Annotated in this window: 80 protein-coding genes and 4 tRNA genes (1 of these 84 running past the window's edge); 51 read left to right on the plus strand and 33 right to left on the minus strand. The window is 48.1% G+C overall.

Annotation, left to right across the window (positions count from 1 at the left end; translation table 11 throughout):
* Together AB2U10_RS10270 and AB2U10_RS10275 are read left to right on the plus strand one after the other, a co-directional pair.
* Positions 1–171, plus strand: the 3' portion of a protein-coding gene (locus AB2U10_RS10270; RefSeq protein WP_367914003.1) for a sensor histidine kinase. Its footprint begins 1,536 nt before the window's first position; the window shows 171 of its 1,707 coding nt (coding positions 1,537–1,707); the start codon falls outside the window, past its left edge; its stop codon occupies positions 169–171.
* A gap of 43 nt (positions 172–214) precedes the next feature.
* Positions 215–919, plus strand: a complete 705-nt coding sequence (locus tag AB2U10_RS10275) for a LytR/AlgR family response regulator transcription factor (protein WP_367914004.1) — start codon at positions 215–217, stop codon at positions 917–919.
* Here AB2U10_RS10275 and AB2U10_RS10280 read toward each other — a convergent pair.
* Entirely contained in the window at positions 897–2,180 is a 1,284-nt protein-coding gene (locus AB2U10_RS10280) for a DUF5690 family protein (RefSeq protein WP_367914005.1), read from the minus strand. The two genes, AB2U10_RS10275 and AB2U10_RS10280, sit on opposite strands and share 23 nt — an antisense overlap.
* 101 nt (positions 2,181–2,281) lie before the next feature.
* Here AB2U10_RS10280 and AB2U10_RS10285 point away from each other — a divergent pair, with 101 nt between their 5' ends.
* Entirely contained in the window at positions 2,282–2,473 is a 192-nt protein-coding gene (locus tag AB2U10_RS10285) for a hypothetical protein (RefSeq protein WP_367914006.1), read from the plus strand.
* A gap of 42 nt (positions 2,474–2,515) precedes the next feature.
* On the opposite strand, the gene trpB is transcribed toward AB2U10_RS10285, so the two are convergent.
* From trpB to trpC, 3 genes are all read right to left on the minus strand, one after another.
* Positions 2,516–3,697, minus strand: a complete 1,182-nt coding sequence (gene trpB / locus AB2U10_RS10290; protein ID WP_367914007.1) for a tryptophan synthase subunit beta — start codon at positions 3,695–3,697, stop codon at positions 2,516–2,518.
* Between the two features lie 149 nt (positions 3,698–3,846).
* Positions 3,847–4,467, minus strand: coding sequence for a phosphoribosylanthranilate isomerase (locus AB2U10_RS10295; RefSeq protein WP_367914008.1), 621 nt, complete (start codon positions 4,465–4,467; stop codon positions 3,847–3,849).
* On the minus strand, positions 4,464–5,264 hold the full coding sequence (gene trpC / locus AB2U10_RS10300; RefSeq protein WP_367914009.1) for an indole-3-glycerol phosphate synthase TrpC: 801 nt from the start codon (positions 5,262–5,264) through the stop codon (positions 4,464–4,466). Before trpC ends, AB2U10_RS10295 begins: the two co-directional genes overlap by 4 nt.
* 206 nt (positions 5,265–5,470) lie before the next feature.
* Here trpC and AB2U10_RS10305 point away from each other — a divergent pair, with 206 nt between their 5' ends.
* Genes AB2U10_RS10305 through AB2U10_RS10315 form a run of 3 tightly spaced genes read left to right on the plus strand, consistent with a single transcriptional unit; the run spans position 5,471 to position 7,821 of the window.
* A complete protein-coding gene (locus AB2U10_RS10305) occupies positions 5,471–6,022 on the plus strand; it encodes an RNA polymerase sigma factor (RefSeq protein ID WP_367914010.1) in 552 nt (183 codons plus the stop codon).
* Positions 6,023–6,060: 38 nt separating this feature from the next.
* Positions 6,061–6,792, plus strand: a complete 732-nt coding sequence (locus tag AB2U10_RS10310) for a hypothetical protein (protein WP_367914011.1) — start codon at positions 6,061–6,063, stop codon at positions 6,790–6,792.
* A 6-nt stretch (positions 6,793–6,798) separates the two neighbouring features.
* The gene (locus AB2U10_RS10315; RefSeq protein WP_367914012.1) at positions 6,799–7,821 is read left to right on the plus strand and encodes an outer membrane beta-barrel protein; all 1,023 of its coding nucleotides are present in this window, start codon (positions 6,799–6,801) and stop codon (positions 7,819–7,821) included.
* Positions 7,822–7,952: 131 nt separating this feature from the next.
* On the opposite strand, the gene AB2U10_RS10320 is transcribed toward AB2U10_RS10315, so the two are convergent.
* Genes AB2U10_RS10320 through hisIE form a run of 4 tightly spaced genes read right to left on the minus strand, consistent with a single transcriptional unit; the run spans position 7,953 to position 9,746 of the window.
* Positions 7,953–8,399 (minus strand): peptidylprolyl isomerase, encoded by a 447-nt coding sequence (locus AB2U10_RS10320; RefSeq protein ID WP_367914013.1) that lies wholly within the window; start codon positions 8,397–8,399, stop codon positions 7,953–7,955.
* Positions 8,400–8,404: 5 nt separating this feature from the next.
* A complete protein-coding gene (locus AB2U10_RS10325) occupies positions 8,405–8,812 on the minus strand; it encodes a hypothetical protein (protein WP_367914014.1) in 408 nt (135 codons plus the stop codon).
* A 2-nt stretch (positions 8,813–8,814) separates the two neighbouring features.
* Positions 8,815–9,153 carry a phage holin family protein gene (locus tag AB2U10_RS10330; protein WP_367914015.1) on the minus strand — a complete coding sequence of 113 codons (339 nt, stop codon included), beginning with the start codon at positions 9,151–9,153 and terminating at the stop codon, positions 8,815–8,817.
* Positions 9,150–9,746: a bifunctional phosphoribosyl-AMP cyclohydrolase/phosphoribosyl-ATP diphosphatase HisIE gene (gene hisIE, locus AB2U10_RS10335; protein WP_367914016.1), complete on the minus strand. Its 597-nt coding sequence runs from the start codon at positions 9,744–9,746 to the stop codon at positions 9,150–9,152. The genes AB2U10_RS10330 and hisIE overlap by 4 nt, the downstream gene beginning before the upstream one ends.
* A gap of 122 nt (positions 9,747–9,868) precedes the next feature.
* Here hisIE and AB2U10_RS10340 point away from each other — a divergent pair.
* The 3 genes from AB2U10_RS10340 to AB2U10_RS10350 all read left to right on the plus strand — a co-directional run bounded on the left by AB2U10_RS10340 (position 9,869) and on the right by AB2U10_RS10350 (position 10,198).
* Positions 9,869–9,944 (plus strand) — tRNA-Gly (locus AB2U10_RS10340).
* Positions 9,945–10,004: 60 nt separating this feature from the next.
* Positions 10,005–10,090 (plus strand) — tRNA-Leu (locus AB2U10_RS10345).
* A 35-nt stretch (positions 10,091–10,125) separates the two neighbouring features.
* Positions 10,126–10,198, plus strand: a tRNA-Gly gene (locus AB2U10_RS10350).
* 131 nt (positions 10,199–10,329) lie between these two features.
* On the opposite strand, the gene AB2U10_RS10355 is transcribed toward AB2U10_RS10350, so the two are convergent.
* A tRNA-Cys gene (locus AB2U10_RS10355) sits at positions 10,330–10,400 on the minus strand.
* A gap of 334 nt (positions 10,401–10,734) precedes the next feature.
* Here AB2U10_RS10355 and AB2U10_RS10360 point away from each other — a divergent pair.
* A complete protein-coding gene (locus tag AB2U10_RS10360; protein WP_367914017.1) occupies positions 10,735–11,577 on the plus strand; it encodes a glycosyltransferase family 2 protein in 843 nt (280 codons plus the stop codon).
* 8 nt (positions 11,578–11,585) lie between these two features.
* Here AB2U10_RS10360 and AB2U10_RS10365 read toward each other — a convergent pair whose 3' ends face one another.
* Both AB2U10_RS10365 and AB2U10_RS10370 read right to left on the minus strand, forming a co-directional pair.
* Positions 11,586–12,773 carry a serpin family protein gene (locus tag AB2U10_RS10365; protein ID WP_367914018.1) on the minus strand — a complete coding sequence of 396 codons (1,188 nt, stop codon included), beginning with the start codon at positions 12,771–12,773 and terminating at the stop codon, positions 11,586–11,588.
* A gap of 124 nt (positions 12,774–12,897) precedes the next feature.
* The gene (locus AB2U10_RS10370; RefSeq protein ID WP_367914019.1) at positions 12,898–13,380 is read right to left on the minus strand and encodes an META domain-containing protein; all 483 of its coding nucleotides are present in this window, start codon (positions 13,378–13,380) and stop codon (positions 12,898–12,900) included.
* A gap of 283 nt (positions 13,381–13,663) precedes the next feature.
* On the opposite strand from AB2U10_RS10370, the gene AB2U10_RS10375 reads away from it, so the two are divergent.
* From AB2U10_RS10375 to AB2U10_RS10445, 15 genes are all read left to right on the plus strand, one after another.
* Entirely contained in the window at positions 13,664–15,142 is a 1,479-nt protein-coding gene (locus tag AB2U10_RS10375; RefSeq protein WP_367914020.1) for an alpha-amylase family glycosyl hydrolase, read from the plus strand.
* A gap of 14 nt (positions 15,143–15,156) precedes the next feature.
* The gene (gene rnr, locus AB2U10_RS10380; protein WP_367914021.1) at positions 15,157–17,394 is read left to right on the plus strand and encodes a ribonuclease R; all 2,238 of its coding nucleotides are present in this window, start codon (positions 15,157–15,159) and stop codon (positions 17,392–17,394) included.
* Positions 17,395–17,510: 116 nt separating this feature from the next.
* Positions 17,511–18,704 (plus strand): phospho-N-acetylmuramoyl-pentapeptide-transferase, encoded by a 1,194-nt coding sequence (mraY, locus tag AB2U10_RS10385; RefSeq protein WP_367914022.1) that lies wholly within the window; start codon positions 17,511–17,513, stop codon positions 18,702–18,704.
* 153 nt (positions 18,705–18,857) lie between these two features.
* Positions 18,858–21,146, plus strand: coding sequence for an SLBB domain-containing protein (locus tag AB2U10_RS10390; RefSeq protein WP_367914023.1), 2,289 nt, complete (start codon positions 18,858–18,860; stop codon positions 21,144–21,146).
* On the plus strand, positions 21,146–22,180 hold the full coding sequence (locus AB2U10_RS10395) for a Wzz/FepE/Etk N-terminal domain-containing protein (protein WP_367914024.1): 1,035 nt from the start codon (positions 21,146–21,148) through the stop codon (positions 22,178–22,180). The genes AB2U10_RS10390 and AB2U10_RS10395 overlap by 1 nt, the downstream gene beginning before the upstream one ends.
* A 40-nt stretch (positions 22,181–22,220) precedes the next feature.
* Positions 22,221–22,985 carry a cytidylyltransferase domain-containing protein gene (locus tag AB2U10_RS10400; protein ID WP_367914025.1) on the plus strand — a complete coding sequence of 255 codons (765 nt, stop codon included), beginning with the start codon at positions 22,221–22,223 and terminating at the stop codon, positions 22,983–22,985.
* Positions 22,986–22,991: 6 nt separating this feature from the next.
* A complete protein-coding gene (locus tag AB2U10_RS10405; RefSeq protein ID WP_367914026.1) occupies positions 22,992–24,044 on the plus strand; it encodes an N-acetylneuraminate synthase family protein in 1,053 nt (350 codons plus the stop codon).
* A gap of 28 nt (positions 24,045–24,072) precedes the next feature.
* On the plus strand, positions 24,073–24,207 hold the full coding sequence (locus AB2U10_RS10410) for a hypothetical protein (RefSeq protein WP_367914027.1): 135 nt from the start codon (positions 24,073–24,075) through the stop codon (positions 24,205–24,207).
* A 210-nt stretch (positions 24,208–24,417) separates the two neighbouring features.
* On the plus strand, positions 24,418–24,918 hold the full coding sequence (locus tag AB2U10_RS10415) for a 3-deoxy-D-glycero-D-galacto-nonulopyranosonate 9-phosphatase (RefSeq protein ID WP_367914028.1): 501 nt from the start codon (positions 24,418–24,420) through the stop codon (positions 24,916–24,918).
* Between the two features lie 54 nt (positions 24,919–24,972).
* Complete coding sequence (locus AB2U10_RS10420) at positions 24,973–26,448, plus strand: lipopolysaccharide biosynthesis protein (RefSeq protein WP_367914029.1); 1,476 nt, start codon at positions 24,973–24,975, stop codon at positions 26,446–26,448.
* Between the two features lie 205 nt (positions 26,449–26,653).
* Complete coding sequence (locus AB2U10_RS10425) at positions 26,654–27,403, plus strand: polysialyltransferase family glycosyltransferase (protein WP_367914030.1); 750 nt, start codon at positions 26,654–26,656, stop codon at positions 27,401–27,403.
* Between the two features lie 52 nt (positions 27,404–27,455).
* Positions 27,456–28,685, plus strand: coding sequence for a hypothetical protein (locus AB2U10_RS10430; protein WP_367914031.1), 1,230 nt, complete (start codon positions 27,456–27,458; stop codon positions 28,683–28,685).
* A 59-nt stretch (positions 28,686–28,744) separates the two neighbouring features.
* A complete protein-coding gene (locus AB2U10_RS10435) occupies positions 28,745–29,977 on the plus strand; it encodes a glycosyltransferase family 4 protein (RefSeq protein ID WP_367914032.1) in 1,233 nt (410 codons plus the stop codon).
* 61 nt (positions 29,978–30,038) lie between these two features.
* Positions 30,039–31,130, plus strand: coding sequence for a DUF1972 domain-containing protein (locus AB2U10_RS10440; protein ID WP_367914033.1), 1,092 nt, complete (start codon positions 30,039–30,041; stop codon positions 31,128–31,130).
* Between the two features lie 43 nt (positions 31,131–31,173).
* The gene (locus tag AB2U10_RS10445; RefSeq protein WP_367914034.1) at positions 31,174–32,331 is read left to right on the plus strand and encodes a nucleotidyltransferase family protein; all 1,158 of its coding nucleotides are present in this window, start codon (positions 31,174–31,176) and stop codon (positions 32,329–32,331) included.
* Positions 32,332–32,570: 239 nt separating this feature from the next.
* On the opposite strand, the gene AB2U10_RS10450 is transcribed toward AB2U10_RS10445, so the two are convergent.
* The 4 genes from AB2U10_RS10450 to AB2U10_RS10465 all read right to left on the minus strand — a co-directional run bounded on the left by AB2U10_RS10450 (position 32,571) and on the right by AB2U10_RS10465 (position 38,510).
* The gene (locus tag AB2U10_RS10450) at positions 32,571–33,740 is read right to left on the minus strand and encodes an ATP-binding protein (protein ID WP_367914035.1); all 1,170 of its coding nucleotides are present in this window, start codon (positions 33,738–33,740) and stop codon (positions 32,571–32,573) included.
* A gap of 403 nt (positions 33,741–34,143) precedes the next feature.
* Positions 34,144–35,535 (minus strand): capsule assembly Wzi family protein, encoded by a 1,392-nt coding sequence (locus AB2U10_RS10455; protein WP_367914036.1) that lies wholly within the window; start codon positions 35,533–35,535, stop codon positions 34,144–34,146.
* Between the two features lie 40 nt (positions 35,536–35,575).
* Complete coding sequence (locus AB2U10_RS10460) at positions 35,576–36,934, minus strand: exopolysaccharide biosynthesis polyprenyl glycosylphosphotransferase (RefSeq protein WP_367914037.1); 1,359 nt, start codon at positions 36,932–36,934, stop codon at positions 35,576–35,578.
* 181 nt (positions 36,935–37,115) lie between these two features.
* A complete protein-coding gene (locus tag AB2U10_RS10465; protein ID WP_367914038.1) occupies positions 37,116–38,510 on the minus strand; it encodes a capsule assembly Wzi family protein in 1,395 nt (464 codons plus the stop codon).
* Between the two features lie 120 nt (positions 38,511–38,630).
* Here AB2U10_RS10465 and AB2U10_RS10470 point away from each other — a divergent pair, with 120 nt between their 5' ends.
* Both AB2U10_RS10470 and AB2U10_RS10475 read left to right on the plus strand, forming a co-directional pair.
* Positions 38,631–39,158 carry a Crp/Fnr family transcriptional regulator gene (locus tag AB2U10_RS10470; protein WP_367914039.1) on the plus strand — a complete coding sequence of 176 codons (528 nt, stop codon included), beginning with the start codon at positions 38,631–38,633 and terminating at the stop codon, positions 39,156–39,158.
* A 274-nt stretch (positions 39,159–39,432) separates the two neighbouring features.
* Positions 39,433–40,194, plus strand: coding sequence for a hypothetical protein (locus AB2U10_RS10475; RefSeq protein WP_367914040.1), 762 nt, complete (start codon positions 39,433–39,435; stop codon positions 40,192–40,194).
* Positions 40,195–40,196: 2 nt separating this feature from the next.
* Here AB2U10_RS10475 and AB2U10_RS10480 read toward each other — a convergent pair whose 3' ends face one another.
* Both AB2U10_RS10480 and AB2U10_RS10485 read right to left on the minus strand, forming a co-directional pair.
* Entirely contained in the window at positions 40,197–41,819 is a 1,623-nt protein-coding gene (locus tag AB2U10_RS10480) for a S41 family peptidase (protein WP_367914041.1), read from the minus strand.
* 93 nt (positions 41,820–41,912) lie between these two features.
* Positions 41,913–43,157, minus strand: coding sequence for an acyltransferase family protein (locus AB2U10_RS10485; RefSeq protein ID WP_367914042.1), 1,245 nt, complete (start codon positions 43,155–43,157; stop codon positions 41,913–41,915).
* A 39-nt stretch (positions 43,158–43,196) separates the two neighbouring features.
* On the opposite strand from AB2U10_RS10485, the gene AB2U10_RS10490 reads away from it, so the two are divergent.
* A complete protein-coding gene (locus tag AB2U10_RS10490; RefSeq protein ID WP_367914043.1) occupies positions 43,197–44,462 on the plus strand; it encodes a D-alanyl-D-alanine carboxypeptidase/D-alanyl-D-alanine-endopeptidase in 1,266 nt (421 codons plus the stop codon).
* An 80-nt stretch (positions 44,463–44,542) separates the two neighbouring features.
* Here the strand turns inward: AB2U10_RS10490 and AB2U10_RS10495 are convergent, their stop codons facing one another.
* Entirely contained in the window at positions 44,543–45,979 is a 1,437-nt protein-coding gene (locus AB2U10_RS10495; RefSeq protein ID WP_367914044.1) for an alpha-L-fucosidase, read from the minus strand.
* Between the two features lie 186 nt (positions 45,980–46,165).
* Between AB2U10_RS10495 and AB2U10_RS10500 the strand changes: the two genes are divergently transcribed.
* Positions 46,166–47,968, plus strand: a complete 1,803-nt coding sequence (locus AB2U10_RS10500) for a 3-keto-alpha-glucoside-1,2-lyase-like domain-containing protein (protein WP_367914045.1) — start codon at positions 46,166–46,168, stop codon at positions 47,966–47,968.
* A 75-nt stretch (positions 47,969–48,043) separates the two neighbouring features.
* Positions 48,044–49,990: a c-type cytochrome gene (locus AB2U10_RS10505; protein ID WP_367914046.1), complete on the plus strand. Its 1,947-nt coding sequence runs from the start codon at positions 48,044–48,046 to the stop codon at positions 49,988–49,990.
* 123 nt (positions 49,991–50,113) lie between these two features.
* Here the strand turns inward: AB2U10_RS10505 and AB2U10_RS10510 are convergent, their stop codons facing one another.
* Together AB2U10_RS10510 and trpD are read right to left on the minus strand one after the other, a co-directional pair.
* Positions 50,114–51,025 carry a sugar phosphate isomerase/epimerase family protein gene (locus tag AB2U10_RS10510; protein WP_367914047.1) on the minus strand — a complete coding sequence of 304 codons (912 nt, stop codon included), beginning with the start codon at positions 51,023–51,025 and terminating at the stop codon, positions 50,114–50,116.
* Positions 51,026–51,054: 29 nt separating this feature from the next.
* Entirely contained in the window at positions 51,055–52,038 is a 984-nt protein-coding gene (gene trpD, locus AB2U10_RS10515; protein ID WP_367914048.1) for an anthranilate phosphoribosyltransferase, read from the minus strand.
* A gap of 215 nt (positions 52,039–52,253) precedes the next feature.
* Here trpD and AB2U10_RS10520 point away from each other — a divergent pair, with 215 nt between their 5' ends.
* The 4 genes from AB2U10_RS10520 to AB2U10_RS10535 all read left to right on the plus strand — a co-directional run bounded on the left by AB2U10_RS10520 (position 52,254) and on the right by AB2U10_RS10535 (position 54,766).
* The gene (locus tag AB2U10_RS10520; protein WP_367914083.1) at positions 52,254–52,985 is read left to right on the plus strand and encodes an ABC transporter ATP-binding protein; all 732 of its coding nucleotides are present in this window, start codon (positions 52,254–52,256) and stop codon (positions 52,983–52,985) included.
* A 42-nt stretch (positions 52,986–53,027) separates the two neighbouring features.
* The gene (locus tag AB2U10_RS10525; RefSeq protein WP_367914049.1) at positions 53,028–53,528 is read left to right on the plus strand and encodes a DUF2911 domain-containing protein; all 501 of its coding nucleotides are present in this window, start codon (positions 53,028–53,030) and stop codon (positions 53,526–53,528) included.
* 52 nt (positions 53,529–53,580) lie between these two features.
* On the plus strand, positions 53,581–54,183 hold the full coding sequence (locus AB2U10_RS10530) for an OmpH/Skp family outer membrane protein (protein WP_367914050.1): 603 nt from the start codon (positions 53,581–53,583) through the stop codon (positions 54,181–54,183).
* 115 nt (positions 54,184–54,298) lie between these two features.
* Positions 54,299–54,766, plus strand: coding sequence for a thermonuclease family protein (locus AB2U10_RS10535; RefSeq protein ID WP_367914051.1), 468 nt, complete (start codon positions 54,299–54,301; stop codon positions 54,764–54,766).
* Here the strand turns inward: AB2U10_RS10535 and lptB are convergent, their stop codons facing one another.
* From lptB to fabD, 3 genes are read right to left on the minus strand one after another with little or no spacing between them, the layout of a single operon-like run.
* Entirely contained in the window at positions 54,767–55,504 is a 738-nt protein-coding gene (gene lptB, locus AB2U10_RS10540; RefSeq protein ID WP_367914084.1) for an LPS export ABC transporter ATP-binding protein, read from the minus strand.
* Between the two features lie 27 nt (positions 55,505–55,531).
* Positions 55,532–57,253, minus strand: coding sequence for a single-stranded-DNA-specific exonuclease RecJ (recJ, locus tag AB2U10_RS10545; RefSeq protein ID WP_367914052.1), 1,722 nt, complete (start codon positions 57,251–57,253; stop codon positions 55,532–55,534).
* A gap of 42 nt (positions 57,254–57,295) precedes the next feature.
* Entirely contained in the window at positions 57,296–58,180 is an 885-nt protein-coding gene (gene fabD, locus AB2U10_RS10550; RefSeq protein ID WP_367914053.1) for an ACP S-malonyltransferase, read from the minus strand.
* A 102-nt stretch (positions 58,181–58,282) separates the two neighbouring features.
* Between fabD and AB2U10_RS10555 the strand changes: the two genes are divergently transcribed.
* From AB2U10_RS10555 to AB2U10_RS10595, 9 genes are all read left to right on the plus strand, one after another.
* Positions 58,283–58,846: a Crp/Fnr family transcriptional regulator gene (locus tag AB2U10_RS10555; RefSeq protein WP_367914054.1), complete on the plus strand. Its 564-nt coding sequence runs from the start codon at positions 58,283–58,285 to the stop codon at positions 58,844–58,846.
* 109 nt (positions 58,847–58,955) lie between these two features.
* On the plus strand, positions 58,956–60,344 hold the full coding sequence (locus AB2U10_RS10560) for a TolC family protein (protein ID WP_367914055.1): 1,389 nt from the start codon (positions 58,956–58,958) through the stop codon (positions 60,342–60,344).
* Positions 60,345–60,380: 36 nt separating this feature from the next.
* Positions 60,381–61,349, plus strand: coding sequence for an HlyD family secretion protein (locus tag AB2U10_RS10565; RefSeq protein WP_367914056.1), 969 nt, complete (start codon positions 60,381–60,383; stop codon positions 61,347–61,349).
* A gap of 38 nt (positions 61,350–61,387) precedes the next feature.
* The gene (locus AB2U10_RS10570; protein ID WP_367914057.1) at positions 61,388–62,542 is read left to right on the plus strand and encodes an ABC transporter permease; all 1,155 of its coding nucleotides are present in this window, start codon (positions 61,388–61,390) and stop codon (positions 62,540–62,542) included.
* 97 nt (positions 62,543–62,639) lie between these two features.
* The gene (locus AB2U10_RS10575; RefSeq protein WP_367914058.1) at positions 62,640–63,191 is read left to right on the plus strand and encodes an RNA polymerase sigma-70 factor; all 552 of its coding nucleotides are present in this window, start codon (positions 62,640–62,642) and stop codon (positions 63,189–63,191) included.
* Positions 63,192–63,195: 4 nt separating this feature from the next.
* The gene (locus tag AB2U10_RS10580; RefSeq protein ID WP_367914059.1) at positions 63,196–64,146 is read left to right on the plus strand and encodes a FecR family protein; all 951 of its coding nucleotides are present in this window, start codon (positions 63,196–63,198) and stop codon (positions 64,144–64,146) included.
* Between the two features lie 198 nt (positions 64,147–64,344).
* Positions 64,345–67,677: a SusC/RagA family TonB-linked outer membrane protein gene (locus AB2U10_RS10585; RefSeq protein WP_367914060.1), complete on the plus strand. Its 3,333-nt coding sequence runs from the start codon at positions 64,345–64,347 to the stop codon at positions 67,675–67,677.
* Positions 67,678–67,690: 13 nt separating this feature from the next.
* Positions 67,691–69,355 carry a RagB/SusD family nutrient uptake outer membrane protein gene (locus AB2U10_RS10590; protein WP_367914061.1) on the plus strand — a complete coding sequence of 555 codons (1,665 nt, stop codon included), beginning with the start codon at positions 67,691–67,693 and terminating at the stop codon, positions 69,353–69,355.
* A 210-nt stretch (positions 69,356–69,565) separates the two neighbouring features.
* Positions 69,566–72,559, plus strand: a complete 2,994-nt coding sequence (locus AB2U10_RS10595; RefSeq protein ID WP_367914062.1) for a lantibiotic dehydratase — start codon at positions 69,566–69,568, stop codon at positions 72,557–72,559.
* Here the strand turns inward: AB2U10_RS10595 and AB2U10_RS10600 are convergent.
* Positions 72,546–73,277 carry a LytR/AlgR family response regulator transcription factor gene (locus AB2U10_RS10600; protein WP_367914063.1) on the minus strand — a complete coding sequence of 244 codons (732 nt, stop codon included), beginning with the start codon at positions 73,275–73,277 and terminating at the stop codon, positions 72,546–72,548. The genes AB2U10_RS10595 and AB2U10_RS10600 overlap by 14 nt on opposite strands.
* 51 nt (positions 73,278–73,328) lie before the next feature.
* Positions 73,329–73,994 carry a sensor histidine kinase gene (locus tag AB2U10_RS10605; RefSeq protein WP_367914064.1) on the minus strand — a complete coding sequence of 222 codons (666 nt, stop codon included), beginning with the start codon at positions 73,992–73,994 and terminating at the stop codon, positions 73,329–73,331.
* 757 nt (positions 73,995–74,751) lie between these two features.
* Between AB2U10_RS10605 and AB2U10_RS10610 the strand changes: the two genes are divergently transcribed.
* Both AB2U10_RS10610 and AB2U10_RS10615 read left to right on the plus strand, forming a co-directional pair.
* Positions 74,752–75,342, plus strand: a complete 591-nt coding sequence (locus AB2U10_RS10610) for a 5-formyltetrahydrofolate cyclo-ligase (protein WP_367914065.1) — start codon at positions 74,752–74,754, stop codon at positions 75,340–75,342.
* Positions 75,343–75,403: 61 nt separating this feature from the next.
* Positions 75,404–78,019 carry a valine--tRNA ligase gene (locus tag AB2U10_RS10615; protein WP_367914066.1) on the plus strand — a complete coding sequence of 872 codons (2,616 nt, stop codon included), beginning with the start codon at positions 75,404–75,406 and terminating at the stop codon, positions 78,017–78,019.
* Between the two features lie 21 nt (positions 78,020–78,040).
* Here AB2U10_RS10615 and AB2U10_RS10620 read toward each other — a convergent pair whose 3' ends face one another.
* The 3 genes from AB2U10_RS10620 to hflX all read right to left on the minus strand — a co-directional run bounded on the left by AB2U10_RS10620 (position 78,041) and on the right by hflX (position 81,155).
* Positions 78,041–78,337, minus strand: coding sequence for a LytR/AlgR family response regulator transcription factor (locus tag AB2U10_RS10620; RefSeq protein ID WP_367914067.1), 297 nt, complete (start codon positions 78,335–78,337; stop codon positions 78,041–78,043).
* A 130-nt stretch (positions 78,338–78,467) separates the two neighbouring features.
* Positions 78,468–79,904 (minus strand): MFS transporter, encoded by a 1,437-nt coding sequence (locus tag AB2U10_RS10625; RefSeq protein ID WP_367914068.1) that lies wholly within the window; start codon positions 79,902–79,904, stop codon positions 78,468–78,470.
* A 6-nt stretch (positions 79,905–79,910) separates the two neighbouring features.
* Positions 79,911–81,155 carry a GTPase HflX gene (gene hflX / locus AB2U10_RS10630; RefSeq protein ID WP_367914069.1) on the minus strand — a complete coding sequence of 415 codons (1,245 nt, stop codon included), beginning with the start codon at positions 81,153–81,155 and terminating at the stop codon, positions 79,911–79,913.
* A 531-nt stretch (positions 81,156–81,686) separates the two neighbouring features.
* Here hflX and smpB point away from each other — a divergent pair.
* Positions 81,687–82,142, plus strand: coding sequence for an SsrA-binding protein SmpB (smpB, locus tag AB2U10_RS10635; RefSeq protein ID WP_367914070.1), 456 nt, complete (start codon positions 81,687–81,689; stop codon positions 82,140–82,142).
* 14 nt (positions 82,143–82,156) lie between these two features.
* Here smpB and rdgB read toward each other — a convergent pair whose 3' ends face one another.
* Both rdgB and prfA read right to left on the minus strand, forming a co-directional pair.
* Positions 82,157–82,756 carry an RdgB/HAM1 family non-canonical purine NTP pyrophosphatase gene (rdgB, locus tag AB2U10_RS10640; protein WP_367914071.1) on the minus strand — a complete coding sequence of 200 codons (600 nt, stop codon included), beginning with the start codon at positions 82,754–82,756 and terminating at the stop codon, positions 82,157–82,159.
* A gap of 30 nt (positions 82,757–82,786) precedes the next feature.
* Positions 82,787–83,863, minus strand: a complete 1,077-nt coding sequence (gene prfA / locus AB2U10_RS10645; RefSeq protein WP_367914085.1) for a peptide chain release factor 1 — start codon at positions 83,861–83,863, stop codon at positions 82,787–82,789.
* Positions 83,864–84,038: 175 nt separating this feature from the next.
* On the opposite strand from prfA, the gene AB2U10_RS10650 reads away from it, so the two are divergent.
* Positions 84,039–84,662 carry a porin family protein gene (locus AB2U10_RS10650; protein ID WP_367914072.1) on the plus strand — a complete coding sequence of 208 codons (624 nt, stop codon included), beginning with the start codon at positions 84,039–84,041 and terminating at the stop codon, positions 84,660–84,662.
* A 198-nt stretch (positions 84,663–84,860) separates the two neighbouring features.
* On the plus strand, positions 84,861–85,733 hold the full coding sequence (locus tag AB2U10_RS10655; RefSeq protein ID WP_367914073.1) for a tetratricopeptide repeat protein: 873 nt from the start codon (positions 84,861–84,863) through the stop codon (positions 85,731–85,733).
* A gap of 7 nt (positions 85,734–85,740) precedes the next feature.
* On the opposite strand, the gene AB2U10_RS10660 is transcribed toward AB2U10_RS10655, so the two are convergent.
* The 3 genes from AB2U10_RS10660 to gcvT all read right to left on the minus strand — a co-directional run bounded on the left by AB2U10_RS10660 (position 85,741) and on the right by gcvT (position 87,552).
* The gene (locus tag AB2U10_RS10660; protein WP_367914074.1) at positions 85,741–86,154 is read right to left on the minus strand and encodes a type II toxin-antitoxin system VapC family toxin; all 414 of its coding nucleotides are present in this window, start codon (positions 86,152–86,154) and stop codon (positions 85,741–85,743) included.
* Positions 86,151–86,390, minus strand: a complete 240-nt coding sequence (locus tag AB2U10_RS10665; protein WP_367914075.1) for a DUF6364 family protein — start codon at positions 86,388–86,390, stop codon at positions 86,151–86,153. The genes AB2U10_RS10660 and AB2U10_RS10665 overlap by 4 nt, the downstream gene beginning before the upstream one ends.
* Positions 86,391–86,457: 67 nt before the next feature.
* Positions 86,458–87,552: a glycine cleavage system aminomethyltransferase GcvT gene (gcvT, locus tag AB2U10_RS10670; protein WP_367914076.1), complete on the minus strand. Its 1,095-nt coding sequence runs from the start codon at positions 87,550–87,552 to the stop codon at positions 86,458–86,460.
* Between the two features lie 208 nt (positions 87,553–87,760).
* On the opposite strand from gcvT, the gene AB2U10_RS10675 reads away from it, so the two are divergent.
* The 3 genes from AB2U10_RS10675 (at position 87,761) to AB2U10_RS10685 (ending at position 95,536) form a co-directional block, all read left to right on the plus strand.
* A complete protein-coding gene (locus AB2U10_RS10675; protein ID WP_367914077.1) occupies positions 87,761–93,595 on the plus strand; it encodes an alpha-2-macroglobulin family protein in 5,835 nt (1,944 codons plus the stop codon).
* 86 nt (positions 93,596–93,681) lie between these two features.
* Complete coding sequence (locus AB2U10_RS10680) at positions 93,682–94,203, plus strand: YqgE/AlgH family protein (RefSeq protein WP_367914078.1); 522 nt, start codon at positions 93,682–93,684, stop codon at positions 94,201–94,203.
* A 34-nt stretch (positions 94,204–94,237) separates the two neighbouring features.
* The gene (locus tag AB2U10_RS10685; RefSeq protein ID WP_367914079.1) at positions 94,238–95,536 is read left to right on the plus strand and encodes an NAD(P)/FAD-dependent oxidoreductase; all 1,299 of its coding nucleotides are present in this window, start codon (positions 94,238–94,240) and stop codon (positions 95,534–95,536) included.
* Positions 95,537–95,754 lie beyond the last annotated feature (218 nt).

Raw genomic sequence — 95,754 nt, forward strand, 5'->3', positions numbered from 1 at the left:
ACTTTCCGTGATAACGGCACCAGCCCGGCCGAAGCTTCAGGCCGGAGCTTCGGCTTATACCTGGTAGATTTGCTGGTCAAACAGATGCAGGGTAGCTACCGGTTCTATTTTGAGGAAGGTACGGTATTTGAAATGAATGGCAGAATCAAAACTGTTATATTTAAAACATGAAGCTAAATACTATCTTGTTCATAACAGGTAAACGTTTTTATCCATGAGAATATTAATCGTTGAAGACCACATCCTTACCGCCGAATCCATCCGGAAATGCCTGACCCGGGCCGGCCATGAGGTGGCCGGTGTGGCTGCTACCGTTCCTGAAGCCATAAACGCCATAAACGAGCACTTCCCGGAAGTGATCATCATGGACATTGAGCTGGGCGATGCTTCGATGGGCGGTGTAGAAGTGATCAAAGAGATCAATGCCCAGATCCCGGTAGTATTCCTCTCCGGGAAAACCGATCGCGAGACCTTCCTGAAAGCTACTGAAAACGGGGCTTCTGCGTTCCTGACCAAGCCGTTCCGCGATGAAGACCTGGTTTACCAGGTAGAGCTGGCCGGCAAAAAAATACCGCAAAAACAACCCGGGAGCTTCTTTGTTTACGACAGGGGCACTTATTACCGGGTTAATCTGAAGGAGGTGATCTACCTGCACGCCAACAAGAACTTCACCATTATACACATCAAAGGCCGGCCTGAACCCATCATGAGCAGTATAAACCTCGGATACTTTGAGAAGCTGCTGGACCCGGCAAATTTTCTTCGCATAACCCAATCGGTGATCATTAATGAAGACTACCTGGTGGAGATCCGGGGTTCAAAGCTGTTTCTCGAAGGAGAGAGCATGCCCCTTGAAATTTCAGAAAGCAAGCGCGCCCTGCTGAAAAAGAAGCTGACTATCCTGAAATCGCCGAGGTAGGGTTCTCTTTGCTCTTCCGTCTGAAATACCCTACCGAAAACAACACCAGCACAAAATACACCGCGCTCACCGCATACGAAATAGCGATAAAGAAATTCAGGTTGGAGATGGAATGCTGAAAAAAATTCTTATAAAACAGTACCCCCAGGCTACCGAAATACGCATAATAGTCGGCCAGCGTGATCATAAAACCTACCGTGCCTACATACTTAAAGCTGGCCAGCATGCGCTCAAAATAGATGCTGTTACACATGGAATAGGCCAGGTAAGCCCCGAAACCCACTGCCACCAGCCATACAATAGCGCTCATGCTTCCGGTTTGAAATAAAAATGTGGCCGCCGCAATAATTACCGCTCCCAGCAGCAGGAGCCCCTGGATGATATTGAATGCTCTCCGGTGGTTTTTTACCAGCTGCATAGCTCCCATGATCAGCAGGATTGCCACGGCAATAGGAATCTCAGTTTGGGTAAACAGCTCCGGCTTACCCGAAAAGCCCAGCTCCTGGAACATCTCCGGCATAAAATTATCCCTGAATTCGCGGTAGGCGGTAAGAATACAATACGATACCACAAACAATACCATGCCCAGCCCGAACTCCTTCATGAAGTTTTTCCGCTCCTCCCGGCTCATCGGCAGCCTCTCGGCCCGGTCACGCTTATCGGCATCGCCCGGAGGAGGCACCTGGGCCAGGAATCCTACACAAATCAGCAAGGGGCCGTACATGATCACATCGGCCAGGAAAGGCATCCGGAATTCATCGGTGGTCAGGTTTCCCAGCACCCAGTTTCCCACCGTTTTGGCAAACCCCGATCCTACAATAAACGATGCCGTAAGCGCTGCCACCAGGATATCGGTACTCTTCCGCCCCTCCAGGAAACCCAGGATCACCCCATAGAATAATCCCAGCGGGAGGCTGGCTATGAACACAAAAACCAGGTTATAGGGCGCCGGGGTGATGGAAAAGAGGAACATGCTGAGCAATGAAATACCGGTAAACACCAGGAGCCCTTTGGCCCTGTGCTGCGGCTTCATCTCCGACACGATCTTTACGCCGATACCCTTTGAAACGGCAAAGCCCAGCACCTGCGCCGTGATAATCAGGATCTTGAAGTGCACACCCCAAAAATACAGGTCATCATAAGTAGCCGCAGTATATGCCCGCCTGAACGGGTAAAAGCACAGGTAGGTGCTGAAAGCCGCCACGGCAGCAAAAAGCGTGGTGACCCAGGCGGGACCACGTAATAAAAGGTTTTTTAGCAAGATATTACCAATATTTCAAGCAATTTATAGAATTTCTGCGATTTTAGAAGGTTGGTAATTTGTTTTCTTTTGTAACTTGAATATACAAAATGCGCGCATTAATGATAACCAAAGAAAAGCTTCGCGAATATATTGACCAGTTTCCTGATGAGCTTTCTATTGATGAGCTTATTGAGCGGCTTTTATTTGTTCAAAAACTTGAATCCAGAATCAACGAATCTTTACAAAATGATACTATTGACGAACACACACTGAAACTGCAAATGGAAAAATGGTTCGAATTAAATGGCTGAAATCCGCCCAAACAGATTTAGGGAAAAGAATTCTTCCCTGATTCATCCCATCCACTTCATGTACGTAGCCAGGTCTTTATCGCCCCTGCCCGAAAGCCCGATAACCACTTTTTCAGAAGGATCTGCATGCAGATACGCCAGCGCCGCCAGCGCATGGCTCGACTCTATCGCCGGGATGATCCCTTCCAGCCTGGCCAGCTCAAAACCGGCCTGCATGGCTTCCTCGTCGGTGATGGCCATAAATTTTGCCCGGCCGGTTTCCCAGAGGTGAGCGTGCAGCGGCCCTATGCCCGGGTAATCCAGTCCTGCCGAAACCGAATGCGGCTCTACAACCTGCCCGTCATCGGTCTGCATCAAAAGGCTCTTGCTGCCATGAAGAATCCCCGGTTTTCCCAGGAAGGTGGTTGCCGCTGATTTTCCTGACTTAACACCCAGCCCTGCCGCTTCTGCTGCCACAATTTTGACCGGTTCGTCGTCGAGGAAATGATAGAAAACACCGGCCGCATTGGAGCCGCCGCCTACACAGGCAACTACGTAGTCAGGAGTTTCCGAGCCCGTTTGTTCTTTCAGTTGTGTCCTGATTTCTTCGGAGATCACCGACTGAAACCGGGCCACCATATCCGGGTACGGATGTGGCCCTACTACTGATCCAATGATATAATGGGTATCCACCGGGTTATTGATCCAGTGACGCATGGCTTCGTTGGTCGCATCTTTTAATGTTCTTGATCCGCTTCGGGCTGCCCTTACCTCTGCGCCCAGCATCTTCATCCGGGCCACATTGGGTGCCTGGCGTTCAATATCTACCTCTCCCATATACACAATGCACTCCAGTCCTTTCAGGGCACACATGGTGGCGGTAGCTACGCCGTGCTGCCCGGCACCGGTTTCTGCCACGATCTTCTTCTTGCCCAGTCGCCCGGCCAGCAGGATCTGCCCCAGCGTATTGTTTACCTTATGTGCACCGGTATGATTCAGGTCTTCCCGCTTTAAATATACCTGGGTACCGTATTTTTCCGAAAGTCTTTCCGCCAGGAACAAAGGCGTGGGCCTGCCCACATAATCTTTCAGCAGACGCCTGAATTCTGCCTGGAAGCCGGGGTCGTTCATGATGCTCAGGTAATTCTGCCTCAGCTCTTCCACATTCGGATAAAGCATTTCAGGAATAAATGCCCCCCCGAAGTTGCCGTAATACCCACGCTCGTTTACTGTATATTTTGTCATCTCCTTATATGTTAGCTCTACCGATTTTTACGAAGCCGTAAATTAGTGAAAAGTTAAAAACTAAAAGCGGTCCGCCGCTGCGGTGAAAAGTTGCGGTGCATTCAATTTATATATATTTATAGACTGCCCTGTTCCATAACTTTTCGCTTTTAGTTTTTCACTTTTAACTTAACAAACATTTCCTCCAGCGCCTCCCTGTCTTTCACCCCCGGTGAAATTTCATACCTGCTGTTTACGTCAATTCCGCTAAACCGGGGATGCTCATATTGCAGGAGCTTCCCGATGGTACGGTTAGAGATACCGCCGGCTATAAAAAACGGGGTATCCAGGGTATATTTATCCAGGATATGCCAGTCAAAAGCAATACCGTGCCCTCCGTAACCGTCGCCTTTGGTGTCAAACAAATAATAATCTGCCTGACCTTCAAAAGCCTTCAGCGGCTCAAAATCAAAGGCCGCGTCTACGGCAAAGGCCTTCAGCACCTTCAGCCCGTTTTTTCTGACCTCCGCACAATATTCCGGTGTCTCATCGCTGTGCAGCTGCACGTAGCTTAGGCCGTATTGCCGGGCCAGCCGGAGCACATTTTCCAGCGGCTCCCTGACAAAAACCCCGGTTTTTCCTATCGTATCCGGTAGTGCTGGCATGACAAAATCTTCTCCTACGTACCGCGGCGAGCGGTCATAAAAGATAAATCCCATCAGATCGGGGGCCAGTTCCGCCACATCACGGATATTCCCGGCATCCCGCATGCCGCACACCTTGATTTTCAATTCTGTTTCCTGTTTTTTACTTCTTCAATAAACATTCTGAGGCTTTCGCCGGGGTTAGCGGTCTTCATAAAGTTTTCTCCCATCAGGAAGCCCCGGTAACCCACTGCCGCCAGCTCCTGCACGGTCTCCGGCCGGCTGATACAGCTTTCTGATATTTTTACCCGGTTCTCCGGTAAATACCTGACCAGGTTCAGCGAAGCATTTACATTGTTCTCGGCAAAGTTTTTCAGGTTCCGGTTATTCACCCCTATGATGTCGGTAAAGTCCAGCGGACTCCGGTCCAGCTCTTCCTTATCGTGAATCTCCAGCAGCACTTCCAGGCCCAGCTCCTTTGCTTTCCGGCTAAGGTGCAGAATTTCCTCCGGTGTAAGGTTGGCCGCAATCAGCAGGATCACATCTGCCCCCCACGCCCGTGCTTCGTGCAGCTGGTATTCATCCACCATAAAATCTTTCCGGAGCAAAGGAGTGAACGGGTTGGCCTGCCGGGCCTTTACCAGGTCTTCCTTACTTCCTCCGAAAAAAACGGTATCGGTCAGCACGCTGACCCCTGCGGCACCATTTATGCCGTAATCATGCACAATGGTCTCAACAGACGCCCCCGGATGGATCTCTCCTTTGGAAGGCGATTTCCGCTTGAATTCAGCAATGATGCCGGCTTCTTCCTGTAAGCGTTGCTTCAGCGACAGGGTAGGCCGGTGGTAACCGGCAGATGCTTTCAGGGCTTCTACCGGCACTTCTGCCCTGGCTTTTGCTACCTCAATCCGTTTATTCGCTATTATTTTATCTAAAATGGTCATGATGGTGCAAAGATAGTGGAGTTTCAAGGGAAGATGTGAAAAACTAAAAGTGAAAAACTAAAAGTCAGGGTACATTTCGTATTTAATTATTAAAGAATGTTCCACCACTTTTACCTTTTAGCTTTTACCTTTAACTTAAAAATATTTTACCCGGCAGTGCAACCCCGGTCCCCGGTTTCCGCATCTTATATATGAAAACCAGTTTTATGGCAAGAATATTACCTCTTTTCAAAACAGAGCATGACCTGGCCCGGGCGATCATCCGGGGCGACGGAAACGCGCAGCGTGCTTTCTATGAAAAGTATTCCGGGAAATTTCTCGCTATCTGCTGCCGGTATATCAAAGATCGCATGGCCGCTGAAGATGTCATGGTGGAAAGCATGATGCGGATTTTTGAAAAAAGCAGCCAGTTTGATTTCCAGGGAAGCTTTGAAGGCTGGAGCAAAAGACTGGTGGTCAACCAGGCGCTGGGTTACCTGAGAAGCAACAAAATGCTGGAAACAGGGATAGAAGAAGCGCATCAGGCCAGCGGGAGTGCCGAAAGCCTCCTGGAAGCAGAAGACCTCCTGCGGCTGATTCATGAGCTGCCCTCCGGCTACCGTACTGTGTTTAACCTTTATGCCATTGAAGGATATTCACACGCCGAGATCGCCGAATTGATGGGCATTTCAGAAGGAACGTCCAAATCCCAGCTCAGCCGGGCGCGGGCCGTTCTGCAGGAACGATTAAATGAATTACAGTTAACCTCTAATTTTTAAGGATGATGGATCAACATTTTTCGAAAAAACTGAGAGACTTGGAAATAACACCTTCCGAGCGGGCCAATGAGCTCTTCCGCAGCAGGCTGGAGCAGCTCTCCCCTCAAAAAGAAGAAAAACGGCCCGGCAAATATTTTGCCACGGCAGCCGCCGTACTGGTCGCATTGGGCTTCCTGTTCTATTTACACCTGAACGAGAACGTCATGAAGGCCGATAGTACCGCTGTGCTTCCGAAAACCACCGATGAGATAATCACCGGGAAGGAGACAGCCACCGCACCGGCAGAAACCGGCATACAACAGGAACAGGAAGAAGAGGTACGGGAAACCCCTCCTTCAGCGGTGTCTTCATCACCGGCCCCTGTGCGGGTGCCTGCTGCAAAACCTTCTCCCGGCCTGGCGGAGGAACAAAACGCTCCCCGGCCTGCTAAAAAGCTTCTTTCAGACCTGCAAAGCCTGAACCCCGAGATCAGTTACCGGTACCATAACCCCGATCTCACAGACTTTGCCATACTGGATACCCACAGCCCGCTGGATCTGGAAATCCCCGAAACCTCTTCTTTCGCAGAGGCACCGGAGAAGCCCACGCCCCTGCTGGTGAAGGTGGTCCGGGAGGTGAAATACGTAGCTAACGGCGACAGACCTGACCTTGACCGGGCAGGAATTAAACCGGCAGCTACCACTTTAGCCCATAACCAAAACGGTCTGCTGGCCAATGAATCCCGCCAGATCAAAGAAGGGTTTCACAAATTCAAAGAAATATTCAGGTAAATTAATATGAAAAAGCTATTGTTCCTCTTGTTATTGTTAAGCGCCAAAGGGTTTGCTTTTCAGTCAGATACTACTATTATCGAGTATAACGACAACGTCTTTCACAAAAAGATCAAGGTAAAAAGCGACAAATCTGTGAATGTGGTCTACCCGCGCACACTGAACATCCATCATGTGCTGAAGGCCTTTGATGTGGATTCAACCGAAAGAGAGCGGGTTTGGGTCTTTCTTGAAAGGAGCCGGAATACGCGGGATACCCTCGTAACGGTGAGCCGCAGCGGCGACCGCATCACGGTCACTACCCGGAACCTCCCCGGTGCAATACCTGACGATGAGATCGTCTCGTACGAACCCAAAAGAGATTTCGACGTACAGATCTCTGCTGACGGCTCGGGGCCTTCCCGGAATTACTACAGCGGCCGCTTTTTTTCACGAACCGACTTCGCCATCTACCTGGGCCTGAACAGCTATACCGGCCAGGCCGATATCAGCCCGGATAACCTGAGCGAGCTGCGGGTATGGCCCTCACGCTACGTGGCTCTCTCCTTCCGGGGAAATGCCACCCTGGCCAACACCAAAAGAACGCACCTGGTGCTGAGCTACGGACCCGAGTTTGCCTGGCATAACTTTATGCTGATCAACAGCCATACCCTGCAGTACGAAAACGGCCAGGCCCTGTTTACCGAAAGCAGCAAGCCCCTGTCGAAAAGCAAGTTCGTGGTACCGCATGTGAATTTCCCCGTTCTGCTGAACATCGGGCTTAAAAAAGAGCGTTTCCGGCTGGGTTTGGGCGGGTATGTGGGATACCGCATCGGCGGGTATACCAAAGTGGTCTACAAAGACAGCAAGAGTAAAGAGAAATACAACGAGTCACTGGGTCTGAACGACCTGAAATACGGGCTCACCGCTGAAATAGGGCATAAAAACGGGGCTGCGCTGTTTTTCCGCTACGACCTGAGCGAGCTCTTCCGGAGCAACCAGGCCATTCCGAAAGACATGCAGGCGTTCAGCTTCGGGGTCAGGCTTTAAGTTCCCGACTACGCTCGAACTGACGAGCCACGAGCGCTACCTGTCAGTTCGAGCGAAGTCGAGAACCAGGCGGGCGTAGTCGAGAACCGGGCGAAGCCGGGAACCCAACATAATCAGGAACGCAAAACCGCCTATACGGTTTCCGGTTCAATAACGGTTACTTTCTGAATCGTATCGCCCTGGCGGATCTCGTCAATGATATCCAGTCCTTCCACTACCTTTCCGAAACAGGTGTGGTTCCTGTCGAGGTGAGCCGTATTCTGGCGGTTGTGGCAGATAAAAAACTGCGATCCCCCCGTATTTCTTCCCCGGTGCGCCATTGAAAGCACTCCCCGGTCATGGTATTGCCGGGTGCCGTCCAGCTCACAGGGGATGGTATAGCCCGGTCCGCCGGCACCGGTTCCGTCAGGACATCCGCCCTGCACCACAAACCCCGGTATCACCCGGTGAAACTTCAGCCCGTCGTAAAACCCTTTCTTTGACAGGTCAATAAAATTCTGCACCGCCAAAGGGGCGTCATCGTCATAAAATTCAATGAGTAAGGTACCCTTGTCGGTTACCATTTCTGCTTTGCGCATAAAACTTATAAATTTGATTGTTCCACAACATGTCCGCCTTTCCGGATCATCACCTCTTTTACCAGCTTTACGGCGTTCAGGTAAAGCACCAGGCTTTCGGCGTTGGTAGGCTCCTGTATCTGCTCACACTGAGGGCCCGGCTCCAGGTAATACACAAAAATCTTTTCGTTCTTCCTGTCCAGCACCTGGTAGTCATACCGGCCGATAGCCTTGGCAATCTCGTTCTCGGAGATGCCCAGGAAACGGTCTTTGTTCTCTTTCAGAAGCTCAATCTGCCGCTCACGCGCACCGTTACATCCGGCCCGGTCGGCTTTGAAAGCGGCCCCGTCCAGCCCGGGAATTTCCAGGGGATCAGAATAGGAGCACCCGGTGAGAAAAAGAGAAAAAACGAGTACGAAAAATCCTGGCTTCATAACTAGTCCTGGAAGCTGCCCACAATACTGTTGGCAATAGATAAAAGAAAACTGAATATCAGGGCGGTGAAGAAACCGCTCACCTGGAAGCCGTCTACCAGGTACGTACAAAGATATACCACGGCCACCGAGATGACCAGGGAGAAAAGCCCCAGCGTCAGGAAAGTAATAGGAAACGAAATAAGGTCGAGCAACGGCCTTACAAACGTATTCAGGATACTCATCACGAAAGCCACAATAACCCCTGTGGTCAGGGTATCTACCGTAATGCCGCTGAATAATTTGGGCATCAGGTAAACCAGCGCCCCGGTCAGTACGAGGCGTATTGCATAATTGATCATGAGCTATGTCGTTTAATTAAAACATCCAGTACTTCATCCAGCTCCACCTCTTTGGCTTCCAATAGCACAAGGTAGTGAAAAAGCAGGTCGGCAGCCTCCCCGAGGAACAGGTCTTTATGGTCGTCTTTTGCCTCGATGACCAGCTCTACCGCCTCTTCGCCCACTTTCTGGGCAACTTTATTGATTCCTTTTGCAAAAAGAGAAGCGGTATACGACTGCCCGGAAGGATTGAGCTTCCTGTCGTGGATAATCCCGGTCAGGTAACGTATAAACGCCACCTTCCCTGTATTCTGTTCCTCCCAGCAGGTATCGGCTCCGGTATGGCACACCGGTCCGGCGGGTTGCGCCTGGATCAGGAGAGAATCGCCGTCACAATCTACCGCGTGACTTATATAGGTAAGGTAGTTTCCGGAGGCCTCTCCTTTGGTCCAGAGCCGGTTTTTCGACCGGCTGAAAAAAGTTACCTTCCCGGTGCTCAGGGTATGCTGCAGGGCCTCTGCATCCATATATCCCTGCATAAGTACCTTACCCGTAAGGTGATCCTGAACAATGGCCGGTACCAGCCCTTTTGAAAAGTCTGCTTCTCTTGTCATAACTGAGTACAATATTAGTGATTGAATTGAAGAAACTGATAAAATTTTGTTCAGAAATTTTGACAGAAAAAAAACTCCTTCTATCTTTGCACCCACATTGAACGGGAGAGATTCTCCGAAATGCGGAAGTAGCTCAGTTGGTAGAGCGTAACCTTGCCAAGGTTAAGGTCGCGGGTTCGAGACCCGTCTTCCGCTCCAACAGCAGGAAAGTTCCTATGAAAATGGGAGCTTTTTTTGTCTGTGTTCTGTAAAACAGAGGCCGGGGTGGTGGAACTGGTAGACACGCAGGACTTAAAATCCTGTGAGGCTTATCCCTCGTACGGGTTCGATTCCCGTCCCCGGTACTGAACAAAATGCCGTTCACCGGCCGTTTCAATACGCGGAAGTAGCTCAGCTGGTAGAGCGTAACCTTCCCAAGGTTAAGGTCGCGGGTTCGAGACCCGTCTTCCGCTCTTCAAAAACGTTCCCTCTTCAGGTTTATTTATTTCCCGGGCAGATTACCGGGCTTTGTTGTTTAAGCCGTTTCCGGAAATTTCCGAATGCCCTGTATACGCAAAAAGCAGGCCCTAAAGCCTGCTTTTCGAGGTTTCGAGCGGATTCGAACCGCTGTACGAGGTTTTGCAGACCTCTGCCTAGCCTCTCGGCCACGAAACCGTTCCTCAATTGGAAATGCAAAGGTACCGGTTTTCGTTTAGTTATCCAAAATTTCTCACGGATAAAATCTACCTGGATTTCTCCCACAAGCTGTCAGCCTCCAGCTATTAGAAACCGGGCACACCCGGAGATATGCCTCCCGCCGCGGCTGATAGCTATTAAGAATCTGTGTGGTTCCATCTGACAGCTGCTTTTTCAGAACAGGGGTGTCCAAAAAGTCGTACAGTAACCACGAAGTGGTCAAATGTTTTCCCTTTTTCCAAAGCCTTACAATCTGTGAGAAATTACCCCTTTCCGTGAGAAAAATACACTTTTTTTCGGAACTTTGCACGGCATGAAAATTCCTTTAACTGCCATCATTCTGACCTTCAATGAAGAAAAAAACATCGTTGAATGTCTCGACAGCCTGGTTTCGTGGGTAGACCAGGTAATTGTTGTTGATTCGTATTCCACTGACGCCACCCTGGAGCTGATCAGCCGTTACCCCGGTGTGCAGGTGCATCAGCACGAATTTGTGAACTATTCGGTACAGCGGAACTGGGCCTTTGAACATGTGGCTATCCGCAATGAATTTATCATGAACCTGGATGCCGACCACCGCGTAACCCCTGAGCTCAGAGAAGAGCTCATTGCGCACTTCAGCAAGGGAATTTCCGTGGGAATAAACGGGTTTATGGCTTCACGCCAGACCATGTTCCTCGGCCGGTGGATCCGGCACGGCGGACATTATCCCGTCTATCACGGCATTATCTTCCGGAAGGGTTTCGGCTACTGTGAGCACAAAGAATACGACCAGCATTTTGTTATTGAAGGAGAGGCGATAGTGCTGAAAGGCAACGTGATCGATATCATCACCGAATCGCTCACCACCTTCACGGCCCGCCACAACAAATGGGCTACCTTAGAAGCCCAGGATGCCATCCGGCTATTGCAGGAAGTCAACGAAAAAACCGTTAAAGCCGATAAGAACGGGAACCCCATGGAGGTTCGCCGGTATCAACGGCTTAAATACTACTCCTATCCGAAATTCTGGCGGGTATTCCTGTATTTCGGCTATCGCTACTTCCTGAAAATGGGATTCAGAGACGGGAAAGAAGGCCTTATCTTTCATTTCCTGCAAGGCTTCTGGTTCCGGTTCCTGGTAGATGCAAAAATTTACGAAGCGGAGAAGGGCTGACACCATCCCTACTCCACATCATTCACCTTTCCTATAAACTGGATGGTGTCAGAAGTCTTCTCCACTATCGCAAATGCAAAGGGCCTGTCGCAACGGAAAACCGTATACATGGGCGCAGAAGTAACCCCGACGCCGATACTGGTAACCGCTGCTGCCTCTGATCCTTTCTCGTCTACCGACAGGTAGGTATCCTGCTTTACAAAGTCTACAAACAGCCGGCCCGACTTCGATATGCCGCCCAGCTCTGCCCTGTCGGTAAATGCCCTCTTCATACCCATAGCCTGCAGCACGCCCGTCAGGTTTTTACTCAACTCCATTTTGAACCTGGGTAAGGTTACGGCTACTTTCTGCTTCACCAGGCCGGCCCGTGCCGCATCCCACTGCTCCCGGGTCAGGTTCCTGATCATTTCATCAGCGGTACCTTTTACCGGCAGCATGGCAATAAAGGCATATTTTTCATTCCCGTAGGGCAGCTCCACCATCCGGAACGACCCGTTTTCGGTATAGGCGAAATCCTTCTGCACAGACATGAAGTCCTGGCTGACCTCACGGGTGGCCCCGTAAAAAGGCGCCTTCACCGTATTCTTCTCGTCAAACTTCTCGGTCCAGTCGCCTTTGAAGTAAAGTGCATTCAACAGAAACAGTACCTGGTGCGGCTCAATTTTCTCCAGTACCTGCCTGATCTTATCATTGGTCTGCGCGGCCGCCCAGCGGTTGATCTTATCTACCGTGGCGGGATCACTGAAATTTTCGGCATAAACGCCTGCGTTAAAGCTCTTTTTCAGCGTTTCGAGGTACGCGTTTTCTACGGTAAAGTCTTTCTCATACCATACCGAACTGGCCGTGGTATTGGTCACCGCCGGGTCTACCCGGGGCAGCTTATCGATCAGCTCGGCATACGAAATGTTCATGTCGGCCAGGTCAGCGTTACTAAAGCCCAGCACCTGCCGGATCTCCTCCCGGGTTTCTCCCTCCGTGCCGTTCACCAGCATTCCCAGCGCTATATTCAGGCTCAGCGGGGAAAGGAAATAGCTTCCCCCGTTTTCCTGTTCGTAGGTTTTCCAGAAATCCATGGCAAACGAGGTGGTTTTTGCCGAAAACCCGGCCGGTATATTTACACTGGCCGCCTCCGGAACATGCTTATCCGTACAGGCGGTGAATACCGCGAGGGAGATGAATAATGTTAGTTTTTTCATAAAATATATTAGTTCCGGGTAAGAGTACCCTCTGTCAGTTCGAGCGTAGTCGAGAACCGAGCGTAGTCGGGAACCGGGTGTAGTCAAGAACCGACACTGTTGTCCCGAACTCTTCACTATCTGCTTACTTAAATATTATTTCCTGTCCTTTCCCGTTTTTCAGGGTCAGCCGGTTGTCTTTAAATGAAAATGCATTCACCGAGGCCAGCCGTTCGAAATAATCCTTCTCAAAGGCCATGTCCTCCTTTGAGCCGCCGATCTCTGTCATGGAGAGATTAACGATTTTCAGGGTATTGTTCCCCGTCAGGCTATATCCTGCCTCGTAGAAATTAACGGCACCAAGGCCACTGAGAATGTAATTTCCGGCCAGGTTACGCTGGGTTTTGAATTCCAGCACCGTATTTTTGCTTACCCTGCCTGTTTCGTAAGCGTCCAGCTTCCACTCGCGGGCAGGCAGATACCCGTAATCACCGGCAAAGTCTCCGGCAGAACCGGCAGGGCCCTGGGGTCCCCCATTCAACGACAGGTTCTCATCCATCATCCCTTCTCTCAAATCAGCACATGCCAGCACACCCAGAAGGAGCCCGATCAACGTAATCTTTTTCATTGGTATATGTTAGTTCCGGATAGCGAGTGTCGGGTAGTGAGTTCCGGGTGGGCAAGTCGACTTGTTTAATAACTCCTTATCGGTCACTAAACACCCGGAACTAATTATCAGAATTAGAGCAGCGGGCCCTTAACGAAACCCGCCACTCAATTACACCCTTTACCCTTTTTACTATAGACCCGTTCCGGTTGAAAAAGGTTGGAACCGTATGCCTGTTTTTTTCACCTTTAGTCGTCAAAACCGGTCATATTTGGATAATTTTGCATAAAATTATTCCTGAACATTGATACCTGCCCTGTTCTACCAGATCTTTGTACGGTCGTTTTCAGACGGCAACGGCGACGGCATCGGTGACCTCCGGGGCATCATTCATAAGCTTGATTACCTGGCCTACCTGGGCGTAGAGGGCATCTGGCTTTCTCCCGTATTTCCTTCTCCTTCCTATCATAAATACGATGTAACCGACTATTACGGCATTGATCCGGAATACGGCACAATGGCCGATTTCGATGAGCTGGTAGAAACCGCCGGCAGGAAAGGAATAAAAATCCTGCTTGACCTGGTGGTCAGCCATACCAGCCGCCTGCATCCCTGGTTCCGGGAGGCCCAAAGCTCGCCCGGCAGCCCCTACCGCGATTATTATATCTGGAAATCACCGGCGATCATCCGGAACCTGGGTCTTGCCACCCGCCATGCCACACCCGATACCGCCATCCGGAAGCCCTGGCACAAGGCTCCCGGGAATACGGAGAAATATTACGGCATCTTCTCCGCAGAAATGCCCGATCTCAATCTTGAAAACCTTCCTACCCGCATTGAAATCCTCGAAATTGCCCGTTTCTGGATGCGGAAAGGGGTTTACGGCTTCCGGCTGGACGCCGCCAAGCACCTCTACCCTTCCTGGCTGCCCACGGAAAGAAATACCCGCTTCTGGGAAGCCCTGCGCGAAGAGCTGGAAAAAGACTTCGGCGAAGTATACCTTGTGGGCGAAGTGTGGTCTGCCCCCCAGCAGGTAGCGCCTTTCCTGCGCGGACTGACCGCCAGCTTCAATTTTGAGCTCTGTTATGATATACGCGATGTGCTTCTGCACGAGCATGATACCCGGAACCTGGTGGCCAAGCTGCTTGAAAGCTACCGCATCTACAGCGCCGTAAACCCCGGGTTTACAGATGCCACTTTTCTCGGTAACCACGACCAGGAGCGTATTGCCTCGGTGCTGCAGAACCATACCCGGAAGCTGATGGCGGCGGTTAACCTTCTTATGACACTGCCGGGCAATCCTTTCCTGTATTATGGCGAAGAGCTGGCCACAGAAGGGAAAAAGCCGGACCAGCGCCTGCGCGAGCCCTTCCTGTGGAACTACCGGCATAACGACCTCTTCCGCACCGGCTGGATCAGGGGCCATTACAGCCATGACCTCCGCCTGCGGCCGCTTGCTGTGCAATCGGAAGACCATAGCTCCGTATTTTCCCATTATCGCCGGATGATCGGCTTCCGGAAAGCCCACCCGGCCCTGGCGCAGATCACCCCGGCCAACCTGGAAGAATCGGGCATTGATGACCATACCCTCATTTCTTTCATACGAACGAACCCCGGAGAAAAACTGTTGATACTACAGAACCTCTCTAATGAAATCCGGACACTCGAACTGAACTTCTCCATAAATCAGTTACTTTTATCCACGCAAAAGAGTACGTTCTTCGGCTCTTCTGCCTGCCTCCAACCCTTTGGTTTGCTGGTTCTTGCTTTAGGGCATACTTAAATTTGATTCCTTGTATGACAAAAAGAATAAAAAAATCGCAGATCAGGTCTCAGAAGAATGAGATACTGACTTTCTTCCGAAATAATACCGACCGTATCTATACCTTAAATGACCTGTACAACCACCTGGATGTATACGATGAGCAGGATAAAATGTTTGTCAGGCTGATGGTGGAAGACCTCGTTGACGAAGGCAAACTGCACAATGCAGGCCGGAGCCGCTTCTCGGCTGAAAAAACCGACAGCGGGCGGATCACCGGAAAAGTAGATTTTGTCAATCCCAATTTCGGGTTTGTACGGTATGACGACAACCAGTCGGACATCTACGTCTCCCGCGACGACATGAACGGGGCGCTGGATGGCGACACCGTGTCGGTGCTCATCACCAAAAAACAGGGCCGCGGCGATAAAAATCCCGAGGGCCGCGTAGTAGAGGTGATCTCCCGCGCCCGGAATAACGTGGTGGGGAAGATCAAAGTCTTTAAAAATTACGCCCTGCTGAGCCCTGATGTCAAGGGCTTTCACGAGAATATTTTCATTCCCAGGGATAAGCTTTTCGGGGCTGTTTCTGACGACCTCGTGATTGCCGATATCACCACTTTCCCGGCGCCGGGCATCCAGGCTTCCGGGGTAGTGACGGCCGTGCTGGGCAAATCGGGCGACAATAATGCTGAAATGAACGCCATCATGGCCGAATTCGGACTGCCGGTAGATTTCCCGAAGGCTGTACTTGACGAAGCCCGGAAAATAAAAGAGGCGATCCCCGCCACGGAAATCCGCAAACGCCGGGATGTGCGTGACATTCTTACCTTTACCATTGATCCGAACGATGCCAAAGATTTTGACGATGCCATCAGCTTCCGTATCCTGGAAAACGGGAATTACGAGATCGGTATCCATATTGCTGACGTGTCGTATTACGTTACCCCCGGCACACTGCTGGAAGAAGAGGCTTTCCGGCGGGCTACCTCGGTATACCTGGTAGACCGCACCATTCCCATGCTCCCTGAAAAGCTCTCCAATAACCTTTGTTCCCTCCGGCCGCACGAAGACAAGCTGGTGTTCTCGGCCATCTTTGAAATGAATGAGCAGGCCGAAGTGCTGAGTGAGTGGTTCGGGCGTTGCATTATGCATTCTGACCGCCGTTTCGCTTACGAAGAGGCCCAGGAGATTCTCGACGGCAAGCCGGACGAAGTATACAACCCGGTACTGCACAAGCTGAATGACCTGGCGCACATCCTGCGCAACGACCGGTTTAAAAAAGGAGCATTTAATTTTGAGACCGACGAGGTCAGGTTTCAGCTCGACGAAACCGGTAAGCCCCTGGGCATATACCGGAAGGTCAGGAAAGATGCGCACAAGCTCATTGAAGAATTCATGCTCCTGGCCAACCGGCAGGTAGCCACCTGGGTATACAAAAAAGCCCCGGCCGGCCAGGAACCGTACACAATGGTATACCGGGTGCATGAGCCGCCCAATCCCTCCAAGCTGGAGACTTTTGCCAAATTTGCCGCCAAAATGGGCTTTACCATAAAAACGGGCAGCACCCAGCAGCTCTCTGCCTCGCTGAATAAGCTTATGCTGGAAATTGAGGGAAAACCCATCCAGAATGTGCTGGAATCCCTGGCCGTGCGCACCATGTCGAAGGCCCGCTATTCCACGCAGAACCTGGGCCATTTCGGGCTGGCCTTTGACCATTACAGCCATTTTACCTCGCCCATACGCCGGTATCCCGACATCATGGCCCACCGTATGCTGCAGCACTACCTTGACGGCGGGAAGTCGCTTCCGGCAGAAGACTTTGAAAGAAAATGCGAGCACAGCTCTGCGCAGGAAAAGCTGGCGGCTGAAGCAGAAAGAGCATCGATCAAATACAAGCAGGTGGAATACATGAGCTTCCAGTCGCGCAACGAGGTCTTCACCGGCCTTGTCTCCGGTGTAACCGACTTCGGCCTATTTGTAGAGATCAACGACATGGGAGCCGAAGGCATGGTACGCCTGGCTGACCTGAACGACGACTATTACGAATACGATGCCGATAATTACCGGGTAACGGGCCGGAAAACCGGCCGGGTGATCGGCTTTGGCCAGGCTGTAAAAGTGAAAGTGAAGGCTACCGATATGGATCGCCGCAGCATTGAGCTGGAGCTTCTTTCTGTAGAAGGGCAAACGCTCAGGAAGCCCGCACCGGGAAGGAGGTCAGCCCCGGCCGGAAAACCGGCCCCCGGCAGAAAAAGAGGCCGGCGCAGGTAAAAATGGGTACCATATTTTACAAAGGCGTACGGGGGCCCTATAAGTAGGCCGTTGCGGCTGCCTGATTTCTGAAATATATCCCTTAATTTTGCCGAAACTTTCTTTACCCCGTTAATATGCTATACTACCTGTTTGAATACCTCGACAAAATGTTTGACCTGCCCGGTGCCGGCGTCTGGCGGTTTATCTCCTTCCGGGCATCGGCAGCCATCATTGTATCCCTTTCAATTGCAGCTATTTACGGAAAACGGATCATCCGGAAGCTCCAGATGCTCCAGATCGGGGAAAGTATCCGGGATCTCGGCCTTCACGGGCAAATGGAAAAGAAAGGTACCCCTACCATGGGAGGCTTTATCATCCTGGCCTCCCTCCTGATTCCCGTACTGTTATTTGCCCGGCTCGACAACGTTTACATTATCCTGCTGATCGTGGCTACGGTATGGACCAGCCTGATAGGGTTTGCCGATGATTACATCAAAGTATTCAAAAAGAATAAGGAAGGGTTGAAAGGGCGTTTCAAGATCATCGGGCAGGTAGGCCTGGGCCTGATCGTGGGTCTCACCTTATATTATAACAAGAACGTCACCATCCGGCAGTTTTCGGGAGGCGGTGCTTACGTGGATACTTCCTCCCTGCAGACCACCGTGCCCTTTACCAAGAATAACCTGATTGACTACGACATTCTTTCCGGCTACCTGCCTGAAAGCCTGGGCTGGCTGCCCTATGTACTGATCTGCATATTTATTATTACTGCGGTTTCCAATGCGGCCAACATCACTGACGGTATTGACGGTCTCGCCGCCGGCACCTCGGCCATCATCGGGGTAACGCTGGCCATTTTTGCCTTCCTGTCAGGCAACAAGATCTTTGCCGAATACCTGAATATTATGCTGATCCCCAATTCGGGAGAGCTGGCCATTTTCTCCGCGGCATTTGTGGGGGCCTGCGTGGGTTTCCTCTGGTACAACTCTTACCCGGCTTCTGTATTCATGGGTGATACGGGCAGCCTGATGCTGGGCAGCGTGATTGCCACCATGGCCCTTATTTTGCGAAAAGAGCTGCTCATTCCTGTTTTCTGTGGGATTTTCCTTGTTGAAAACCTGTCTGTCATGGCCCAGGTCCTCTATTTCAAATACCAGCGGCGCAGGCACGGGCTCGAATATGCCCAGCAGCACCGCCTGCTGAAAATGGCTCCGCTTCACCACCATTACCAGAAGCTGGGCTACCACGAGGCCAAGATCGTTACCCGGTTCTGGATCATCGGTATCCTGCTGGCAATTGTGAGCATTGTCACATTAAAACTGAGATAAAGGCAGGGGGGCCGGCCCTCCGGTTACTGCCCTGCCCATCAATCGTAATTCTCGGTCTATGCCACAGAATTACGAAAATTTCTTATTAACTTGCGCCGTTTTTATTACGGCGTTTCCTGGTACTTAGACATTTACTTGACGAAAACTGACTGCATGAAATTACTGAAAATTCTTTTCCTGGCTGTTTTTTTTGGAGCGGCTGCACATGCACAAACCCTCCCGCCGGTAGAGAGTGTGACCGACAAACAGATTGAAACTTTCCTGAAAGAAATGGAAACCCGGGGCTTTACCGAAGAGCAGGTGGAGACCATGGCCAAGGCCCGCGGTTATACCGACACCGATATTATTAAGCTTCGCGAGCGGATCAACCGCATCAAAAGCGGTATGGTGCAGGTCAATGACACGCTCCCCAGTCCTACCGTACGGAAGCAGATCGAAGAGCTCAGCACACGGGCAGAAGTACAGGTACAGGCCGAGCAGCCCATTGTCCAGGATGAGCTTTACGGAGCGGCGATTTTCAAAAACAAAGCATTGAACTTCGAGCCGAACCTGCGCATTCCTACTCCCCCCGGCTATGTACTGGGGGCCGGCGATGAGCTCCGTGCCGGCATTACCGGGTATGCCACCAAAGATTATACCCTGCTGGTTACCGAAGAAGGCACCGTAAAGCTGGAGCACTTTGCCCCGATTTATGTAAACGGCCTGACCATCAGCGAAGCCAAAGCCAAAATCAGGCAACGGCTGGGAAGCCTGTTTGCCGGGCTCAATAACGGCAGCCTGAACCTGGATCTCACACTGGCCAAAGTGAAGAGCATTAAGGTAACGGTTATTGGCGAAGTGGAGAACCCCGGTACCTATACCATCTCCTCCCTGGCCACGCTTTTCAATGTTTTGTACCAGTCGGGCGGGCCTACCCGCATTGGCTCATTCCGTGACATCCAGCTGCTGCGGAACGGCCGGCTGATTCACCACCTGGATCTTTATGAGTTTCTCCAGAAAGGATTGCTCACCGGTGATGTGGGCCTGAGAGACCAGGACGTCGTACTCATACCGGCATCACAGACCATTGTGCAGGTGACGGGGGAGGTGAAACGCCCTATGAAATACGAGCTGAAGGCCGGTGAAAGTGTAAACGACCTCCTGGCTTACAGCGGTGGTTTTACGGAAAATGCCTATACCGCCCAGCTGACCCTGAAGAGAAAAACAGGTAAGGAAATGGAGATCCGGAATATCGATACGACAACCGAGAAAGACTTCCTGCTGCGCAACGGCGATGTGATGCACGCCAGCGCTATCCTGGACCGTTACACCAACCGGGTGGAAGTAATGGGTGCCGTGTTCCGGCCGGGCGAGTATGCTATTGACGAAAGTGTAAAGACCGTTGCCCAGCTGATACAAAAAGCCGAAGGACTGCGGGAAGATGCTTTCCGCGGACGCGCTATCCTGAAACGCCAGCGCGAAAACCTGGATCCTGAATTCCTTGACCTGGACCTGAACAAAGTGTTGAACGAAGGTGAAGACGTGACACTCAAACGCGAGGATGTGCTGATCATACGCTCGGTAGTAGAGCTGCGGGAAGCCCGCAAGATCAATATCAGCGGCGAGGTAAACCAGCCGGGCGAGTACGACTTCAATGAAAACATGACGGTAAGCTCGCTGGTCTTCCTGGCAGGCGGATTCCGCGAGGGGGCCACTCCTAACCGGATAGAAGTAGCCCGCCGGCTCTATAACGATGAAGACAATGACGCTACCGTTGAGATCTATGACCTCACCATACAGAAAGACCTGAGCATTGATGACAAAGGCTTCACCCTGCAGCCTTTTGACCAGGTGTATATCCGTTCAATGGCCAACTACAAACCCCAGGTGTCGGTAAGCATAGAAGGCGAGGTCAACTACCCCAGCCACTACGTGATCCGGTCTAAAACCGAACGGATCTCCGACCTGATCGACCGCGCCGGAGGCCTGCGCAGGGAGGCATACCTGAAAGGCGCCAAATTCTACCGCAACAATAAGCTGGTGGCGCTTGATATGCAAAAAGCCCTCGACAATAAGAAATCGGCCGTTAACCTGTTCCTGGAAGAAGGCGACCGCCTGGTTATTCCGAAAGAAGAGCAGGTGGTGAGGCTGGTGGGCCAGGTACAGAACCCCACATCTGTGGCCTATGAACCGGGCTTCTCGTTCAAAAATTATATTGAGCAGGCCGGTGGATTCACCGATTCGGCCAATATAAAACGGACGTACGTACGCTACGCCAACGGCTTAACCGACCGTACCCGCTCTTTCCTCGGGATGCGCTTCTATCCAAAGGCAGAAAAAGGAATGGAAATTCATGTGCCGGCAAAACACAAAGAAAGAATGAGCCGGGCAGAAATTGTAACCATGAGTACGGCCATTACTTCTATGATGGCGGTGATTGTAACTTTAATACGGGTATTGTGATGGAAGAAGAGATTAGAATAGATTTTAGAGCGCTTTTCAAGATAATATGGAAAGAAAAGTGGTGGATTATGCTGATCACTACCGTAGTAACAGCTTTGGGTGTCACCTACGCTTTATTAGCTAGGGAAGAGTTTGAGACACAGGGAAAGATTCTTCCAGAGTTACAGGGTAAAGGAGCGGGGAACCTGAGTCAGTTTGCCGGTTTGGCCAGTTTGGCTGGAATTGACCTGAGCTCTATGGGGGGAACCGGTGTCGACGCTGTTCGGCCAGACCTATACCCAGATGTCATCACCAGTACGCCTTTTTACTTAGAGTTGTTTAAAACCTCTATTCATACCAGGGCAGATGAAAAAATGACTTTTGAAAAGTATTACCATATAGTAATCGAAGAAGGTGAAAAACCTAAAGAGAAATTGTTAAAAATATACCCGGTGAAAGAAGAAGGTATTATTGTGCTAAATCGTTTAAATGAAATTCGTTTAAAAGATTTGCGAAAGAGGATCACAGCAGGAATTGATAAGAAAACAGGCGTAATAACGATAAATACAACGATGCCCGATCCGGTAGTGGCAGCCGAAGTGGCAAAATTTGCTATGGAATATCTCATGGAATATGTGAAAAGCTATCGTACAGAAAAACTTCGGCAAGACGTAGATTACTTAGAGAATCAAGTGAAAACCTCGCGAGGAAAATACTATTCTACTCAGGAAAAAAAAGCTCGCTATACTGACCAGTTTCAAGATATGCGTTTACAAAGTGCAGATGTGCAGCGTGAACGGATTGAATCAGAATACAAGCTATCTTCTTCTTTTTATAATGAGTTGTTGAAAAAATATGAAGAGGCTAAATTCAAATTACATCAGGAAACCCCAGTATTCAAAGTATTAGAACCACCACTAGCGCCAGCAAAAAGGACTAAGCCTAAACGAAGCATTATCGCAATAGGTTTTGCGATTTTTGGAGGTGCTATAGGCTTTGGTTCGGTTTTGATTAAAAAAGAGAATTATAGGAGAGTACTAAAGCGAAACAACTGAAGATACGAAAACTAAGAACATAGCTTAAAATGAGATAAATATGTTTCACAATTCAAGCAAACTGGGCATTGTTCTACAAGCAAGATTGGGTTCATCAAGACTACCAGCAAAAATCCTGTTACCAATCGATGATGAGCCACTTTTGTTTTTCATAGAGAAGAAATTCCAATACCTGAACATCCCGATTCTATTTGCAATTACAAATTCTGAGCGGGACGATGAGTTAGAAGCAGAATTAAGAAAGAGGGGTGCTGAGTTTATAAGAGGGAGTGAAAAGGATGTTTTAAGCAGGTTTCTATTATGTGCTGAGAAATACAGCTTCAACTATATTATACGGGTATGTACAGATAACCCTTTTATTAATATTTTTTACCTTAACGAGCTTTTAAAAGCTTTTTCAAACTGTAATGAAAACGTTGATTACCTGTCTTTTTCTTATAAAGAAAAACCGGTAATTTTATCTCATTTTGGAATATTTGCCGAAATTGTATCTGTTAGTGCATTGAAGCAGGTTTACTCTGATTTTTCGGGAAGAGGTGATTATCGAGAACACGTTACAATTGGCGTTTATTCTAACCCGGATCGGTTTAAAGTAGTACTGATACCATTAGATAATGAATTAAAGAAGTATGAAGGTTTAAGATTGACCATAGATACATTGGAAGATTATAATAATATTATTAAAATAAGGAGGTTGAGAGATTTTCGTGATGATATGCCGTTTAGTGAAATTGGAGAATTAATCCTAGCGGATAATGAGATATTTGAGTCAATGAGAAAAATTATAGAAACTAACAAAAAATAACTATCTATGATAGAAAATAATCAATCTGTATATATTATTGGTGAAATAGGGCAGAATCATAACGGTTCAGTTGATATAGCCAAGGTAATAATTGATTTAGTATGTCGTCCGATTGAGGAAGATCTGTTTCATTTGGATCTGAAGCCTATGGATGCTGTAAAACTAACCAAAAGAGACTTGGCTCAGGAACTTTCAAAATCACAAATGGAAGCTCTATATAATAGTCCGCACTCTTTTGGGAAAACGTATGGAGAGCATAGAGAGGTGTTAGAGTTAAAGGATGAAGAGCACTATGAAGTATTTAAGTATGCCAAAAGTAAAGGTTTAGATGTTATAGAGACACTTTGTGCCATAGGATGTCTGTCATTATTGAAGTATTTTACACCAGACTATTTAAAAGTGGCCAGCCGGGATTTAACAAACTTACCTTTGCTGAATGCTATGGCAGAAACCAAAATCCCGATTATTCTTTCTACGGGTATGGCAGGGAAAGAACAATTAGATGATGCGTTGAAAATTATCACAAAATATCATAACAACATATCCATTTTGCATTGTGTATCACAATACCCTACACACCCTGATAATGTAAATCTCAATACCTTGAATTATTTAAAAAAGAACTATGAGAAATATACTATTGGGTATTCAGACCATACAATAGGGATAGCTACCCCATTAGCAGCTGTGGCAATGGGGGCAAAAATTATAGAGAAGCACATTACGATAGACAGAAGAATGAAGGGTACTGATCAGGCGGGTTCTCTGGGTCCTGATGGAGTAAACAGGATGGTAAGAGACATCAGACTATATGAGAAGTCTTTAGGGAAGGAAGAGATATTTATTGATCCGTCAGTTAATACAGCTAAAGTTAAGCTTGAGCGATCCATTGCAACAAAGAGAGTAATCGCTGTTGGGGAAATAATCCAGAAAGAAGATTTGCATTTATTGTCCCCAGGAGATGGCTTTAAATGGGCAGAAAAGGATAAAGTAATAGGGAGAACAGTTATCACAGAAATACCAGAAAATGAAGTAATTTATCCAAATATGATATCGTAATAGATGAAAAATAGAAATTGAGTCTGTAATGTCGAAAGAAGAAATTGATAATCGTAATATACTTCTGGGGTTATTTAATAGCCCTTCTATTCCTGAAAATGAGAAGGATGCTAGTTGCGATCTTTTTGAAGCGGTTACTAAGCCGGAAAAGTACTTTAAATAGCCTTGAAGACTATAATTTCATTTGCATTTTGATATCTACTAATCTATAATATAAAAGAATGTTTGTAAATGTATTGTCATTAATGTCTAAAGGCCCTATTGTGGATTTTGATGAGTTATTATATCCTCAGCTTCCCAGATAAGCCATTGCTTTGAATGAGAGAAACTATAAATTGTTTAAAAGAATACAGTTATATATTGTGCTAGAATAGTGAAGAATCTACCTAAACTGATAATTACAGATATTGATGGAGTATGGACTGATGGAGGTATGTACTATGATCAAACAGGAAATGAGTGGAAAAAATTTAATACGTCAGACAGTGCCGGAGTATTATTTTGTAAAAAGCTAAATATTCCTGTTTGCATTATCACTGGAGAAAATACCGAAATAGTTAGGAGAAGAGCGGAAAAACTTCAAATTGATTTTCTTTTTCAAGGAGTTTCTGATAAGCTAAAGGTTGCACGCGATCTTTGTAAAGAGATGGGTATTGAGTTAAACGATGTTGCCTATATAGGCGACGACTTGATGGACATGAGCCTTTTAAGGGAGGTCGGAATTAGTGCAGCCCCCGATAATGCGCCCCAATATGTGAAAGAAATAACTCATTTTGTTACCAGCAAGAAGGGAGGAGAAGGCGCTTTCAGAGAATTTGTGGAGTCAATAATAATATCAAGAGGTAACATATATGATATTATCAATTTATTGTAACAGACATACAGATAGTACAGATTACGCTATGCAAGAGTTTTGTAATTAATGTAGATGATAAAGAGAATACTTAAAAATCAGGCTATAATATTTGTTATACTCAAATATATTGCATTTGGCATCCAGTTGATTAATTCATTGCTTATCGCCAAGTTTTTGGGATTCCATTACTTTGGACTTTATGGGTTTGCATTAATGATACTCCAATATCTTAGTTATACTAATTTTGGAGTATATTACTCTTATTCAGTGATGTGTGCAGATGTATCGACCAAAACCGGAGAACAAAGAATACATATAACCGGGTCTGCAATTACGGTATTGAGTATTTCGTGCCTGCTACTTTTCATAGTTTATTTGGGATCTTATGGTTTTGACCTCTTCCCTAAATATAATTTTAGCGAATACTCTTTATGGGTAGTGATAATTGCTGTTCTACAACACTTTAACAACCTGTTTATTAATATCTTCCGGATCCATGGGAAAATAGGGGAAATCAACTTTTATTACCTGATCGTTCCACTTCTTCAGCTTATAGCCGTTTTATTTTTTCGGGAAACAGCACTTTTTTATGCGCTCTTATATGCTAATGCAGGGGGGAGTTTACTGTCTTTAATCTTTTTTTTTAAGGGGTTTCCTGAAGAGCTGAAAAAAATAAGAATACCCGATTTTTCTATGGCGAGAATAGTGATAGAGAGAGGAGTATGGTTATTGTTGTATAATCTCACTTTTTATGGTATTATCCTCACTGCAAGGACAATTGTAAGTAAGTTCTTTTCAGTAGAAGAGTTTGCATTATTTAATTTTGCAAACTCAATTTCTAATAACGTCTTTTTGCTATTGGGAACTTTAAACTTCTTGTTTTATCCAAAACTTATTAACATGATTAGTTTAAAAAGTGATGAACAAGTTATTGTTTTCATTGAAAAGATTAGAAAGTATTACTTAACGTTAACTGTACTTATAGTATTTATTAGCCTTCTTAGTCTAACAATTTTATTTTATTTTCTTCCACAATATACCGAAGCTATGAGGTGCTTACAAATATTATTATTAGCACAATTAATTATTAATAATTCATACGGATACTCAACACTTATGGTGCAAAGGGGAAAGGAGTTGCAAATGACATTTATTGCAGTAATTACGATTGTTATCATAGTTATAATTTCACTAATATCTCTTCACTTCTTTAAAGAAATAAACACGGTTGCAATAGCTGTTGTTTTAGGCGTTTTGCTGTATAACATTCTTGTTAGTTATAAAGGTTTACAAATCATTAACCAATACACATCATTAGCTGATTTTCTAAAAAGAGTATTTAGTATAACACTTTTCCTCCCGATAATATGTTGTATAGCATTATTTGTAATAAATTGCAATTACTATGTTAGCATTATTGCCTCTATGTTGTTTTATTTGTTATTAAATATTAAAGAATTAAGACATATAATGGTCGGGGGCTTAAAAATTCTTTCAGTCAGTGTTGAAATCACACCAAATTTAGATAAGGAATCTATAAATGAATGATCGCTTTGACGTAATTATATATGTAGAAAGTAATTTACAAATTAAGATTACGAAATACTTACTGCATAATTTATTTAGGAGCAAAAAAGTTTTAGTAATCCTACCAGAGAGTTTCTACTTTTCATTTCAAAATTTAAATTGCTATATATTCATTTCACCTATTGACCTACATGGGTATAAGAAATTATTTCTTTCCCTTTATAATATGAGGACTCAACATATACCTGAATTTGAATGTGAGATCTTCATTGCATCATTTTTAACAGGTTTAAATAGTTGCTTTTGGGAGAGGAAAATAAAGTATCAAAAGTTGGGATTAATAGATGATGGTTTGGGGACATTATTCAATTTAAAGTATCAAAGAGAATTTGAGAGCCCTCGCATCGAATCTGTTTTTAAAATATATAACTTTCTTGCAATGATTAATACAAGTAAGTTACCCCGCATTTTTTGTGCTAACCATATTAAGAAATCAATAACATATTATTACTCTGTTTATTATGAAGAGCATGAGTTGTTTAAAACAGTTCACATACCAATTTTTAAAACAGAAAAGAACTTTATAATAACAGATGAAATAGCGTTTATCGGGCAACCGTTTGTTGAACAAAAACAAATTTCTAGTCGGGACTATATCAATATGATGGAAAAGATACGGGATAAATTTGGAGAAAAAATATCGTATTTCCCCCATCCGAAAGAAAACAGGGTTAACTATGAGGAGCCAATGAAGTTTTTTAACATTATTGCTGATTTAAGAGTAGAAGATTATTTTATCGACAGAAGACCTAAATTGCTTCTAAGCATTTCATCATCAGTACTGATTAACTTGAAATTACGATTTGGTGCGGAATCTATTTATTATGTCAAGCTAGATACTATTAAGAATAAAGATATATATAAATATTACGATCTATTAGAAAGCATGGGTATACAACCATTAAACATCGACTAAAGTGTTTTCACAATTGACTTTGGTAAACTTGTTCTTTATAATCAATATAATATTGTTTATACTATTTCTCAATATAGGGAAAAGATATGCTTTTTTATCACCACTTAATATATTCGGAGTTTCATATTTTATACATTTAATTTTTGGCCAATTGGTATGGATACTAAAAGAGATTTTCTTAATTAATAATGAAGGTAGTCCTGTTGAGCTATCCATTTACTTTCTATTTATAAGTTCTATATTTGTCTTTTTATCAATAAGAAAAACTTATGTTTTTAAGGATAAAGGTGGGGAACTGGAAAGAATTAAGCTTCATTTTAATTACCCAGCTTTGACCAGAATAGTTCCATCTTTAATTTTCGCTTATATTGGGGTTTATTTATTCACATCAGGGTTTACAAATATTCCTATTCTATCATCCAATATTGATGAAGCCCGCATTGGTCTTATGCAAGAGAAAGGGAATAGAGGTATAGGATCAATCTTGCTTTTAACAGCTATACACTCCATCTTTAGAATTAGAGTTTCAAGGGCCTTTATAGGGTTAAAAATTTTATTGTATTTATTGTTTTTTATTCCATTCGTACTATATGGAGGTAGATTGTTAATGATCTTGCCAATTATAATAGTTTTATTACCATTTATTTATAAGATTCGTTTTTCTTTTTCAAATTTTTTGAGTGGGATTATAGTTATTTTGTTTTTTTTAACTTGTGTGAATTATTTCGGGACCTTACGAAAATATGGAAATGTAGAAGTTCAAAATTTCATGTTATATTCATGGGCGGATAGTTTCAACGAGTTTAGCCATGCCTCCCATGCAATAGTATATGGAGAAAGAAATTTTGGGAATGATTTCATACCAACATTTATAGCCTCATTTTTCCCTTCAATGATATTTGATGCTTTGGGTCTTAATAAGGATGATTATTATCATCCCATAGGTTTGATAGTTAATCAAAATACAATATATGAGAGTTCCCCGGATATCGGGATAAGGCTTTCTTTATTTGGGGAATTATACATGTGTTCAGGTATAGCAACTTTAGCTTTTGTCATTGCTATTTTCATAATGGTGCATAAGTGTGATAGTGTATTTACAAGAATAAAGGAATGGACTCTGGCCAGGTATATGAGTATGTTAACAGGAATCTTTCTAGCTATTTCGATTCCTTATGGTTTATCTTTTATCACTGTGTTAATTCAGTTTATAATTTTTACTTTTATATTATTTAACCTTAAATTTAGAAAGCTAAAATCACTACATACCAGTGGGGTTTAATTAGATATAAGTAAGAAAAGATAGTTGAAAACATGAAGGGCTTCTAAAAAAGATAATCAATGAATATACTTATGGTAAGCTGGGCATGGGCTCCCGTTGGTGGAGACTGGACCTACATTGCTAACATGGAAAGGCTTTACAAAGAGAGTGGCTATAATGTCATCCCATTTAGTACCAAACGGGATGACAATGTGCCCAATAACTTTGAAGAATATTTTGTAAAGGCTTACGATTACAAAGCTTTAAATAAAAAGAAAAGCCTAACTAACGCATATAAAACCGTTCAAAACGCAGTTGTTTCCTTTGAAGCAATTCGGAATTTAGAGCGCTTACTGGATCAATATCCAATTAAATTTGCGCATTTTCACATTATTCACCACTGGGTGACACCAGCGATTATTAAAGTCTTAAAAAAACGAAATATTCCAATTATTTGGACTCTACACGAATATAAGCTTCTCTGCCCTGAAGGAACATTCATTTCTAACGAGAAGGTTTGTGAAAAGTGTAAAGGTGGTAAATTTTATAGTTGCGCATTTAATTCTTGCAAGAAAGGGTCATTTTTAGCTAGCTGTTTAGCAAGTTTTGATGCTTATTATTATCATAATTCAGGGTTATACAACGATGTAGACTACTATCTTTGTCCTTCTTACTTCCTTAAAAAAAAATTTACTGAATTTGGATTTCAAAAGGAAAAATTACTGCTGACTAACTATTGCTACGATATTTCCTCTTTAGATTCTGCCGCCCAAAAAATCCAATTTACGGAAAATAAGAAGCCTTATATCCTGTATGTTGGGAGAATTGAAAAGCTAAAAGGCATTATTACATTGTTGAATGCTGTGAAAGATACCAACATACATCTTAAAATAGCAGGAACGGGGGCATTTTTAGAAGAAGCTATAACGCTGGCCAGCCCTATGAGTAATGTGGAATTTTTAGGATTTCAAAATAAAGATATGGTTTATGAACTAACTTTAAATAGTGAATTTGTTGTATGTCCATCTGAATGGTATGAAAACTATCCGTTCTCAGTTATAGAAAGTTTGCTATTGGGGAAGCCAGTGGTAGGCTCGGATATGGGGGGAATCCCAGAGCTGGTGATACACGGGAAAACAGGACTGGTTCATAGAGCCGGTGATGTTGCTGACCTTCGGTCGCATTTGTTATATTTGTGGGGAAACAAAAGCCTTTTAAGCAAAATGGGCAAAGAGGCTAGAGATTATGCTTACTCAAAAGTGAATTTTTCAACACATTGGAACATAATGAAAGATATTATTAATCGGCTTTAAGCTTCCTTATACACCCAAAATTATTATTGTTGAACCTTATAATGATTAAAGCTCTCAGACCATGCACATAGCTATACTCGGCACACGAGGAATTCCCAACTTCTACGGTGGGTTTGAACAGTTTGCACAATATTTAGCAAAAGGTTTGATATTAAACGGCTATCAGGTTACGGTCTATAATTCCAGTGCTCATCCATATCAGTTACCCGATTGGGAGGGAGTAAATATCATACATTGTAATGATCCTGAAAATAAATGGGGCACGGTCGGTCAATTTATATACGATCTGAATTGTATACGGGACGCCCGGAAAAGAAAGTTCAGCATAATTCTTCAGCTGGGTTATACTTCAAATTCTATTTGGGGCTGGTTATTACCGCGTAAGAATACCGTTATTACTACCAACATGGACGGTTTAGAATGGAAGCGATCAAAGTATTCTAAACCCGTTCAGCTCTTTTTAAAATGGGCAGAAAAATTATCAACAATCTTCAGCGACCACTGGATTTCCGACTCTATCGGTATACAGGAATACCTAATGAAAAAGTATGCTCTTAAATCAATATATATCCCTTATGGAACAGAAACCTTTGAAACTCCGGATAGCCGTATATTGACAGAATACAAGGTAACGGCATTTCAATACAATATGTTGATTGCCCGCCTTGAGTCAGAAAATAATATAGAAATGATCCTGAATGGAGTAGTTTTAGCAAAAGACAAAAAAACATTCTTAGTTATAGGGAACCACAATACTCCGTTTGGAGAATATTTAAAAAGCAAATTTAGCCATTGGCCTTCTATTCGGTTTTGTGGGGGAATTTATAATATCGATGTATTAAATAATCTTCGATATTACTCTAATTTATACTTTCATGGACATTCGGTGGGAGGAACAAATCCTTCCCTTCTTGAAGCAATGGGCTCTCAGGCGATGATATGTGCTCATGATAATATCTTTAACAAGGCTATATTGGCAGAAGATGCATTTTATTTTTCTAAATCAGAAGACGTCGTTATACATTTAAAATCGAATAATCGATTGACTCTGCCATCAGCCATTGCAAATAACCTTAGAAAAGCAAAAGAGTTATACTCATGGGACAATATTGTTTCCCAATACATAAAGCATTTTCGAGAAATTAAACGTTAAATATAGTTTTTACTTTTCAGCCTCTGTGAGATTGTATTTATATATGAATAATGAAATAAAAACTCTATTAACTGGTTTCCAGGTTGTTTTTCTACAAATGGATCCTTCAGCCTTTTGTATTATGTATAAGGGTTGTGTAAAAACAACATTGCTGGAATACGCAACAGTTCATGGAGTCAGGCCCTTATTATATCTTGCTTTAGTTGAAGCTGGCATAGACGATGATGTAACAAAAAGACTAAAAATTATTTCTTTTCAAATGGCTGTAAGAGAAAAGATACTACAACAGGAAAGTATACGCCTTCTTACTCTATTGAATGAAAATGGTGTTGAAGCTTTGCCCTACAAAGGTTTTTACTTCACCCAGATACTTAATAGTGGTTTAGCCTATCGGGAATCTAGTGATATTGACATTGTTATAAGGGACCTTGACAAAGCAATGAATGGGATAGAAATTCTGAAATCCCAGGGATACCGGATTTTAGGAGAAGTTCAAGGCTTGGATTTTATCGATTTAACATGGGGGCGACAAATAACTTTAGAAAAAGGAAATGTTAATGGACTAACAATTCATGTAGATTTTCACTGGGGAGTGAATGAAAAATACCATGAATATAAAATTTCTACAGAAGATTTTTTTGAGGATACATGCTGGCTACAAAATAAATATGTTAACATCCGCGTACCGGGGGATAAGGCGCTTTTTAAAATGCTAATTAATCACCATGGAGCCAGAGGTTGTTGGCTTAAATTAAAAGAATTATTTGATTGGACACTATTCCTCCGAAAAACAAATCTGTCCCTGGAAGAATGTAGACAAATAAGTAAAAGCATGAAGATGGAAAAAATAATGTCTGTCGGCGAAAAGTTGGCATCACATACTTTACTTCAAAAATGTGATAATTCTTCGTCTAAAGTTGAAATACAGATAATAAATTATTGGTCTGATGTATTTGAAATATTCTCCAATAAATTTATACGGTTCTTAAAATTCACACAGATATATATTCATTTACAAGACAAAGACGCAAGTAAAATTCGACTAGCATGGAATTACATCCGTTTTAAAGGATCATATTTCCCTCAATACAATTATTATTACAGACCTTTTAAAGGTAGGCTACTCTTATTGAATTTTATTTTTAAGTACGTATCTATTTTTTATCAATTTATCATTGGAAAATTCTCCTTTAAACAATAGTTGTTCTTCTGTACCTCCTCAATCCTTCTGATGTTGCTTCTGACACCCCCACCCATTTTAGGCATTATCTCATAGAATACGTTATTTTTTCACATATCGCTTAGGGAGAGGGCATGAAAAGACACCCGGTAAGGGGCAAGGTGTTTTTGAATTGCCGCAGATTTCAGGGTAAGCGCCTGAAGATTTATTTCCCGGGGATTGCGTTTTATTTCAGCCAGGTATGCGGTTTTGACCGGGTCTCAATACATCAATCCGAAATGCCATAAAGGAATAACATTCATAAACCCTTTTTCGATACCGTCTTTTACGATAAATCCTTTTTCAACATTTATAATTTGTTTTGACCCCTTATTTCTTCCGCCTATTTCAAAATCAAGGTTATCCACTTTAAAATCAGCGGTGGGGGAAGAGAAAATCTCGTGATTTACTCTTAACTGATTGAGAAAGAATGTTTCCCGGGTGTTTCCCGTATTCTGATTTTCCCCGGCAAGGTTATAGACCAGGTTGGTATTATCCAGGTATACCTTATCTACTTTCCCAAGGCCCCGAACTCCGCCGGTCGCCGTTCTTAGCTGGGCAATCATTCCGGCTTCTTCAATATACATAAGATAATCAGCTATGTTATTTCTGCTGATATTCAGTATTTCCGCAATTTTGCTCATGTTAGGCTTAAAAGGTACACTTTCTGCTACAATTGCCATCAATTGCCTTAGTTTCCGGCCTGTAGATACATTCATACCGGCATAGACCGGAATATCTGTTTCCAACGTCTGGTTGATGACCTGCCGTAGCCTCAAACCAAAATCATCTTCTGAGGCAAAAGGATAATATCCTTTTTTCAGATAGTTGGCAAACAGAGGTAAAGGGTGCGGTATTTGCGGCAAATCCACCCGATGATCCAGAATCTCCTGCAGCGTAAATTTCGGAGCTTCTACCCCGTGAAATAACGCTAAATATTCCCGGAAAGATAACCCCTGCATGCCATAAATAATGGCTCTCCGACTTAAATCCGAACCCCCTTTTTTGATGTCTAAAACAGAAGAGCCTGTAAAAACTACTTTGAGATGCCGGTGATAATCGTATATCAGCTTCAGCTCTTTAGACCAATCCGGATATTTATGTATTTCATCTATAAACAGGTATTTACCTCCCGACTTTACAAAAAAATCAGCCAAATCCAACAACCGGTTTCCTGCGAAATAAAAATCTTCCGCTGTAACATACAGTGTTTCATGCAGGGGCAGGTTCTCCCGGATATACTGAAGTACCAGGGTGGTTTTACCCACACCACGGGGGCCTGTTAAGCCTACCAGCCTGTTTTGCCAGTTAATCTGATGAAACATATACCTGACAAACTCTGTTTTTGTTTCACTAACCAGCTTATTAGAATATTCGAATAAGGATTGCATTTTTTTAATTTTATCCAAAAATACAAAATTTGCACTATCATGGTGCAAAAAAATACAAAATTTGCACTATGATAGTGCAAAATGTAACTGTACAAAAGAAAAGTTAAGTATCCGCGGGCAATAAAATACGTGATTTTTTCACCTATCGTTTAGGGTGAGGGCATGAAAAGACACCCGGTAAGGGGCAAGGTGTTTTTGAATTGCCGCAGATTTCAGGGTAAGCGCCTGAAGATTTATTTTCCGGGGATTGCGTTTTATTTCAGCCAGGTATGCGGTTTTGTCCAGGTTGACCCCGGTGTTCGGTCAGTCGGGTAGCAGCCCCGAGAGTATAAAGTCAGTAAGGGAAATACAGATCTGATTGGCAATACGTTAGTACGATCCGTGGGGCAAATCCTGTGAACCCTCAAAATCTTTTCTCCAGGCTCACAGTTAAACCGGTAGCATGAGGCAAGAGCTCCCCCACATCAGACGCCAGCATAAAGCCGGTAGTAAAACCCTTTGCCAGGTTTCGGCGACCTTCCAGGCAGAAAGAGAACTGGTTACTAATGGGAAACCGGGATTCCGTTCTCCGGGTACCAAAATTGCGCGAATAAGAAAGCTTCAGCCGGGTATCCCAGTCATAGGTTTTCCCTTCAAAACCGGCCTGCAGGCCCCAAAGCCGGTTGTTCACAAAATACTCCAGCTCGTTATAGGGGAACCCTTCATTGGCCGTGTGCCGGGGAGTGATAAAAGGGGTACCCAGCCCCTGGCTGCGGTAAGACCATCCGTAATTGTAAAGATAATGGTTATGGTAGTTCTCGTTTCCCGTTGGAGTAGGTTTTGACCAGGGCTCACCGGCCTGGTTTTTGGTATATAGCAGCTCCAGCAGCAGCTTGTTCCAGCCGACCCGGCCGGAGCCTTCACTTTTCTTTTGTACCATGACCCCCATCAGTCCGTCTGCAATATTGGCCAGGTGCCAGAGAGCACCCACTTCATAGAAGAACTGCCGGTAGGCGGCTATCCTGTAATTTTGTACATCATATTCCGCACGGATATCTATATTCCCTACATGGTTCCCCACTTTACTGTCCTGCCAGACCTTACCACTGACTACCGACCAGTAACGCTGCGCCTTGCTCATGGTAAATGATTCATGCAACTTATACTCATCTCCCCAGTAAGCATTGTCGGCAAAGCCACCGTACAATTTCAATTTCCAATAGGGCCGGGCTATCCGTATCCACAATGATTTCTGATGAAAATAGGTATATAAAGAATCTACTTGTGCCAGTGTTCCCCGGGTAGGAATATACCCGTACCAGCCATGAGCATAATTTCCGCGGGCAGCAATCAGGGTGTTTTTAGGCCAGTATTCCGGTACACGGAGCTCGATTTTCGGAATTCCGAGGGCATTCCCGGAAATAGCGAATGAGCCCATTGAAAGTGTGCTGTCAGTCAGGCCCAGGAATTCTTTTATACGCCCTCCGCGAGCCTCCAGAAAGCCCAGCTTCAGCTTCCCGTACCCTTCAATGATACGGAAGCGGCTCTCCTCTCCCACGTCTGCCCGGCCCTCCAGGCCTATTCCCCAGTCTATCCACTGCTTTTTCCCGGCATCTGTCTCTTTATAGTCGCGATATACCCTTCCCAGAAGTGTGGCTGAACCGCCGGAAAGCGGCGTGCTGCCGTATTGATTGGATCGCAGCCAGAAGGGAACTTCGTTATCCAGGTTCAGGCGGGCCTCCAGCGCTCCCTGCCATTGCTGGGCAGCGAGAGGAAAAATGATCGTGCTGAACAGGATAAGAAGAAGTTTCTTCATAGGGTGTTAAGATTTGAACTCCGGCTTTTTAACAGCAAAGCTACTTCCCTGATGCTGCAAATATCACCCGTACGGTCCGGAAAATAATCGACACGTCTTCCTGGAGAGAAGGTGCGTAGGTCAGGTCTATATTCGCTCTTTCCTTGATCTCCCGGGCATTCGAAGCATAGCCGTACAGGGTCTGGCCTATGGAGGTAAGGCCAGGCTTGACCGAAACCAGCAGGCGGTACCCTTCGGGCATATCTCTTTTCAGGATATCGATATCGTAACCGGCAAGAGGCCGGGGGCCTACGATAGACATATCTCCTTTCAGCACATTAAAAAACTGGGGCAGCTCATCAAGCCGGGTCCTTCGCATAAAATGCCCCCAGGGCGTAATGCGTTCATCGGTCTCGCCCAGTGAATGCCGCTGCTCGGCATTTACCTTCATGCTCCGGAATTTATAAATGGTAAACGGCTTACCCATCAGGCCGGTACGGCGCTGCCGGTAAATGGCCGGCCCTCTCGATGTAATCTTGGTGGCCAGGCCCAGCAAAAGAAAAAAGGGAAAGCCTCCAACAATCACTATACAGGAGAAAAAGATGTCAAAAACCCGCTTCAGGTAGGCCTCACGGGTCTGGTAGAAGGTTTGGGGCAGGTAGCGGAATATCGGGATATAATCGTGGTATTCCACATCCAGGCGGTTCGGAATATCAATATAGTCGGGCAGAAGCTTCACTTCCGATTCCATCTCGTAGGCCGCATCGGCAATTTCCTTGAAGGCCCGGGTATCCATGTCGCCGCCATAGCAGTAAATGTAATCGATTGCATATTCCTTCATAAAAGGAATGACGTCAGCATAAGTACCCTGGTAAAGGGGCGAGGTCACCTTATTGCCGAAATACCCCAGATAATTCATTCCCAGCTCGGGATGCATATCATAGTACCGGGTAAGCGATTCGGCTTTTTCGGTACCGCTCACCACTATATAGCTGCGGTGATTATACCCGTGTAAGCGATACTGCTTGAGCCCCCATACAAATACGACACGCCAGAGGCTGCCCAGCACAAAAAAGGAACTGTACAGGAGAGCAAGGTGCAGCCGGGAGAAATAATACCCCTGTGTAGCGGTAATGTACAGCGACACCAACGCGCCGTGTACGGCCAGCAAAGTAAGAAAACGGAGTTCCAGGTGAGAGGTGCTGAATTGCACCCGTGAAAAAACATACGGTTTGATAATAAATACCAAGACCATCCAGCCAATATTAATTACTCCCCAAAGCGAAAGGTAGGGGTCCTGGAGAACACCGTTAAAGTCATCGTAATTATAAAAATAGGCCACAAAATAAGACAGGTTGAGCAGTAACATGTCAGTGGCAATATTGATCAGTGGTATAAATGAGGAGTACCGGTGTTTCATATTAAAAGAGAGTGCATTTTAACTACTTAACCGAAAGGCACAAAGGTAGTTAAGAAACAGGGGAAATACCAGCCGAAAAGGGAAAACTTATTAAACGGTATTACGGAATAAAAAGCCTGACAGCCCAAAATACGAAATATTTACAACTTATGAAAAAGCGAAATTTTTTATAACGTGCTAGCTACCAACTTTTTATATATGAAACGTTTACCCCTGCACTCACCGGCAGAAGGGTACCCCGGTCATACGCCAGTTCTACCCGCACAGCAGAAGAAGCTGTGTTATTTTTTTGTAAAGCCAGCAGGAACGACGACTGGGTACGGGCTTTGAACGGAAACTGGTAGGTACCCAGGTTAGTGCTGTAGTTTCCTTTCAGCACATAGTCAATCTCCAGGGGCAGCCGGCCGGCCAATGCCCATTGAAACATCTCCACCCGGTTGTTATCGATCTGGTATTCAGGGTCATCCCAGGAGTAGTAGAGAGTGCGGATAAGCGGGGTGCCGATCACCCGCCCTTTGTAGGTCCAGCCGTCACGGTATTGGGCGTGGTTGAAATAATTATCCCGGCCCCGTAGCTGCCCCGGAACGTTCTTGCCGGTAACAAACATACTTCCCCCCTGATTCATCGTTCCCAGGTATTCCAGGTTGATCCGGCGAAGCAGCGGAAAGCCGTTAAACGTCAGGGTCAGACCATTGAGCCCGTCAGTAATATTGTTCAGGAAAAAAAGAGAGCCGTCTTCATAAATATTCTGACGATACACCAGTATCCCTCCAAATTCTGTTTTTATTTCGAGACCCAGATCCATTGTTCCCAAATGATTTCCAACCCGGTTCTCACCATCAAATTCAGATATAGGAGCATTAGGGTCCGGGTTTCTTGTCCCAAAAAACACATACTGAAAGTTTGCAAAGCCGTCAGGCAGCTTTCCGTCTACCGAGAAGAAGGGCGATTCTCCGCCCCATTGTACCTGGTGGTTGAACCCGGCGTGCACCTTGGCCTTCCAGGCCGGCTTGCCCAGCCGCATATAAATCCATTTCTGGTGAAGCTTCACCTGGCGGGTCACCGGCCGGCCCGAATCAAACCAGCCGTGGGCCATGGCCCCTTTCACCGCAATCAGCCCGTTTTTCAACAGGGGGGTGTATTCCGGTATCCCGGCCTGTATCTTCCATAACGGCAGGGCATTCCCCGACCAGATATAGGAACCTGAGGTCAGCAGGGTATCGGTCAGGCCCACAATCTCCTTCCTGCGGCCCCCGTATACTTCCAGGAATTTCCATTTGCCTTTGACATAGGCCTGCGGAAGCAGGAATTGCGATGCTTTTCCGGCGTTCAGATGCGGCTCTACCGTAAAGCCGTAGTCAAAATTATGGCGGAGGGTATCGTACTCTTTAGCAACTCTGGCATTGAGATACAGCACCCCTCCATTCTCCGGTACCAGGCCGTAGCGGTTGCTATGCAGGAAAAAAGGCGTTTGCTCCGTTGCGCCGATAAGTCCGACCCGCGTCTCCATCTGCAATGGATACTGGGCACGTAGGGCAGATACGGTGAAAAGGAGGAACAACGTTTTCCTGAACATGCGGTCGTGGTTTGATTTAATCTGCAAAGAAAACGAATTCTCGTGTCAAAATACTAACCGGCAGTGATATTTATATTCCGTTACATTGCTTATCTTTACCCAAACATTACACAACTTCGTATGAAATCCCTGCTTAACTTATTTCCCCCTGCAGCCGTAGCTGCATTCAGAAGAATTTCTTATCCCAAAGGGCAAATCCTGCTTCACACAGGCGATATTTCAGACAAGATCTGGTTGATAGAAGAAGGCATGGTACGCGAGTTTTTTGTACCGGAAGGCCGGCGGGAGCTCACCACCCAGATTGCCGGTGCCGGCTCATTCATCTATTCACCTTCCAGCTACCTGAGCGGCGAACCCTCCGGAAGGATTATTGAGGCGATCGAAAAGTGCCGGGTCATCCCGGTAGCCAGAGACAACACCACGCCCCACTTCCTCCAGGCGGTATTCGAACAGACCATTGTTCGTACCGAAAAACACAACGCCATTCTTCAGCTGAAACATCCCCTCCAGCGACTCGAGGCTTTTGAGCGCCTCTACCCCGAATTGTGTAACCGCATCCCGCTGTATTACGTGGCCTCGCTCCTGAACATGACACCGCAAACCCTCAGCCGGGTTCGGAGCTCCCGTGCCCGGCCGCCGGCTCCGTAAGCACCGGGGGCCGTTCGTACAATAAAAGCGATTTTTCATCCCATTCCCTGCACAGGTTTATCACACTTTTCTAACTTTGTACGTTTTGTTCCTGACAAGCGCCTCTCGTCTGCGCCCGAGGTGACAATGGCCCCCATTCTTGTCAATAACAGCGTAGGCGAGAAAACGAGTGCTACCTGTCAGTCGGGTACCAAATGTCAGTTCGGATACCACCTGTCACGTCGAGCGAAGTCGAGAACCGGGCCCAAATAGCCCAATATAAATTTTTATATATATGAAAAAAGCATTCATTCTGTTATTGGGGGGAATTCTCCTGGGCGCATGTTCGGAAACAACGAAAAACGAGGCCGACCTCCCGCCGGCCAACACCTACACTCTGGTCTTTTTCGACAAAACCCAGAGTGTTAATCCCAATGACACTTTTGTGAAAACCAAGTATTCTTCGGCCATAAGAAACCTGGTAGATCAGAACATCCGCACAGAAGGCGATATCCTGGAGGTATATTTCATTCATGAAAACACCTCCAAAGCCCGTGCGCTGACCGTGAAGTCGAGAACCGCAAAAGAAAGCACCGAAGGCCTCAGCCCCACTGACCTGGAAGCCGCCAGCAACGCGTATGACCTGAGTATCAAAAAAGAGCGGCAGATGATTTATAACGCACTGATGCAGAAGCTGATGGAGTCAAACAGCTCGGCCTCCAACTCGGAGACCAATATCAGTGCAGGTATTCCGGTGATCGCCACCGCCCTGGCTACCTACCCCGATGTAAAGGCCTATTTCTTTTCAGATATGGTAGAGAGCATGCGCTCAGGCCGTGACTTTCACTCCCGGCCTCCTCAAAACCGTGAGCAGGCACAAAGCTGGGCCAGGGAAGATGCCGGCAAATACGCCCAACAGAGCTTGTCAGGCGCAGGAATCTACATGATCCTGCCTTTTTCACCTAACAGCTCCAGCAAGATCAATAACCCGAATGTCACGGAATACTGGAAAGATTTCTTCGGTGAGCTGGGCACAGGAAACGTGACAGAACAATAAGATCAATCTTTCATTACCGCCTTCAACCCGGCCCGGATCATCGGATCATCCTGGTTGATTACCTGGTAATATTCGTTATTCAGCCCGTTGCCTTTCCAGATGTTCCTGGCAATAAGTGCCTTCAGGGTTTCCTGGATGTATTTTTTGGATTTGTTATAACTCTTCTCGCTGAACCGGGCCTTATTCCGGATCGCCAGGGCATTGAAGTCGGCCAGGATGTCATCGGTGATCCGGAAATTCTGAAGATAGCTGTCAAACCCTTTTGCTTCCAGCGCTGATCCGTATTTTTCAGAATAGCTCATCGTAAACTCCCGGAACAGGTTTTTCCCGAACAGATCCAGCAGGTAATCGGTATAATACGAAGTATCCTGGGGTACGAAGATGTCGGGGGTGATGCCGCCGCCACCGTATACCGTACGCCCGCCCTTGGTTTTGTATTTCAGCTTTTCGTTATTTTTGATGCTGTCGGCCACGAACATTTCCTGGTGGTTGTACCGTTCCATCATCTCGTCATAATATCCCTGCTGGTCCCCCATCTGGTAAGGGCGCTGAATGCTCCTGCCGCTCGGGATATAATACCGGGATATGGTAAGCCGCAGCTCCGACCCGTCAGACAGCTTGATCGGGGCCTGTACCAGCCCTTTCCCGAAAGTCCGCCGCCCCACTACCGTAGCCCGGTCATAATCCTGGAGCGAGCCGCTCACAATTTCCGAGGCCGAGGCCGAGCCTTCATCTACCAGCACCACGATCTTCCCTTTCTCAAAAATACCTTCTTTACCGGCTTTTACTTCGTAATTGTTGGAGGCGTCTTTTCCTTTGGTATACACAATTACGTCATTGCCGGGTACCAGCTCATCCACCATATCGGTGGCCCGGTCCATATAGCCCCCGGGATTTCCGCGCAGGTCAAGTACCAGCCGGATCATTCCCGCATCTTTGAGGGTCTTCAGGTGCGTATGAAACTCTTCGTATGTGCTTTCGGAAAACCGGTTTACCTTGATATAGCCCGTTTGCGGAGCAATCATGTACGCCGCATCAATAGAGAAGGTCGGGATCTTGTCGCGCTTCACATTAAACGTCAGCGGTGCACTGATTCCTCTTCTTTTGACCAGCAGCTTTACCAGCGAGCCGCGCGGGCCGCGCAGCGATTTATACACCAGGGGGGTATTCAGGCCCCGGCCGGTAAGGGTAACGGTATCGGCCTTCAGGATGATGTCGCCGGCCTTTATGCCGATGGCCTCTGAGGGCCCTCCGGCCAGCGGTGAAATAACAAACAGGGAGTCGTTAAAGATATTGAACTCCACACCTATCCCGTCAAAACCCGTGCCCAGATCAGCGCTGGCGATCTCCGCATCCTGCGGAGGCAGCAGTACGGTGTGCGGATCCAGCTTTTCCAGCATTTTCTCCAGTCCGTATGTTTCCAGGGAATCAATATTCACATCGTCCACATAACTTTTGCGGATATTCATGAGTACTTCCTTGTACTTCGTGCCTATGCCACCTGAACCGGCGGCAACAGGCCCTGCACCGCTGAAGAATTTTGCCCCTAAATAAATCCCTACTGCCAGGGAAAACGTCACTGCAAGCGGCGATATAATCGCCCTTTTACTATTCTTATACTCCATTTAACCTTATTCTGATTCGGCCCGGTGCCTTATAAATGCCTCTCAGCAGTAGTGTTCACCTTTATTAATAACGCCGGGGATACGGATTAAGTTTTACACCTTAATGATCATTTTTTGTTTTCTCAGGTACAGGAGCACCAGGCTCCAGAAGAGCACGTTTACCACCGCAAATGCCAGTGAGGAATTCCGGGGGTCGGTAAAAAGCGGCACCAGGCCGTCGGTATAAAAAGCCGAAAGCAGGGCCTTTCCTTCCCCGATCCGGATCATATTTAACGCCCGGGGGATAATTCCCGCCCCGAAGAAAATGATGATCGGGTTTACTCCCCACATCACCAGGAATGAGGTAAGTTTTCCAACGGGCTTATCATCGCACAGGTAGCTCAGCACCGTAACCAGGATAAAGCCCAGTCCGCCGGTAAGAAGAACAAATGAGCTGGTCCAGAGCGCCTTGTTAACCGGGAAGAACTGCGACCAGATCAAGCCGCATACCGCCAGGCCCACACCGGTATATATCATGTTCCGCCGGTCTGTCCGGTTTCGCAGCATGGTGCCGGCCCGGGTGCCGATCAGGCAGGAAATAATGGCCGGGAAGGTACTCAGGATTCCTTCAGGGTCCCACGGCTTTGAGCTTGCCCATACATGATTTCCCAGCACCATTTCATCTATCCAGGCCGCCATGTTGGCTCCCTTTTCAAAGCCGGTCCACCCTGTTCCGGGTACCGGTACATATGCCAGCACCAGCCAGTATCCTGTCAGCACCAGCACGGCAATCACCAGTTGTGTACGGAAAGAAAAAGCCTGGTAGATCAGCGCCGCAAAGAAGTAAACCAGTCCCAGACGCTGCAACACGCCGGGAATCCGTACTTTCGCAAAATGGGGCATCCCGCTAAGGATCAGGAACAACATGACCGCCAGCAGGCCGAGGGCCAGGTACAGCTTGATCCGGGTTTCAAAATTGCCCAGGAGCAGGAAGCCCACAAAGCCCGTGATCATCATCCGGAAAAGCAGCAGGGTCAGGCCCGAGGATGCACCGAATTCGATCCGGGAAAAAAAGTTCAGGAAAAGTCCCAGGGCAATCAGCCGGAGCGACCGCGCCAGGATCTTCAGGAACTGCTCCTTACTGACCCCCGCCCCCGCAACAGAGGAGAAAGGAAGGGCCATTCCCATTGCAAGAACAAAGAACGGGAAGACCAGGTCAGTGGGCGTCCAGCCATGCCATTCCGCATGAAGAAGAGGAGGATATACATTCCCCCAGTCACCGGGATTATTCACCAGTATCATTAAGATCATGGTCAGCCCCCGGAAAACATCCAGTGAAACAATTCTTTGCTTTCCCAAATGAATAGTTTAAAATTGCTATAAATATACAAAAACCCAGTGAAAAAATACCTGCTTTTAATTACGGGAATAATTTTTTTAGCCTCCTGCCGTACAGGAAAGATCAATCGTACGCTGAATAGCGGAGATCCGGCCCTGTTTACCGGTGTGCTTATCAGCGATACCCACAGCGGTAAAACCCTGTACAGCTACGCAGGCGATAAGCCTTTTGTGCCCGCATCAAACACCAAAATACTGACCTTGAGCGCCTGCCTGAGCACCCTGGGCGACAGCATCCCGGCGTTTCGTTATTTTATGCGGAAGGATACCCTTTTCCTGCTGGGTACGGGTGACCCCACCCTGCTTCACCCCGATTTCCCCGAAAGCGCCGCCATGCCCCTGTTGAAAAAGGCCGGAACGATCGTAATATCCGACCAGAATTTCCGGCAGGCCCCCTACGGAGCCGGATGGGCCTGGGACGACTACAACGATTACTACCAGCCCGAGCTTTCGTCACTGCCCGTGTACGGAAACGTGGTCAGGGCTGCATTGCAGAACGGTGAGCTCACCCTGAAGCCGGCTTACTTTTCACTTAAAGACAGCCTGCTCCCTACCGGAACGATCGTCCGGAATCCCGGAGAAAATACATTTTACCGGAACCCCGCCAGCCAGCGCAGCGCCCGCTTCAGCCAGGAAATTCCTTTCCGCACCGGGCTGGAGCTGACCGCCCGGCTGCTGGCCGACACCCTGAAAGTGCCGGTGATCTGCAAGCATTTTGAAATTACCGAACCGCTGAAAACCGCCTACAGCCACCCTGTAGATACCGTGCTCCGCAAAATGATGCAGCAGTCTGATAACTTCCTGGCCGAGCAGCTTCTCCTGCTGGCCGGCGGCACCCTGTCTGACACCCTCTCCACGGCCCTGAGTATCCGCCATCTGAGCGGGCGTTTACTGAACGATACCGCTTTGCCTTACCGGTGGCTCGACGGCTCCGGCTTGTCGAGATACAACCTGTTCAGTCCGCAGATCATGGTACATCTCCTGAATAATATGTACCGGAGCTATCCGCAGGAGCGGCTGTTCTCCCTGATGTCAATAGGAGGAAAAGCCGGCACGCTGCGCAACAAGTACAAGACAGGCAACACGCCTTATGTCTTTGCCAAAACCGGGTCTATGAGCGGGGTGTATAACGAGTCGGGGTTTCTGACAGGCCGCTCGGGCCGGCTTCTTACCTATAGCGTGATGAAGAATAATTTTACCGGCACCGTGGCCGAAAACGGCAGGAAGACGATGAACCTGGTGGAGATAATCAGGCAGAGATACTAGCAGCACTTGGGTCAACCATATAAGGCACATAAGGCAATAAAAAAACTTATATGCCTTATGTGCCTTATATGGTTTAAACACTAGCTCGCCCGAATCTCCGACAATACCGCCGGTGCCTTGGCATCCAGGATCTTCACCCGCAGCTTTTGCGCCTTCACCGGGGTGATCTTCAGGATTCTCTTGTAGCCGATGGTAGTACCCCGGGCTACGGTGGTCCAGTTCCTGCCGTCATAGGCCTCCACTTCAAATGCTTTCACCCGCTGACCCAGCGCAATATGCTCTGACAGCTGCAGGTAGTGAATTTCTGCAGGCCGGGGAAGCGTAATTTCCATATCGGTACGGGTCTCTTTTGCCGCCCAGAAAGTCTGCATATCTCCATCGGTAAGACGCGATGCTTTCTGGGTCCGGTCATAGGCCGCAGACGCTTTCACTTTTGCTTTTTCCAGCAGGTTGTGGCCCAGGCGTTCCTCTACCAGCCGGTGAAAACCTTTCAGGTGGTCTACATCTTTTTCGTGAAACAGGCCTCTTCTGTCGGGAGGGATATTCAACAGGAGGTTAGAGCCGCGCCCTACCGAGCTCAGGTAAATATCAAAAAGCTCTTCAGCGGTTTTTACTTTCCCGTCTTCTTCGGCATGATAAAACCAGCCCGGCCGAATCGAAACATCTACCTCTGCCGGAATCCACCGGGAGCCCGTCTCGCTACCGGTACCCAGCAGGTTTTCTATGCCGGCCTTCCCGGCGTACAGGGTATCGGGCGTGAGGTTGTTCCAGTTGGTTTCACCGGCAATTCCCCGTTCATTGCCTACCCAGCGGATATCCGGGCCTGCATCGCTGAAAAAGAGGATGTCGGGCTCCATCTCCCGTACCATTTGCATGGTTCCGGGCCAGTCGTAGTACCGACTTCCGTCTATCCGGCGTTTCTCCCGGGCTCCGCCATAGTACCCGTCGCCTCCGTTAGCCCCGTCAAACCACATCTCGAATACCGGCCCGTAGTTTTCAAACAATTCTTTCAGCTGGTTCCGGTAATAGGTAATGTACGAAGGCTTACCGTAATCGGCCCGGTTCCGGTCCCACGGCGAAAGGTATATCCCGAACTTCAGGCCGTATTTCTTACAGGCGTCTGAAACATCCCGTACCAGGTCGCCTTTACCGTTTTTATACGGGCTGGCCGCCAGGGTGTGATCGGTATAAGCGCTGGGCCACAGGCAGAAGCCGTCGTGGTGTTTGGCCGTCAGGATCACCGCCTTGAAGCCGGTCTCTTTTAAGGTGCTCACCCATTGATCTACATTGAGCTGGCTGGGGTTAAACACCGATGGACTTTCATCGCCATATCCCCACTCTTTCCCGGTAAAGGTATTGGTGGTAAAATGAATAAAGGCATAGGTTTCCAGCTGATGCCAGTCGAGCTGCTGACGGGTAGGAACCGGGAATACGGGCGCCGGAGATTTTACCGGCCGAGGATGGCAGCCCGTAAGCGAAATAACGGCCAAAGCCACAACAAAGAAAATACGTACCATAATTATACTTGGGTTGGAATGGTTCTCCGGTCTTTATCTCCCCGATCGGAGCTCCCGGAACAGCATTCTCAATTATTTAATAAAATTTTTTATCAAAAATAGCAAAAAGCTTCCCATCTTTAAACTCCCGATAGAAGAATTGCAATATTCTTCTTTATTTTTGTACCTGAACCTAATACGGATTTAATGAAAAAAATCATTGCTAGTTTTTTGTTGTGGGCACCTCTTGTGCTTCCCGCGCAAACCCCGATTCCTCTGAATGACCTGTCGGCCTTTGATCTGAAAAGCAATAACTGGCATATCGTAGGAGACGTAACCGCACCCCTGAATGAAAAAAATACCCTTACATCCCGGCCGGGAACCGGCGTACTGGTGTGCCGGCATGAATCTGAGGAGTATGGTGATAAATTTGACCTGTTCACCAAAGAATCATATGGCGATATGGATCTCTCGCTGGATTTTATGCTGGGGGTGGGCTCCAATTCCGGCATCTACCTGCAGGGCCGGTACGAAGTGCAGCTGTTTGACAGCTGGGGCGTAAAAAATCCTAAATATTACGATTGCGGCGGAATTTACCAGCGCCGTGACCTGAGCAAGCCTGACGGCCAGAACCAGTACGAAGGCTACGCTCCGCGCTTCAACGCCTACAAAGCGCCGGGCCTCTGGAATACCCTGGAAATATCTTACCAGGCACCCCGTTTTGACGCCGCCGGTCAGAAGATCTCCAATGCCAAAATCCTGTTTGTAAAGCTGAACGGACTGCTGATTCATGAGAACGTGGAATTAAGCGGACCCACCGGCGGCCCGGTAGAAGAAAACGAGGTGCCCTTGGCACCGTTACGGGTCCAGGGAGACCACGGCTCGGTAGCTTTACGGAATATTGTCATCAATAATTTCAACAAAAAGCCGGGAACGGTTTCCGACCTGGCCTACAAGGTGTATTACGGCAGCCATATGCACGATGCCGATCTCTCCAAAATAAAGATTGATGAGCAGGGAAAAACCGGTGAACTTACCTGGGAGGTTACCAAAGAACCCAATAATTATGTGTTTATTATTAACGGGAAATACCATGCGGAAGAAGACGGCGAATATACCTTTGTTACCCAGCTTGGCGGACACAGCTACCTGAAGATAGACGGGAAAGAGGTGCTGCCCAACATTTGGATGCGGTCAGGCGACCGGGCGGTGAAAGTACACCTGACCCGCGGAGAGCATACCTTCGAGATATTCAACAACAAACGCGATAACTGGATCAAACCGGCACTGGGCTTCTGGTCAGCCGGACCGGGCTTCCGCTTAACCCCGCACCACTCTGCCGGCTCGGTGATTGCTTCCAAGCCCCAGGATCCTATTATTGTCAATGCGGCCACTCCTACCCACCTGCGGAGCTTCATGGACTGGCAAAAGAAGCCCGAAGACAAAAATTTCCGGGTAGTACATGCCATCTCCATCGGTTCTCCCGAAAGTATTCATTATACGTATGACCTCGATAAAGGGGCCATCATCCAGGCGTGGAAAGGCGATTTCCTCGACGCCACCCCCATGTGGGATGACCGCGGCGACGGTTCCTCGAGACCCCTGGGAAGCCTCACCCTGTTTAACCATGATCTCGTGCTGAACCGGATAGGCTCAGCAACCTGGAGCGACACCACCGGCACCGGCTACCGGCCGCTGGGGTACGACCTCGACGAAAACGATCTTCCAACATTTAATTACAGGATAGCCGGACAAAAAGTAAGCGATAAAATCCGGATTACAGACGGCAAATACCTGGAAAGAGAGATCAGCATAACCAACGGGCAGGATCTGGCCGGGAGAATTGCCAACGGCGACCTCATTGAACAGGTAGATGTCAACCTCTATGCGGTAGACGGCAAAAAATATTTTATCCGGCTGGAAAAAGGCCGCGATGCCGTTATCCTGAACCGGAAAGAGCTGCTGGTAAAACCGGAGGGGAACATCCTGAAATATGCTATTATTTTCTAATCAATAGCCATCAGCTGTTAGCCATCAGAGAACCTGATAGGCTGAAAGCTGAAAGCTGATAATTTTGAATACCTGATGAAAAAAATACTTTTGTTTGCGTTAACCCTCCTGTATTTGCAGGCCCGTGCCCAGGAGTCGCCCAAAGAAGAAGATTTCTATAAGATCGTAACCCTGCCGGTACCGGAAGGCGTGCTGCTGGAAGTAGGTGGCGTGGAAATGCTGCCTAACGGCTCTGTGGCGCTGGCTACCCGCCGGGGAGATATCTGGATCATTGATAATCCCACTTCCGCAAAACCCTATTTCCGTAAATTTGCCTCCGGCCTGCACGAAGTGCTGGGGCTGCTGTACAAAGACGGCTCCCTCTATTGTGCCCAGCGCGGTGAGCTGACCAAGCTCACCGATTCTAACGGCGACGGACGGGCCGACAAATACGAAACCATTCATGCCTGGGAGGTTTCAGGCCATTACCATGAATATTCTTTCGGGCCCAAGCTGGCTTCTGACGGGAAATTCTTTGTAAGCGGAAACGTGGCCTTCGGCGACATTGAGTGGTGGCGCGGGGAGTCCAGGGCCAAAACCCGGGGCACCATCTTCAAAGTTTCGGAAGACGGGCAGCTCGAGCTGTTTGCAGCGGGTGTACGGTCGCCGGCCGGCCTGGGCATTGTCAATAACGAGCTCTTTTATACCGATAACCAGGGCGACTGGTTCGGTTCAGGCGGTGTGTGGCATGTAAAGAAAGGGAAATTTTACGGGAACCCCGCCAGCCTGAGATGGAAAGAAGTAGCTGACCTGGTAGGATTCACCGAAGAAGAATTTTATAAGGAAAGAGATGTCAGGCGGGTGCGCGATGCCAGCGGGAACATCCTGAAACCCGAAAACGTGGTTGACGAAGTGCCCCAGACCTTCTATGAGCTGAAAGCCAAATTCCCGAACGTTCAGCCGCCGGCCGTCTGGCTGCCTCACGGTATCCTGGGAATCTCTAACTCGGAAATCCTGGTGGACAAGACCAACGGCGATTTCGGGCCGTTCTCAGGACAGCTGTTTGTAGGCGACCAGGGACAATCCAAGATCATGCGCGTATACCTCGAAAACATCAACGGGGAATACCAGGGTGCCGCCTGGGACTTTCGCTCGGGTTTCCAGTCGGGCGTGCTCCGCATGGTTTTTGCGCCTGACGGCTCGATGTTCGTAGGAGAAACCAACCGTGGCTGGGGCTCTGCCGGCGATGCCAACCAGGGCTTTCAACGGCTCCTGTGGAACGGCAAGCTGCCCTTTGAAATGCTGACCTGCAAGGCCATGCCAGACGGTTTTGAAATCGAATTTACCATGCCGGTAGACCGCAAATCAGCAGAAAACCTGAATGCTTACGCGGTGCGCAGCTTCCTGTATAAGCACCACCCCGTTTACGGCTCTCCCCCGGTAAATGAGAAAGACCTGAAAGTAAAAGGGGTACGCCTGAGTGAAGACCGGAAGACCCTCCGGGTGGTGATAGACGGACTCAGGCCGTATTATATCCATGAGCTCAACCTCGACGGCATCCGGGCTGAACAAAACGCCTGGTCACTGGTTCACCCTACGGTTTATTATACCCTGAACGCTATTCCGGAAGGGACAAAGCTGGCCCCGGGTGAATGGAAAGGAACGGCCGGCAAAACACCGGCAGCAGCCGCTCCCTCTAAAACAGCCGGTACAACGGTATCTCCTGACGGGAAAAACCAGCCGGCCACGGCTGCCGCTAAACCTGCTGCAGGCGGAACTGCGGCTGCACCTACCTTTGCCAGCATAAAGCCGCTGCTTCAGAAACATACCTGCCTGGCCTGCCACGATGAAAACAAGAAAATGATCGGGCCGGCGTTCCGGGATGTGGCCAAACGGAAATACAGCAATGCCAAGGTGATTGAGCTGATCAAAAGCCCTAAGGCCGAGAACTGGCCGGATTTCCCGGCACCTATGCCGCCCATGTCTCACCTGCCGAAGGCAGACCTGGAGAAGATAGCGGCCTATATTAATTCATTGCGGTAATTTAAGTGAAAAGCCGCCGCCGCGGTTAAAAACTAAAAGTGAAAAGTGAAAAGTTGCGGAACAATAGCATTTCATATGAAAGAATGTTCCGCAACTTTTCACTTTTAGTTTTTCTCTTTTAACTTACTTCAGGAACTGCTTCACATAATTCCTCGCCGTCCTGATCCCTGCCACCACATCTTCCGGTGAGCCCTCGTATGCTTTATCTTCTACTTCAATGACCAGGGGACCACGGTAACGGATGTCGCCCAGCGCGCTGAAAAATGCTGGCCAGCGCACATCACCCAGGCCGGGAAGCTTGGGCGAATGGTATTCCGACGGAAGCGCGAACATGCCCACACGGTCCAGCTTTTCCTGGTAAATCCGGATATCTTTCAGGTGAATATGGTGCAGCCTGTCCTTATACTGGTAAAGCGGCCTGATCTCGTCCATCCGCTGCAATACCGGGTGCGACGGATCATAATTCAGCCCGAACAGCGGTGTGGGAAAGGCATCAAACATATAGTCCCAGACGGCAGGCGATATCGCCAGGTTTTTACCGCCAGGCCATTCGTCATGGGTATACAGCATCGGGCAGTTTTCAATCCCGATCTTTACCTGCTCCTGTTCGGCAACTTCAATGATGGGCTTCCACAGCTTTTTGAAAAGCTCCAGGTTTTCCTGTAAGGGAAGTCCCGGGTTCCGCCCGATAAACGTATTCACCACCGGGATGTTCAGCCGGTTAGCGGCCCGGATGATCTTTTTGATGTGCTCGATATAAAATTCCGACTTCTCCTTATCGGGATCCAGCGGATTGGGGTAATACCCCAGTCCTGAAATGAATACATTATTCTTTTCAAGGGTTTCCTGTATCGCTGCAGGATTCAGCTGATCCACATCCAGGTGAGTAACCCCCGCATACCGGCGCTTATCGGCGTTGGTTCCCGGCCAGCACATGATTTCCACACATTCAAAATCATTCCCGGAAGCAAACGAAATTACTTCCTCAAAAGACAGATCCGGCAGGATAGCCGAAACAAAACCCAGGTTATACATACGCTATACAGTTCATTTATGATATAAATCTACTCTACCAGTTTTTTAAGACTCCTGTAGGCGCTTCCGCTTTTTATCGACTCTTCCGCCCGTGAAAGCCCTTCCTCAAAACTAACATTCCGCGATACACTTATCGCCAGGCCGGCATTGGCCTGTACGGCGGCCACCTGCTCGGGGCTTCCTTCCCCTTTCAGTATGCCGGTCAGGATCCGGGCCGACTCTTCCAGGCTACTGCCGCCGCTAAGCCGCTCCGGGTTGATCAGCGGCAGGCCCCAGTCAGCGGGCTGTACCACTTTATCTTCTTCCCCTTTCCATACCCTAAACCCGCCGGTCAGCGAAATCTCGTCGTATCCGTCTAAGGCATGAATAACGGCAAAGTGCCCTTCCTGCCCTAAAAACAGGTTTTTATAGAGCTCAAAAGTCTTCAGATCAGACACCCCGCTGAGCTGGGCTTTTACGTTTGCCGGGTTCATGAGCGGCCCCAGGATATTAAAGAAGGTTTTAACGCCCAGCTCTTTTCGTACCGGCCCGATATGCTTCATGGCCGGGTGAAACAGGGGCGCATGCAGGTAGCAAATGCCGGCCTGCTCAATTTTCTGCCGGAGGTGATCTTTATCGTTCGTAAACTTTACTCCCAGGAATTCAAGAACCGTGCTGCTGCCTACTGCCGAGCTTACCCCGTGGTTTCCGTGCTTGGCAATTTTCACCCCGGCACCCGCTGCTACAAAAGCTGACGTGGTGGAGATGTTGAAGGTATGTTTTCCGTCGCCGCCCGTTCCGCAGACATCCATGGGCTCCAGGTCTTCAAAGTCCAGGGAAACGGCCAGGTCAAGCATACCCTGCCTGAACCCGCCCAGCTCATCAGGGGTGATCCCCTTTTGCTGGATGCCCATCAGAAATGCAGCCGCTTGTGAAGTATTGGCTCCGCCCGTTGCGATCAGGGTAATCGCCTCCCGTGCTTCCTCATAGCCGAGAGACTCTCCGCTGATCAGTATATTCAGAAATCTTCTCATCCGTATAAAATCAGTTCCGCGTAGTGAGCTCCGGGGAAATGGCTCACCGTTCATTGCTATTAAATTCCGCCTGCAAACTTAAGCGAATTCCCGGTTAGGAACAGGAATTCCTCCGGGTTTTTAAACCATCTATCCTTTAAATGGGTCTTTGATAGAAAACTTTATCCGATTATCTTCAAAAGCCCTTAGATTTGGGAAATGAACAGACAGCCGTTATGACCATCATTGAAACAAAAGATATTACCAAGCGGTACATCATGGGTGCGGAAGTGGTAGACGCCCTGAAAGGGGTTTCTATAACCATCCGGAAAGGCGAATACGTGGCTTTTATGGGGCCTTCGGGTTCCGGGAAATCCACCCTGATGAACATCATCGGCTGCCTCGACTCGCCCACCAGCGGCTCCTACGTGCTGAACGGCAAGGATGTAAGCGATATGTCAGAAAATGAACTGGCGGAGGTTCGTAACAAAGAGATCGGGTTTGTGTTCCAGACCTTCAACCTGCTGCCCAGGCAGTCGTCGCTTGAAAATGTAGCCCTCCCCCTGATTTATGCGGGCTACAACAAAACCGACCGCTCTGAAAAAGCCCAGCGGGTATTGGAAAGCGTAGGATTAGGCGAACGGAGCGGCCATAAGCCGAATGAGCTTTCGGGGGGTCAGCGCCAGCGGGTAGCCGTGGCCCGTGCCCTGGTCAATGACCCTTCTATCCTCCTGGCCGATGAACCCACCGGTAACCTGGATACCCGTACCTCGTACGAGATCATGCAGCTCTTTGCCGATATTCATGCGAAAGGAAACACGATTATCATGGTAACGCACGAAGAAGACATCGCCCGTTACGCCCACCGGATCGTCCGGCTTCGCGACGGCCTCATTGAATCAGACATTATAAATGAAACCCCTACCGATCCGGTAGAAATGGCAAAGCACCTGGCCGAAAAGAAATAAAACGGCAAAATCACCGTTTATACATAAAAATAAATCTGAAGCATGAAAAAATTATTGGTAATGTTTTTGGCCCTGTTCACCGTAGCCGCTTATGCACAGGAGAAAAAAGCCCCGCAGAGCCCTACAGTAACCGCAGAAAGTGCTAACATCAGTGTAACGTATGGTCAGCCGTCTAAAAAAGGGAGAGTAATTTTCGGCGGACTGGAGAAATACGGAAAAGTGTGGCGTACCGGTGCCAATGCCGCTACCGAGATAACATTCCGGAAAGATGTTAATTTCGGCGGAACCCCCGTTAAGGCAGGAACGTACACCCTGTATTCCATTCCTAACGAAACCGAATGGACAGTGATCCTGAATACCGAAATGAAGCAATGGGGAGCGTTCGGATACGATAAGGTCAAAGACAAAAACGTGGCGGAAGTGAAAGTTCCCGTAACCAGGCTGTCTGCTCCGGAAGAAAAGCTGATCATTAAGAGCAACGATGACAAGGAACTGATCATCAGCTGGGATGATGTACTGGTGAGCGTACCCCTGAAATGGTGATACATTGAAGAAAATCATTATATTTGCAGACTTTTTAAAAATATCTGCTTAAATGAAAAAAATCGTTGCGCTGTTTTTAGGCCTGAGTGTGGCTTTGGTGGCTTGTGATAAAAAAGGAGGAGAAAGTAAGCCGTCTGCCGGTCAGCCTTCCGGGAGAATTGTTTATGTGAATACAGACACTCTTCTGAATAATTACGAATACTACAAAGACGTAGTAAAAGAATTTGAAAATAAGAGTTTTGCGCTGGATAATGAGCTTCAGCGGAAAGCCCAGTCGTTCCAGAATGAAGTGGCCCTCTTCCAGAGAAGAGTACAGGCTGGCGGACTTTCTGAGCAACAGGCGCTGACCCAACAGGCTGCCCTGCAGAAAAAAGAGCAGGATATTATGCTGTACCGCGAAAATGCAGCCGGTAACTTACAGCAGGAGCAGGCGAAAAAAACCGATGAGCTTTTGAATAAAATCCATGAATATCTGAAGAAATACAATGCTTCTGATAAATATGACATGGTTATCGGTTACTCTAAAGGAGGCGGTGTATTGTACGCTAAAGAAGACCTGGATATCACACAGGATGTACTCAAAGGGCTGAACGAGGAGTATAAGTCTTCGAAAAAAGGAGAATCCAAAGCAGATACTACTGCAGCCAAAAAATAATTTTCAGAGATTACTTTCAGGAGATGCATAACCGGTATGCATCTCCTTTTTATTTCTATACGCTTATCTAAAGTAGCCCGGTCCGGAATAACATGCCCGGAACTATCTTATACCCATGAAATATTTTCTTTTCCTGCTATTCTGGGGTTTGACGTCTCTTCAGCCCTCTCCCGACCTGCGCGTGGTAACCCGGGTGGTAGACGGTGATACCCTGTGGGTCAGCGGGAAGAACGGGAAAGAGGAAAAGATCCGGCTGATCGGGATTGACGCGCACGAAACCCGGGATACTCCCCGGAAAAAGGCCGGTTTCTACGGGAAAGAGGCTACGGCCTATCTCCGCAAACGGGTGCAGGGAAAGAGAGTTCGCCTGGAATACGACATCGGGCGTTACGACCGGTACCGGCGCACCCTGGCCTATGTTTACCTGGAAGACGGCTCTTTTATCAATGCGGAACTGGTCAGGAAAGGATACGCCGTAGTGCTTACGGTATCGCCCAATGTAAAATATGCGGATACGTTTATCCTCTGTCAGCAGGAGGCCCGGAAGAACAACCGCGGACTCTGGGGCATAAAAATTCAGTGATCAGATCTTACGCTTCAGCTCAAAATGCGTGCCGAGGTATACTTTTCGTACAAGCTCATCGGCCGCCAGCTCTTCTGCTGTACCGTGCTTCAGGATCTTGCCTTCAAAAAGCAGGTAAGCCCGGTCAGTGATAGAGAGGGTCTCATTTACATTGTGGTCGGTGATCAGGATACCGATATTCCGGTGCTTCAGCTTGGCCACGATTCCCTGGATCTCTTCTACCGCAATGGGGTCTACACCGGCAAACGGCTCATCCAGTAAGATAAATTTGGGATCTACGGCCAGCGCCCGTGCGATTTCCGTTCTGCGCCGTTCTCCGCCGGAGAGCACCATTCCCTTATTTTTACGAACATGGGTAAGGCTGAATTCTTCCAGGAGCTCTTCGGTTTTTTCCCTCCGCTCGGCCTGGGTCATCTGTGGCCTGGAAAGCTCCATAACCCCGATGATGTTATCCTGCACACTCAGATCCCGGAATACGGAAGCCTCCTGGGCCAGGTAACCTACACCCAGCTTAGCCCGTTTGTACATCGGAAGACGCGTAATATCCAGGTTATCGAGCCATATTTTTCCTGAGTTCGGTTTCACCAATCCCACCGCCATATAGAAAGAAGTGGTTTTACCGGCCCCGTTAGGGCCCAGCAGACCTACAATTTCTCCCTGTTCTACCTGGTAGCTTACGTGGTCATTGACCATCCGCTGCCCGTATTTCTTCACCAGGTCTTCTGTACGCAATACCATTCTTTCCATCTTTTTACAAAGGTATTATTAAAACTTGATATCCCGGATAAACAACTGCAAAGTGGTTTTGTCCCGAAAAGTATTCTCTTCAAGGGAGTAAGCCATAGAAAACGGCTTTCCTGATCGTACCTGCTCATAGAAGGGTTCGGCCAGGCCAAAGCCTATAGCCGGGAAAACCACGGCTGACCCATCCTGCTGAACATCCATTTTCAGGTGCTTTTCTTTCAATACCTTCGGTTCGGAAACCGTTCTCAGGTTATGCGAAACAAAAACGGGCTGCATATTCTGCGGGCCGAACGGGGCCATCTGCTTCATGATCCGCTGGAATTTTGGGGTAAGCTCAGCCAGGGAAATCTCCAGGTCGGCGTGAATCACCGGTACGCGCTGCTCTTCGGTAAGGCTGGCCCTGACGGCCTCGTCAAACGCCTTGCGGAAATCATTGATCCTGTCCAGCTCAATGGTCATACCGGCAGCATGCATGTGTCCGCCGAACTGCACCAGGTACCCGGAGCAGGCTTCTATAGCGCTGTAGAGGTCAAAGCCCGTAACCGAACGGGCCGAACCGGCCGCCAGGCCCTCTCCTGATTTGGTAAAGATGACCGTTGGCCGGTAAAACTGTTCGATACACCTGGACGCCACGATGCCGATTACTCCTTTATGCCAGCTCTCGCTGTAAAGCACCGTACTCCTGGCCTCATTCAGCAGCCAGCTGTCCTGGCGGATAAGCGCCATAGCCTCATCCGTAATGCGGGAATCCAGGCCTTTCCGTTCGGTATTATGCGCCTGGATCTCGTAAGCGAGCGCCATGGCCTCCTCCCTGTCTTCTGAAAGCAGCAATTCAACGGCTGCCCGTGCATGACGGATACGGCCGGCTGCATTAATGCGGGGCCCGATGGTGAATACCACCGACTCTACCGACATCTCTCCCTGCACCCCGGCAACCGACATCAGGGCTTTAAGGCTTACCCTCGGGCCCGTATTCAGCTTCTGCAGCCCGTAAAAAGCCAGTATGCGGTTCTCGCCGGTGATCGGCACAATATCAGATGCAATGCTCACCATTACGAGGTCAAGGTATTCTTCCAGCACCCGGAAGCTGATCGTATGCTGCAGGCAGTAGGCCGAAAGCAGCTTGAATCCCACGCCGTTACCGGTCAGCTCCTTGTAGGGATAAGCGCAGTCTTTCCGCTTGGGGTCAAGTACGGCCACTGCAGCGGGAAGCTCATCGCCGGGCTCATGGTGGTCACAAATAATGAAGTCGACCCCCCGGGCCGCAGCGTAAGCCACCTTGTCGGCCGCTTTAATGCCGCAATCCAGGCTGATGATAAGAGTAACCCCCTCGGAAAGGGCGTAATCGATCCCTTTTTGTGAAACACCGTAGCCTTCTGTGTAGCGATCGGGATTATAATACAGTACCGCCGGATGGAATTTCCGGATAAAATCATAGACCATAGCCACCGCAGTGGTGCCGTCTACATCATAATCTCCGTAAACCAGTATCTTTTCACCTGTTTCAACGGCCTGTGTAAGGCGGTCTACGGCCCGGTCCATATCTTTCATCAGGAAAGGGTCATGGAGGTCGGAAAGCTGCGGCCTGAAAAAATGCCGCGCCTCCTCAAAACTACTGATTCCCCTTTGCCAGAGCATCACGGCCAGCGGCCGGGGAATACCCAGGTCGGTTTCCAGCCTACTGACCACCTCCTGCCCGCCGCCGGTAGACGGTGTATTTTTAAACACCCACTTTTTTTCCATAATAATTATGTGGTTTGGTATACCGAGATTTTGGGTTCCCGACTACGCTCCTGATGTCTCTACCTCCGGAGCTATTTTTTTCACCAGTCCCTGCAATACCTTTCCGGGTCCGCACTCCACAAACTCTGTGGCTCCGTCAGCCACCATATTCTGTATGGTGCGGGTCCAGCGAACCGGTGCAGTAAGCTGGGCGATGAGGTTTTCCCGGATCACCTCCACGTCTGTTGAAGGCAGGGCATTGACGTTCTGGTAAACAGGGCAGGCCGGTGACTTAAACGTTGTTTCCCGGATGGCGCGGGCCAGCTCTTCACGGGCGGGCTCCATTAGCGGCGAGTGAAACGCTCCACCCACCTGCAGCACCAGCGCACGTTTGGCTCCTGCTTCCTTCATTTTCTCTACCGCAATATTAATTCCTTCTATAGTACCGGAAATCACCAGCTGTCCGGGACAATTGTAGTTGGCCGCCACCACGGTTTCGCCCGTTTCTGATGTAATGGCTGCTGCTATCTCTTCCACTTTTTCATCCGGCAGGTTCAGTACCGCCGCCATGGTGGAAGGGGTAAGCTCACAGGCTTTCTGCATGGCTTCCGCCCGTTTGGCCACCAGCCGCAACGCATCTTCAAAGGCAAGCGCCCCGGAAGCCACCAGGGCTGAAAACTCACCCAGCGAATGACCGGCTACCATGTCAGGCCGGAAACCTTCTACGGTAGCTGCCAGGATCACCGAGTGCAGAAAAACCGCCGGCTGGGTAACATTGGTCTGCTTAAGCTCCTCCTCCGACCCTTCAAACATGATTCTCGTAATATCAAATCCTATGATCTCATTTGCCTTGTCAAAAAGTGTTCTCGCAAGAGAAGAACTTTCATACAACTCTTTGCCCATCCCGCTGAATTGTGCTCCCTGCCCGGGGAAAACGTATGCCTTCATATTTTTTGGTTTTTTTGCAAAATTAAAAGATTTTTCCAAAGTCTGCCATAGTAGGGCCTGATGGGCCCGATTAATCGGCAGATGTGATTATCTTTGTTACCCATGAAGCTGGAAGAAGCCATTTCTGCTCTGATTTCTCCTGACGAGGCCCTTTTTGAGGCGCTTCGCCGGGAATTTCATACCCAATCTCTCCCCCGCAACGAGCTTGTTTTTTCATTAGGAAACGTGGCCCGGCATATTTTCTATATTGAAAAAGGACTGGCCCGGATGTTTTATTACAACGAATCGGGGAAAGACATTACCTATGAATTTTTCCCGGAAAATAATTTTATGGCCCCCAGTGAGAGCTTCCTGGAGCAAAAGCCCTCGCAGTATAGTATCGAGCTGCTGGAGGATTCGGAATTGCGGTTTATTTCGCAAGACGGGCTGAACCGCCTCCTGGAGGAGTTCCCGGTGGTGGAAAAGATCAAAAGCCATATCCTGGCTCATTTTCTTTACCAGGCCAACCGGCGTATTGTTGCGCTGCAGTTTCAGAATGCCCAGCAGCGGTACGAAACCCTTGAACAAACCAAAGGAAACATTCTTCAGCGCGCACCCCTGGGCCACATCGCCTCCTACCTCGGTATCACACAGGAAACCCTCAGCCGGATCCGCGGCCGGAAATAACACGGCTTTGTGCCGCATTTTTTATCCGGATATACGATTTTGATCTATGTCAAAAATCGGGAATCCCCGTGTTCGGAACTTTGCATCGTAATCTTAAACGAAAACGATCATGCAAAAGCAATTATTTCTTTTTCTCTGTATACTGACCGGTTTCCCGCTGTATGCGCAGGAAGCCGCCCCCACATTGAAAGAACTGCTGGAACAGGCATTGAACAAAAGCCATAAAACGGAAATCGCTGACCGGAACATCGAGCTGGCCGGCCTGGATATGCAAAAGCTTCGCGAGGCCTACCTGCCTGTAGCAGAGGTAAGCGGCCAATACGGCTTTATGGCACAAAACGGCAGCATTAAAACCGATGCCACTACCCTTTACCTGCCTGACGGTGCCCACCAGCTGCCCGCATTAGACAACGGCTTCACCGGAACGGCCAACCTGGCCCGGGCCGGGCTTGACATCCATTCCCTGGTTTATTCAGGCGGTAAAGTTCCCGCTATGAAAAAAGCCCTGAACGAAAAGATAAGTGCCCAAAAGGTGATGGTGGAAAAAGACCGCCAGCAGATCACGGAAGACGTGCTCAAAGCCTATGACCAGCTGGCGCTCCTTGACCAGGTGAAGGTACTTCTTGACGACAGCCAGAAGCGCCTGGACGTTCATAAAAAAACTGCCGGTAAGGCCCTCGAATACGGGCTTATCACCCGGTATGAATACCAGAAGCTGGAAGTGGCCCAGGGCCGGCTGAACCATCAGCGGGTATCTTACGAAGGGCAGCGCGATCTGCTGATCCGCCAGCTGGCCATGTATACCGGGATAGCGCCCGAAAGACTGGCTCTTCTCCAAAGCTCTTTAACCGCCATACCCGCTTCAGGCACCGGCCTTACCCCGGCCAACCGGCCCGAGCTGCTGGCCCTGGATCACGTTATACAGGCACGTCAGCACCAGGTAGCGGCGGCACAGTCCTGGTGGAAGCCCAAAGTGATGGCTTCTGCATCAGCAGGCTACCTCAATCTCTTTGATGCCCGTTTGAAAGGAAAAACCGAGCTCCCCCATAACCTGGGATACAATACGCTGACTACCCAATCTTTTCAGCTGGCACCGGATATCCGGGTAGGCATAGGCTTTCGTTGGGATATTTTTGACGGCTTTAAAGGGAAAAGAGACGTTCAGAAAGCCCGGCTGGAAGTACGGATCGCCGAGCTGGAAAGAGAAGAGACCCGAGAAATGCTGGATCTCAACCTCTCAAAAGCCCAAACCGATCTCAACACCGCCAACGGGGAGATCCAATCGAGGAAAATACAGCTTTCAGTGGCAGAAGAAGCCCTGGCCCAGGCTACAAAAGAATTTAAAACAGGGCTGATCCGGTCTTCTGACCTGATCGATGCCGAAAACGATTTTTTAGCGGCTTCGCTTGACTACCAGCAAGCCCTTTTTAACCAGCGAAGAATGGCTTTTGCACTGCTGAAAGCCACCGGCTCGCTGCAACCCGAAAATATTCAGTAATCACCCGCTTTGAAAAGCGATAAACGATAGACAACAATGAAAAATCTGTTAAAAATAACTTCTTCTGTTTTACTGCTGGCCGGCTTAACCGGTTGTGCCGAAAAACCGGCTCCCCGGTTAGAGGGAAAAGTCAAACGCGATGTCATCGCTTTTGCTCCCAAGGTGACCGGGCGGGTCCTCAAGGTTATGGTGGAAGAAGGAGACCTGGTAAAAACCGGTGACACCCTGGCTATCCTGGATGTACCCGAAGCAAATGCTAAGCTTTCACAAGTGAAAGGCCTGCTGAAATCGGCAGAGGCCCAGCGCACACTTGCGCAGAACGGGGCAACCTCTAATCAGCTGAAGCAGCTGAGAGCCAAGAAAACCGGCCTCGAAGAGCAATTCAGCTTTGCTGAAAAATCGTATCAGCGCGCCCGTGCCATGGCTGCCGACAGCATGATCTCTGCACAGTCATACGACGAGATCCGCGCGAAATACTTGGGTGCCAAAGCCCAGCTTGATGCCGTAAATGCCGAATTAAATGAGGCGGAGAACGGGGTTCGCTACGAGACCCGCCAGGCAGCGCAGGGCCAGGCCGACCAGGCCAGGGGTGCTTTACAGGAAGTTCAGATCGCCCTGTCGGAAAGATACATCATTGCTACCAGCGACATGATGATTGAAACCATCAGCCTGCATGAAGGAGAACTTGCCCCCGCCGGTTATCCCCTCTTTAACGGGTACATTCCGGAACGGGTTTATTTCCGCTTTACCCTGCCCGAGCACGCAGTAGCCGCCTTTAAAAAGGGAGATCGTGTTCAGGTAAGCATGCCTTACCTGAACCAGACAGCCACGGGAAAAATAACTACGGTGAAGCAACTCACCCGGTATGCCAACATTACCGCTGCGTATCCTGATTACCAGATCGAAGAAGCCGTTTACGAAGTAAAAATTGTACCGGATAACCTGAAAAATTCTTCAGCATGGCTCACGAACGCCACGGTCATATGGATTGAAAACGAGAAATAAAAACGAGCAACCCCAAATTAAAAACGAATTTTACACGTATGAAAAGCCTGATCAAAAGAGAGTTTAAACTATTCTTCAAAGACTCCACCCTCGTGTCTGTATTTCTGCTGGCACCCGTTATTTATGCCCTGCTCATCGGCATGGTTTATAAGAGCGGAAAAGTAGAAGATCTGCCTGTAATCATTATCGACCAGGACAATACCCCGCTGAGCAACCAGCTAACCGATATGCTCAGCGAGAATGAAAAGCTGAAGATTGTTTCTGTACAGTATAGCAATACCCTTACGCAGGAAGAGCTTATCCGGGAGAAAGCCGTGCTGGCTGTGGTTATACCCGACCGCTTCGAGGCGGATATCCTTCAGAAAAGATACCCCGAGATCAATACCTACATCAATACCACCAACCTGGTAACTGCCAACCTGGCTTCCGGGGCGGCACAAATGACCATCGGGTCGTTCAGTGCCGGTGTGGAGATCGCTGCCTTAAAGAAAAAAGAGGGCTCGCCTTCTCCGCAATACGAGCCCTTCAAAGCCAATTATATCCGCCTGTTCAATCCCGGGGCCAACTATTTTACCTACATGTGGCCCGGTATGATTATGGTGGTATTCCAGCAGGTGCTTTTGCTGGGCCTGGCGGTCAGCTTCTCGCGTGAATTCGAGCAGAAGACCTTCCGTACAGAGCTGCTGAGCCGTACGCATTCTGCCGTAAAAATGATCCTGGTAAAAGTAATTCCTTTCTGGGTTTTATCAGTAGGGATTGCCGCACTGTTCTACTTCTTTCACCAGGCATTTAATGCCCCTATGCCGTATACCCTGTGGCCGTTTGCCGTAAATACCGCTATTTTTGTAGTGGCCGTAAGCATGCTGGGGGTATGCCTGAGCATTCTTTTCAAAGACTCACTCAGGGCAACACAGATTCTTATGCTGATGGCGGCCCCGGCATTTATTATCGGGGGATACAGCTGGCCGCTGCAAGCTATGCCTGCAGGTGTGCAGCTACTGGCCAGCGCTATCCCGCTTACTCCTTTTCTGGAAGCCCATAAAATGATGCTGTTTCAGAAAGCCGCTTTTGCAGATATCCTGCCCCATATCTATGCTATGCTGCTGCAGATACTGGTGTACGGCACCCTGTCTTTCCTCCTGGTAAAATACCATATCCGGAAAAGCATGAAGAGCGCTGTGGTGCCTGAATAAAAAATTTTTATAATTTTTTAGGGTTTTTTCTTTATTATTCTACTATACTGGTAAACGCCCGGTTACGGGCATAAACCCGGGCTGGTTTTTAAACTTAATGAAAGAATATTCTGACATACAGTTAGTGGATATGCTGCATGAGGGGAATTCCCGCGCATTTGAAGAAATATACAAAAGGTATTGGTTCAAGCTGTATGGTATTGCATTTCATCACCTCGGTGTAAAAGAGGAATGCGAAGAGCTGGTGCAGAATGTTTTCCTGAGCATCTGGAACCGGCGGGAGAGTGTACGGATAAAACGGCTGGATGTTTATCTCACAGTATCCATAAAAAACCAGATCTACGATTTCATCAAATCTCAGATCAGCTACCGGAAGTACCAGGAATATATTATTCTGCAGGAGGTGGTACAATCGTCGGTACCCTTCCAGACCCTCCATTACAGCGAGCTTTCCGAGGCCGTTGAGGCCGCGCTGGCCCGGCTTCCTGAAAAAAGCGCCGAGGTGTTCAGACGAAGCCGGTTTCACAACCAGTCGGTCAGACAGATCGCAGAAGACCTACATCTTACAGACAAAACAGTTGAATATCACATTACCAAGTCTTTAAAATTCCTGAAGGAAAGCTTGTGGATGTACAATTCAAAAAATTAATACCATGACTCAGAAAGAATTTAACGATACGATAAAGAAATATCTGGACGGCCACTGCACAGAGGAGGAAGAGCGCCGGATTGAGGAATGGTATGCCGCACAGAAGCTGGAATCTTTACACATGCCCACCGAAGAAATGGTCTCCCTGGAGAAGCGAATGTGGGGAAACATTGCACAAAAATTACCTTTGAAAAGGAGGTTCCTGATCTGGCAAAGAATAGGCATAGCCGGGGCTGCGGCCTGTATTCTTGTAGTGATAGGGCTGCTTTTTAAAACACGGCCCGGGCCCGGCTCAGAAATGGAGAGTGCAGTTTCTGAAAAACGGCACCTGACCCTGCCTGACGGAAGCGAGGTTACACTGGCCCGGAATGCACAGATTCACTTTGACAAAAATTTTAACAAAAACCACAGAAACGTAACCCTGGAAGGCTCCGCGTTCTTCCACGTAACGCCTGATAAAAGCAAGCCGTTTATTATCTCTTCGGGAGACCTGGTTACGGAAGTGCTCGGAACAAGCTTTGAAATATCTCAGAATTCTGACCTGGATGTCATAGAGGTACGGGTGGTGACCGGTGAGGTCACGGTCTATAATCCCAATATGAAAAAGCAAACCAGGATGGTCTTATTCCCCAATCAAAAGGTAGTATATAATAAGCTTTTTAAGAACCTGAACAGAACCCTTGTCGAATCTCCCCAGCCTCTGCCTGACAAGGTGTTTCCTGAATCCAAATTTGTGTTTGTCAACACTCCGCTGAAGGAAGTGGCCAGGACATTCACGGAGGTGTACGGAATAGAATTTCAGATTGACGATAAGAACATTGAGGAGTGTATTGTGAATGCCGATCTTGAAAACCTGCCTATGTTTACCCGGCTGGAGCTCATCTGCAAGTCAGTAGAGGCCTCCTACATTATAAACGGTACCACGGTTTTTTTGAGCGGTGAAGGATGTAATTGATCAAATTTTAAAACAGATTATATGGTATAAAAAAGGAAACATTCAGTAATAGTCAAAAAGGGGATGATGTCTCATCCCCCCTTAAACCAGGCCTTCTATCTAAACGCCAATTTAAACCGGAAGGCCATGCTTTATCACTAAAACATATGCTAATTTATGAAAAAAAGTATACCGAGCCTCCAAATCATTGTGAAGCTTATGAAAATTAGTTTCTATCAATTTCTTATAGCCATCTTCTGCGGCAGCCTGGCTTTGGCACACGATGTGGAAGCCCAAAAGAGCCTGGCGCGCATCGTAAATATTCCGGCCGCACAGGTTAGCCTTCACGAGCTGTTAACGGGAATAGAAAAACAAACCGATATAAAGTTTGTCTACAGTTCCCGGATTAACATCACCCAGCCTGTGGCAACCCACTTAAAAAACACTTCAGTATATACCCTCCTAACCGAAGTGCTTAAACCGCTGGGAATTGACTACGAAGTATTTGACAACCGGATACTGTTGAAAAAGATGAAGGCAAGAGAAATAACGGAATACGAAGCATTACTCCAGGTGCCCGCCCGGCAGGCCGAACGAACGATAAGCGGTTCGGTTCGGGACGAGCAGGGCGAACCCTTAATCGGGGTGAGCGTTTCTCTCAAAAATACCGGCAGGGGCACAATGACCAACGCCGAAGGAAAATATACCCTTGACGTTCCCGACGAACAGGGCGTGCTGGTCTTTTCCTATCTCGGGTTTAAGAAAAAAGAAATTCCGGTACCGGTCAGCAATGTGGCGGATGTGGTGCTGGAAGAAGATAACAGGGCGCTTGATGAGATCATTGTGGTGGGGTACGGTACAGAGAAAAGAAGCGATGTAACCGGGGCCCTGTCTAAGGTAGATCTTGATAAAGCCATTGCCGTACCCACTTCTAATGTGGCGGAAATGCTTCGCGGCCAGGCAGCAGGTGTCCAGGTGACCTTAGGATCAGCCCGGCCCGGAGGCAGCTCCAATATTTTAATCCGGGGACAAAAATCTATCAGCGGAGGCAATGACCCGCTCGTGGTATTGGACGGTTTCCCGATTGATAACATCAATGACATTAATCCCGATGATATCGCCTCTATCGAGATCCTGAAAGATGCCTCGGCTCAGGCCATTTACGGTGCGCGTGCAGCTAACGGGGTTATCCTGGTCACTACCAAAAGAGGCAAGGAAGGCAAAATCCAGGTGGGGGTTCATACCTATTACACCTCTCAGCGCCTGACCAAAAACTTTGACATGTTTACGCCCGAAGAGTTTGCCCAGTACCGGCGGGAAGCCGTAAGAGCCAATAATCCGGGCGGCAAAGACTACAGTTCTGACGAAATTAACTTCGGGGGATCTGCCGCAGCACCGGAATACATCAATTACAAAGCCGGGAATTTTGCCGATTGGGAAAAAATAATGATGCGGACCGCTATTACCAACAGCAATACCATAAACATAAGCGGGGGAAATGAGGTCACCAAAATATTTTCGAGCTTAAACTACTTTACGCAGACCGGGCTTCTGCCGAATTCCGACTACAAAAGAGGCGCCTTCCGGTTAAATCTGAACCGGAAAATAAACAGCAAGATCGATATAGACATGAACCTGAACCTGGCTACCGACGGCCAGCAGAGAGAAAGTTCATCGCTTGACTTTATCACCATTTCTCCATTTATGGGTCCTTATGACCTGGACGGCAACCTCGTATTCAGGCTGGCCGGGGCTAACGCCAGCAGCAGCACGATAAACCCTTTATGGAACATTAGGGAAGCGAATAACGAATCCAAGTCGTCGTATTATAACCTGAATCTTGCCGGGAATTACGCCATTACCAAAACCCTCAGCTACCGGCTGAACACGCTGTACAACAGGAAGTTTATGGATGACGGCACCTACCGGACAAGACTGCATTCGGAAGGAATAGCCACCAATGGCACGGCCACGTTGACCAACAGCTCCTGGGAAGAGTTCCTGGTTGAAAATATCCTGAATTTCAGTCCGGTAATAAATAACACCCACAAGCTGGACTTCACATTTGTGCAATCCGTTAACCAAAGAGACTACTCTTCTGACTACATTACCGGCACCCAGTTCAGCAACGATGTCCTGGGCTATGACGGCATCACCAATGCCCTCAATTTCAAGGTGGTCAGGAGTGAAACACGCAGAAGGCTGGTAGGTTTCCTGGGAAGGGCCCGTTACAATCTTTCAGACAAATACCTGTTTACTTTCACGGCCCGGAGAGACGGTTCTTCGGTTTTTGCTCAAAATAACAAGTGGGGCTTCTTCCCCGCCGGAGCCTTTGCATGGAAAATACAGAATGAGCGCTTTATGGAAAACCTGCACGATGTTTCGGAGCTGAAATTCAGGCTGAGCTACGGATCTGTAGGAAACCAGGCCCTTGCCCCTTATCAGACACTTGGACTTGTAAATAACAATTCCTACGTTTTCGGCGGCATACTCCAGGGCGGAAACCTGCCCGGCGGACAGCTGCCCAACCCGGATCTTACCTGGGAAACCAGTACTACCTTTAATGCCGGTCTGGATTTCGGGTTCCTGAAAAACAGGATCATGGGTACGGTGGAATATTACGACATGCACACCACGAACCTCCTCACCGATGTGCCTCTGGGCGGGATGTCAGGCTTTTCTTCCATGATCACGAACGGCGGGGAAATTCAGAACAGGGGTATTGAAGCGCTGCTTACAGGCCATATCCTGAGAGACGGGCCTTTGAAATGGTCGGTGACCGGTTCATTTACCCGCAATAAAAACAAGCTCCTGAAATCGGGCATTACCGATGAATTCGGCAATCCTAAAGACGATATTTCACGGAACCGGTTCATCGGACACGGCGTAAATGTGCTGTACACCAAATTATTTGACGGTATCTTCCAGACCGACGAGGAAGCCCTCGCTTCAGGACAGGGTTCCAAAGGCGGTACCATCGCCAATCCTTTCCAGAGCGACGCCACACTGCATGCCGGCGCTATCCGGGTAAAAGACGTGAACGGAGACGGGGTGATCGATATCAACGATAACGTGATCATCAATACCGCCCCCGACTGGTTTGGCTCATTTTCAACCACTGCATCGTTCAAGGGCTTTGAGCTGATGGCCGATATTTATACCGTTCAGGGCGTTACCAAATATAATCCCTACCTGGGCCAGTTTAATGAAGGGGGTTACAACACGGCGGTAAGAAACGGGATAAAGAGAGACTACTGGACCCCTGAAAACCCGTCGAATACTTATCCGAGACCGAATTATTCTACCAAGGCTGCGAACGTCGAAATCCTGGGGGTGGCAGATGCTTCTTACGTACGGCTGCGAACACTTTCCCTGGCTTACAATATTCCCCCCTACCTGGTGAGAAAGGCAAATTTAAATCATGTCAAAGTATACGTGACAGGGACCAATTTATGGACAATTACAGACTACAAATCGTATAGTCCTGAAAATAACCCCAATGACTTCCCCGATGCCAAAGGGTTTACCATGGGTCTTAATTTGAGCTTCTAAACACGAAAAAGTAATGATCAAAATATTTCAAAAAATACTATTGCCGGCTTTGCTCATCATCGGGCTCAGCGGGTGCGAAAACTTTCTTACCGAAAAATCGGCCAGTTCGTTTACGGCAGACTTCGTCTACAACACCCCCGAAGGACTTGAATCGGGTGTGGTGGGTTTGTACAACATTCAGCGGTCGTTCTGGGAAAATATGGCTAACAACGGCTCTAATCCCATTGTGATTGACTCCAAAGACGACCTTACCATACCCCGGGGAGGAGAAATCTCCAACTACGGCAGGATGATACAGGGTACCACCCCGGAAAACAGCTACGTTTACTCCGACTACTGGCGGCTGTATTACCGGATCATGGACAGGGCCAATGCCCTGATCGCATCGGCCGAAAAAATACAGGGGATGAGCGATGAACGGAAGAATAAAGTGCTTGGTGAAGCAAAATTTTTCCGGGCAAATTCGGTATTTATTCTCTACAAGCTGTTTAACAACATCTATGTGACCACCGAACCCACCACTCCTGAAACCGTTCAGAAAGTGGTTACTTCCAAATCCGGAGAAGCAGAAATTTTTGACCTGGTGAAAAGTGACCTCGCTTTTGCCATCGGGAATCTCCCCCTGAAGACTACCGAACCGGGAAGAATCACACAGAATATGGCCCGGCATTTAAAGGCAGAGGTGGCTTTGTGGCAGAAAGACTGGAAGGAAGCCAAAGCCCAGGCGGAAGCCGTGATCAGCTCCGGTGCGAACAGCCTGTTATCTTCTACCGGACTGGTTTTCAAGGGCGACCTTAACCACTCAGAAACCCTGTGGGCGCTGCAGTTTAAGGTATTGGTAAACGGCGGGCCCAATAAGGTTAACTTTAACCTCATGCCCAACTATGCCGAGCTGATGCCGGGCTCTAAATATACGGTAGAGCAGGGAGGCAGGGGCTTTGGCTGGCTTACCCTCAATAATTACCTGCGGGACCTGCTCAATGAAGATCCTAACGATACCCGGGTAAAAGGATCTTACTATATCCAGGATTATGTGTACAATGATCCCGCCACCCTGCCTGAAGGCAAGGTTATCGGTGAAAAAATAGTGCACAGCACCTGGCAGGAATTTGCGCCGCTGGCTGCAGACCGGAACGCCTTCTTTATCCGCCTTAACGCGGGATGTAAAAAGTATTTTCCGGATGATGGAAATCCTACCGTGGATACTCAGACCAAAAACATTATGATCGCCCGGCTTGCCGAAACGTATCTCTACGCCGCCGAAGCAAACCTCATGCTGGGGAACATCGGAACTGTGAACGACAGCCCGCAGTCAGGAACTGCCCTCGGACAGCTGAACGCCGTCAGAAAAAGAGCCGGTACCGCCCCCTTGAGCACACTCCGGCTGGAAGACATCCTGGATGAGCAGGCCAGGGAGCTGGCCTTTGAAGGCAGAAGATGGTATATGCTGAAACGTACCGGAAAGCTGTATGAATATATTGTGGATCACGCAGGTTACGGTAAACGCGGAGACCTTTCAGCGGAGAACTCGGCCGGACATGCGAATACCGCCAAAGATCCGTTCCCGTACCGGTCTGACGCCCGTACAAGAATGAGGCCGCACATGGTGAACTGGGCTATTCCTCTTTCTGAAATGAACCTGCTGGGCGAGTCCTATCCCCAGAACCAGGGCTATTAAGAAAACAGCACTCCATCCTGAGCACAGATATCCCGGAAATACCCTCCGGGATATCTGCGCTTATAGACAACAGGGAGTTTCATATTTGTGCTGCACACCGGTCAAAAGTGAGCCGTTGGTACCTATAATTTCAGAATTGGTGTAGTTTTTTTGACGGGTAATCCTACCCTCTTTTATACTTGGGTTTTTCTTTTTAAAACGATAAACCCCATGCAAAGCCTCACCTTCCATCCCCAACTCATTCTCCGTACTCCGCACGAAGCATTCTCTCTGCAAATTGACGAACCCACTCTCCGGACCTGCATCCAAACCGACGCCACGTTCAGAGAAGCGCTTTACCTGGCCTCTCCTTCTTTGTTTTCAGAGCTGAAGTCTTCCGGTGGACTCCCGGAGAAAATTCTTTTTCCGCTTACCCGGTATCTTATCAGGAGTCGTTATCGCGCCACTCCTTTCGGGCTGTTTTCCGGAGTAGGTGTGGTGAACTGGGGCGATAAGACCCGCCTTTCAGCAGAAGCGCCATATAGCCGGAAAACCCGCCTCGACATGGATTACCTCTGCGCCCTGGCCCGTGAGCTTGACCATGCCCCCCGCCTGCGTGAACACCTGGTCTACTACCCCAACAACAGCCTGTATTTTTTCGGCGGGGACATCCGGTATACGGAACACTTCGATACACCTGTCCTTAGCTCTGTTAAAAACGACCTGTATATCCGGGCTGTATTGAAGCAGGCAACGGCGGGTGCTGATTTCTTTACTTTGATGACCGCGCTCCGGCAGGAAGGAATATCCGAAGCAGACGCGCGGGCTTTCCTTCATGAGTTGGTTGATATGCAAATCCTTGTCAGTGAATTGCAGCCCTGCATCACCGGCGACGATTTCATGGAACAGATACTGCGGGTGGCAAGCAGGGCGGGGCTCCCTGCTGCTTTCACCATCGGCAACGTCCGGCAAAAGCTCCGTCAGCTGGACAAGAGCCGCTCCATCACCGCATACGAAGAAATTATACACGAATTACAAACACTGGGGGTAATCCCGGATGAAAATAAGCTTTTTCATACGGTAAGGGTTAACCACTGGAAAAAAGAGGCCGATACAATAAGCACCGAATACCAGGAGGAGATCCTGAGGGTGATTCCCCGGCTCAGTATTTTTGCCCCTGACACCCATTCCATAAATGACTTTACATCGAGGTTTTATGCCCGGTATGAACACGAAGAAGTATCGCTGCTAACCGCGCTGGACGCGGAGAGTGGTATAGGCTACCCAAGTGATGAAGCGAAAGATTTTACGCCCCTGACCGACGGGATCACTCTTCCGTCAACAGAAGAAAGGGCTCCGGAACGGATATGGAAAGAATGGCAACAGGCGCTCTTCAAAAATCTTCAAAAAGCACAGCAGGACGGGGCCTATGAAATGCCCCTCCCTGATATCCCCGGACAAAACCCAAACCCCGGTCCCAGTTTTGCCGTAATGTTCCGGCTGGTAGATGACCGTAAAATATTTATTGAAACCATAGGCGGAAGCAGTGCAGCCAATCTTATCGGGAGGTTCGGACATGCTTCAGAAGATATCTCCCAAATGCTTCACGACATAGCCGACACGGAAAGCAGGAATAATCCTGATGTAATTTTCGCAGAAATTGTTCACCTGCCGGAAAGCCGCACGGGAAACATCCTGTGCCGGCCCGCCTTCCGGCATTACGAGATTCCCTTGCTGGCCCGGTCAGACCTGCCACAGGAGAACCGGATCTCTCTCCGGGATCTCTGCCTGTCTGTAAAAAATAACCGCCTGGTATTGCGTCACCGGAAATTGAATAAAGTAGTGGTGCCCCGCCTGGGAAGTGCACACAACTTCAAAAACCATTCGCTGCCGGTTTACCGGTTCCTGTGCGACCTTCAAACCCAGGGTTTCCAAAGCTCTCTCGACTTCACCTGGGGTGAGCTGGCCAAAGAGTTTGTGTTCCTGCCCCGTGTAGCCGACGGCCGGGTAATTCTTAGTCCGGCCATGTGGCAATTTGCTTCACAACATCTGCTACCGGTTCAACAGCCGGACCTCACCCCCGACGAATTTGAGGCCTGGCAGAAACAATACAAGATACCCCGGTGTTTTGTACTGGCGGAAGGAGACAATGAGCTGTTTATTGATAGTGCCAATCCCCTTCTGCTCCGGGTTTTCCTGGATTCGGTAAAACAGAAAAGTGCTATCCTGCTTAAAGAGTTTCTCGGCGATGAAACGATACCTGTGAAAAACGCTGAGGGCCGTGCAATGGTGAATCAGTTCATTGCTGTTCTGATGCGGAACGACCCTGTATACCGGTATACAAGGGAGGAATGCGCTTTAAGCACCGTTCAGCGCACATTCAGCCTGGGTTCAGAATGGGTGTATTTCAAATTTTACTGTGGAGCAAAGTCGGCCGATAACATCCTGCAAAACGGTATTGCGCACATCATTAATGAAGCCGGGGCAAGCAGTTGGATCGATCATTGGTTTTTTATCCGGTATAACGATCCCGATAATCATCTGCGGGTGCGGTTTCACCTGACGGATACCCGTTTTTTGCCCGGCCTCCTCCGTTTGATTCGCTTTTATATTCTGCCGTTTGAAAGCAACGGGGTGGTATGGAAAACCCAGGCCGATACCTACCGGAGGGAACTGGAACGGTATGGCCACGAAACCATTCAACAAATTGAGCACCTGTTTTGGGTCGACAGCCGGATCTACCTCGATTTCCTGGACCAGACGGAAGGTGATGAACGGGAGGAAGTAAAATGGCTGTACGGACTCCTCAATATCGACCGCCTTTTACATGCCGCCGGTCTTTCTGTTTCCCGTAAAAAAATGCTGATAGAAAAAGTACGGAATGCTTTTGCGGAAGAGTTTAAAATGGACCGGCGCTTAAAATCACAAATCGATGTCCGGTACAGAACCTGCCGGAAAAAATTAGAAAAATTCCTGGAAGAGCATCACCCCTTACACCGGATCTTCACCCCTTATGAAGCCGGGATATGCACCTTATGGAGAGAAATCTCTGACCGTATAGCAGACCCGGCAGCTTTTGAACAGGTCCTCATCAGTTGCATGCACATGACGGTTAACCGGCTCATCAGTTCCGGTCAACGGTTACACGAGCTGGTCATGTACGATTTCCTGGGCAGATACTATACGTCGCTGATCGCCGTAAGAAAGATTCCTAAGGTTTCATGATCTTGGTTTCCAGCCGCTCAAAAAACGACTGACGGTACGTTCCTCCCAAAGGAACCCGGTCTTTGACATCCTGCAGCACGATTTCACCTCCGTCAATCATTTTGATCTGGCTTAATGCCACAATAAATGTCTTATGGGTTCTGAAGAAATACTCTTTGGGGAGGCGTTCTTCCAGCTCTTTCATGGAAAGAAGGGTAATGATTCTTTCTTTCTGGCGGGTATAGATCCCTACGTAATTCCGCATCGACTCAATATAAACAATGTCGGAAAACACTACCTTAACCAACTTGCCCTTCCGGTCTGACTTCACCATGATAAAGTCATCCAACTCTCCTGACCGCTTAGGCTTTTTAACGTCTGTACCCAGGCCCATGCGCTCTTCTGCCTTCTTTACGGCCCTCAGGAAGTTCTCAAAAGCAATGGGTTTGGTCAGGTAATCAACCACATCGTATTTATACCCCTCAAGCGCATACTCTGAATAGGCCGTGGTCAGGATAACCTTTGATCCGTTTTCCATAAGCTCCAGGAAGCCCAGGCCGGAAAGGTGCGGCATATTAATATCCAGGAAGATAAGGTCTACTGCATTCCCTTTTGTGTACCGCAGCGCTTCTACTGCATTCTGAAAAGAACAGCGATGGCTTAGTGCAGGTGTTCTTTTAATGTAATTTTCCAAGAGCTGGATAGCAGCGTCTTCATCATCAATAATTATACAGGTCATATAGGTATTTTGTCTTCTGTTGTGAATATGTTTTTCTAAATCGTTTAAACTTCAATGGCCCTCCTCCCAGGTAATATCCAGGCCTACTTCAAAGTGCGTGACCGAGTCCAGAGCCTTCAGGTCAAAGTGATCCGGAAAGGCCATTTCAAGCCGTCTTCTGATATTGGTATGCCCCAAAGCGGTAGTTTCCTTATCAATAAAATCCAACCGCTTTTTATTCCGGCACCAGAATGCCAGCCCCGATGCATCTACCCTTACCTTTATTTCTATGGGATCTGTAAAATCATCCTGTATACCATATTTGAATGCGTTTTCTACCAGGCTGATAAGAATCAGGGGAGGCATTGAAAAAACCAGCAGGTTACCCTGCCGGGTATAGTTTAATGCCAGGCGATCACCAAAACGCAGCTTTTGTAATTTCAGGTATTCATCTATTGCTTCCAGCTCTTTCTCTACTGTATTCTGTTCACTCTTTGTGCTTTCTACCGAATAACGCATTAACCGGGTAAGCGACATGAGGGCTTCTCCCGAGCGCCGGCTCAATCCCGCCACATCGCTATAGACAAAATTCAGGGTGTTGAACAAAAAATGCGGATTGATCTGCGCCTTTAAAAAAGCAATCTCTGTTTTCAGCAGCTTTTCTTCTGTTACCCGCCGCAGTTTTTCCTCCTGTATGGATTTAATATAATACCAGTAGGCAAATGAGAAAAAGGTCATATAGGAATATCTCCAGAACTCAAAGCTGACATACCTTATAATGGTACCCTTGTTCTCTATATTAAGAATATAATTATCTGTTCTTAAAAAATTTTCAACTCCCATCTTAGAAAAAACAAAAAAGACCAACAAAATAAAAATACACGAAAATGTCAGAACCCGTGATTTAGAAAAACTGGGTAGAATGATATAGAAAACACAAACGTAAAAATAAATCGTATTAGTAAGCGCATTGAATACGAACGGAATTATCGCTGTTCTCCCGCTTTGAAACCCATACGTGAATAAAAAATCTGTGGTCCAGAAAGCAATCCATATCGTAAGATGGCTTGCAATTTCTCCTTTATTCTTTATTTTTAAAGCAAACATTATAGCTTCTTCTCCCTCCATTATCGCTTTTCGTATAGTGAATACTTCAGTTGGTATATTTTTTTTTCTGCGTCACGTAAGATCTACAATCTTTGGAATAGATAAAATTAATCATTCCCACTTATAAATCAGCTGTATTATGAAAGACAAAAAGCTCGATATCAGAAAAATTACTATCTCTAAATTTTCCAATAAGGGTAGTAAACCGGGTAAAACATCGCTCAATCCCACCACGCTCACGCTAAATGACTGAATCTGTATAGGTATTCACGCTCTGCATAACTGCATTAAACTTTCTACTAATCCACAAACACATATGGGGTTGTCAGTTTTGACAACCTCATTTTAATTTCTGAACGCCTATCTTTGCATAAAGGACCAGGAATTTATGACAAAGGAAGAAATACGCATTGACGCCCGGCAAAAACGGGCCCTGCTGACCGCGTCTGAAGTGGAGTCGAAAAGCAGGAAAATTGCTTCCCTTCTCTTCAGCCGTATCCCCGTTCACCGGTATTCTGCCGTACATGTTTTCCTGCCTATCCGGAAAAACAATGAGCCCGACACTTACCCCGTGCTGGAAACGTTGCAAAGAGATTTCCCTTCAGATATTTACATTTCCAAAAGCCTCGGCAACGGAGAAATGCTTCACGTACCCTATACATCCGGCCTGGCCCTTACAAAAAATCATTGGGGCATAGACGAACCCGCTGATCTCAGCCGGGCTATCGATTCAGAAGATCTTTTCCGGAAATATCCCGACGTTCTTGTGCTGATCCCCCTCCTGGCCTTTGACCAGCAGGGTTACCGGGTGGGTTATGGCAAAGGCTATTACGACCGGTTTCTGTCGCGGGCAGGCGGTCATACGCTGAAAACCGGGCTCTCCCTGCTGGAACCGGTAGAGCGCATAAGCAACCCCTCCCCCCTGGATATCCGGATGGATTATTGCATTACCCCGGAGAGGATCTGGAAATGGGAATAAGTGCCCCGGCCCTTCATATCAACATTTTCTTTATTTTTGCAAATTATTTCAATCGCAAGCAATGGAACTTTCAAAAACCTACAGTCCTAAAGAGGTAGAAGATAAATGGTACGCTTACTGGGAAAAGAATAAATTTTTCAGTTCAAAACCCAATCCCCGTAAAGAGCCGTACACCGTGGTTATCCCTCCTCCTAACGTAACGGGCGTACTTCATATGGGGCACATGTTGAACAACACCATCCAGGATGTGCTGGTCCGGAAAGCCCGTATGGAAGGAAAAGAGACCTGCTGGGTTCCGGGTACCGATCACGCTTCTATTGCTACAGAAGCAAAAGTGGTAGCCATGCTCAAAGAAAAGGGCATCAACAAGGCCGACCTTTCCCGTGAAGAGTTCCTGAAATATTGCTGGGAATGGACCGAAAAATACGGCGGTATCATCCTGAAGCAGCTGAGAAAGCTGGGGGCTTCCTGCGACTGGGACAGAACCCGCTTCACCATGGAGCCCAGCCTGTACGATGCCGTAATTGACGTTTTTGTTGATTTATATAACAAGGGAGAGATCTACCGGGGCTATCGTATGGTCAACTGGGACCCGGAAGCCAGGACCACCGTTTCTGATGAAGAAGTGATCACCAAAGAAATGGCCTCCAGGCTGGTATATATCCGCTACTTTTTCCCGGGCAGCACCGATGGCCTGACCATTGCCACTACCCGGCCCGAAACCATCATGGCCGATGCCGCCATTTGTGTCAACCCGAATGACGATCGCTACCGCCACCTGGTCGGGAAAACCGTGCTCATCCCTCTTATCAACAAAGAGATCCGGGTGATTGCCGATGAATACGTGGAAACGGACTTCGGTACCGGCTGCCTGAAGGTGACCCCGGCACACGATCAAAACGACTTTATCCTGGGTGAAAAGCATGGCCTGGAGGTGATAGACATCCTGACAGATGATGCGAAGCTTAGCGAAAAAGCACAGATCCTGGTGGGTGAAGACCGGTTTGTAGCCCGCAAGAAGATCATCAAAATGCTGGAAGAATCAGGAAACCTCGTTAAGGTGGAAGACTACAAATCCAACGTGGGAACCTCTGAAAGAACCGGGGCGGTCATTGAGCCGAAGATCTCGCTGCAGTGGTTTCTTAAAATGAAGGAGATCAGCAAGCCTGCGTGGGAAAACGTGATGAACGATACCATCCGCCTGATCCCGCCCAAGTTTAAAAATACGTACAATCACTGGATGGAGAACGTACGCGACTGGAACATCAGCCGGCAGCTCTGGTGGGGCCACCGCATTCCGGCGTATTACCTCGGAGACGGCACCGTAATTGTGGCCAAAAGCCTCGAAGAAGCGGTTAGTCAGGCCCGGGAGAAAGGCCTGAATGTAGCGGCGGAAGACTTCACCCAGGACGAAGACGTACTGGATACCTGGTTCAGCTCCTGGCTGTGGCCGATCTCTGTTTTCGACGGCTTCAAAGACCCGGAAAATGAAGATATCCGGTATTATTATCCTACCAATGACCTGGTGACCGCCCCGGAAATCCTGTTCTTCTGGGTGGCCCGGATGATCATTGCCGGTTATGAATACAAGGGCACATACCCCTTCAAAAATGTGTACCTCACCGGTATTGTGCGGGATAAGCTGGGCCGCAAAATGTCGAAATCGCTGGGCAACTCCCCGGATCCGCTCGACCTGATCGATCAATACGGGGCCGATGCCGTACGTACAGGCATGCTCTTCAGCTCTCCCGCAGGCAACGACCTGCCCTACGATGAAAAGCTGGTAGAGCAGGGCCGGAATTTCTCCAATAAAATATGGAATGCCTTCCGCCTTGTAAAAGGTTGGGAAACCGGTGCGGGAGAAGTCCCTGTGGCAGCCATAAAATGGTTCCGCGCCCGGCTGAATGCCGCCATTGCAGAAGTACGTGAGCACTATGAAAAATTCAGGATGTCTGACGCGCTGCTTACCACGTATAACCTGATCTGGAACGATTTCTGTTCCCAATATCTTGAAATGGTAAAACCGGCCTATGCCGACGGCGTGGCACAGCCTGTAGCCCCCGAAACCTACAACGCCACCATCGGGTTCTTTGATGAGCTGATGCGGCTGGCGCACCCCTGGATACCCTTTATTTCAGAAGAGATCTGGCAAAGCCTGGCTGACCGCAGTGCCGGCGACTCTATCTGTATCCAGCCGTTTCCGAAAGGCGGTGAAGCCGATGCCGGAATACTGGGTAACTTTGAGATTCTTTCCGAGCTGGTTTCCTGGGTGAGAAACACCCGCCAGAGCAAGCAGATCTCACCCAAAGAAAGCCTGCCCCTGGAGATCAGGACAACGGCACCGGAACGCTACCGGCCCTTAGAGCCGCTGATCATGAAGCTGGCCAATATCGGCACCATCACGTATGCCCACGAAGTATCCGGAATGACGTATGTGATCAAGGGAGATGAGTTCGGCCTGGACCTGGGCGGAAACCTGGATACCGAATCGGAAAAAGAAAACCTGCAGAAAGAGCTGGAATATACCCTGGGCTTCAAAAAATCAGTAGAAGCCAAACTCTCCAATGAGAAATTTGTGGCCAATGCCAAACCCGAGGTCGTGGAAAGAGAAAAGGCTAAGCTGGCCGATGCAGACGCAAAAATCCAGGCCATCCGCGAAGCCCTCCAGAAATTATAATAAAAAACTGTTCTGTCAGGTCTAAACAGCTACAATACTTGACAGAACAGTTTTAACCCTCCTTCTTGACACTTTCATGTGATTACCGTTTTGAAGGGTAATCTCCAGCGACTTGCCCTGAAGCTCGTAGCCGCTTACATAATCGGGGTTCACCAGGTACTTTTTGCTGACCCGGATAAAGTGGTTAAATTTTTCTTCGTGTCTCAACAGGGTAGAGCTGGAAACCATTTTTTCACCTGTTCTCAGGTAGATCTCTGTATAGTTAATATCGCCGGAAAAAAACATTATATCGGCCAAGTTGAAATTCCCTCTTTTCATGCACAATTATTTTTTACAAAATTCGTACATATACGCGAGAGATTTTAGAGTGAAAACCCCGAATTTAAGGGGGGTGTTTTCACGGTATTTTAAGGAAAAGAGCGGAAAAATCCACTCTTTTCCTGGAATATTAATGTCCGCCTTCTGCTTTGAGGTCTTTCAGGTCTATCCCCTGCTTTTTCAAAATGCCGGTAACCGCTATGGCATAAAATGCCAGGTAAGCAAAGCAAAGTACCCCAACAATAAAGCTAAAATGTATACTGGTCTTGTCGGCAATAACCCCTTGCAGCGGGGCAATAATTCCTCCTCCCATGATCATCATGATCAGGAAACCCGACCCCTGGTTGGTATGCCTGCCAAGGCCTTTGATTGCCAGTGCAAAAATACAGGGCCACAGGGTAGAGCAAAACAGTCCCACGCTGGTGAACGCATACACGGAGGCCATTCCTGTAGAGAACATCCCGATCAGCAGGGCCACTATTCCTGCAAGAGAAAATATAAGCACCATGCGGGCGGGATTTCCTTTACTCAATATATCACAGACAATCATGGCCAGGATCACCAGGGCGTAAATGTAAAAGGGAGCAAGGTCATGATCAGCAATAAAATTCACCAGCAGAAATACGCCAAAGGCCAGATAAGGCGCCAGGAAGCGCAGGATCTTTGTTATTCCGGCCCGGAAGTCAAATGCCTCCACGGCGCCTGTCCACCGCCCGATCATCATAGATGCCCAGTACAGTGAAATATACGGGGCAATATCTTTGGTAAGGAGCCCGAGGTTATCCTGCATATACGCAGGCAGGTTACTGGCCGTACTCACCTCCACGCCCACATAAAGAAAAATAGCGATCATCCCCAAAATCAACTGCGGGTAGCTGAACGCCGATTTCCGGTTAACCGAACCCGGCACATCGGCCTTCTCCTCTTCTTTAATTACGGTGTCAGGCAGCGATGAGAATTTAAGGAACAACGCCACCAGTAAAAAGGCCGCCCCCAAAACCAGGTACGGAATTTTTACCGATTCAATGCTGGCTTCCGTGTTAGCCGAGGCTGCAGAACCGAATATGGCAAACGTCACAATCAGGGGGCCGATGGTGGTACCGAAGTTATTGATCCCCCCGGCCATGGTCAGCCGTTGCGAGCCCGTACTGGAAGGGCCTACCAATATGGCCAGCGGATTAGCCACGATCTGTTGCAGTGAAAACCCGAGCCCTACAATAAACAAGGCGGATATCATCAGGTTAAATGAGCCAATATTGGCTGCCGGAATAAAAAGCAGCGTGCCCAGAGCCGAAATAGCCAGGCCCAGGATCAGGCCGTTTTTATAGCCTATTTTGTTGATCAGGTCTACTTTCAGGAGAGACGACACGATCATATAAATGATCGAACCCACGGTATAGGCAATATAGAACGCGGTTGCTACCAGCTGACTCTGGAACTGCGACAGGTTAAATTCTTTCTTGAACACCGGAATCAGGATGTCATTACTGGCGGCCACAAACCCCCAGAAGAAAAAAACGGATGCGAGCGGGATAAACTGACCCCAGTTGGTACTTTTGTTTTCCATTATTTGTTAATTTAATAAATCTTCTTGCCAGTTAAAAAGCTCATTTTTAGAGGCGTCCCAGTTGGGATATATCCCGAAATGTTTTTCCCGCACCAGTTCCAGCAACACATTCCGCAGCTTGTCCATATTCTCGTTTTTCTCTGCCGAAATAAATGCCACATATTGAGCATTCTTTTTCAGGTAGCCGGCTTCCAGCCTCTCCAGGTTCTTCTTCAGGTCTTCTTCCGTGGCCAGGTGTTTGTCCAGTCCTTCTTCCGACTCCGGCTGGTACATGTCCAGCTTATTAAATACCAGCAGGGTGGGCTTGTCCTGCGCCCCTATTTCGGCCAGGGTATCGTTCACGATATCGATCTGTTCTTCAAATGAAGGATGGGAAATATCCACTACATGGATCAGGATGTTGGCGTCCCGGATCTCGTCCAGGGTAGACTTAAACGACTCCACAAGCGTAGTAGGTAGCTTCCGGATAAAGCCAACCGTATCGGTAAGTAAAAAAGGAATATGCCCCAGAACCATTTTCCGGACGGTAGAATCAATGGTAGCAAACAGCTTGTTTTCTGCAAATACATCTGACTTGGTCAGCTTGCGCATCAGGGTAGACTTCCCCACGTTGGTATAGCCTACCAGGGCTATCCTTACCAGCCGGCTCCGCTCTTTCCGGCGGGTAGCTGCCTGCTTATCTATTTTTTCCAGCTTCTCCTTTAAAAATGCAATCCGGTCCTGCACAATCCGCTTATCGGTTTCCAGCTCCTTCTCGCCCGGCCCCCGCATACCGATCCCCCCTTTCTGCTTGCTGAGGTGTGACCACATCCGGGTCAGGCGCGGAAGCAGGTATTTGTACTGGGCCAGCTCTACCTGCCGCTTGGCCTGGTCGGTCCGTGCCCGTTGTGAAAAAATATTCAGGATCAGCAGGCTCCGGTCCAGCACTTTCTTGTTCTCGAAGATCTTCTCCAGGTTTCTCACCTGGGAGGGGGAGAGCTCATCGTCAAAGATGAGCGTATCTACCGGGTTCAGCGCTACCCAGTTCTGGATCTCCTCCAGCTTTCCCTTGCCTACAAAAGTTTTCTGGTCCGGGAAATTCAGTCGCTGTACAAATGTTTTAAGTGTTTTTACACCCGAGGTCTCCGCCAGAAATGCCAGCTCATCCAGGTACTCCTTTGTTTTACCGGCATTCTGCTTCTGGGTGATTACGCCGATAAGAATAGCCGTTTCCTGCTCCTTATGGGTACTGATTAGCGGTGTATTTAACAATGGTTGCTTTACTGATTTTTAACGGGAAACGCTCGCTGCACTTCTTCTGACCTGCTGCCGGCTTTCCACACTAATGAATAAAATTAACGCAGCAATATTACTAATTTTTCGGCAATTCGTCCTATCTGCATTTCTTTTTATTCACATTCTGCTCCCTGCTTTTCCCGGCCCATAGTTTACACAAAAAACCTGAAATACTTCGCAAAATGGTACTTTTTCAAACATTTACTTCCTTTGCTCTCCGCGTCGTCTCTATTTCTTTATCTCCTCTTTGCCTCAAAAATGTGGATATCTTTGACCAAACCGTGTATAAATTTATCTGCTTACCATTGCATATTTATTTTTCGCTATTTACATTTGTTGACTGGAATAAAGACAAGAATCATATTGAATATATAAATTCTTAAAGATTTAATCCTTCCGTCTGCTTTTCAGCAGGCAATTGGATTATTAGGAAAGCACGTAAGTCGGAATCCCTGCCACTACAATTGAGGCAGGGATTTTTTATCGGGTTCAGGATGTTATTAAGGAATGAAGCTACAGAAAACCATAAATATAAAGAACAAGAAAGCCTCTTTTGAGTACTATTTCCTGGAAGAATACTCTGCCGGAATGGTTCTCACCGGTACGGAAATAAAATCGGTCAGAGAAGGGAAAGTAAGCATGGCAGATGCCTATTGCTTTTTTAATAAAGGAGAGTTGTATGTTAAAAACCTGAACATCTCCCGGTACGAAAACGGTACATATTACAACCACGACCCTCTTCGTGAACGGAAGCTTCTTCTTACCCGGAGAGAGTTGCGCAAGCTGGAAAACAAGCTCACCGACAAAGGCCTTACCATTATTCCCACCCGCCTGTTTATCAATGATGCCGGCCTGGCTAAAATGGATATTGCCCTGGCTAAGGGTAAGAAGCTGTACGACAAGCGCGACAGCATCAAAGAAAAAGATATGAAACGGGAACAGGACCGGCGTACAGGCCAGTAGCTCCCGGCATGTTACTATACCTCCGGCGTATTCCTGCGGGCCAGGAAATCAAGCACCTTCGCCATGGCGCGGCCCCGGTGATTCAGCCGGCTGCGCTGCTCAAAGCCCATATCGTGAAAGGTGGTTTCGAAGCCGTCGGGTATAAACACCGGGTTATAGCCGAAACCCTCCTCGCCGTCAAAGGTTTCTTTTATTCTTCCTGAAACTTCCCCGTCAAAAGTATGGGTTTCTCCCTCCAGGATCAGGGTGATGACCGTACGGAAACGAGCCGTGCGATCGGTCACGCCTTCCATCTCTTTCATCAGCTTGCGGTTATTGGCCGTAGCATCTGAAGGCTCACCGGCGTAACGGGCAGAGTATACCCCGGGCCTGCCGCCCAATGCGTTCACTTCAAGCCCCGAATCATCGGCCAGTACGTTCATCCCGTATTTCCGGAATACATACCCGGCCTTGATCATCGAATTTTCCACAAACGTGTTTCCGGTTTCTTCAATATCTTCCAGGCACCCGATGTCTTTCAGGGTTTTTATCTCAAATGCATCGCCCAGCAGGCTTTGCAGCTCTTCTGCTTTATGGGCGTTATTGGTGGCTAAACAAAGGGTGTTTTTTTCCATGCGTATAAAATCAGCTTCCTCCCTAACGGATCAGGCAGCGGCCATTCCTTCTTTCATTTTCTCTGTATTCTCGGCCAGCCGCAGCTTTTCGATAAACTCACCGATGTTTCCTTCCATTACGGTAGGCAGGTTGTACACCGTAAATCCGATCCGGTGGTCGGTTACCCTGCCCTGCGGGTAATTGTAGGTGCGGATCTTATCCGAGCGGTCGCCCGACCCTACCAGCGATTTACGCTCACCGGCGATAGACTCATTCTGGCGGGCCAGCTCAATTTCATACAAACGTGAACGGAGTACGGTAAGCGCCTTGTCAAAGTTTTTGATCTGGGAACGTTCGTCCTGGCACTGCACCACCAGGCCGGTTGGCAGGTGCGTGATCCGGATTGCCGAGTAGGTGGTGTTTACCGACTGCCCGCCTGCTCCTGACGAACAAAACGTATCTTTCCGGATGTCGTTCATATTGATTTGCACATCTACCTCGTCAGCCTCGGGAAGCACGGCCACCGTGGCCGCCGATGTATGAATACGCCCCTGCGACTCGGTAGCCGGAACGCGCTGTACCCGGTGTACTCCTGACTCATATTTCAGCTTGCCGTACACATCTTCTCCTTTCACGCTAACCACAATTTCCTTGTAGCCCCCGGAGGGTGCATCGGTATAATCCATTACCGTAAACTGCCAGCCCTGGGAGGCCGCGTAACGCTGGTACATCCGGAACAGGTCGCCCGCAAAAATAGAAGCCTCGTCGCCACCAGTACCTGCCCGGATCTCCAGGATGCTGTCTTTGCTGTCGTTGGGGTCTTTCGGAATCAGCAGCTCTTTCAGCCTTTCTTCCGACTCCTCCCTTTTCGGGCCCAGCTCTTCCAGCTCCATCTTGGCCATTTCGCGCATCTCCTCGTCTTTCTCCGTAGCCAGTATTTCACGGGCTTCTTCCTGGTTGGCCAGGATAAGCCTGTACGCGTTATACTCGTTCACGATCTTTTCCAGGTCGCGGTATTCCTTACTGATCTTTTTGAACTTCTCCATATCCGAAACCACCTCCGGCATGGTGATCTGTTGGGACACCTCCTCAAAACGTTCCTTAATACCTTCCAGCTGCTCAATCAACATACTTCCGTTATCCTTTTCATTCTAAAACACAAAATTAACGGGTTTTGTGCAAAAAACGGTAAACAGATCTTCCGCCGTCTGCAGAATAATTATTTATCTGCCGCTGCATATCCCGTTAATTTTATCTTATCTTTGAGATATAATTTAACCATATACTTATCTGTTTACCTGAATGAAAAAATCAATCTTTGCACTTGCTTTTGCTTTCACCGCTTTGTTAATGACTTCCGATGTTTTCTCCCAGGCCCGTATAGGGGTAAAGGGAGCGCTCAATATGGCCACCATGCGGGGAGAAGGAGATAACAGTGAGGTCAAAGCCATCTATGCGCCCCAGGCCGGCCTGGTAGTTTACAGTAATCTTGAAAATCCTTTATTTGTACAGTCGGGCCTGTTGTATAGCATTAAGGGTGCCCAGGGCGTAGGTTTTGGAAATGAAAAAGTAAAAATTACCTACAGCTTTCTCGAAGTTCCGCTGAATATCGGTTTTCAGCTGCCCATCAGCGAATCTTTTAAGGTCAGCCCTTATGTGGGGGGCTATGCCGGCTACGCGCTTACCGGTAAGCTGAAATTCGGCGGGGTTACCTTTGATATTTTTGACCTGGACCTGGATGACCTGGAAGATGTGGAATACGACCCCAAACGGCTGGATTACGGCCTCAATGCGGGTGTAGGGCTGCATTTTAACGACCGGGTGATCATCAGTGCCCAGTATGCTCACGGGCTCGCAAACCTCGGAAATGCAGACGCCAAAACGCGTACCAGGACACTATCTGCCGGTCTTACTTTCCTGTTTTAAGAAATTTTTCTTATCTTGCACAGTCAACCCTGACCTTATCTGCATTATACGTAGGAGTGTGTCGGCCGGATTCTTAATTAAAACCTGTTTTACAGCAACGTTCATACGAATGACGGTATTCCCGTTTTTCGGTGTGCCTGCCTCATTGAAATAAAACGATTCGCACTCAATAATATAAAGAGGACAGCGTTAATATTTATGCTTTCAATAAACGGGGATAACGTGAGAGGATTATTGGTTTTCAGTGTTTGTCTGGGTGTACAGAGTGTGTGTTTTGCGCAGATCAGCAACCGGTCTCAGTCTACCGGTAATGTAGCAAAGGGCAGCCGCGATCTGCTCAATTCCCCTAAGGTTTCAATCCCGGTTGCCCCTTCCCGCAGTGCAGACAACTCCCGGGAAGAAAAAGCGGAGAAAGTTGTGGTGGTTACCCGTACGGCTCCGGCAGGAACAGATATCAACTACCTGCCCATGTTCGGTAACTACGAGAAAACCGAAACGCAGCTGGTGAACGATGAGCTGTTCTTATCGGAATGCGACCGGGAGTTTTCCAGCCGTAAAGAAGCCGGGGATTTCTTCAATAAAATGGCCTGGCAGTACCTGAGCGAAGGCGATAAAGGTACAGCTACCTACCGCTTTAACCTGGCCTGGCTGTTAAATCCTGAAAATATTGATGTTTTCTGGGGACTGGGCGTTATAGAATTCCAGAACGGTAATTATTCCAATGCCATTGACCTGATGAACAAGGGACTGGCCCTTTCTGACGGCAAAAACTATGTTTTCATGACCGACCTGGCTACCGTTTATATCAAAAAAGCACTCAGCAATCCCCACTCCATTATAGAAAGCACCAAAGCCAAAGAGCTGTTAAATAACGCCGTAAAAATCCAGCCCCAGTACACACCTGCTTTTGTACAGCTTACCGTTGTAAACCTCCTGGAAAATAATTTAGACGCCGCCTGGGAAAACTTCCACAAAGCCTACGAGCTGAACCCGGCCGAGCTGAGCCGTGAAGTGCTGGCCGAGCTATTGTCGCGGAAAGAAGACCCGAAAGGAATCTTTAAAAAGAACTGAAAGGGGTTCAAAAGCCTATATTCAAAAATTCTGCCGGAGAAAATACCGGAAGATTACTGTTTTTAAAATCTTTGTTATTTCGTGTGATAATTGCATGAATTCCGTTGGTCTGGTAAGCGCTGGCATACTGTAAAGCATCTTCAAAATCATTAAAATTAAGCTTTAATGCATTAATGACCAATTGCTTATCTGCACCAGTAACTTGTAGATAACTAATCAACACTTCAATAATATCTCTTGCTTCTTTCTTTCCTACGAGCTTAGTTCCAATATAAAAAATATTGGCTATTGTAACAAGATTAATCCATCCTTGATGCTGTTTATTTTCACAGAGATCAAGAACTGCCAGACTATCCTCATAAAAGTGTTCCCTTTTCAGAAGTACATCCAGTAAAACATTGGTATCCAGATAAACTTTCATAAGTCAAACTTTTCTTTCAGGTACTCCCATTTGGAGTCTGACTCACCAGATGTTTTATCAGAAATAAAAGCGCCTAATAACTTATTTTGAGAGACCGGCTTCTTTTCTTGTTTTACCAACCCTCTGAGAATATTTTCTACCAATACCGATAAGCTCTTATTCTGAGACCGAGCAAAGGTCTTGGCAGCTCCAATGAGTTCCTTATCCTGGATATTTAAGGTGAGTTTCAAGCTCATTATTCTGTTTTTTACGTAACAAATTTACAAAAGAACCACGTAAAACACAAGGGTTGTATTACGAATTTTATACATTATCTGCTACAAACGGCAACTTCACTACTTTGGCCGCTGTAAGCTTTTCCCGGATCTTAATGAACACTTCGGTTCCCGCTTTGGAGAAGGGCAGGCTTACATAACCCAATGCAATTCCTTTGTTTAGTGAAGGCGACATCGTTCCGGAAGTAACTTCCCCGATACCGTTTCCTTCCGCATCACAGATTTCGTAATGGCTGCGCGGAATACCTTTATCAACTATCTCAATAGCCACCAGCTTTCTTTTCAGGCCAGCCGCCTTCTGCGCTTTCAGGTTTTCACTGTTTACAAAATCTTTGGTGAATTTGGTGACCCAGCCCAGCCCGGCTTCCAGCGGAGACGTTTCATCCGTAATATCATTTCCGTAGAGGCAATAGCCCATTTCCAGCCGAAGGGTATCGCGGGCTCCCAGCCCGATAGGCTTGATGTCAAATTCCGCACCCGCTTCAAAAATTTTGTTCCAGATATCCGGCGCAGCTTCGTTAGGCATGTACACTTCAAATCCGCCGGCCCCGGTGTACCCGGTAGCCGAGATCAGGATATCGTCATGCCCGGCAAACCTGCCTTTGGCAAACGTATAATAATCCATCGCCGACAAATCGATATCGGTCAGCTTTTGCAATGTTTTTACAGCATTAGGGCCCTGTACGGCAAAAAGGCTGGTCTGATCTGACAGGTTGGTCATTTCCACCCCGTAGGTATTGTGTTCCGAGATCCAGTCCCAGTCCTTCTGAATATTCCCGGCATTTACCACCAGGTAATATTCATTATCCGCTATTTTGTAGGTAAGGAAATCATCTACAATTCCTCCCTGCTCATTGGGCAGGTAGCCGTATTGTATTTTCCCGTCGAAAAGCACCGAAACGTCATTGGAGGAAACCCGTTGAAGCAGGTCCAGGGCTTTTTCGCCTTTCAGAAGAAATTCTCCCATGTGTGACACATCAAAAACCCCTACGCTGTTCCGCACGGCCAGGTGTTCTTCCTTGTCTGATGAATACCGTACGGGCATCAGGAAACCAGCAAAAGGTACCATTTTACCACCGATCGATTCATGAAAATCACTGAGAGTAATCTTTTTTTCTTCCATTTTTGGGTTGTTTTGGTGCAAATATACGGAAATAGACGCTTGTTTGTTTCCTGAGCTGTGTCGCGTTTCCGGTTTCATAAAATAAATGGACGCGTTTCATGAACAGCCAAACAACTATATATGTAGTTCGAAATATCAGATTTAGCCCGTTTTCTCGTTTTATACCTGCTACCGGCTTAACTTTACACCCGGTCTAATCACAAACTGTATGAAAAAAGCTTTTGCACTCCTGTTCATTTTTATCCCTAACCTACTTATGGCCCAGGACCTAGACACCATTTGGAAAGAAATTGATACGGCTTACCAGCAGGGAAACCTGAAAAGTGTTCAGCCCCGGGTTCAGGAGGCTATTGCCCTGGCCAGAAATCAGCATAATGTACCTCTCCTGGTCAGGGGAATATTCTTTGACGGGATGATTAAAGTTACCACCTCTGACGAAACCGACAACGTCAACCCTGTTTTTGAAAACTTCCGGAAAGAAATTGAACCGGCAGAGGGGGCGAATAAAAGCGTCCTCCAGGTCTATTATGCCCAGCTCTACCGGATTTACCTGGAAGAAAACCGCTGGCGTATCATTAACCGGACCCAGGTAGAAAACCAGGAAACGGATGATGTGCGGTTCTGGACGGAAAATACCTTTAAACAAAAAATTAACACCCTTTACCGGGAGGTTTTGTCTGGTAAAAAGGCCTTACTGGCAGAAAAGTCTGCCGACTGGAAAGGGATTTTCCTGCTCAACCCGGAGGATACCAAAAGCCTGGAGCTCACCCCTACCCTATACGATGCCTTTACCCATTATTATGTGGAATTTCTGAAGCAACAGGAAGAACCGGCAGATACTTACCTGGCAGAGCTGGCCCAAATTAATCTCGGCAAAGGAGAATACTCCGCTTACCTGTACAACCAGGTTAAAAGAAATGAAAATGACACGGTTAAAATGGAACAGCTGGCCGGGGAGCATCCCGAAGCATGGTATACCGCTGAAATCTACAAAAAACTGGCACAGTTATACTTCGGCATGACAGATAAGCCGGCCTATGAGAAGGTTTTTGAAATAAACGAAAAAGTAAGGCAGCATTTCCCCGATTCAGAAGCAGCAGCTTCGGTTTCTTCGCTTGTTAAGGCCATCCGGTCCACGGAATTTTCGGTAGAAACGGAAAAATACATTCCCGAAAACAGGAATACTCCCCTCCGCATAGCCCACCGCAACCTCAGCAGGATATACGTTCGGGTCATCGATTACAATATCGGGATTCGCGACCTTAATTTCAGCGAAGCCGGCCGTGAGCTGAGCTCCGGCTACCAGGATTCGGAAGAGCGGTATTATGCATTTCTGAAGAACCGGAAAGTAACGCAGGAATATGCCATTGACCTGAAAACATTTGACGACTACCAGCAGCACAGCGCGCTGTTCAAGCTGAACCCTCTTCCTAAAGGTCGTTATATCGTCCTGTTTAGCGAAGATCCGGAGTTCAGGTATGCGGCCGATAAGCCTGTCCTGTATTCCGAAATTAACGTGACCCATACGGCCGTAGAGTACGACGGAACATTCCGGGTGACGGAGCGGATCCCGGGAAAACCATTATCCAAAAAACAGGTTCAGGTCTACAAATTAAATACCTCTGCCGGTAAAGAAACCTACACGCTGGTAAAAACGGTCACTACCGATGCCAACGGGCAGGTAAAGTACAATGGCGAGCGGCAGTTTTTTTACCGCCTGGCCAATGAACCGGTCTTTTACGGCCAGAACCTGTACCGCTACAACGACTCACGGAACGAAAAGGAAAAAGCCATCACTTCTACCAAAATATTCACCGACAGGGGCATCTATCGCCCCGGTCAAACGGTGTATTTTAAGGGCATTGTCAGCTCTGTTTACCAGAAACAGGTCAGTGTATTGCCCGGCCGTAACCTGACGGTCACGCTGCACGATGCCAATGGGCAGGAAATCCGGTCGCTCAAATTGAAAACCAATGCCTTCGGGTCTGTACACGGCGAATTCATCCTGCCGGCATCGGTACTGACAGGAACCTTCTCGATTCAGACCTCTCTCAGCGGATACCAGCCTTTCCAGGTGGAAGAATACAAGCGGCCGAAGTTCAGGGTAGAAATAGAAAAACCGCAACTCACGTACCGGCTGAACGACAGCATCCGGGTGAGTGGAAAGGCGGAAGCCTTCTCCGGCGCTTATATTGACCACGCAGCGGTTGAATACCGGGTGTACCGGCAGGCCTATTACCCGTTCCGCTACTGGAACCGGCCTCCTTTTGAGCCGGAAGAGCAGGTGGCCTTCGGGTCTGCCGAAACCGACGGGAACGGGAGCTTTTCATTCGGGTTCAGGGCCATTCCTGCCCGCGAACAAAAAGACTCTGCCGACATCCGGATGTATGTGTACCGCGTAGAAGCTGCCGTAACCGATCTCAACGGCGAAACCCAGACCGGTACCGGGTCGGTCAAAGTGGGCGACAGGCAGCTGCTGCTTTCGGCGGCGATAGATGCGCAGGCCGATGTAAAAGCGCTGGAAGCCTTAAAAATTCTTGCTGCCAACCTGAACGACCAGCCCGTGGAAACCAGCGGAACCCTCCACATTTTCCAGTTGAAGACCCCCGGCAGGGTTTTACGAAAAGCACTATACACTACCGGCTATTCATACTACAGCAAAACAGAATTTACGAAGCTTTTCCCTCACGAGCCTTATGGCGATGAGGCCAACCCGGAAAACTGGGAAAAGGGGAAAACCGTAGTAACGACGACTTTTGATACCGGGAAAAATAAGGAAGTCCGGCTCACAGACACCGATAAGCTGGACGAAGGATACTACCTCATTACCCTGCAGGCAAAAGACGGTGTGGAAAGCCGCCAGCTGGTGTACCTCAAAAACACGAAAAAGCAAAGCCCGCCGCAAAGTCTTTTCACCTACAGCCTCGATAAAAAAAGCTACGAACCCGGCGATATGGCCCGCCTCACCCTGAATACGGCCGCCGATAACTTATATGTGTTTCTGAGAACCGAGGCCGATGGTAAGCTGCTAAAAGAAGAAGTTATACGGCTGAAAGGAAAAGCTCACCGCCTGGACATCCCGGTAAAAGAGGACTATCGCGGGGGAGTCTGGGTACATTATACCTATGTGTGTTTTAACATCATCGAGCGGGGCAGCATCCGGATCGAAGTACCTTTTGACCATAAAAAGCTGCAGATCACCACAGCGGTGACCCGCGATAAGCTGACCCCGGGCGCAGCAGAAAAATGGTCGTTTACCGTCAGTGGAAAAGACAAAGACAAAGTGCTGGCAGAAATGCTGGCCGGTATGTACGATGCTTCGCTCGACCAGTTTGCCGGGAACTCTTTCGACTATTTTGCCTACTCCTTTTACAACGGTGCCCGCTACGGTTTCGGGTATCAGAATTACGCATTTGGCATGGCCGGGTTCCGCGAAATAAACCGCAAAAATCCGTATCCCGACTTCGGGAGAGTATATAATTTCCTGTCTTTGGAAACATTTAATTTCAACTTCCGGGATTTCAGCCTCCGCGACAGGCGGATGTACACCATGGGCGCCGCAAAACAAATGCGGATGAAAGATGCGGCCGCACTGCCGGAGTCGGCGGCATTGCAGGAGGTAGTTCAAATGGTGGCCCAACCGCCGGCTCCTGCTGAACAAAACGCAGGCGCTGCAAATCAGGAACCGGATGAGGCAGCCGGAGATACCGGCCTCAGCCAGGTCCAGGCCCGCAAAGCCCTGCAGGAAACCGCCTTCTTTTTCCCCGATCTGAAAACAGACAAAGACGGTAACGTGAGCTTTGAATTTACCGTACCCGAAAGCCTGACCGAGTGGAAGATGATGGCTTTTGCCCATACGCCGGACATGAAAACCGGGTATTACGAAACCCGGCTGAAAACCCAGAAAGACCTGATGGTAGTACCCAATGTTCCGCGCTTCCTGAGAGAAGGCGATGAGCTTCGGATCTCTTCCAAAATAATCAACCTCTCCGGAACAGCGCTGAACGGAACCGCCCGGCTTTTCCTGCTGGATGCCATCAGCAATGAGCCGGTTGACACCGTGTTCGGAAATGCCGGTGCTACCCGGAATTTTTCTACGGCCAAAGGGGAATCCGGGGAGGTATCCTGGACCCTGAAAGTGCCTGAAAATATACCTGCCGTGACCTGGCGGGTGGTGGCTTCTGCCGGTGATTTCTCTGACGGGGAAGAGGCTGTACTGCCCGTAGTCACGAACCGCATGCTGGTTACGGAAACCCTGCCGGTTTACATCCGCGAAAACCAGCAAAAAACGTTTACGCTGGATAAGCTGGTTCAGTCGAAATCACGCCCCCTCGATAATTTCCGCCTCACTTTTGAAATGACCGCCAACCCGGTCTGGTATGCTATTTTCTCGTTGCCTTACCTCCGTGAATACCCCTACGAGTGTTCGGAGCAGGTGTTCAGTCGTTTATACGGCAACCTGATCTCCGAGAGTATCCTTACCTCGCAGCCTAAAATCAAGGCGGTATTTGACAACTGGAACCGGAAAGGCCGGCTTACGTCCAAGCTGGAAGTAAACCAGGAGCTGAAGAACATCCTGCTGGAAGAAACCCCCTGGGTGCGGGATGCAGTCAGTGAGGAAGAGCAGATGAAACGTATTGCCGTACTTTTCGACCTCAATAAAATGCAGAACGATGTGCGCAATGCATTTGACAAGCTCAGCCGGAAACAGATGACCTCGGGCGGCTTTTCCTGGTTTGACGGCGGGCAGGAAAATGAATACATCACCACGCACATTTTGGCCGGCTTCGGTAATCTTAAAAATATGAAGGTGAATTATGCCAAATTCGGCCTGAATGTGGGAAGCGTTATCTCCGGAGCTGTAAAGTTCCTGGATCAGGCACAGGTCAGCTACTATAACGAGCAGAAAAAGCGGAAACAGAGCGATCTCGACTGGAATACCGGGGTTCATTACCTGTATGCCCGCAGCTTTTTCCTGAAAGAATACCCCATGCCGGCGGCCCTCGACTCGCTGAAGCAGATCTACCTGGCCAACATCCGGAAAGAAAAGCTGAAGTTTCCTCTTCAGACACAGGCCATGGCCGCCCTGGTGCTGAACCGTTTCGGTGAGAAAGAAGAAGCCGTGAAGCTTGTACATGCCGTAAAAGAACACGCCGTGGAATCGGATGAAACGGGCATGTACTGGAAAAGTAACCTGACGGGCTGGTTCTGGTACCAGGCGCCGGTAGAAACCCAGGCCCTGCTGATCGAAGCGTTTGACGAGGTCACCAGCGATACGGAGGCGGTGGAAGCCATGAAAGTATGGCTCCTGAAAAACCGGCAGACCAACCAGTGGAACTCAACCAAAGCTACCACCAAAGCCGTGTACGCCCTCATGAACACCGGCAAAAGCTGGATGGATGCCGAAAAAGGATTAAACGTGAAAATCGGTGGCCAGCCCATTGACCTGAACACGCCTTCTGCCCAATCGGGTTCGGGCTACGTGAAAATGGCCTGGAACAAGCAGGAGATCCGGCCTGAAATGGGCAAGGTAGAGGTGCAGAAAACCTCTCCCGGTGTAGCGTGGGGTGCCCTCTACTGGCAGTATTTCGAAGAGCTGGACAAGATCACTCCGGCAGAAACGGGCATTGCGTTCAAAAAGAAACTGTACCTGAAGAAGAACTCCGGAACAGGGCCCGTTCTGAAAGAGATCACGGCAGCCACTCCGATAGAAACAGGCGACCTGGTGACCGTCAGGCTGGAAATCAGCATTGACCGGAACATGGAATTTGTGCACATCAAAGACATGCGCGCCAGCGGCTTTGAGCCGGTGAATGTGCTATCGGGCTACCGGTGGAAAGACGGCTTCGGGTACTATGAAAGCACCCGTGACCTGGCTACCAATTTCTTTGCCGATTATATGCGGAAAGGTACGTATGTGTTTGAATACGACATGAGGGCCAACAACGCCGGAAACTTCTCTAACGGCATCACGCAGATGCAAAATATGTATGCGCCCGAACTGAGTGCGCATAGTGAAGGAATACGCGTGGAGATCCGGTAAATTTGTTGCACGATACTTTGCCTTCCGGTTTCAATTTTCTATCTTGACATTAAATCAAAGAAGAAAGTGCCGTGACAGGAAAATTATTGATAGCGAAGCCATACCTGGGAGATCCTAACTTTGAACGGTCCGTAGTGCTGATCTGTGAACATTCAGAAGACGGGGCATTCGGCCTGGTATTGAATCAAAGCACGGGGAATATCCTGTCTGATTTCTTTGATGATGTACATGCCGGCATCCCTGTAGGAATAGGTGGCCCCGTAGAGCCCCATACCCTGCATTTTCTCCATACCCGGGGCGATGCCGTGGAAGACGCCATTGAGCTCATGGAAGGGTTGTATTGGTCGGGTAACTTCGAACAGATTAAAACCTTAGTGAATACGGGCGTTCTCAAAGAAACAGATATCCGCTTTTTCCTGGGCTATTCGGGCTGGGGAGAGGGCCAGCTGGAAGAAGAAATCCGGGAAGAGGTCTGGGTGCTTACAGATGCCCGGATCGACATTGTTTTTCAACCCGATACCGGCCGGATCTGGCAAAGCGTTCTCCGTAACCTGGGCGGAAATTATATCATAATGGCCAATTCACCGGTAGATCCGAGACTCAATTAGGGATAAAATTAATCAAGAAAAGAAACGTCGTATAATGATAGCAAATATACCGGAAACACCCCGGAAACGGGTGGTCATTGTAGGTGCCGGGTTCGGCGGACTGGCGCTGGCTCAAAAGCTGGCCCAGGAAGAGATACAGGTGGTGCTGATCGATAAAAACAATTATCACCAGTTTCAGCCCCTGTTTTACCAGGTAGCCATGGCCGGCCTGGAGCCCAGCTCTATTGCTTTCCCGCTCCGGAAAATATTCCAGAAAAAGAAAAACGTACATATCCGGGTGACGAAAGTCAGGGCCATTCACCCGGAACGAAAAAAAATAAGTACAGATTTAGGCGAAATCTGGTACGATTACCTGGTTTTGGGCATAGGTACCAATACCAACTTTTTCGGAATGCAGAACATCATTGAAAACGCCATCCCGATGAAGTCGGTTTCCGAAGCCATTTACCTGCGGAACCGGGTCCTGGAAAATTTTGAAGCGGCGTTATCTACCCGCGACCAGGATAAGATAGCCGGCCTCATGACCATGGTTGTAGTGGGCGGTGGCCCAACCGGAACGGAGATCTCGGGAACCCTGGCCGAAATGAAAAAGATGATCCTGCCCAAAGACTACCCGGAGCTGGACTTCAACCTGATGAAGATCTATATTTTCGAAAGTGGCGACGGCGTCTTAAAAGTGATGTCAGAAGAGGCCTCCCGGAAAGGAAAAGAATACCTGGAAGAGCTCGGGGTGACCGTTCGTACCGGTGAGCGCATCGCCGACTATATCGACGGCTACGCCATCACCTCCACAGGTGAGAAGATCCGTACCGATAACCTGATCTGGTCAGCCGGGGTTATCGCCAATAAAATAGAGGGTTTCCCGCCGGAAGTATTTGGCCGGGGCGGCAGGATCAAAGTAAACCAATACAGCCAGGTAGAAGGCTTCACCGATGTTTTTGCCATTGGTGACCTGGCCGCCATGAGCGGAGATCCGGCCTTTCCCGAGGGGCATCCGCAGCTGGCCCAACCCGCCATTCAGCAGGGAAAGCTTCTGGCTTCTAACCTGCTCAAGCTCATCAATGATCAACCCATGAAGCCCTTTGAGTACAAGGATCTGGGCTCTATGGCCACCATTGGCCGTAACAAAGCCGTGGTAGACCTGCCCCGGTGGAAGTTCCAGGGAGGCTTCGCATGGTTTGTCTGGATGTTTGTGCATTTAATGGGTATCCTGGGAGTAAAGAATAAGGTGCTGGTCTTCATTAACTGGTTCTGGAATTATGTTACTTATGACCAGTCGCTGCGGCTTATTATCCGGCCGCGGGTGACACGGAAGATCAAACCCGATAATTAACCACATAAGGCATACATAAGATTAAGTGAAAAGATAAAAACTAAAAGTGAAAAGTTGTGGAACAAGCTTTCATATTATATGCTAATTGTTCTGTCAGTGCCTGAAATAAGTTGACCGATTTTAAGGGAGGAACAAACTTAAAATTGGTATAACAATGGGAAAGATTTCATCAGGGTTTACGAGAAGTGTTTCAGAGCGTCGTTATCGTCACTTTAGCG

Source organism: Leadbetterella sp. DM7 (assembly GCF_040829825.2).
Taxonomy (GTDB): Bacteria; Bacteroidota; Bacteroidia; order Cytophagales; family Spirosomataceae; genus Leadbetterella.

Excerpts from the sequence above, each read along its gene's own strand:
- AB2U10_RS10425 (WP_367914030.1), top strand. The coding sequence starts at position 26,654 with ATGAGGACTCAACATATACCTGAATTTGAATGTGAGATCTTCATTGCA.
- AB2U10_RS10445 (WP_367914034.1), top strand. The coding sequence starts at position 31,174 with ATGAATAATGAAATAAAAACTCTATTAACTGGTTTCCAGGTTGTTTTT.
- fabD (WP_367914053.1), bottom strand. The coding sequence starts at position 58,180 with ATGAAGGCATACGTTTTCCCCGGGCAGGGAGCACAATTCAGCGGGATG.
- AB2U10_RS10615 (WP_367914066.1), top strand. The coding sequence starts at position 75,404 with ATGGAACTTTCAAAAACCTACAGTCCTAAAGAGGTAGAAGATAAATGG.
- AB2U10_RS10440 (WP_367914033.1), top strand. The coding sequence starts at position 30,039 with ATGCACATAGCTATACTCGGCACACGAGGAATTCCCAACTTCTACGGT.
- AB2U10_RS10455 (WP_367914036.1), bottom strand. The coding sequence starts at position 35,535 with ATGAAGAAACTTCTTCTTATCCTGTTCAGCACGATCATTTTTCCTCTC.
- AB2U10_RS10605 (WP_367914064.1), bottom strand. The coding sequence starts at position 73,994 with ATGACCTTTTTCTCATTTGCCTACTGGTATTATATTAAATCCATACAG.
- AB2U10_RS10520 (WP_367914083.1), top strand. The coding sequence starts at position 52,254 with ATGACCATCATTGAAACAAAAGATATTACCAAGCGGTACATCATGGGT.
- AB2U10_RS10365 (WP_367914018.1), bottom strand. The coding sequence starts at position 12,773 with ATGAAAAAACTAACATTATTCATCTCCCTCGCGGTATTCACCGCCTGT.
- AB2U10_RS10285 (WP_367914006.1), top strand. The coding sequence starts at position 2,282 with ATGATAACCAAAGAAAAGCTTCGCGAATATATTGACCAGTTTCCTGAT.
- AB2U10_RS10685 (WP_367914079.1), top strand. The coding sequence starts at position 94,238 with ATGATAGCAAATATACCGGAAACACCCCGGAAACGGGTGGTCATTGTA.
- AB2U10_RS10305 (WP_367914010.1), top strand. The coding sequence starts at position 5,471 with ATGGCAAGAATATTACCTCTTTTCAAAACAGAGCATGACCTGGCCCGG.
- AB2U10_RS10400 (WP_367914025.1), top strand. The coding sequence starts at position 22,221 with ATGTTTCACAATTCAAGCAAACTGGGCATTGTTCTACAAGCAAGATTG.
- AB2U10_RS10395 (WP_367914024.1), top strand. The coding sequence starts at position 21,146 with ATGGAAGAAGAGATTAGAATAGATTTTAGAGCGCTTTTCAAGATAATA.
- AB2U10_RS10320 (WP_367914013.1), bottom strand. The coding sequence starts at position 8,399 with ATGCGCAAAGCAGAAATGGTAACCGACAAGGGTACCTTACTCATTGAA.
- trpD (WP_367914048.1), bottom strand. The coding sequence starts at position 52,038 with ATGAGAAGATTTCTGAATATACTGATCAGCGGAGAGTCTCTCGGCTAT.
- AB2U10_RS10590 (WP_367914061.1), top strand. The coding sequence starts at position 67,691 with ATGATCAAAATATTTCAAAAAATACTATTGCCGGCTTTGCTCATCATC.
- AB2U10_RS10600 (WP_367914063.1), bottom strand. The coding sequence starts at position 73,277 with ATGACCTGTATAATTATTGATGATGAAGACGCTGCTATCCAGCTCTTG.
- AB2U10_RS10325 (WP_367914014.1), bottom strand. The coding sequence starts at position 8,812 with ATGAAGCCAGGATTTTTCGTACTCGTTTTTTCTCTTTTTCTCACCGGG.
- AB2U10_RS10575 (WP_367914058.1), top strand. The coding sequence starts at position 62,640 with ATGAAAGAATATTCTGACATACAGTTAGTGGATATGCTGCATGAGGGG.
- hisIE (WP_367914016.1), bottom strand. The coding sequence starts at position 9,746 with ATGACAAGAGAAGCAGACTTTTCAAAAGGGCTGGTACCGGCCATTGTT.
- AB2U10_RS10555 (WP_367914054.1), top strand. The coding sequence starts at position 58,283 with ATGAAGCTGGAAGAAGCCATTTCTGCTCTGATTTCTCCTGACGAGGCC.
- AB2U10_RS10620 (WP_367914067.1), bottom strand. The coding sequence starts at position 78,337 with ATGAAAAGAGGGAATTTCAACTTGGCCGATATAATGTTTTTTTCCGGC.
- AB2U10_RS10580 (WP_367914059.1), top strand. The coding sequence starts at position 63,196 with ATGACTCAGAAAGAATTTAACGATACGATAAAGAAATATCTGGACGGC.
- AB2U10_RS10565 (WP_367914056.1), top strand. The coding sequence starts at position 60,381 with ATGAAAAATCTGTTAAAAATAACTTCTTCTGTTTTACTGCTGGCCGGC.
- AB2U10_RS10505 (WP_367914046.1), top strand. The coding sequence starts at position 48,044 with ATGAAAAAAATACTTTTGTTTGCGTTAACCCTCCTGTATTTGCAGGCC.
- lptB (WP_367914084.1), bottom strand. The coding sequence starts at position 55,504 with ATGGTATTGCGTACAGAAGACCTGGTGAAGAAATACGGGCAGCGGATG.
- AB2U10_RS10460 (WP_367914037.1), bottom strand. The coding sequence starts at position 36,934 with ATGAAACACCGGTACTCCTCATTTATACCACTGATCAATATTGCCACT.
- AB2U10_RS10470 (WP_367914039.1), top strand. The coding sequence starts at position 38,631 with ATGAAATCCCTGCTTAACTTATTTCCCCCTGCAGCCGTAGCTGCATTC.
- AB2U10_RS10625 (WP_367914068.1), bottom strand. The coding sequence starts at position 79,904 with ATGGAAAACAAAAGTACCAACTGGGGTCAGTTTATCCCGCTCGCATCC.
- AB2U10_RS10585 (WP_367914060.1), top strand. The coding sequence starts at position 64,345 with ATGAAAATTAGTTTCTATCAATTTCTTATAGCCATCTTCTGCGGCAGC.
- AB2U10_RS10530 (WP_367914050.1), top strand. The coding sequence starts at position 53,581 with ATGAAAAAAATCGTTGCGCTGTTTTTAGGCCTGAGTGTGGCTTTGGTG.
- recJ (WP_367914052.1), bottom strand. The coding sequence starts at position 57,253 with ATGGAAAAAAAGTGGGTGTTTAAAAATACACCGTCTACCGGCGGCGGG.
- trpC (WP_367914009.1), bottom strand. The coding sequence starts at position 5,264 with ATGACCATTTTAGATAAAATAATAGCGAATAAACGGATTGAGGTAGCA.
- rdgB (WP_367914071.1), bottom strand. The coding sequence starts at position 82,756 with ATGGAAAAAAACACCCTTTGTTTAGCCACCAATAACGCCCATAAAGCA.
- gcvT (WP_367914076.1), bottom strand. The coding sequence starts at position 87,552 with ATGGAAGAAAAAAAGATTACTCTCAGTGATTTTCATGAATCGATCGGT.
- AB2U10_RS10500 (WP_367914045.1), top strand. The coding sequence starts at position 46,166 with ATGAAAAAAATCATTGCTAGTTTTTTGTTGTGGGCACCTCTTGTGCTT.
- AB2U10_RS10560 (WP_367914055.1), top strand. The coding sequence starts at position 58,956 with ATGCAAAAGCAATTATTTCTTTTTCTCTGTATACTGACCGGTTTCCCG.
- AB2U10_RS10660 (WP_367914074.1), bottom strand. The coding sequence starts at position 86,154 with ATGAAAGTTTATCTGGATACCAATGTTTTACTGGATGTACTTCTGAAA.
- AB2U10_RS10665 (WP_367914075.1), bottom strand. The coding sequence starts at position 86,390 with ATGAGCTTGAAACTCACCTTAAATATCCAGGATAAGGAACTCATTGGA.
- AB2U10_RS10480 (WP_367914041.1), bottom strand. The coding sequence starts at position 41,819 with ATGGAGTATAAGAATAGTAAAAGGGCGATTATATCGCCGCTTGCAGTG.
- AB2U10_RS10330 (WP_367914015.1), bottom strand. The coding sequence starts at position 9,153 with ATGATCAATTATGCAATACGCCTCGTACTGACCGGGGCGCTGGTTTAC.
- AB2U10_RS10655 (WP_367914073.1), top strand. The coding sequence starts at position 84,861 with ATGCTTTCAATAAACGGGGATAACGTGAGAGGATTATTGGTTTTCAGT.
- AB2U10_RS10610 (WP_367914065.1), top strand. The coding sequence starts at position 74,752 with ATGACAAAGGAAGAAATACGCATTGACGCCCGGCAAAAACGGGCCCTG.
- AB2U10_RS10475 (WP_367914040.1), top strand. The coding sequence starts at position 39,433 with ATGAAAAAAGCATTCATTCTGTTATTGGGGGGAATTCTCCTGGGCGCA.
- AB2U10_RS10510 (WP_367914047.1), bottom strand. The coding sequence starts at position 51,025 with ATGTATAACCTGGGTTTTGTTTCGGCTATCCTGCCGGATCTGTCTTTT.
- AB2U10_RS10675 (WP_367914077.1), top strand. The coding sequence starts at position 87,761 with ATGAAAAAAGCTTTTGCACTCCTGTTCATTTTTATCCCTAACCTACTT.
- rnr (WP_367914021.1), top strand. The coding sequence starts at position 15,157 with ATGACAAAAAGAATAAAAAAATCGCAGATCAGGTCTCAGAAGAATGAG.
- AB2U10_RS10570 (WP_367914057.1), top strand. The coding sequence starts at position 61,388 with ATGAAAAGCCTGATCAAAAGAGAGTTTAAACTATTCTTCAAAGACTCC.
- AB2U10_RS10650 (WP_367914072.1), top strand. The coding sequence starts at position 84,039 with ATGAAAAAATCAATCTTTGCACTTGCTTTTGCTTTCACCGCTTTGTTA.
- AB2U10_RS10405 (WP_367914026.1), top strand. The coding sequence starts at position 22,992 with ATGATAGAAAATAATCAATCTGTATATATTATTGGTGAAATAGGGCAG.
- AB2U10_RS10360 (WP_367914017.1), top strand. The coding sequence starts at position 10,735 with ATGAAAATTCCTTTAACTGCCATCATTCTGACCTTCAATGAAGAAAAA.
- AB2U10_RS10390 (WP_367914023.1), top strand. The coding sequence starts at position 18,858 with ATGAAATTACTGAAAATTCTTTTCCTGGCTGTTTTTTTTGGAGCGGCT.
- AB2U10_RS10370 (WP_367914019.1), bottom strand. The coding sequence starts at position 13,380 with ATGAAAAAGATTACGTTGATCGGGCTCCTTCTGGGTGTGCTGGCATGT.
- AB2U10_RS10410 (WP_367914027.1), top strand. The coding sequence starts at position 24,073 with ATGTCGAAAGAAGAAATTGATAATCGTAATATACTTCTGGGGTTATTT.
- AB2U10_RS10595 (WP_367914062.1), top strand. The coding sequence starts at position 69,566 with ATGCAAAGCCTCACCTTCCATCCCCAACTCATTCTCCGTACTCCGCAC.
- AB2U10_RS10525 (WP_367914049.1), top strand. The coding sequence starts at position 53,028 with ATGAAAAAATTATTGGTAATGTTTTTGGCCCTGTTCACCGTAGCCGCT.
- AB2U10_RS10495 (WP_367914044.1), bottom strand. The coding sequence starts at position 45,979 with ATGGTACGTATTTTCTTTGTTGTGGCTTTGGCCGTTATTTCGCTTACG.
- mraY (WP_367914022.1), top strand. The coding sequence starts at position 17,511 with ATGCTATACTACCTGTTTGAATACCTCGACAAAATGTTTGACCTGCCC.
- AB2U10_RS10450 (WP_367914035.1), bottom strand. The coding sequence starts at position 33,740 with ATGCAATCCTTATTCGAATATTCTAATAAGCTGGTTAGTGAAACAAAA.
- trpB (WP_367914007.1), bottom strand. The coding sequence starts at position 3,697 with ATGACAAAATATACAGTAAACGAGCGTGGGTATTACGGCAACTTCGGG.
- smpB (WP_367914070.1), top strand. The coding sequence starts at position 81,687 with ATGAAGCTACAGAAAACCATAAATATAAAGAACAAGAAAGCCTCTTTT.
- AB2U10_RS10315 (WP_367914012.1), top strand. The coding sequence starts at position 6,799 with ATGAAAAAGCTATTGTTCCTCTTGTTATTGTTAAGCGCCAAAGGGTTT.
- AB2U10_RS10420 (WP_367914029.1), top strand. The coding sequence starts at position 24,973 with ATGATAAAGAGAATACTTAAAAATCAGGCTATAATATTTGTTATACTC.
- AB2U10_RS10465 (WP_367914038.1), bottom strand. The coding sequence starts at position 38,510 with ATGTTCAGGAAAACGTTGTTCCTCCTTTTCACCGTATCTGCCCTACGT.
- AB2U10_RS10435 (WP_367914032.1), top strand. The coding sequence starts at position 28,745 with ATGAATATACTTATGGTAAGCTGGGCATGGGCTCCCGTTGGTGGAGAC.
- AB2U10_RS10535 (WP_367914051.1), top strand. The coding sequence starts at position 54,299 with ATGAAATATTTTCTTTTCCTGCTATTCTGGGGTTTGACGTCTCTTCAG.
- AB2U10_RS10275 (WP_367914004.1), top strand. The coding sequence starts at position 215 with ATGAGAATATTAATCGTTGAAGACCACATCCTTACCGCCGAATCCATC.